94 protein-coding genes, 1 other RNA gene and 2 riboswitches (1 of these 97 cut by a window edge) are annotated in these 115,343 nt (G+C 59.8%); of the genes, 42 read left to right on the top strand and 53 right to left on the bottom strand.

The window, feature by feature from the left end:
* Positions 1-356: 356 nt before the first annotated feature.
* Entirely contained in the window at positions 357-833 is a 477-nt protein-coding gene (locus tag IEW18_RS08935; RefSeq protein WP_188557495.1) for a nucleoside deaminase, read from the top strand.
* A 497-nt stretch (positions 834-1,330) separates the two neighbouring features.
* Positions 1,331-3,988: a heparinase II/III domain-containing protein gene (locus IEW18_RS21855; protein WP_188557494.1), complete on the top strand. Its 2,658-nt coding sequence runs from the start codon at positions 1,331-1,333 to the stop codon at positions 3,986-3,988.
* An 83-nt stretch (positions 3,989-4,071) separates the two neighbouring features.
* On the opposite strand, the gene ffh is transcribed toward IEW18_RS21855, so the two are convergent.
* Together ffh and IEW18_RS08920 are read right to left on the bottom strand one after the other, a co-directional pair.
* Positions 4,072-5,421 (bottom strand): signal recognition particle protein, encoded by a 1,350-nt coding sequence (gene ffh / locus IEW18_RS08925; RefSeq protein WP_188557493.1) that lies wholly within the window; start codon positions 5,419-5,421, stop codon positions 4,072-4,074.
* Between the two features lie 44 nt (positions 5,422-5,465).
* Positions 5,466-5,816, bottom strand: a complete 351-nt coding sequence (locus IEW18_RS08920) for a hypothetical protein (protein ID WP_188557492.1) — start codon at positions 5,814-5,816, stop codon at positions 5,466-5,468.
* A 111-nt stretch (positions 5,817-5,927) separates the two neighbouring features.
* Here IEW18_RS08920 and IEW18_RS08915 point away from each other — a divergent pair, with 111 nt between their 5' ends.
* On the top strand, positions 5,928-7,244 hold the full coding sequence (locus IEW18_RS08915; RefSeq protein WP_229728663.1) for a glycosyltransferase family 4 protein: 1,317 nt from the start codon (positions 5,928-5,930) through the stop codon (positions 7,242-7,244).
* A 38-nt stretch (positions 7,245-7,282) separates the two neighbouring features.
* Here the strand turns inward: IEW18_RS08915 and IEW18_RS08910 are convergent, their stop codons facing one another.
* Positions 7,283-9,121, bottom strand: a complete 1,839-nt coding sequence (locus IEW18_RS08910) for a hypothetical protein (protein WP_188557491.1) — start codon at positions 9,119-9,121, stop codon at positions 7,283-7,285.
* Positions 9,122-9,366: 245 nt separating this feature from the next.
* On the opposite strand from IEW18_RS08910, the gene pseB reads away from it, so the two are divergent.
* The gene (pseB, locus tag IEW18_RS08905; RefSeq protein WP_188557490.1) at positions 9,367-10,386 is read left to right on the top strand and encodes a UDP-N-acetylglucosamine 4,6-dehydratase (inverting); all 1,020 of its coding nucleotides are present in this window, start codon (positions 9,367-9,369) and stop codon (positions 10,384-10,386) included.
* A gap of 61 nt (positions 10,387-10,447) precedes the next feature.
* Here the strand turns inward: pseB and IEW18_RS08900 are convergent, their stop codons facing one another.
* On the bottom strand, positions 10,448-12,730 hold the full coding sequence (locus tag IEW18_RS08900) for a T9SS type B sorting domain-containing protein (protein ID WP_188557489.1): 2,283 nt from the start codon (positions 12,728-12,730) through the stop codon (positions 10,448-10,450).
* A gap of 232 nt (positions 12,731-12,962) precedes the next feature.
* On the opposite strand from IEW18_RS08900, the gene pseC reads away from it, so the two are divergent.
* The 17 genes from pseC (at position 12,963) to IEW18_RS21950 (ending at position 36,549) form a co-directional block, all read left to right on the top strand.
* A complete protein-coding gene (pseC, locus tag IEW18_RS08895; RefSeq protein WP_188557488.1) occupies positions 12,963-14,129 on the top strand; it encodes a UDP-4-amino-4,6-dideoxy-N-acetyl-beta-L-altrosamine transaminase in 1,167 nt (388 codons plus the stop codon).
* Positions 14,126-14,884, top strand: a complete 759-nt coding sequence (locus IEW18_RS08890; RefSeq protein WP_229728662.1) for a cytidylyltransferase domain-containing protein — start codon at positions 14,126-14,128, stop codon at positions 14,882-14,884. The genes pseC and IEW18_RS08890 overlap by 4 nt, the downstream gene beginning before the upstream one ends.
* 42 nt (positions 14,885-14,926) lie before the next feature.
* Positions 14,927-15,940: a UDP-2,4-diacetamido-2,4,6-trideoxy-beta-L-altropyranose hydrolase gene (pseG, locus tag IEW18_RS22005; RefSeq protein WP_188557487.1), complete on the top strand. Its 1,014-nt coding sequence runs from the start codon at positions 14,927-14,929 to the stop codon at positions 15,938-15,940.
* Between the two features lie 51 nt (positions 15,941-15,991).
* A complete protein-coding gene (locus IEW18_RS08880; RefSeq protein WP_188557486.1) occupies positions 15,992-16,576 on the top strand; it encodes a GNAT family N-acetyltransferase in 585 nt (194 codons plus the stop codon).
* A gap of 129 nt (positions 16,577-16,705) precedes the next feature.
* Positions 16,706-17,746 carry a pseudaminic acid synthase gene (gene pseI, locus IEW18_RS08875; protein WP_188557485.1) on the top strand — a complete coding sequence of 347 codons (1,041 nt, stop codon included), beginning with the start codon at positions 16,706-16,708 and terminating at the stop codon, positions 17,744-17,746.
* A gap of 63 nt (positions 17,747-17,809) precedes the next feature.
* The gene (locus IEW18_RS08870; RefSeq protein WP_188557484.1) at positions 17,810-19,099 is read left to right on the top strand and encodes a glycosyltransferase family protein; all 1,290 of its coding nucleotides are present in this window, start codon (positions 17,810-17,812) and stop codon (positions 19,097-19,099) included.
* A 62-nt stretch (positions 19,100-19,161) separates the two neighbouring features.
* Positions 19,162-20,544, top strand: a complete 1,383-nt coding sequence (locus IEW18_RS08865; RefSeq protein WP_373285714.1) for a DUF7033 domain-containing protein — start codon at positions 19,162-19,164, stop codon at positions 20,542-20,544.
* A gap of 124 nt (positions 20,545-20,668) precedes the next feature.
* A complete protein-coding gene (locus IEW18_RS08860) occupies positions 20,669-22,153 on the top strand; it encodes a lipopolysaccharide biosynthesis protein (RefSeq protein WP_188557482.1) in 1,485 nt (494 codons plus the stop codon).
* 311 nt (positions 22,154-22,464) lie between these two features.
* Positions 22,465-22,556: riboswitch (SAM riboswitch) on the top strand.
* Between the two features lie 316 nt (positions 22,557-22,872).
* Positions 22,873-23,649: a phosphoadenylyl-sulfate reductase gene (locus IEW18_RS08855; protein WP_188557481.1), complete on the top strand. Its 777-nt coding sequence runs from the start codon at positions 22,873-22,875 to the stop codon at positions 23,647-23,649.
* A 24-nt stretch (positions 23,650-23,673) separates the two neighbouring features.
* Positions 23,674-24,585, top strand: a complete 912-nt coding sequence (gene cysD / locus IEW18_RS08850; protein ID WP_188557480.1) for a sulfate adenylyltransferase subunit CysD — start codon at positions 23,674-23,676, stop codon at positions 24,583-24,585.
* 119 nt (positions 24,586-24,704) lie between these two features.
* On the top strand, positions 24,705-25,991 hold the full coding sequence (locus tag IEW18_RS08845) for a sulfate adenylyltransferase subunit 1 (RefSeq protein ID WP_188557479.1): 1,287 nt from the start codon (positions 24,705-24,707) through the stop codon (positions 25,989-25,991).
* Between the two features lie 239 nt (positions 25,992-26,230).
* Entirely contained in the window at positions 26,231-27,034 is an 804-nt protein-coding gene (cobA, locus tag IEW18_RS08840; protein WP_188557478.1) for a uroporphyrinogen-III C-methyltransferase, read from the top strand.
* A gap of 47 nt (positions 27,035-27,081) precedes the next feature.
* Positions 27,082-28,944 (top strand): assimilatory sulfite reductase (NADPH) flavoprotein subunit, encoded by a 1,863-nt coding sequence (locus IEW18_RS08835; protein WP_188557477.1) that lies wholly within the window; start codon positions 27,082-27,084, stop codon positions 28,942-28,944.
* 452 nt (positions 28,945-29,396) lie between these two features.
* The gene (locus IEW18_RS08830) at positions 29,397-32,297 is read left to right on the top strand and encodes a TonB-dependent receptor (RefSeq protein ID WP_188557476.1); all 2,901 of its coding nucleotides are present in this window, start codon (positions 29,397-29,399) and stop codon (positions 32,295-32,297) included.
* Positions 32,298-32,369: 72 nt separating this feature from the next.
* Positions 32,370-33,143: a DUF2490 domain-containing protein gene (locus IEW18_RS08825; RefSeq protein ID WP_188557475.1), complete on the top strand. Its 774-nt coding sequence runs from the start codon at positions 32,370-32,372 to the stop codon at positions 33,141-33,143.
* Between the two features lie 4 nt (positions 33,144-33,147).
* Positions 33,148-34,854 (top strand): NADPH-dependent assimilatory sulfite reductase hemoprotein subunit, encoded by a 1,707-nt coding sequence (locus IEW18_RS08820; RefSeq protein ID WP_188557474.1) that lies wholly within the window; start codon positions 33,148-33,150, stop codon positions 34,852-34,854.
* A 186-nt stretch (positions 34,855-35,040) separates the two neighbouring features.
* Complete coding sequence (locus IEW18_RS21950; protein ID WP_188557473.1) at positions 35,041-36,549, top strand: TSUP family transporter; 1,509 nt, start codon at positions 35,041-35,043, stop codon at positions 36,547-36,549.
* A gap of 78 nt (positions 36,550-36,627) precedes the next feature.
* On the opposite strand, the gene IEW18_RS08810 is transcribed toward IEW18_RS21950, so the two are convergent.
* Positions 36,628-38,082, bottom strand: a complete 1,455-nt coding sequence (locus IEW18_RS08810) for an amino acid permease (protein ID WP_188557472.1) — start codon at positions 38,080-38,082, stop codon at positions 36,628-36,630.
* Positions 38,083-38,438: 356 nt separating this feature from the next.
* Positions 38,439-38,531: riboswitch (SAM riboswitch) on the bottom strand.
* A 356-nt stretch (positions 38,532-38,887) separates the two neighbouring features.
* Between IEW18_RS08810 and IEW18_RS08805 the strand changes: the two genes are divergently transcribed.
* A complete protein-coding gene (locus IEW18_RS08805; RefSeq protein WP_188557471.1) occupies positions 38,888-39,319 on the top strand; it encodes a DUF4890 domain-containing protein in 432 nt (143 codons plus the stop codon).
* Positions 39,320-39,433: 114 nt separating this feature from the next.
* Here IEW18_RS08805 and IEW18_RS08800 read toward each other — a convergent pair whose 3' ends face one another.
* From IEW18_RS08800 to IEW18_RS08780, 5 genes are all read right to left on the bottom strand, one after another.
* The gene (locus tag IEW18_RS08800) at positions 39,434-40,192 is read right to left on the bottom strand and encodes an EcsC family protein (protein WP_188557470.1); all 759 of its coding nucleotides are present in this window, start codon (positions 40,190-40,192) and stop codon (positions 39,434-39,436) included.
* 43 nt (positions 40,193-40,235) lie between these two features.
* On the bottom strand, positions 40,236-40,694 hold the full coding sequence (locus IEW18_RS08795; RefSeq protein WP_188557469.1) for a hypothetical protein: 459 nt from the start codon (positions 40,692-40,694) through the stop codon (positions 40,236-40,238).
* 6 nt (positions 40,695-40,700) lie between these two features.
* Positions 40,701-41,744 carry a Gfo/Idh/MocA family protein gene (locus IEW18_RS08790; RefSeq protein ID WP_188557468.1) on the bottom strand — a complete coding sequence of 348 codons (1,044 nt, stop codon included), beginning with the start codon at positions 41,742-41,744 and terminating at the stop codon, positions 40,701-40,703.
* Positions 41,745-41,888: 144 nt separating this feature from the next.
* Positions 41,889-42,698 (bottom strand): M48 family metalloprotease, encoded by an 810-nt coding sequence (locus tag IEW18_RS08785; protein WP_188557467.1) that lies wholly within the window; start codon positions 42,696-42,698, stop codon positions 41,889-41,891.
* A gap of 124 nt (positions 42,699-42,822) precedes the next feature.
* Positions 42,823-43,944: a DegT/DnrJ/EryC1/StrS family aminotransferase gene (locus tag IEW18_RS08780; protein WP_188557466.1), complete on the bottom strand. Its 1,122-nt coding sequence runs from the start codon at positions 43,942-43,944 to the stop codon at positions 42,823-42,825.
* Between the two features lie 207 nt (positions 43,945-44,151).
* On the opposite strand from IEW18_RS08780, the gene IEW18_RS08775 reads away from it, so the two are divergent.
* A complete protein-coding gene (locus IEW18_RS08775; protein ID WP_188557465.1) occupies positions 44,152-45,078 on the top strand; it encodes a DUF6565 domain-containing protein in 927 nt (308 codons plus the stop codon).
* On the opposite strand, the gene IEW18_RS08770 is transcribed toward IEW18_RS08775, so the two are convergent.
* From IEW18_RS08770 to IEW18_RS08745, 6 genes are all read right to left on the bottom strand, one after another.
* Positions 45,075-46,064 carry a glycosyltransferase family 2 protein gene (locus IEW18_RS08770; RefSeq protein WP_188557464.1) on the bottom strand — a complete coding sequence of 330 codons (990 nt, stop codon included), beginning with the start codon at positions 46,062-46,064 and terminating at the stop codon, positions 45,075-45,077. The two genes, IEW18_RS08775 and IEW18_RS08770, sit on opposite strands and share 4 nt — an antisense overlap.
* A gap of 127 nt (positions 46,065-46,191) precedes the next feature.
* Positions 46,192-46,899: a cell division ATP-binding protein FtsE gene (locus tag IEW18_RS08765; protein WP_188557463.1), complete on the bottom strand. Its 708-nt coding sequence runs from the start codon at positions 46,897-46,899 to the stop codon at positions 46,192-46,194.
* Positions 46,900-47,007: 108 nt separating this feature from the next.
* Positions 47,008-47,211 (bottom strand): fructose-6-phosphate aldolase, encoded by a 204-nt coding sequence (locus IEW18_RS08760; RefSeq protein ID WP_188557462.1) that lies wholly within the window; start codon positions 47,209-47,211, stop codon positions 47,008-47,010.
* A 91-nt stretch (positions 47,212-47,302) separates the two neighbouring features.
* Entirely contained in the window at positions 47,303-47,959 is a 657-nt protein-coding gene (fsa, locus tag IEW18_RS08755) for a fructose-6-phosphate aldolase (protein ID WP_188557461.1), read from the bottom strand.
* Positions 47,960-48,170: 211 nt separating this feature from the next.
* Positions 48,171-48,267: signal recognition particle sRNA small type (ffs, locus tag IEW18_RS08750), an RNA gene on the bottom strand.
* A 122-nt stretch (positions 48,268-48,389) separates the two neighbouring features.
* Positions 48,390-48,887, bottom strand: coding sequence for a carboxypeptidase regulatory-like domain-containing protein (locus tag IEW18_RS08745; protein ID WP_188557460.1), 498 nt, complete (start codon positions 48,885-48,887; stop codon positions 48,390-48,392).
* Positions 48,888-49,253: 366 nt separating this feature from the next.
* Here IEW18_RS08745 and guaA point away from each other — a divergent pair, with 366 nt between their 5' ends.
* Positions 49,254-50,786 carry a glutamine-hydrolyzing GMP synthase gene (gene guaA, locus IEW18_RS08740; RefSeq protein ID WP_188557459.1) on the top strand — a complete coding sequence of 511 codons (1,533 nt, stop codon included), beginning with the start codon at positions 49,254-49,256 and terminating at the stop codon, positions 50,784-50,786.
* Between the two features lie 88 nt (positions 50,787-50,874).
* On the opposite strand, the gene IEW18_RS08735 is transcribed toward guaA, so the two are convergent.
* Positions 50,875-51,192, bottom strand: coding sequence for a DUF6686 family protein (locus IEW18_RS08735; protein ID WP_188557458.1), 318 nt, complete (start codon positions 51,190-51,192; stop codon positions 50,875-50,877).
* A 414-nt stretch (positions 51,193-51,606) separates the two neighbouring features.
* Here IEW18_RS08735 and IEW18_RS08730 point away from each other — a divergent pair, with 414 nt between their 5' ends.
* Positions 51,607-54,840 (top strand): AsmA-like C-terminal region-containing protein, encoded by a 3,234-nt coding sequence (locus IEW18_RS08730; RefSeq protein ID WP_188557457.1) that lies wholly within the window; start codon positions 51,607-51,609, stop codon positions 54,838-54,840.
* 196 nt (positions 54,841-55,036) lie between these two features.
* On the opposite strand, the gene dgt is transcribed toward IEW18_RS08730, so the two are convergent.
* The 6 genes from dgt to IEW18_RS08700 all read right to left on the bottom strand — a co-directional run bounded on the left by dgt (position 55,037) and on the right by IEW18_RS08700 (position 63,145).
* Complete coding sequence (gene dgt, locus IEW18_RS08725; protein WP_188557456.1) at positions 55,037-56,458, bottom strand: dGTP triphosphohydrolase; 1,422 nt, start codon at positions 56,456-56,458, stop codon at positions 55,037-55,039.
* An 89-nt stretch (positions 56,459-56,547) separates the two neighbouring features.
* Entirely contained in the window at positions 56,548-57,240 is a 693-nt protein-coding gene (locus IEW18_RS08720; protein ID WP_188557455.1) for a DUF1361 domain-containing protein, read from the bottom strand.
* A gap of 308 nt (positions 57,241-57,548) precedes the next feature.
* On the bottom strand, positions 57,549-59,033 hold the full coding sequence (locus tag IEW18_RS08715) for a TolC family protein (protein WP_188557454.1): 1,485 nt from the start codon (positions 59,031-59,033) through the stop codon (positions 57,549-57,551).
* Positions 59,034-59,125: 92 nt separating this feature from the next.
* A complete protein-coding gene (locus tag IEW18_RS08710) occupies positions 59,126-60,526 on the bottom strand; it encodes an HlyD family secretion protein (protein WP_188557453.1) in 1,401 nt (466 codons plus the stop codon).
* A gap of 157 nt (positions 60,527-60,683) precedes the next feature.
* Positions 60,684-62,411, bottom strand: coding sequence for a peptidase domain-containing ABC transporter (locus tag IEW18_RS08705; protein ID WP_188557452.1), 1,728 nt, complete (start codon positions 62,409-62,411; stop codon positions 60,684-60,686).
* Between the two features lie 65 nt (positions 62,412-62,476).
* Positions 62,477-63,145, bottom strand: coding sequence for a TetR/AcrR family transcriptional regulator (locus tag IEW18_RS08700; RefSeq protein ID WP_188557451.1), 669 nt, complete (start codon positions 63,143-63,145; stop codon positions 62,477-62,479).
* A 327-nt stretch (positions 63,146-63,472) separates the two neighbouring features.
* Between IEW18_RS08700 and IEW18_RS08695 the strand changes: the two genes are divergently transcribed.
* From IEW18_RS08695 to IEW18_RS08675, 5 genes are all read left to right on the top strand, one after another.
* Complete coding sequence (locus IEW18_RS08695) at positions 63,473-65,467, top strand: ABC transporter substrate-binding protein (protein WP_188557450.1); 1,995 nt, start codon at positions 63,473-63,475, stop codon at positions 65,465-65,467.
* A gap of 106 nt (positions 65,468-65,573) precedes the next feature.
* Entirely contained in the window at positions 65,574-66,902 is a 1,329-nt protein-coding gene (hemL, locus tag IEW18_RS08690) for a glutamate-1-semialdehyde 2,1-aminomutase (RefSeq protein ID WP_188557449.1), read from the top strand.
* 291 nt (positions 66,903-67,193) lie between these two features.
* A complete protein-coding gene (locus IEW18_RS08685; protein ID WP_188557448.1) occupies positions 67,194-68,066 on the top strand; it encodes a hypothetical protein in 873 nt (290 codons plus the stop codon).
* Positions 68,067-68,167: 101 nt separating this feature from the next.
* A complete protein-coding gene (dcd, locus tag IEW18_RS08680) occupies positions 68,168-68,704 on the top strand; it encodes a dCTP deaminase (protein WP_188557447.1) in 537 nt (178 codons plus the stop codon).
* A 192-nt stretch (positions 68,705-68,896) separates the two neighbouring features.
* Entirely contained in the window at positions 68,897-69,418 is a 522-nt protein-coding gene (locus IEW18_RS08675) for a DUF4890 domain-containing protein (protein ID WP_188557446.1), read from the top strand.
* A gap of 82 nt (positions 69,419-69,500) precedes the next feature.
* Here IEW18_RS08675 and gldC read toward each other — a convergent pair whose 3' ends face one another.
* Together gldC and dnaN are read right to left on the bottom strand one after the other, a co-directional pair.
* A complete protein-coding gene (gene gldC / locus IEW18_RS08670; RefSeq protein WP_188557445.1) occupies positions 69,501-69,839 on the bottom strand; it encodes a gliding motility protein GldC in 339 nt (112 codons plus the stop codon).
* A gap of 229 nt (positions 69,840-70,068) precedes the next feature.
* A complete protein-coding gene (gene dnaN / locus IEW18_RS08665) occupies positions 70,069-71,193 on the bottom strand; it encodes a DNA polymerase III subunit beta (protein ID WP_188557444.1) in 1,125 nt (374 codons plus the stop codon).
* Between the two features lie 279 nt (positions 71,194-71,472).
* Between dnaN and IEW18_RS08660 the strand changes: the two genes are divergently transcribed.
* Positions 71,473-71,916 carry a BLUF domain-containing protein gene (locus tag IEW18_RS08660; RefSeq protein ID WP_188557443.1) on the top strand — a complete coding sequence of 148 codons (444 nt, stop codon included), beginning with the start codon at positions 71,473-71,475 and terminating at the stop codon, positions 71,914-71,916.
* Between the two features lie 54 nt (positions 71,917-71,970).
* Here the strand turns inward: IEW18_RS08660 and IEW18_RS21675 are convergent, their stop codons facing one another.
* The 8 genes from IEW18_RS21675 to IEW18_RS08620 form a co-directional block, all read right to left on the bottom strand.
* A complete protein-coding gene (locus IEW18_RS21675) occupies positions 71,971-73,686 on the bottom strand; it encodes a sensor histidine kinase (protein WP_229728661.1) in 1,716 nt (571 codons plus the stop codon).
* Positions 73,679-74,008 (bottom strand): circadian clock KaiB family protein, encoded by a 330-nt coding sequence (locus tag IEW18_RS08650; RefSeq protein WP_188557442.1) that lies wholly within the window; start codon positions 74,006-74,008, stop codon positions 73,679-73,681. Before IEW18_RS08650 ends, IEW18_RS21675 begins: the two co-directional genes overlap by 8 nt.
* Positions 74,009-74,013: 5 nt before the next feature.
* Entirely contained in the window at positions 74,014-74,328 is a 315-nt protein-coding gene (locus IEW18_RS08645; protein ID WP_188557441.1) for a circadian clock KaiB family protein, read from the bottom strand.
* A 36-nt stretch (positions 74,329-74,364) separates the two neighbouring features.
* Positions 74,365-76,062 carry a circadian clock protein KaiC gene (gene kaiC / locus IEW18_RS08640; protein ID WP_188557440.1) on the bottom strand — a complete coding sequence of 566 codons (1,698 nt, stop codon included), beginning with the start codon at positions 76,060-76,062 and terminating at the stop codon, positions 74,365-74,367.
* A gap of 312 nt (positions 76,063-76,374) precedes the next feature.
* Positions 76,375-78,147, bottom strand: coding sequence for a gliding motility-associated ABC transporter substrate-binding protein GldG (gldG, locus tag IEW18_RS08635; RefSeq protein ID WP_229728659.1), 1,773 nt, complete (start codon positions 78,145-78,147; stop codon positions 76,375-76,377).
* A gap of 18 nt (positions 78,148-78,165) precedes the next feature.
* A complete protein-coding gene (gene gldF, locus IEW18_RS08630; protein ID WP_188557439.1) occupies positions 78,166-78,891 on the bottom strand; it encodes a gliding motility-associated ABC transporter permease subunit GldF in 726 nt (241 codons plus the stop codon).
* Between the two features lie 143 nt (positions 78,892-79,034).
* The gene (gene gldA, locus IEW18_RS08625; RefSeq protein WP_188557438.1) at positions 79,035-79,943 is read right to left on the bottom strand and encodes a gliding motility-associated ABC transporter ATP-binding subunit GldA; all 909 of its coding nucleotides are present in this window, start codon (positions 79,941-79,943) and stop codon (positions 79,035-79,037) included.
* Between the two features lie 202 nt (positions 79,944-80,145).
* The gene (locus IEW18_RS08620; RefSeq protein WP_188557437.1) at positions 80,146-80,838 is read right to left on the bottom strand and encodes an SDR family oxidoreductase; all 693 of its coding nucleotides are present in this window, start codon (positions 80,836-80,838) and stop codon (positions 80,146-80,148) included.
* Positions 80,839-80,850: 12 nt separating this feature from the next.
* Between IEW18_RS08620 and IEW18_RS08615 the strand changes: the two genes are divergently transcribed.
* The gene (locus tag IEW18_RS08615; protein WP_188557436.1) at positions 80,851-81,630 is read left to right on the top strand and encodes a head GIN domain-containing protein; all 780 of its coding nucleotides are present in this window, start codon (positions 80,851-80,853) and stop codon (positions 81,628-81,630) included.
* Positions 81,631-81,650: 20 nt separating this feature from the next.
* Here IEW18_RS08615 and IEW18_RS08610 read toward each other — a convergent pair whose 3' ends face one another.
* A complete protein-coding gene (locus IEW18_RS08610; RefSeq protein ID WP_188557435.1) occupies positions 81,651-82,361 on the bottom strand; it encodes an SDR family oxidoreductase in 711 nt (236 codons plus the stop codon).
* Positions 82,362-82,464: 103 nt separating this feature from the next.
* On the opposite strand from IEW18_RS08610, the gene IEW18_RS08605 reads away from it, so the two are divergent.
* Entirely contained in the window at positions 82,465-83,196 is a 732-nt protein-coding gene (locus IEW18_RS08605) for an MlaE family ABC transporter permease (RefSeq protein ID WP_188557434.1), read from the top strand.
* Positions 83,197-83,276: 80 nt separating this feature from the next.
* Positions 83,277-84,086 (top strand): ABC transporter ATP-binding protein, encoded by an 810-nt coding sequence (locus tag IEW18_RS08600; RefSeq protein WP_188557433.1) that lies wholly within the window; start codon positions 83,277-83,279, stop codon positions 84,084-84,086.
* A 218-nt stretch (positions 84,087-84,304) separates the two neighbouring features.
* Here the strand turns inward: IEW18_RS08600 and IEW18_RS08595 are convergent, their stop codons facing one another.
* The 4 genes from IEW18_RS08595 to IEW18_RS08580 all read right to left on the bottom strand — a co-directional run bounded on the left by IEW18_RS08595 (position 84,305) and on the right by IEW18_RS08580 (position 87,656).
* Positions 84,305-84,850, bottom strand: coding sequence for a YfiT family bacillithiol transferase (locus IEW18_RS08595; RefSeq protein ID WP_188557432.1), 546 nt, complete (start codon positions 84,848-84,850; stop codon positions 84,305-84,307).
* Positions 84,851-85,004: 154 nt separating this feature from the next.
* Entirely contained in the window at positions 85,005-85,631 is a 627-nt protein-coding gene (locus IEW18_RS08590; RefSeq protein WP_188557431.1) for a bifunctional nuclease family protein, read from the bottom strand.
* Between the two features lie 204 nt (positions 85,632-85,835).
* Positions 85,836-86,813: an electron transfer flavoprotein subunit alpha/FixB family protein gene (locus tag IEW18_RS08585; protein WP_188557430.1), complete on the bottom strand. Its 978-nt coding sequence runs from the start codon at positions 86,811-86,813 to the stop codon at positions 85,836-85,838.
* Positions 86,814-86,915: 102 nt separating this feature from the next.
* A complete protein-coding gene (locus IEW18_RS08580) occupies positions 86,916-87,656 on the bottom strand; it encodes an electron transfer flavoprotein subunit beta/FixA family protein (RefSeq protein WP_188557429.1) in 741 nt (246 codons plus the stop codon).
* A gap of 74 nt (positions 87,657-87,730) precedes the next feature.
* On the opposite strand from IEW18_RS08580, the gene IEW18_RS08575 reads away from it, so the two are divergent.
* From IEW18_RS08575 to IEW18_RS08565, 3 genes are all read left to right on the top strand, one after another.
* A complete protein-coding gene (locus IEW18_RS08575; RefSeq protein WP_188557428.1) occupies positions 87,731-88,072 on the top strand; it encodes a tetratricopeptide repeat protein in 342 nt (113 codons plus the stop codon).
* 170 nt (positions 88,073-88,242) lie between these two features.
* Positions 88,243-90,714 (top strand): M1 family metallopeptidase, encoded by a 2,472-nt coding sequence (locus IEW18_RS08570; RefSeq protein WP_188557427.1) that lies wholly within the window; start codon positions 88,243-88,245, stop codon positions 90,712-90,714.
* Positions 90,715-90,893: 179 nt separating this feature from the next.
* Positions 90,894-91,745, top strand: coding sequence for a transporter (locus tag IEW18_RS08565; protein WP_188557426.1), 852 nt, complete (start codon positions 90,894-90,896; stop codon positions 91,743-91,745).
* Positions 91,746-91,921: 176 nt separating this feature from the next.
* Here IEW18_RS08565 and IEW18_RS08560 read toward each other — a convergent pair whose 3' ends face one another.
* The 3 genes from IEW18_RS08560 to IEW18_RS08550 all read right to left on the bottom strand — a co-directional run bounded on the left by IEW18_RS08560 (position 91,922) and on the right by IEW18_RS08550 (position 97,916).
* The gene (locus IEW18_RS08560; protein ID WP_188557425.1) at positions 91,922-93,262 is read right to left on the bottom strand and encodes a M20/M25/M40 family metallo-hydrolase; all 1,341 of its coding nucleotides are present in this window, start codon (positions 93,260-93,262) and stop codon (positions 91,922-91,924) included.
* A gap of 402 nt (positions 93,263-93,664) precedes the next feature.
* A complete protein-coding gene (locus IEW18_RS08555; protein ID WP_188557424.1) occupies positions 93,665-94,405 on the bottom strand; it encodes a hypothetical protein in 741 nt (246 codons plus the stop codon).
* A gap of 61 nt (positions 94,406-94,466) precedes the next feature.
* Positions 94,467-97,916, bottom strand: coding sequence for a pyruvate carboxylase (locus tag IEW18_RS08550; protein WP_188557423.1), 3,450 nt, complete (start codon positions 97,914-97,916; stop codon positions 94,467-94,469).
* 198 nt (positions 97,917-98,114) lie between these two features.
* Between IEW18_RS08550 and IEW18_RS08545 the strand changes: the two genes are divergently transcribed.
* The 5 genes from IEW18_RS08545 (at position 98,115) to IEW18_RS08525 (ending at position 103,499) form a co-directional block, all read left to right on the top strand.
* Positions 98,115-98,828 carry an SDR family NAD(P)-dependent oxidoreductase gene (locus IEW18_RS08545; protein ID WP_188557422.1) on the top strand — a complete coding sequence of 238 codons (714 nt, stop codon included), beginning with the start codon at positions 98,115-98,117 and terminating at the stop codon, positions 98,826-98,828.
* A 121-nt stretch (positions 98,829-98,949) separates the two neighbouring features.
* Positions 98,950-100,272, top strand: a complete 1,323-nt coding sequence (locus IEW18_RS08540; RefSeq protein ID WP_188557421.1) for a cryptochrome/photolyase family protein — start codon at positions 98,950-98,952, stop codon at positions 100,270-100,272.
* Positions 100,273-100,322: 50 nt separating this feature from the next.
* Positions 100,323-100,958: a TetR/AcrR family transcriptional regulator gene (locus IEW18_RS08535; protein WP_188557420.1), complete on the top strand. Its 636-nt coding sequence runs from the start codon at positions 100,323-100,325 to the stop codon at positions 100,956-100,958.
* Positions 100,959-101,090: 132 nt separating this feature from the next.
* The gene (locus IEW18_RS08530; protein WP_188557419.1) at positions 101,091-102,404 is read left to right on the top strand and encodes an ABC1 kinase family protein; all 1,314 of its coding nucleotides are present in this window, start codon (positions 101,091-101,093) and stop codon (positions 102,402-102,404) included.
* Between the two features lie 234 nt (positions 102,405-102,638).
* Positions 102,639-103,499, top strand: coding sequence for a dienelactone hydrolase family protein (locus IEW18_RS08525; protein ID WP_229728657.1), 861 nt, complete (start codon positions 102,639-102,641; stop codon positions 103,497-103,499).
* A 227-nt stretch (positions 103,500-103,726) separates the two neighbouring features.
* Here the strand turns inward: IEW18_RS08525 and IEW18_RS08520 are convergent, their stop codons facing one another.
* From IEW18_RS08520 to IEW18_RS08465, 12 genes are all read right to left on the bottom strand, one after another.
* Entirely contained in the window at positions 103,727-104,491 is a 765-nt protein-coding gene (locus IEW18_RS08520; RefSeq protein ID WP_188557418.1) for a phenylalanine 4-monooxygenase, read from the bottom strand.
* Between the two features lie 372 nt (positions 104,492-104,863).
* Entirely contained in the window at positions 104,864-105,598 is a 735-nt protein-coding gene (locus IEW18_RS08515; RefSeq protein ID WP_188557417.1) for a phenylalanine 4-monooxygenase, read from the bottom strand.
* Positions 105,599-105,870: 272 nt separating this feature from the next.
* Positions 105,871-106,257 carry a hypothetical protein gene (locus tag IEW18_RS08510; RefSeq protein WP_188557416.1) on the bottom strand — a complete coding sequence of 129 codons (387 nt, stop codon included), beginning with the start codon at positions 106,255-106,257 and terminating at the stop codon, positions 105,871-105,873.
* A 115-nt stretch (positions 106,258-106,372) separates the two neighbouring features.
* Positions 106,373-107,659: a helix-turn-helix domain-containing protein gene (locus IEW18_RS08505; RefSeq protein WP_188557415.1), complete on the bottom strand. Its 1,287-nt coding sequence runs from the start codon at positions 107,657-107,659 to the stop codon at positions 106,373-106,375.
* Positions 107,660-107,917: 258 nt separating this feature from the next.
* Complete coding sequence (gene aroF, locus IEW18_RS08500) at positions 107,918-108,931, bottom strand: 3-deoxy-7-phosphoheptulonate synthase (RefSeq protein ID WP_188557414.1); 1,014 nt, start codon at positions 108,929-108,931, stop codon at positions 107,918-107,920.
* 80 nt (positions 108,932-109,011) lie between these two features.
* Positions 109,012-109,794, bottom strand: coding sequence for a tryptophan synthase subunit alpha (gene trpA / locus IEW18_RS08495; RefSeq protein ID WP_188557413.1), 783 nt, complete (start codon positions 109,792-109,794; stop codon positions 109,012-109,014).
* A 127-nt stretch (positions 109,795-109,921) separates the two neighbouring features.
* Positions 109,922-111,118, bottom strand: coding sequence for a tryptophan synthase subunit beta (gene trpB / locus IEW18_RS08490; RefSeq protein ID WP_188557412.1), 1,197 nt, complete (start codon positions 111,116-111,118; stop codon positions 109,922-109,924).
* Positions 111,119-111,199: 81 nt separating this feature from the next.
* A complete protein-coding gene (locus IEW18_RS08485; protein WP_188557411.1) occupies positions 111,200-111,829 on the bottom strand; it encodes a phosphoribosylanthranilate isomerase in 630 nt (209 codons plus the stop codon).
* Entirely contained in the window at positions 111,826-112,644 is an 819-nt protein-coding gene (trpC, locus tag IEW18_RS08480; protein ID WP_188557410.1) for an indole-3-glycerol phosphate synthase TrpC, read from the bottom strand. Before trpC ends, IEW18_RS08485 begins: the two co-directional genes overlap by 4 nt.
* Positions 112,645-112,980: 336 nt before the next feature.
* A complete protein-coding gene (gene trpD, locus IEW18_RS08475; RefSeq protein WP_188557409.1) occupies positions 112,981-113,994 on the bottom strand; it encodes an anthranilate phosphoribosyltransferase in 1,014 nt (337 codons plus the stop codon).
* 94 nt (positions 113,995-114,088) lie between these two features.
* Positions 114,089-114,655, bottom strand: a complete 567-nt coding sequence (locus IEW18_RS08470; RefSeq protein WP_188557408.1) for an anthranilate synthase component II — start codon at positions 114,653-114,655, stop codon at positions 114,089-114,091.
* 163 nt (positions 114,656-114,818) lie between these two features.
* Positions 114,819-115,343, bottom strand: the 3' end of a protein-coding gene (locus IEW18_RS08465) for an anthranilate synthase component I family protein (protein ID WP_188557407.1). Its footprint extends 891 nt past the window's final position; only the last 525 of its 1,416 coding nucleotides appear in the window; its start codon lies beyond the right edge, outside the window; it ends in the stop codon at positions 114,819-114,821.

Raw genomic sequence — 115,343 nt, 5'->3', positions numbered from 1 at the left:
GCGACCAACAGCCGCCCCCTTTTCCACAACCAAAACACCTAAAAAACTATTCTTTCATTTATCAGAATATCAAATTCCGGGCCAGATTTCTCTTTTACCGTACTAGATTTCCTGATTGAAGAATAGCATTTATAGTGTCTACACGATATAGAGTCGGGCAACCGGGGTCAGGGTTGCATGGGTAACCAAAAATTTAATGCACGTGCATAGTGGTGAGCCAGCTAGCAAGGCATGCTCTTTTATGAGCGGCGTTCTGCGGCGCTTACGCGGTGAAGAAAATGAGAAGCTGTATTTTGCGCAGTTTTTGGCCGAACCAACCGGCAAGTCAGATTTACTCACCTTTTGAAGCCTACCCTATGGAAGCGCCCAACCCCGAATTTATGCGCGAAGCAATCCGCCTGTCAATTGAGAAAATGCAGGCTGGCTATGGCGGACCTTTCGGCGCCGTGGTAGTTAAGGACGGTCAGATAATTGCCCGGGGCTTTAACCAAGTTACCAGCACGCACGACCCTACTTGTCATGCCGAAGTTGATGCCATTCGGAAAGCCTGCACAGCCCTGGGTACTTTTCAGCTCGATGAGTGCGACCTGTATACGAGCTGCGAGCCGTGCCCCATGTGTTTGGGAGCTATTTACTGGGCCCGTCCCCGCCGCGTGTTCTACGGCAATACGAAGCAGGATGCGGCCGCCATCGGTTTTGATGACCAATTTATTTACGAAGAATTAGATAAGCCTTTGTCTGACCGTCATATCCCAATGGTGGAATTACTGCGCGCGGAAGCTGGTGCTGGCTTCCGGGCCTGGGAGCGGCATGAAGGCAAAACCGAGTATTAAACTTTATTTATAAGCACCTACACCGAATTTCCCATTACCAACGAGTCCATCCTATTTTCGGAATAGGATGGACTCGCTGCTTACAGGCTTTATAAGTAACTTTGCGCACTATGTAATTGGATGAAACTCTTTTACGAAGCAAACTATTACACCATCGATTTCCTCATGAACTCATCAATTATTTAGGACAAAATCAATAATAAATTTTGAGACAAACACATTTACTGGCACTTCTTTTTTTTAGTTTTTCTATCTTCTCGGCTCAGGCACAAACCGGCAGTTGGCATCCGGTAGGAGCCACCAGTAGTTTCCCCCGCACCTTGCTTACTGCGGCAGCTATTCCGGCGGGAAGGGAGTTTCTGACTAGGCCGGCAAATTTACTGCTCTACGAAAGCGTATATAGTAGCCTTGAGGCGGGGCTGGGCAATGAAAACAGCACCTCAGATGGGCGACGAGCCCGAGCTACTTTCGCCAAGAACGCGGCCTTTGTGCTGCTAATGGACCGCAAGCCTACCCCCGGTGCCCTCACGCCGTTATCTACCCCCGAGCGTGCAGCGTATCAGCAGCAAGTGGTTGCTGCGCTGGAAAGCCTAAACCCCGCCGTGGAAGCATTTGCCAGCTTTTCTGGCACTACCTACACGGAATGGCAGTGGCGTTCCAAAGAGTTGATTGACTACCTGATTGCCTACGACTTGCTGCGCGGCGCGGGGATGCCAGAAGCGGGGCTGCTGGCCAGCAAAGCTAGGCTCCAGCAATTTGCCGGCAATTTGTACCGGGAGTCAAACCGCTCTTTTTTAGGCGTGTATTTCTACCGGCAGGTGAAAAACAACCACGCCCTGATGACGGCCGCCGCCCTAGGCATGGCAGCCGTGGTGCTTAACGACGCCACTAGCACGGACGTCAACCAACAACCCAGTAACTGGATTAACGCAGGCCTCTACCACATCGATAATGTGCTCTGGGAAGATGCCCAGCGCCTATCAGAACCGGCAACCCTGGCTGGGTACGCAGAAGGCCCTTATTATTTTAAGTACGCCTTTCTGAACTGTCTCCCCTTTTTCCGGGCCCTCGGCAACTTCGCGCCGGATGCCAGCTTTTCCTGCACCTACAACGGCATCACGCGCAGCATCCGCAACCCGTATTTCGACCCGCGTTTTGACCGGCTCTACGAGTGGATAACCGCCATTCTGATGCCCGATGGCCGTTTTCCGGCTCTGGAGGATTCGTACGTGGACATGGGAATGCCGGAGCTGGCCCTCACTGGCAAGAGCCGCTATGTGGTGCCAATGCAACTGCAGCACCTGGCACCCAGGCAGCTGAATTCTCTCACGGCCCAACTGCGCGACGTAACCGTGGACATGCGTGCTGCCTACCTGGCCGCCCAGATTACTCCCGCCCCGCGCCCCCGCCCTACCCTCACCTACCTGCCCCAAAGCGGCAACCTGGTTTTACAAGCCGGCCCGGATTCATCTGCTACCTACCTGCACCTGTACGGTAAGAGCGGAACCGTGCAAACTAACTCCGGGGGCCACAACCAGGCCGACGCCACCAGCTTTATTCTGCACGCTCAAGGCCAGTTGCTGGCCCTGGATGCCGGCTACCTCAGCTTTGGCCGCCGGGCGGAGGTAGGCCAGGCCACCAACCATAACTTGGTGCTCATAGACGGGGCTGGCCCGGCCATGGGTACCGCCGGCGCGGCCAACGAAGCCGGCGCGTCATTGCCGCGGGCTTTCGAGGCAGCCGGCCTAGCCTTTGGGGAGGCCCGCACCATCTATCAGAATGCTACCGTTATCCGCAAAGTGTTGTTTGTGCGGAACCGCTATTATCTGCTGGCTGATGCTGTGCAGTCCGCTGGCCCACGCCGCTACACCTGGCAGCTGCACGGCTACGGGCTGGCTGGAGGCACGGCGCAAACCGGAACCTTCCAGAGCAACTTAAATCAGCACGAAGGCAGCTGGGAGAAAAATGGGGCCCGTCTGCAGGCCCACGTTGCCACGCCCAGCGCCGCTGCTACCTACCGCACGGCTACCGGCGTGCATGAGCTGGTGTACAACACACCAGAAAACCACACTACCCTACTGGTGGAGCAAAGCGGCGTGGCTCAAACTCAGTTTCTGGCGGCCTTGTACCCGGGCAGCACCGCCGCTACCCCCGCCCAAATTACGACCACCAGCACGGCCGCAACCGCCGCCATCACCACCACCGCCGACGGCTTCCATGACGCGGCCTTCACCCAGCTGGATACCGTGCTGACTACCAACCCGGGGCTGACCCGGCCCATCACCTCCGATGCGCTGCTGACGTTTCTTTCCGTTGATGATGTGGACGCGCCGGTGCAGGCTTTCCTGGATCAGGGGACGCAACTGCGCTACGGGTCTGAGCTGGTGCTGCAGTCTTCGCGCCGGGCTACTATCAGCTGGCAGCAGACCACTACTAGGTCATTTGCCGGCTACGTGAGTGGGGCTACTACCCTGCGCATCAGCATGCCTACGGCGGCAACCGTTACTGGCTCGGGCGTTGCGGCGTCAAGCTACGATACGGCGGCCGGACAATTGGTTGTCGAGTTTTCGCAGGCCTCCGGCTTTGAGGTGCAGGTTGCCAGTCGCCCGCTTCCGGTGCAGCTAACGTCCTTCACAGCCCGGCGCCAGGGTGCGGTAGTGGAGCTGGGCTGGCAAACTGCCGCCGAACTTCAGAACCGGGGTTTTGCAGTTCAGCGCAGCCTTGACGCGGGTCGCACCTTTAAGTTGGTTGCTTTCGTGGCGGGCCGCGGCACCAGCACCCAGGCTACTACCTACCGCTTCACCGATGAAACAGCCCCCACCGCGCCCCTGCACTACCGCCTGCAACAGCAAGACTTGGATAGCACCGTGCAGTACTCTTCCGCAGTGCGGGTGGCAAGCGCGGCGCCGGTTGCTGCCCTAACGGCCGCGCCCATTCCCGCCCGGGACATTCTCACCGTTTCCTTTCCCGACCCCAGTCAGCTACTCAACCTGCAAGTACTGGACAGCCAGGGCCGGGTAGTACTGCGCCAGCAATTTCAGCAGCAAACGCAGCTCCACGTGCAGGCCTTGCCGCCCGGACTCTACCACGTGCGGGCCCTGAACACCGCCGGACAACTGGCCGCACCCCCAGTTAAAGTGCTGATCGAAAAATAAAAGCCATGCCTGAACCCAGAAAAGCCCCGCGTGCTGCAGCACGCGGGGCTTTTCTGTGGACCAAATAGAACTTTACAGGCTACCTAGCGGATCGGGCCTTTCATGCCCATCATGCGGGCCATTTGCTGCATGCCGCCCTTGGTCTGGCTCATCTTGTTCATGGTGCGCATTACTTTGCGCATGTCCTCGAACTGCTTCATCAGGTTGTTGACCTGCTGGATGTCAGTGCCGGAGCCTTTGGCCAGGCGGCGGCGGCGCGAGCCGTTCAGCAGCTCGGGCTGGGCACGCTCCTTGGGCGTCATGCTCTTGATGATGGCCTCAATCGGCTTGAAGGCGTCGTCGTCGATTTCCACGTCCTTCAGGGCCTTGCCCATGCCGGGAATCATGCCCACCAAGTCCTTCAGGTTACCCATCTTCTTGATCTGCTCCAGCTGAGACAGGAAGTCGTCGAAGTTGAACTGGTTTTTGCGGATCTTCTGGTTGATGCGCTTGGCTTCTTCCTCGTCGAACTGCTGTTGGGCCCGCTCTACCAGCGAAATCACGTCGCCCATGCCCAGAATGCGCTGGGCCATGCGGTCGGGGTAGAACAAGTCGAGGGCTTCCATCTTCTCGCCCGTCGAGATGAACTTGATGGGCTTCTCCACCACCGCCCGGATGGAAAGGGCCGCCCCGCCGCGCGAGTCGCCGTCGAGCTTGGTCAGCACTACCCCATCGAAGTTAAGCCGGTCGTTGAACGTCTTGGCCGTGTTCACCGCGTCCTGGCCCGTCATGGAGTCCACCACGAACAGCGTTTCCGAGGGGTTGATGGCCCGCTTCACCTGCTCGATTTCGGCCATCATCTGCTCATCCACGGCCAAGCGGCCGGCGGTGTCAATGATAACGACCTTCTTGTTGTTTTTGCGGGCAAACTCAATGGCGTTCTGCGAAATCTGCACCGGATTCTTGTTTTCCGGCTCCGAGTACACTTCCACGCCTACCTGTTCACCCAGCACTTTCAGCTGGTCAATAGCGGCGGGGCGGTACACGTCGCAGGCCACCAGCAGCACGTTGCGGCCCTGCTTTTTGATGTGGCTGGCCAGCTTACCGGCAAAGGTGGTTTTGCCCGAGCCCTGCAGACCCGAGAGCAGCACCACGGCCGGCTCGCCCTTAATGACGATGTCCTGCTTTTCGCCGCCCATGAGCTGGGTCAGCTCATCATAGACGATTTTGGTCATCAGCTGGCCCGGCGACACGCTGATGAGCACGTCGCGGCCCATGGCCTCGTCCTTGATTTTATCGGTTACCTCCTTGGCCACCTTGTAGTTCACGTCGGCGTCCACGAGGGCGCGGCGGATTTCCTTTACGGTGGCGGCAACGTTGATTTCGGTGATGCTACCCTGACCTTTAAGGGTCTTAAAGGCCCGGTCGAGTTTGGTACTTAGATTATCGAACATCGGTTGATGTGCTGATTTTTGATGTGATGATGGGCTGAGTTTAGTTAGGAAGCCTTGCGGAGCACAATGCTTTCCAGTACCTCCAGGCGGCGCAGCATATCGGCCTGGGTAGCTTGGTTGGCTTCTACCCGGGCCAGCCGCTGGTCAATCTGCTGCACATCGGTGCGCAGCCCGGCTACCTCTTGCTTGACGCCGGCTACCTCTTGTTTAACGCCATCCAGCTTCTTTTCCATGCGGGAAAAACCATCCGAAGTAGCCTCGGCGAAACGGTTAAAGATGGCTTCAAATCGGTTCCCTAAGTCATCGATATTGCGCTTGTTTTCCTCCGTTTGCCGGTCTACGGCACGCAGGACGTCTCCCATCAGGGCCAGCAGGTCGGTGTAATCGGCAGCCATAGAGCAGTGTACGGAAAAGAAACCGGATTCAGCCTCCAAAAGTAACCAGAAAACCCCGAAAGGCCGCAGGTGCGTACCTTCGCGGCTTCCTTGCTACCCTCACCTGTGCCCGTGTCCGCTGCCCGTCCGCTCCGCCTGCTTGTGATTACCTACTACTGGCCGCCTTCCGGCGGGGCCGGCGTGCAGCGCAGCCTTAAATTCGTGAAGCATCTGCCCCAGGTTGGGGTGGAACCTACCGTACTCACCGTGGATGCCAGCCAGGGCGCCTACCCTGTACTGGACCATTCGCTGGCCGCCGACGTGCCGCCGCAGGTGCGGGTAATCCGGACGGATACGTTTGAGCCCTTCGACAGCTATAAAAAGCTTACGGGCCGGCAGCAGGTTCCCTACGGCGGCTTCGTGGGCGAAAGCAAAACCAGCCTCGTGCAGCAGCTCTTCAAGTTTGTGCGGGGCAACCTGTTTATTCCCGATGCCCGCCGGGGCTGGAACCGCTACGTGCTCCAAACCGTGGCCGACCTGGTAGCTGCCGGCGAGCAGTTTGACGCCGTCCTGACCAGCTCGCCCCCGCACTCTACCCAGCTCATTGGCCTGGAGCTGAAGCGCCGCTACGGCCTGCGCTGGCTGGCCGACATGCGCGACCCGTGGACCGACATTTACTACTACCAGGAACTCAACCACTTGCCCCCGGCCCGCTGGCTTGATGCCCGCTACGAGCGGCAGGTGCTGGAGCAGGCCGATGCCGTGCTGGTGACCAGCCCCAGTACCAAGCGTCTGTTCCAGGGCAAATCGGCCCGCATTGCGCCCGAAAAGATTCAGGTGCTGCCCAATGGCTACGACGAGGACGATTTCCGCCAGCCCAGCACGCCGCCCCTTGATGCGCTGCTCATTACGCACACCGGCACCATTTCGGAAACCTACCACATTGAGCAGTTGCTGGCGGCCTGCGCCGAGTGCGCCCGCCGCTACCCCCAGGTGCCGCTGCGGCTGCGCTTCGTGGGCAAAGTATCGGATAGAGTGCGGCAGCAGGTACTAGCAGCCGGATTGGAGCTACAGACGGAGTTTATTCCGTTTGTCCCCCACGATGAATCGGTGGAGTATCTGCTGCGTAGCACGGTGCTGCTGATGGCCATTCCGGACGTGGCCAATAACCTGGGCATTTTGCCCGGCAAAGTCTTCGAGTACTTGGCCGCGCGCAAGCCCATTCTGTGCGTGGGCCCCAGCGGCTCCGATGCCGACACGCTGCTGCAGCAGTGCGGCGCGGGCCCGGCCCTGCCCTACTCCGACTACGCGGCCATGCTGGCGCGACTGGAAACCCTGGCAGCCCAGTGGCAACACAGCCCCAACCTCGACCTCACCGGCGAGGCCCACACCCAGTATTCGCGCCGGGCCCTGACAGCACGGCTAGCCCGGATAGTTGGACTCAGATAGTGAACTAGTGAGCCGGTGGGTTTCAGTTCACCAGTTCATTACTTGAACAGCCCGCGCAACTTGCCTGGCACCAGGCTAGCGGCCCGGGCTTTGAGGTCGGTCCAGGAAGAGTGAGCCAAGTGCTGGCCTCGCCACTCCCCAATAGCTGCGGCGAGGCGCTGGGCCAGGGTCCGGTAGTGCTGGCGGTGGTAGTGGCGCAGGTTATTGGTCACATCGGCGGGGGTTTGCACGAAGTCGCGCACGTCCACTACCACGCAGTTTTCGGCGGTAGCGGCAAAGTCGGCCAGCGCCTGATTCATCAGCTGATGGCGCTGAGCAGCTCCGGTTTCGCTTGAGCCAGGCACTTCTATTTCGGCCCCGTTCAGGAAGAAAATAGGAACCTGAGCTGGCACTTGAGCCCGGAGCCACCGCAGATTTTCCGTGAACTGCTCGGGCGAAATCTGGCCAGCACACTCAAACTCCTGCTGAAACCGGCGCAGAAACGCTTCGTCCAGACCCTGAAAGCGCCGCTGCTCATACTTCGCCGCTTGTGCCACGGGGTCAACGGTAGTCAGGTTCTGGTAGCCACCGAACGGAATTTCTAAGCCCGTGGCCTTTTCGCGGTACAGCTCCTGGGTATAGTCCATCAAGGGGCTGTACACCAGTACGTCGTAGCCCCCCTGCCACAGCCGGGTCTCGAAGGCTTCCCGGCCGAGGAAGGGTAGCGCGGCAGCCAGGCGCTGCTGCTCCGCCGCCGGCCACTCCCGGCTGGCCCGCAGCAAGGCCGTGTGCTCCAGGTGAACCGGAATCTGGTTTTCGTTATTGTAGTTGAACTCCTCCACCACGTCCAGCTCGAAAGCCTGCAGAAAAGGCGTCAGCTGGCCCAGGTCGCAGCCACCTTTCAGGAGCACCCGCAGCCGAGCCGCCGCCGAGACGGCCGCCGCTTCGGGGCCAGCTTCTACCTTCGGCCCGGTAGTGGGCTCTACTACCGTAATCCAGGCGGGGGTTTCCGTGGTATTCAGCTCCGTAGCTACTTCGCCCTGCACCTGCAGCGCCGGAAACCCGAGCCGCGCGTAGGTAAACTGCTCCACGCCCAAATGCAGGATGCGGCAGGAAAACACCAGCTGCTCCAGCTGGTTGGTGGCCGTGTTCAGGCAATAAATCCCGACTAGCCCGTAGTCCCCGAACCGGTCGTGCACGCGCACGGTGCCCCAGCGGCGGGTAGGGTCCTCGAAACTGGCCCGTAGCTCTTCCTTCGTGACGCGGTATTTGGTAAAATTCAGCTGGTTGGAGCGGTTGATGAGCTCCTCGATCCGGTCCAGATCGGGCCGCACGGCCGCACCTTCGCGAAACTCGATGCGCACCTGCGCGTCGTGCAGAAAGGCCAGGTTGTCGTTGTACTGCGTGCGGGCCTGCTGCTGACGCTCCAGCAGCTTGTACTGCTCCAGGCGCGAAAAGGCAGGATCGGGCTTGCCCGTGGCGCGCAGCTGGGGGGCCAGCGCGGGCAGGTCGGCGGGGTCGGCTACCTGCAGGCCGGGGTTGTAGTACTGCGCCTCGGCCCGATTCATGGAGTTGTCGTCGAGAAACAGGGCGTTGGGCGCGCGCAGCTGCATCTGTTCCAGCAATTGCTTGATAATCGGCCCCTTGGGCTGCCAGCTGATCTGCGGAAACACGAACAGGTCGCGGATGCCCAGTTCCACCAACTTGGCCTCGGCCGGCGCAAAATCGTTCTTGCTGACGATGGTATGCACGATGCCGCGGGCCGCCGTGTCGCGCACCAGCTGCAGATTTTCCGCCAGCGCCTCCACGGCACCTTCCGAGAGCGTGCCCTTCCAGAATGTATCATCCAAATCCCAGATGATAACTTTAACGGGTTGGGCGGGGGTAGCGGCAGCCATGGCAAAAAGTAAAGGTCACGTGTCACCCTGAGCCGTGGCGTAGCACCTCTTCCAGAAGTTGCCTACTACCTTTTCACCGAAGTGGGTGAAGTTCTTGACTACAGCTCAGGATGAGGGCAGGAAATGGGTAACGCCGGCAAAAGTACGCAAGCTCCGGGCGGAATGTCTACTTTTGCCCTCCTTACCCCGGGAGGTCCGGTTTGGGTGACGTTTCACCTCTTCTCCTCCTCCCCTCATTACTTCCCATGGCTCTCGACCTCAATCATAAATCCATTCTGGTAACCGGCGGCACCGGTTCGTTCGGCAAGCAGTTTGTGCAGACTGTTTTCGAGAAATTCCCGCAGGTGAAGCGCCTGGTGGTGTACTCGCGCGACGAGCTGAAGCAGTTCGAGATGTCGCAGATTTTCCCGCACTCGCAGTACCCGGCCATTCGCTACTTCATTGGCGACGTGCGCGATGCGGAGCGCATGAAGCGGGCCTGCGAGGGCATCGACATTATTGTGCACGCCGCCGCCCTCAAGCAGGTGCCCGCCGCCGAGTACAACCCAATGGAGTGCATCAAAACCAACATCTTCGGGGCCGAAAACGTGATTAACGCCGCCCTGGACTGCGGCGTGAAGGACGTAGTAGCCCTGAGCACCGACAAAGCCGCCGCGCCCATCAACCTCTACGGCGCTACCAAGCTCTGCTCCGATAAGCTGTTTGTGGCCGCCAACAACATGAAAGGCTCCCGCGACCTGCGCTTCTCGGTGGTGCGCTACGGCAACGTAATTGGCTCCCGCGGCTCGGTGGTACCGTTTTTCCTGCAGCGCCGCCACACCGGCGTGCTGCCCATCACCCACCCCGACATGACGCGCTTCAACATTTCCTTGGAGGAAGGCGTGGACCTGGTGCTGTACGCGCTGGAGCACAGCTGGGGCGGGGAGATTTTCGTGCCCAAGATTCCGAGCTACAAGATTACGGAGGTAGCCAAAGCCATCGGCCCCAACTGCCGCCAGGAAATTGTGGGCATCCGGCCCGGCGAGAAGCTGCACGAGGAAATGATTACCGAAACCGACGCGCTGAGCACCGTGGAGCTGAACAAGTACTACGTTATCCTGCCCTTTACCCCGCGCTGGGACGTCGACGACTTCATCAAGCACTTCGGGGGGCGCCGCGTAGAGCCCGGCTTCCACTACGACTCCAGCAACAACACCGAGTGGATGGACGCCGAGCAGATCCGGGAGGAAATCCGCCTGCACGTAGACGCCGGGTTTACAGCCTAGGACCAATTATATAAATTCGCACGCACAAAAAGGCCGCGCTTTTTGAAAAGCGCGGCCTTTTTTATCGGCTGACTTGCACCCAGCCTCGGTACTGCTGACCGGTGGTAGGATTAGTAAGCAGATAGTAATAGAGGCCATCCGGCTGGCCGTTGGCGTTCCAAGTATTGTCGTAGCTCGCTGTTTGGTACACTTGGCGGCCCCAGCGGTTGAAGAGTACCAAACTCCATGCCTTTGGATTGAGGCCCTTCAACACGAATGCTTCGTTGTAGTTGTCCTCGTTCGGCGTAATTACATTCGGAATTTGAAATGGGCAATCCGCTGATGAGAGCACCCGCTCGTCCCGACTCACGCACCCAGCTGGCGAAGTTACTTCTACTGAATACGTACCGGCGGTAGAAGCCAAATAAGTAGCGGCTGTTGAGCCATCCTGCCAGCGGTAGGTACTGCCGACTGGCTGGAGCCCCGCTCGTAATAGTACCGGCTGTTGCAAACAGAGAGTGGTATCTTGACCCAAATTTACGGTAGGCACTGGTGCTACCTCTACTTGGGTGCTGGCTTGTGCGCTGCAGCCAGGCGGTAGGGTTACTACCACTGAGTAAATACCAGCTGATCGTACTACCAGGGTAGCAGCCGTTGAGCCATCCTGCCAGCGGTAGGTGGTTCCCGCTGGTTGCGCTCCCACCGACAAAGTGAGGCTTTGACCTTGACATAAGCGCTGCACAGCCGGGCCTAAGGCAAGTGTGGGTGGCGCCACTACCTGCACCGCAGTGCTGGCCCGAACGGTGCAGCCTTGAGCGTTTGTTACATCTACATAGTACTGCCCAGAGGTAGTAGCAATGAAAGTGGAGGCGGTAGAGCCGTCCTGCCAGCGAACTGTCGTGCCAACTGGCTGCGTTCCTACACTCAGCGTAACGGATTGCCCCTGACATACCTGCTGTACGGTGGGGCCCAAGTTCACCGTAGGTACTGGTGCTACTACTACCGACCTAGTAATAGTAAGCGGTTGTCCTATTCCAGGTTCTGCAACGGTCAATACTACGGAGTACGTACCGGGAGCCGAAAAAGAATGCGTAGGCGTGAGGCCTGTAGCCGTGTTAGCAGTGCCAGAAGCTGGGTCGCCAAAGTTCCAAGTAGCGGTGGCAGCTCCCGTTCCCCCACTGATAGTAGCTGTGAATGGAGTAACAGCGCCAAAACACACCGTGTTGCTGGTAAAAGAAGCTACAAGGGGCTGAACAGGCAGGGTGTAATTATTAGGTAGTCCTATCTGGCAAAACTGATTCCCCAAATTCACTCCGGCCGTTTGAAAATTGCAGGCGTTGCCAAGGGCGTTGGGAGTATTAATCACTCCTAGATACCTCACCTGATATTGAGCCACATAGATTTTCCCATCAGGTCCAACTTGTAAAGCGCCAGCGAATCCAGAAGTATACCCTACCACCGTGCCTGATGCGGCAATAGCGGCCCCTGAGCCTGCTAGTAGGTTAAACTGTATCAAGCTATGACCATCGAGATTAGTACCATATAAGCGGGACCCATCAGGTGAAAATTCGACGCCGTAGCTACGATAAAACTGCTGTAGTGGCACGTAGTTGCTTACTTGGCCCGTAGCGTTGTTAAAATTAAACAACTCAAAATTTCCGTCGCGAATTCCTACTGCAAGCTTGTTGCCTGCAGGAGAAGCCTTCATATAGCCTACTGCGTTGGCATTCTGGAAATTCCCACCACCACCTGAGTGTACCGAACCAACACTAGATGTAATAGGTGTTGTAACAAGGCCATTAGCTGTCAGCTGGAAAGCTAGAAAACGGTTCGACTGCCATCCATGCACCAATATCCAACTATCCGTGCCGTTGGCATGAGGTACAATGGTGAGTTTTTCTGTTACGCTCCCACTAGGCACCTGCACCGCCCGAGTTGTCACCTCACCTAAGCCTCCCTGCCGGCTCATGTCCACGATAGAGTATTTCAGTCCACCTCGCAGCAGATTATCACAGGCGTCTACAACAAAAATGTAGTATTGGTTGGCATTGGCAGGATGTCGCACAATGGCGGCTCCTTGGCTAGCCGATTCATGGCCGCCCAACGCCTGCCCATTCGGCATTAGTGTATGGTTGCGGTTCCATACATTCACGCTGCTCGTGTAAAACAACAGATTCCCGGCCGCATCCGAGATGGAAGCGCATGCCTCATAGGTGTCCATTGCACTACCGGTGACAGCAACAGGAGCAGCTCCTGCAAAACTCACTCCCGCATTGCTACCAAAAAGCCAGTTGTTATTTTCCCGCTGCGCTAGTACTGTGTGTTGTAGCGTAAGCAACAAGACTATTGTAAAGATTTTCTTCATTTATAAACTGTTTTCTCCTGTGTTAAAAGCCTATTTCACATGATTTTAATACAGATCTACCATCATATATTAGCCTCAGGATAGCAAAGCTAAAAAAGACATTGGCTTGTTTTACGTCGGACCACATTTTAGCAAGAGGAACTTCAGTAGCCAGATACTCTAGGTACAGAATAAAGGCCGTCTATCTTTGTTACTAGCAACTAAGCCGGTCTTTTTTCTTGTTGCCTCTTCCATGCCACTCCAACCTCTACATCCAATTCCCTATGGCCGTCAGCACATCACTCCTGAGGACGTGCAGGCCGTCACGGAAACCTTATATTCTGATTATCTCACCCAAGGGCCCAAAGTAGGTGAGTTTGAGGAAGCCTTTGCGCGATACATTGGGGCAAAATATGCAGTAGCTGTGAGTAATGGCACAGCTGCTCTTCACCTATGCACTTTGGCGTTGGGTGCACAGCCTAGTCAACGGGTCATTACTACCCCTATTACCTTTTCAGCTTCGGCTAACTGCGTACGATATTGTGGTGGAGAAGTCCATTTCGCCGACATTGATCCAAAAACGGGATTACTGGACCTGCAGGCAGTACGTCAACTGCTAGAAAGCCACCCCCGAGGCCATTTTCACGGGCTGATTCCGGTTGATTTCGCCGGGCTAGCCATAGATATGGAAGCAGCTCGCCAATTAGCAGATGAATTTTCGCTCTGGATTATTGAGGATGCTTGCCACGCGCCCGGCGGCTTTTTTACGGATTCCAAAGGTCAGGAGCAGCGCTGCGGCAACGGTAAGTTTGCAGATCTTGCTATTTTCTCTTTTCACCCAGTAAAGCATATTGCTACGGGTGAGGGGGGTATGATTACAACTAATCGCCCCGACCTATATGCGGACCTGCTACGCTTGCGCACCCATGGCATTACTAAAGACCCCGCTCTAATGCACCGTCATGACGGGGGATGGTATATGGAAATGCAAGAACTAGGCTACAATTACCGGATGCCTGATATGCTTTGCGCACTAGGCATCAGCCAGCTCACCCGTGCCGACGAAGGGTTGGCACGCCGCCGTAAATTAGCAGCTCGTTACGATGCTGCTTTTGCTACCATACCAGCTGTGCGCCCCCTTGCTGGAGTGCCAGGTCACGCCTACCACCTTTATGTGATTCAGGTACCTAACCGCAAAGGTCTGTACGACTTCCTGCGGGAACGGCAAATTTTCGCCCAGGTTCACTATATCCCAGTGCACACCATGCCTTACTACCAAGGTTTGGGTTGGCAACTTGGCGACTTTCCCTTGGCGGAAAACTATTATGCCCACTGCCTGAGCATTCCTTTGTTTCCTACTTTAACTGATGCTGAGCAGAATTACGTGGTAGCATCAATTAAAGAATTCGTAGCCCGATGACTAACTCTTTAATGGCTGCAGCAGGTATTGGAGTCATTTCGCAGGCCCGTATGGGCAGTACCCGACTACCAGGCAAGGTACTACTTACCGCCCGTGGCATTTTTATGCTGGAGTTCCATGTACGGCGCCTGCAAGCCAGCGGCTTACCAGTGTATATTGCTACCACTACCTTACCTGAAGATGACATCATTGAAAAGCACGCTGGTCAGCTAGCAATACCATGCTTTCGGGGCAGTTCCGACGACGTACTCAGCCGCTATTACGGGGCGGCTAAACAGTTCGGCCTTAAAACCATTGTGCGCGTTACCTCAGACTGCCCCCTGATTGACGGGAACCTGATCCGGCAAGGTGTGGCACAGTTTCAAGCGGCAGCCAATCCTCGGTTATACTTATCCAACGGTATTGTGCGCACGTTTCCACGCGGGCTCGACTTCGAGGTATTTTCTTTTGAATTGCTAGCCGAAGCGCAGCAACATGCTTCCACACTTTCTGACCGTGAGCATGTTACCCCCTACATCCACCAGAACCGCTCGGGAAAAGTGGAATTCAGTCACGTTACCCGGGAACCCAACGTCAGCCGCCTTCGTGTAACACTAGACACACCCGAAGATTTTGCCCTATTAAAAGTCTTATTGGAGCAGTACCACGCCGATGTGTTGTCGGGGGGGCAGTTAGTGCACCTATTGGAAGATCATCCCGAGCTAGTAGCACTAAACGCCGATATTGAGCAAAAGAAGTATGACTTCACAAAATAAGTTTGCCTTTCTCCTTCCTCCCTGTTCAGAATATTGTAGCTGATGCGTCTTGTTTTCAGGGCTGATGGCAATGCCACTATTGGGCTTGGTCACGTAGTTCGGTCGTTGGCCCTAGCGGCAATTCTAGATGCCGGAAGTCAGGATTGCTTTGTCGTGCGCACCCCTACACAAGCTGTTCGAACGCTAGTTGAAGCGGCTGGTCTGCACTTGATTGCACTTACACATGATTCTTGGGAGGCGGAAAGTGAGTTTCTGCGCAGGCATCTTCTCACAGATACTGACGTAGTCGTGTTGGACGGGTATAATTTTGATACCAGTTATCAACACCAGGTCAAGGCTAGTGGGTGCCGCTTAGTATGCATCGACGACCTACGGCAAGGCCCATTTGTGGCCGATCTAATCATCAACCACTCGCCCGGGGTGACATCTGCGATGTACGAGACCCTACCTACAACACGGTTTTGCCTCGGGCCAGCCTTTTCGCTATTGCGTCTACCCTTTCTACAACATGCCCAGCTTCCCCAACTCCCTGCCCCCATCAGCAAAGTACTACTCTGCTTCGGGGGCGCCGACCCACTTCAATTGACAGCTCGCTACTTAGCAGGCTTACTTTCCCAAGATGCTATCCAGCGTGTAGGACTCCTAATGGGTAGCGCTTCAGTCACTGCCCCAGAAATTGCCTATTTGAAAGCTGCTTACCCCCAGACCAGAGTTGAAGAACTTCGAGGTTTAAGCGCGGCAGCTATGGTTGAAGCGTTGAGCCTTTACGACGCAGTGATATGTCCGGCAAGTACCATATTGATTGAAAGCCTAGCTTTAGGCAAACCCGCGGTAACGGGCTACTTTGTAAGCAATCAGCATCACTTGGCCGACTACGTACATGCCCACCAGCAGGCTTATTCAGTAGGCAACTTTATGCAATACACTGGTCTTGAGCTAAATCAGGCACTAGGTCAGGGAGTGCAATGGCTAATGCATACCCCTAGGCAACCTTACGTCACACAATTCGCTCCTGAACAGCTTCGCCACGAGTTTCAGTTGCTGCAGTCTTGTTAAGATGGCAAAACTGCTTTACACCAGCCTTTCTTTCCTTTATATTCACTACTGATGGAAGCTACAGACTTAATCCAACTTAGCCAAGCATATGCCTCAGAGCGCCTGCTTCTACGCAGCCTCAAGGCTACTGATATTGATGAGGCTTTCCTCAGTTGGTTTCAGGACGACGATTTGATGCGTTTTTACACAAACTCGCGTCAGACTCATACCCGCGAATCGCTACTTGGCAGCATTGAACAAGGAATTGCAAGCAGTACAGTTTACGTTTTTGCCATTGTAGATCAAGAAAGTCAAAACTGCATTGGTACTATCAAGCTCGGGCCTATCAACCACGACCACAAAATATCTGATCTGGTAGTTCTTATCGGTGACCGACGCTTTCACGGTCGAGGGTTGGCTATTGAAGCCATCCGGCTTGGTAATACTATTGCTTTCAAAGAATTTGGTATCCGCAAGCTGTTTGGTGGCATGTTTGAAACCAATCAAAGTTCTCTTAAAGCTTATACGCGCGCCGGCTGGGTAGAAGAGGGTCGCTTAAAAGGTCACTATCTAGTAGAAGGACAGCCGGTAGACCGAATTCTGGTAGCATGCTTTAATCCCGTCTTTTTTCCGGAAAAAATCCAACCGGCTACATAATCTGTTAGTATCTAGGTGGTTTTCTGGCTTTTTAGAATGAATTAGACTTTAATAAGGTTTGTAGCGCACTTAGTTTTTGGATGCGCACAACTTGTCTGACTGTACGAACGGCACCTTGTATTTTTACGCATGAATTTTTCTCTCGGCTCCCGCTTGGTTGGCCCCGATCAGCCGCCCCTCATCATTGCTGAACTCAGCGGCAACCACAACCAGGACCTGAGCCGCGGCTTGGCCATTGTGGATGCTATGGCCGCGGCCGGGGCCCACGCCATCAAGCTCCAGACCTACACCGCCGATACCATGACCCTGCCCGGGGCCTACCGCATCGACGACCCCAACTCGCTTTGGTACGGCCGGGAACTGCATGAGCTATACCAGGAGGCGCACACGCCCTGGGAATGGCACAAACCGCTCTTCGACCGGGCCCGGCAGCACGGCATGCTGGCTTTCAGCTCCCCCTTTGATGAAACTGCCGTTGATTTCCTGGAAACCCTGGACGTGCCGGCATACAAAATTGCTTCCTTCGAAAACACCGACTGGCCCCTGCTGCGGCGGGTAGCGGCCACGGGCAAGCCCGTCATTATGAGCACCGGGGCCAGCCAGCTGTCGGAAGTAGCTGAGGCGGTGCAACTACTCCGGGAAGCGGGCTGCCGCGAGCTGATCCTGTTGAAGTGTACCAGCACCTACCCTGCCACGCCCCAGAATACCAACCTGCGCACCTTGCCCCATTTTCAGCAGCTTTTCCCCGATGCCCTGGTGGGCCTTTCCGACCATACCATGGGGGTAGGCGCGGCCGTAGCCGCGGTGGCCTTGGGCGCCTGCGTAGTGGAAAAGCACGTCACGCTGCGCCGCGCCGATGGGGGCGTGGATTCGGCTTTTTCCCTGGAGCCCGAGGAGGTAGCCCAGCTAGTTACGGAAACGGAGCGGGCCTGGCAGGCGCTGGGGCAGGTGCAGTACGGTGTGCAGCGCGCCGAAGAAAAAAGTCGCCTCTACAAGCGCTCCTTATACGTGGCCCACGACATGAAAGCCGGCGACATATTCACCAAGGAAAACCTGCGGGTAGTACGCCCCGGCGACGGGCTACCCCCGCGCTACTACGACCAGCTGCTGGGCAAACCTGCCCGCCAGAACTTGCGCGCTGGCACTCCCTTAACCTGGGAAGCCCTGTAAACTAAACCTGCTTCCTGCCCTGATAGCGCGCTACCCACCTGTGGCGCGCTATTTTTGTGTTCTATGTCCAATTCTGCTACCGCCCGCCTGCGCGACATACTCCAGCTTCGCTTCACCGATCTGTTTGCCTCGCTGCCGGCCCACATGCTGGAACCCATTTCCCCGGCCAGCCCCTGGAAGCGGCTGGCCAAGGTGCTGGGCTACGCGGGGCTGCGGCTGGTGGGCAACCTGTTTCGGCCCATCCGCAACCCGGAGCAGCTGCGCGGCGCAGTGTGGCTGTACGTGGTCAGCCAGAACAACTACGACTCCCTGCACTTTCTGCGCGAAGCCTTACCGGGAAGCGTGCTGGTGGCGGGTCAGAGCAAGCAGATCGGGCGCTATAATGGGCAAGTGAACCGCTTGTCGTTGCGGCGCAAGCTGCTGTACTACGGGCAGTTTCCGGGGGCGTATTTCGGCTTGCAGCGCACGGAAGGCAAGCGGGCCTGGCGGTTTTTTGACCTGATTTTCAACGCCGTGGGCTACTACGAGGTGTACTGCCGGGCCCTGCGCCACTACCAGCCCCGCGCCATTGTCTTCGCCAACGACCACAACGACGACGCCCGCGCCCTTCTGCTGGCCGCCCGCGCTTGTGGCGTGCCCACGGCCTACATGCAGCACGCCAGCGTAAGCACCAACTTCCCGCCGTTAGGCTTTGATTTCAGCCTGCTGGAAGGCCAGGACGCTCTGGACAAATACCGGCAGTGCGGCCCGGTAGCCGGCCGGGTAGAGCTGGTAGGCATGCCCAAGGCCGATGCCTTTTTGGCTCGTAAAAACCAGCGTCCGAACGTGCGGCGTGTGGCCGTGGCCATCAACACCCTCGATGAAACGGAGGCCGTAGCTGCTACCCTAGCTCACCTGTTGCAGGAGTTCCCGGACCTCACCTTCACGTTCCGTCCCCACCCCGGCGACCGGCGCGACTTCTCCTTTCTGCGGCAGCAGCACCCGCAGCTTCAGTTTTCCGATGCCCGCCAGCAGAGCGTTTTTGAATTTCTGGCTGAGCACGATGCCCTCGTAGCCGCCGACACCAGCACCCACCTGGAAGCTACTCTGCTGAATCTGGCCAGCATCTACTTTCGTTTCGGCAGCCACGGTGTGGCCGAGGACTATTACGGCTACGCGGCCCGCGGCCTGGTGGAGCGCGCCCACACCCTACCCGAACTCTCGGCCGCTTTACGCCGCTACCAGCAGCACAAACCTGCCGATCTATACCGCCGGGCGGCCTACTACAACGCTACCCTGGGCACGCCCGACGAAGGCCACAGCCAAGAGCGGGCCGTTCGGCTGCTGCGGGAGTGGCTGGCTGGGCAGACGTAGTTTCCCGCAGAGGAATATCGCAGAGCGACGCAGAGTTGTTCAGTAGGACGTATTTTGCCGGGATGACTGCTCCTGCCTTTCCTACTGCGCCGCTCCCTGTTTCCGCAGAAACCCGCTTGGCTTATGTGCTCCGGCACTTCCGCATGGCCTACACGGTCACGTCGCTTCCAACAATTAATTATTATCCAATAAGTAATAAGGGCGCTCAAATAACCATTGGTAGTGGGAAAGATGAGTTTTTCACGCGCCAACAACCTTATCCCTATTCCCACGAGGTTAGTTGGCGTAATTGGAAGGGACAAGAAATTCCATTTTTTCTCGATGATGACTCTGGGCAACCGCTTCTTGAGTTAAGATCTGATGGAACGGCTCTTATTGATCCTGATATCATTTCGGCGGCTTTCTACCTGCTTAGCGGCTGGCAGGAGTATTTTTCGGAGGAACGTGACCAGCACGGCCGTTTCCCCTACTCAGCCAGCGTGCAGCACCGCTACGGCTTCGTGACCATGCCGGTGGTGAACTACTATTTCGATGTCCTGAAAACCGCCGTGGAGCACGTTACGGGCCAGCCGCTGACGCCGCGCCGCTGGGCCAATGGTGCCTCCTGGGCTGCTTTCATTACCCACGACATCGATAACCTCTACAGTGCCTGGAAAGCCCCCGCCAAATCCGCCTTGCGCCAGGGCCGGCTCCTGAGCTTCGGACGGCAGCTGTGGCGGCACCTCACTACCCCCGACGCCTGGGACAACCTGGCGCAGGTGCAACAAACGGTGGCGAGCTACGGGGCCAAAAGCACGTTTTTCTTCTTGCCTGAGCATCGACCGGCCGCAAACGGTACGCCTAATGCTGATTACAAACTGCAGAAGGTGTGGCCTGAAGCAGCAGCGGCTATTGGCACTTCTGAAATTGGAATACATGTTAGCTTAGGCGCACCTTACCATGCTCACTTGAAGCGCGAGGAACACCGCCTACAACACCTGCGCAATGGTGTGAAAGCCTATGGCATCCGCTTTCATTACCTGCAATGGGAGCCTCGTATCACACCAGTTATTCTTGACACACTGCTATATAAGTACGATTCTACTCTGGGCTTTGCCGAGTATTACGGCTTTCGCAACTCCTACTGCCTGCCGTTTTACCCCTTTGACTTTCAACAAGGTAAGTCTTTCTCCTTCCTGGAAATTCCGCTCAACGTAATGGATGCGACCCTCCACCACCCGCGTTACCTGCAGCTAGAGCCCGAGGAAATACTACCCGCCCTGACGCTAATGTTTCAGGAAATCGAGCGGTTTGGGGGCGTGTGCACGGTGCTCTGGCACAACGAGAACTTCGACCCGGCCAACGAGAATACCGGCCCTCACCAGTTCGCCGAAATCATGGACTACCTTCGCAGCCGCAACGTGGCCTTCGTCAACGGCCAGGAAATTTGTGAGCAAATGGGCTAGCATTGTTATTCCGACGCGGGAAGAATCTGGGCTACTTTATCGCATGGCAAACCCAGATTCCTCGCTTCGCTCGGAATGACATTGCTCGTTCATTCACCACCTCACCACTTCACCATTTCACTGTTTGGGTATCGTTCAGCGGCAGGGGCTGCGCAACACCATTATTTCCTACATCGGGCTGGCGCTGGGCTTCGTGAGTACGGCCCTGGTGCTGCCGAATTTTCTGGAGCCCCAGCAGTTGGGCGTAACGGCCACGCTGGCCTCGGTGGCTACGCTGTACGCGCAGATTGCGGCCTTCGGCTTTGCCAGCGTAGGTATCCGGTTTTTTCCCTACTTCCGCCAGCCGGAGTCGGGCCACCAGGGGTTTCTGCCGCTGCTGGTGGGCGTGCCGTTGCTGGGGTTTGCGGTAGTTACGGCCCTGTATTTTGTGGGCGAGCCGCTGCTGCTGCCTTGGTACGGCCGGGATGCGCCCTTGCTGGCTCCCTATTACGCCTGGGGCGCCGTGCTGGCCTTTTTTACCATGCTGTACTCGGTGCAGGATGCTTACCTGAAAGCGCTGTATCACACGGCCTTTTCTTCTTTCGTGCAGGATATTCTGCTGCGGATTTTGATTGTAGGGGGCGCGTTCCTGTTTGGATTAGGCTACCTCTCGTTTTCGGGCTACGTGCTGTGGTTTGTGGGCGTAAACAGCGCTCTGGCCCTGCTGCTGACGGGTTACGTGGCGGCCATTGGCGAGCTGCACTGGCGGCCCACGCGGCAGGTGCTCACGGTGCGGCCTCTGCGCGAGATGCTGGGCATGGGCGCCTTTACCCTGCTCGGCAGCCTCTCGGGCAGCATCATTCTGTATATCGACACGCTGATGGTGGGCGCCCAGGTGAGCGTGGCGGCGGCCGGTATCTACGTGGTAGCCAGCAACATCAGCACGGCCCTGGCTATTCCGGCCCGCTCGCTCAACAAAGTGGCGTTTCCCCTCCTGGCCGACTACTGGAAGCAGCAGGACCTGCCGCGCATGGCCGATTTCTACCGCCGCGCTACCCGACTTAACACCCTGTTAGGCTGCTTTTTATTCCTGGGTATTAGCCTGAACCTGGACTTTATCTACTCCCTGATGCGCAACGCCCGCTACGCCGAAGGCACGGTGGTCGTGTTGCTGCTGCTGGGTAGCAAGCTCTTCGATGGCATCACGGGCGTCAACGGTCTGATGGTGGTAACCTCCCCCCGCTACCGCTTCGATTTGATTTTTAACGTGTCGCTGGCCGTGCTTACCATTGTGCTGAACGGGCTGCTGATTCCGCGCCTTGGCATGGTGGGGGCGGCGGTGGCGGCCTGCGTGGCCCAAGTGAGCATTAACGTGGCCCGCACCTGGTTTGTGTGGCACAGCTACCGCATGCAGCCCTTCACCTGGCGCATCCCCCTGATAGTGGGTATTGCCGCCGTGGCTGGGGTAGCGGCCTGGCTCCTGCCTACCCTTAGTTCGCCCCTGCTTACCATGCTTTTGCGCTCCACCGTGCTCACGGTAGTCTATGCCACGCTGATTCTGGCCACTAATTCCTCACCCGAGGCGACCTTGTTTTTAGCGAAGATTCGGGCACGTTTCCCGAAAAAGTAAAATTGCATAATCTGCGCATCGGCCTTAACCATACATCGCACTTCCCCAGCAACTGTCGGACTGCTATTTGCGGCGTCTACGTAGTCAATTGCTAGCTACAAGGCAACAGGCGAGCCGGACAACAATGCTGCTTCAACCCCCTGAATGCCTTTAACTTTTCCAACAATCACTTTCTGCTGACCAGTACTTCTACTCGGGTTGCTTTGTCCGCCTGGAGTAGGCCAAACGCTACTGTAGAAAAAATAAAATTTGGTAGTGTAAAATTCTGACCACTACTTTTGCCCTATCAATTCTTTACCCACAAAGGATTGTTTTTATACAGAGGCGTGGAGAGACAGGCTCGACGAAACGCCGGCAACCAGCGGACCATCCGAAACGGTGCCAACTCCTGACCATATAAAAACAACGTACCGTGAACCGCTTGTCTAACTCCGCCGCCGCATCCGCCACCCCCCGCGCTTTACAGCATGGGTGTTGTGCTATGCTGGGCATGGCGTGTTGTTGTCAGGCGTAACTCACCTCCTCCTTTTTTTCCTGGGTTGTGTGCCCAGCAACTCTGCTGACACGGTTTTTCGCGTAGCTACTGTCGCCCGCACACCCGGCTTTTCGCCCTTACTACTGCTAGCTGCGCCCTTACCCTTGGGCCACTGACGCAGGGTAGGGCCATCCTATCAGCTGAAGCCTGTGCCCACGGGCTGGCTTCCCTCCCCCTTCTTGTTATGTCCGCAGCAGATGCTGCGCCGGCCGTCCACGCGTTGCTGGACGACCTGCGCCCCCGGCTGATCCAGGCTTCGGCCCTGGAGCGGCTGCGCCTCGTAGCTGAATATTTCCCCGAGCAGGCCGTTTTCTCGACCTCCTTCGGCCTGGAAGACCAGATACTCAGCCACCTGATTTTCACCCACGAGCTGCCTATTCAGGTATTTACCCTCGATACGGGCCGCAATTTTCAGGAAACCTACGCCACCTGGAACAAGACCCTGCTGAAGTACGGGCAACCTATTGCCGTGTACTACCCCCAGCGGGAAAGCGTGGAGCAGCTCATGCTGGCCAAGGGTCCGAATAGCTTCTACGAAAGCGTGGACAACCGCAAGGAATGCTGCTTTATCCGCAAAGTAGAGCCCCTAAACCGGGCCCTGGCGGGCAAAGCCGCCTGGGTTACGGGCATCCGCGCCGAGCAGTCGCAGAACCGCCAAACCATGGACCCGGTGGAGTGGGACGCGGCTCACAACCTCGTGAAAGTTCACCCGCTGTTCGACTGGACCTGGGACCAGGCCGTGGCCTTCACCAAAGAGCACAACGTGCCCGTCAACACCCTGCACCAGCAGGGCTTCGTGAGCATCGGGTGCGCCCCCTGCACCCGCGCCATCCGCCCCGGCGAGGACTTCCGGGCCGGCCGCTGGTGGTGGGAAGACCTCTCGGCCAAAGAATGCGGCCTGCACGTCACCGCCCACCACAACGGCCCCGACCCAGTAGTAGAGCCCGTTCCGGCAGGTTAATATCCTCTTGTCATCCCAACTCATATGAGTACCTCCTCCTTTGATTACCTCGACCGGCTCGAAGCCGAAGCCATCCACATTCTGCGGGAAGTAGCCGGCCAGTTTGAGCGCCCGGCCCTGCTGTTTTCGGGTGGCAAAGACTCCATCGTGCTGACTCGCCTGGCCGAAAAGGCCTTCTGGCCCGGCCGTTTCCCGTTTCCGCTGGTGCACGTGGATACCGGCCACAACTTCCCGGAAGTGCTGGCCTACCGCGACCAGCTAGCCGAGCAGTTGGGCGAGAAGCTGATTGTGCGCCAGGTAGAAGACACCATTAAGCGCCAGCGCCTGCGGGAGCCGGGTGGCAAGTACCCCAGTCGCAACCCGCTGCAGACCTACACCCTGCTGGAGGTAATCGAGGAGTTTGAGTTTGACGCCTGCATCGGCGGGGCGCGCCGCGACGAGGAAAAGGCCCGGGCCAAGGAGCGCATCTTCTCCGTGCGCGACGAGTTTGGCCAGTGGGACCCCAAGCGCCAGCGCCCCGAGCTCTGGAATGTGTACAACGGCCGTATTCAGAAGGGCGAAAACGTGCGCGTCTTCCCCATTTCCAACTGGACCGAGCTGGACGTGTGGCGCTACATTCAGCGCGAAAACATTGCCCTGCCCGACATCTACTTTGGCCACGAGCGCCGCTGCGTGGTACTGCCCACCGGCCAGCTCCTGGGCCTTTCCGAGCACCTGCGCCTCGATGAGGACGATGAGATTGTGACCCGGCAGGTGCGCTTCCGCACCGTCGGCGACTCGACCTGCACGGCCGCCGTGGAAAGCGACGCCAGCACCGTGGAGGACATCATCCAGGACCTGCTGCTGGCCAAAGTAAGCGAGCGGGGCGCCACCCGCCTCGACGACAACATCTCCGAAGCCGGCATGGAAGACCGCAAACGCAACGGGTATTTCTAAGTGGGGTGATGAGGTGATAAAGTAATGAGGTAAAACGGACCTGCTATCCAGTCTCCTACCTCGCTTTACTCTGTCACCTAACCACATTTCACCTCATCACCTTTCACCTCATCACCAACATGGACCTTCTTCGATTTATAACCTGCGGCAGCGTAGACGACGGCAAAAGCACCCTGATTGGGCGGCTGCTTTATGACTCCGAATCCGTGTCGCTGGACGTGCTGGCGGCCCTGGAGAAGCGCCAGGCTTCTAATGGCACCGTGGATTTGGCCTTGCTGACCGACGGCTTGCGCGCCGAGCGCGAGCAGGGCATCACCATTGATGTGGCCTACAAGTACTTTACTACCCCGCGCCGCAAGTTCATCATTACTGATGCGCCGGGCCACGTGCAGTACACCCGCAACATGGTAACCGGTGCCAGCAACGCTGACCTGGCCATTGTGCTGGTGGATGCCCGCCAGGGCGTGATTGAGCAAACCCGCCGCCACACCCTGATTGCCGCCCTGCTGGGCATCCGGAACTTCGTGCTGGCCGTGAACAAGATGGACCTAGTGGGCTACGACGAGGCCGTTTTCGCCCGGATTGCCACCGATTACGCCGAGCTGACCAACCACTTCAACCTGCCCGCGGCCACGGCTATTCCGCTCAGCGCCCTCAACGGCGACAACGTGGTGAAGCGCTCAGTGCACCTACCCTGGTACGTGGGCCCAAGTTTGCTGGAACACCTGGAAAGCGTGCCCGGCGCTACGGAAACGGCCGCGCCGGGCCGCTTTCAGGTGCAGTACGTCATCCGCCCCCAGACCGCCGAACTGCCCGACTACCGCGGCTACGCCGGCCAGATCCAGAGCGGCCAGTACCGCCGCGGCGACCGGGTGAAGGTGCTGCCCTCGGGCCTGGAATCTACCATCGAAGCCATTGAAGTAAGCCAGCAGGAAGTGGAAACGGCCGCCGCGCCCCAGGCCGTGGTGCTGCGCCTGCGCGACGACGTGGACGTGAGCCGCGGCGACTCCATCGTGCCGCTGGCCGAGGCGCCTACCCTTACTCGCGAGCTGGAAGCTACCCTGTGCTGGATGAGCGAGCAGCCCCTCTGGCCCGGCCGCAAGCTGCTGGTGCAGCATCATTCGACCCTGGTGAAGGCGGCCATTCCGGCCATTCTCTACAAGGTAAACGTGCACACCTTCGCCCGCGCCGCCGCCGACTCGGCCCAGCTCAACGACATCGTGCGGGTGCGCCTGAAAACGGCCCTACCCCTGGCCGTGGACACCTATCTGGAAAACCGCGCCAGCGGCTCCTTTATCCTTGTCGATGAGCTGACCGGCGACACCGTGGCAGCCGGCCTGGTGGAAGCCGCCAACTCCGAGTACTTCACTTTGCCCGTCGGCCCGCCGGTGGCCTTTTCTATCTAGTGCGACGGTAGTCGAACGTCAGGCTGACGCAGGAAGCATCTCACGAGCTGCTAGTAGAACGATGTAGAGACGCGACACTTCGCGTCTCCCGTCAGAACAACGCAGGTCGCGCAGTATAAACAACATCAGCATGCGGGAGACGCGAAGTGTCACGTCTCTACATCGTTCCTCTTCCCGGAGAAGCCCAGGGAGCCCAAGCAAGATACTCTGCTCCTCTGACAACTAATTCCCCTACCCCCATGCCCATAACCAAATTGCCTCGTCTTACGGTCCTCGGGGCTGGTCCCGGCGACCCGGAGCTGCTCACGCTCAAGGGGGCGCGGGTGCTGGCCGAGGCCGACGTCATTCTGTATGATGCCCTGGCCAACCACGCCCTGCTCCAGCACGCCCGCCCCGATGCCGTAACCGTGCCGGTGGGCAAGCGCCGGGGCATGCGCAGCTACGGGCAGGACGAAATCAATGCCCTGATTGTGGAGTACGCCCACCGCTACGGGCACGTGGTGCGGCTAAAAGGCGGCGACCCGTTCGTGTTTGGGCGGGGCCGGGAGGAAATGCTGTACGCCGAGGCCCACGGGCTGGCCACCGACTACGTGCCCGGCATCAGCAGTGCGGTGGCGGCGGCGGGCAGCGTGGGCATTCCGGTGACGCACCGCGGGCTGAGCGAAGGATTCCGCATCATTACGGCCACCACGGCCACCGGCGAGCTGTCGGGTAGCGTGGTGGAGGCGGCCTGCTCCCGGGCTACCACCGTGATACTCATGGGCCTGGGCGAGCTGGAAAATATCGTGGCCGTGTTCAGCCGGCACGGGCAGGCCGATACGCCGGCGGCCATCGTGCAGAACGGGACCCTACCGCACGCCCAGCTGGTAACGGGTCCGGTGGCGGCGCTACCGGCCCTGGCCGCGGCAGCGGGCATCGGCGCCCCGGCCATCATCATCATTGGCGAGGTGACGTGCCTTGCCACTACCGCCAGTTTGGCGGCCACCCTGCCGCCCGCCGCTTTTGCGGTTGCTCCCCCGGCCTCCTACGCCAAGGTAGCCTGATTGCTCCTCTGTTCAGCCTCGCGCTTTTCACCGCCAGAATTTCTCTCATGTCTTCCTCTTCCAGTACCCTACCCATTGGCTTTGATGAAGCCACGCTCCAGCAGCTGACGGCGGGGCTTTCTGACCGGCAACTGCTCTGGCTGAGCGGCTACCTCTACGGTCGGGTAGGCGCCGATACGGGTGCTGCCGCCAGCACCCTGGTTACGGCCGCCGCGCCCGCCACCGCCGCGGCGCCAGCGGCTCCCAGCCTCACCATTCTCTACGGCTCCCAGACCGGCAACAGCAAGAAAGCCGCCGGCATTGTGGCCGAAGCGGCCCGGCAGCGCGGCCTAGCGGCTACCGTGCGCGACATGAACGACTACCCCACCAAGGACCTCAAAACCGAGCAGCAACTGCTGGTGGTGGTGAGCACCCAGGGGGAAGGCGACCCGCCCATTGCCGCCGAAGAGCTGCACCAGTTTTTGCTCAGTACCCGCGCCCCCAAGCTGCCGGAGCTGCGTTTCGCCGTGCTGGCCCTGGGCGACAAAAGCTACCTGCAGTTCTGCCAGACCGGTTTCGAGTTCGACCAGCGCCTAGCCGAGCTGGGCGCCAAGCGCCTCGTGGAGCGCGTGGATTGCGACGTAGAATTTGAAGCCGAAGCCCACCGCTGGGCCGGGCAGGTGTTGGAGCTGATTGCCGAATCGGGGCCGCCGGTAGCGGCGCCGGTAGCCGCTACCTCGGCGGCGGCGCACGTAAAAGCAACTGCCCTGCCGGCCCTGGCAGGCGGCGCGGCAGTGGAGCTGGAAGAGCCAGTCGAGTACACCAGCCGCAACCCCTTCGAGGCTGAGCTGCTGGAAAAGATTCAGCTTAACGGCCGCGGCTCCACCAAGGAAACCTACCACCTGGAGTTCTCCCTGGCCGGCTCCGGCATCGAGTATGAACCCGGCGACGCCCTGATGGTGCAGCCCCACAACCGCCCCGGCCTGGTGCAGGAAGTGCTGGATGCCGCCCGCCTGGACGCTGCCGCCCCCGTGCGCCTGGAAAGCTCGGAGCTGGACCTGACCACGGTGCTAACGGAGCGACTGGAACTCTCCGTCGTGACCCGCGACGTGCTGGAGCGCTACGCCGCCCTGGCCCCACACTACCCCCAGCTGCGCGAAATCCTGACCGATAAGGCCGCGCTGCCCGCCTACCTCTACGGCCGCGACGTGGCCGATTTGCTCCAGGAGTTCCCGGTGGAGCTGTCGGGGCAGCAGCTGGCGGCGGTGCTGCGGCCCCTGCCGGCCCGGGCCTATTCCATTGCCTCTTCCCTGCTGGCTCACGCTGAGGAAGTGCACCTCACGGTGGGCGCGGTGCGCTACCAGAGCAACGGCCGCCATAAGCACGGCGCTTGCTCCAGCTTCCAGGCCGACCACCTGCTCATCGGCGACACGGCCCGGGTGTGGGTGGACCGCAACGAGTACTTCAAGCTGCCCCAGGACCCGAGCACCGATATTATTATGGTAGGCGCGGGCACAGGCGTGGCGCCGTTCCGGGCCTTCGTGGAGGAGCGGGCCGAAACTGGCGCTGCGGGCCAGAATTGGCTGGTGTTCGGCAACCCCCACTTTACCACCGACTTCCTCTACCAGACCGAGTGGCAGCAGCACCTCAAGCGCGGCACCCTCCACCGCCTCGACGTGGCTTTCTCCCGCGACCAGGAAGCGAAACTCTACATTCAGCACCGCTTGCTGGAGCAAAGCCGCCGCCTCTACGACCAGCTCGAAAACGGCGCCCATTTCTACGTCTGCGGCGACAAGAACCGCATGGCCGCCGACGTGCAGCGTGCCCTCCTAACCGTCATTGCTCAGGAAAGCGGCCAGGGCGAAGCCTACGCCGCCGACTACCTCAAGCAGCTCCGCAAATCCCGCCGCTACCTAGAGGACGTGTACTAAAGCGGAACCCTTGTAAGCTGAGGCCAGAACGATGTAGAGACGCGACACTTCGCGTCTCGGCGCCTGAACGACAACCTCAAGCTAAACACCGTCAGCAACGAGGAGACGCGAAGTGTCGCGTCTCTACAGCCGTCCAACGAGAACCGCTCCATAGCCCAGGGTTTCAACCCTGGGCTAGTGAACGAGGAGGTTAGCAGCCATCAGCACGCGAGATGCTTCGGCTGCGCCTCTGCACGACGACCAGAATCCACTCTAAATACCCTTCCTCACTACTCCGCTGATGCGCCTTCTGCCAAGACGATGTTGTTGTAGCCGGTAACTGCTGCCGCGCGGCCTGACGCGAGCAGCTGCTCCGTTTCGGCGCCTTTCGCGGCCTGTATCCCCGCGGGTTCTTTCCCGGCAAAAGGCCTGCTCCTACCTCCTCTTCTTTCCAGAACTTCATCTGATTCGTAATGAAGCACGCATACGCTTCCCTCCTGCTGCCGGCGTTTGTTCTGGCCAGTGCTACCTCGCTGCACGCCCAGGAGGCCCTGATTTCCGTGAGCGGGACCGTTCGCGAGAAAGGCACCCAGCAGCCCCTGCCCGGCGTGAGCATCAGCGTGAAGGGCGGCTCGGCCGGTACGCTCAGCGACCAGAACGGGCAGTTTGCGCTCAAGGCCAAGCTGCGCTTTCCGTTTACGCTCGTGTTCAACATTTTAGGTTACGAGGCCCGGGAACTGGAAATTGCCAGCGGCAGCCAGCCCATTGCCGTGCAGCTGGAGTCCAAGGCCGTGTCGATGAGTGAGGTGGTCGTGTCGGCCTCGCGGGTGGAGGAGAGTCGGCTGACCTCGCCGGTAGCCATCGAGAAGCTCGACATCCGGGCCATCAAGGAAACGCCGGCGCCCAGCTTCTACGACGCGCTGGAAAACGTGAAGGGCGTGCAGATGACGACCTCCTCGCTCACGTTCAAAGTGCCCAACACCCGTGGCTTCAACATCCCGAACAACTTCCGCTTTATGCAGCTCGTGGACGGGGTGGACATGCAGGCCGCTACCCTCGGGGTGCCACTGGGCAACGCCATCGGGCCCACGGAGCTGGATATTGCCAGCGTGGAAATTACGCCCGGCGCGGCCTCGGCCTTGTATGGCATGAACGCCATCAACGGCATGGCCAACCTCGCCACCAAAAGCCCGTTCAGCTACCGGGGCCTGAGCGTGTACCAGAAGGTAGGCGTCAACCACGTCGATGGCCAGGACCGGGACCCGAGCGTGCTCACCGAAACGGCCGTGCGCTGGGCCCAGGCCCTGGGCCCGACGCAGCGCTGGGCCTACAAAGTAAACCTGAGCTACCTGCGCGGCACCGACTGGCTCTCCGATACCCAAACCGACCAGAACCCGCAGCGCCTGAGCTCGGCTAACCCGCGCTTCCCGGAGCTGAGCGGGGCCAACAACCCCGCCGCCGACCTCTGGAACCGCTACGGCGACGACAACGCCGGCAACGTGAGCATCACCATTCCCTACCAGGGCCGCAACGAAACCTTTAACATCCGGCGCACGGGCTACTACGAGCGGGACCTCACCAACCCCATCGTGCGCAACATCAAGGCCGACGCCAGCCTGCACTACAAGCTCACGGATAAGCTGGAAATGAGCTACGGCTACCGGTTTGGGCTCATGGACGGCGTGTTTCAGCGCGGCAACAAGATTCAGCTCGACGGCGTGACGGTGCAAAACCACAAGCTGGAGCTGAAGGGTCAGGATTTCACGGCCCGGGCTTACCTGCTGGTGGAAAACACCGGCGACTCCTACAACCTCAACCCGCTGGCCCTAAACCTGGACCTGCAAAACGGCTCCAATGCGGCCTGGGGCGCCAAGTTCCGCACCGAGCTGCAGCGCCAGTTGGGCGCCGGCGCCCCCTTGGCCGAGGCCATGCGCCAAGCCCGCACCGCAGCCGATGCCGGCCGCGCCGTGCCCGGCACCGCCACTTTCGACGCCCTTAAAAACCAGATTACCAGCACCAACAACTGGGACAGCGGCGTGAACGTACCCGGCGCGCCCATTCCCGGCGGGGCCGCCCTCACCCAGCGCAGCCGCACCTACCACGCCGACGCCCTCTGGAACCTGGGCCCGCGGGTGAAGTTCGTGGATGTGGTAGTGGGCGCCGATGCCCGCCTCTACGAGGTCATCCCCGACGGCAACAATTTCGTGGACTTCAGCCGGCCCCTCTCGGAACGCACCCAGCCCGGCGGCAGCAACCAGTACTACCAGAAAATCGGGGGTTTCGGGCAGGCCACCAAGCTGCTGCTCCAGGACCGCCTGAAGCTCACCGCCTCCCTTCGCCTCGACTACAACCCCGAGTTTGACCCCAAGCTGAACCCGCGCCTGGCGGCCGTGTACACCGTGGCGGCCAAGCACAACTTCCGGGCTTCCTACCAGAACGGCTGGCGCTTCCCGTCCCTGTTCGAGGCCTTGTCCTTCGTCAACAACGGCAACGTGCGCCGGGTGGGCGGCCTGGCCCGCGTGAACGAGGGCCTCAACTACCTCGACAACTCCTACACGCTCACCTCCATTTCCACCTTTAACGCGGCCGTGAATGCCTACGTGGCCGCCAACACCGGCACCACAGCTTCGCAAGCGGCCCTGCGCCCCGAAATCCGCAGTCTGCTGCAAGTCGGCAACCTACCCACGGAGCAGCCCGAGCAAATCAACGCCTACGAGGTGGGCTACCGCAGCGTGCTGCTCGACAACCGGTTGTCGATTGATGCTAATGCCTACTACAACATCTACTCCGGCTTCCTGGGGCAGGTGGAAGTGAGCGTGCCCAAAAACGCCAGCGGCCAGCAGGTGCCAGTGGGCTCCGATGAGGCCGTGCTGGCCGCCCTGGCCACCAACCGCGCTGCCCGCCAGGACCGGTACCGCGTGTACACCAATGCCCGCAACAACTACCACAGCTACGGCTCTACCCTGGGCCTGACCTACAACTTCTACCAGAAGTTTACCCTGGGCGGCAACGTGAACTATAACGCCCTGTCCGACAACCAGGAAGCTGACATTTTCGTGACCGGTTTCAACACCCCGCACTGGGTCACGAACGTGACCTTCGGCAACCGTGAAATTGTGCGCAATGTGGGCTTCAACGTGGTGTGGCGCCACCAGAGCACCTTCACCTGGGAAAGCCCCCTGGCCAACGGCCGGGTGCCCGCCTACCAGACGGTAGATGCCCAAGTGAACGTGCGCCTGCCCAGCCTGAAATCAACCATCAAAGTGGGCGGGGCCAACCTCTTCAACAACCGCTACTTCCAGTACGCCGCCGGCCCTACCATCGGCGGGCTCTACTACGTGGCCCTAACCTTTGATAACACGGTGCTCCGCTAAAAATAGAATTAGAAGCTAGCTCCCCTCCTCAGCTGAGGAGGGGAGCTAGCTCTAACAACCAGCCTTCTTGTTATGAAACGGTTACTCTCCCTGGGCTTCCTACTACTCCTAAGCCAGCACGCGCTGACCCAGAAGCAGTACGTGCGCGAGCAGCAAACCTGGGTCGGCGTGTTCAACCAAACCCGCTTCTCGTCGCGCTGGGGCACCTGGACCGACCTGCAACTGCGCCTGCACGACCACTACGTGCGGGACCTTGCCCAGGGCCTGGCGCGGGTAGGCTTGACGTATTACCTCACCGATGATGTGCGCCTGACGGCCGGCTACGCCTACGTGCACCACTTTCCCGAAGGCACCCGCACCATCAGCCAGGCGGAGCACCGGCCCTGGCAGCAGGTGCAGTGGTTTACCAAGTTTCCGCGGGCCCGCCTGATGCAGTGGGTGCGGCTAGACGAGCGGTTCCGGCGCACCATTCAGGGCGGGAATGAGCGCACCGACGACTTCAACTTCAACTACCGCGCCCGCTACAACGCGGCCCTGTTTCTGCCCCTGACCAACAAGGGCTTTACGCCCGGCGGGCTGCAGTTTCTGCTCAACAACGAAGTGATGATGAATTTCGGCCGGGAGATTCGCCTTAATTACTTCGACCAGAACCGGCTGTTTGCCGGCCTGGTGTATCAACTGAACCCGCACGCCCAGCTGCACGGGGGCTACATGCACCTGTTTCAGCAGCTGCCCGCGGGTAGCACTTACCGCAATCAGCACACCATCCGGGTGTTTTACTTCCACAACTTCGACCTGCGGCCGACCCCGCCGCCGGTGCCGACTACCCCCACTTCTGCCCCGTAACCTCATGGCTGATACCCCCAAACTTTCCGAAGTAGAGCACGTCAAGCAGGCCAGCAACTACCTGCGCGGCACCCTGGCCGAAAGCCTGGTGAACCCCCTCACCGGCGCCCTCTACCCCGACGATACCCACCTGATTAAATTCCACGGCTCCTACCAGCAGACGGACCGCGACCTGGACTCGGAGCGCAAGCGCCAGAAGCTGGAGCCCCTGTACTCGCTCATGATTCGGGTGCGGGTGCCGGGTGGCATTGCGACCCCAGCCCAGTGGACGCGCATGGACGCGCTGGCCGACCACTACGGCAACGGCACGCTCAAGCTCACTACCCGCCAGGCCTTTCAGCTCCACGGCGTGCTCAAGCGCAACCTCAAGAAAACCATCCAGGGGTTCAACGAGGCCCTGCTGGACAGCATTGCCGGCTGCGGCGACGTGAACCGCAACGTGATGTGCAACCCCAACCCGCACGAGTCGGCGGTGCACGCGGCGGTGTACGAGGTGTCGAAGCAAATCAGCACCCACCTCACCCCGCGCACCTCGGCCTACTGGGAGCTGTGGCTCAACGGCGAATCCAAGTTCAGCAGCGCGCCGAATGAGGGCGAGGAAGACGCCGAGCCGATTTACGGCCGCACTTACCTGCCCCGCAAGTTCAAGATTGCCCTGGCCATTCCGCCCCACAACGACACCGACATCTTCGCCAACGACCTGGGCCTGATTGCCATTGAGGAGCGGGGCCAGCTCGTGGGCTTTAACGTGGCCGTGGGTGGCGGCATGGGCATGACCTTCGGCATGCCCGACACCTACCCCCGCCTGGCCAGCCTGATTGGGTTTGTGCCCGCCGAGAAGGTAGTGGACGTGTGCGAGAAGATAGTCACCATTCAGCGCGACTGGGGCAACCGTGAAAACCGCAAGTTCAGCCGCCTCAAGTACACCCTGGACCGGGTGGGCCTCGACGTGTTCAAGGCCGAACTGGATAAGCGCCTGGGTTTTGCCTTGGAGCCGGTGCGGGCCTACCAGTTCAAGAGTTCCGGCGACGCCTTTGGCTGGAGCCAGAGCCCCGATGGTGCCCACCACCTGACCCTGTTCGTGGAAGGCGGCCGCGTGGCCGACCGCCCCGGCAGCCAGCTCAAAACCGCCCTGCGCGAAATAGCGGCCTTCCACCGCGGCGACTTCCGCCTGACCGGCAACCAGAACCTGGTGCTGGCTAACGTCGCGCCCGAAGACCGGCTGACCATCGAAACCATTCTGGCCCAGTACGGGGTAGCCGTGGCCACCACTTCGGGGCTGCGGCGCGGGGCGCTGGCCTGCGTGGCTCTGAATACCTGCTCCCTGGCTTTTGCCGAAGCGGAACGCTACATTCCGCAACTTATTGATAGATTGGAGCCCGTACTGGCCGCGTATAACCTCACCCACGACGACATTCTGATTCGGATGACGGGCTGCCCCAACGGCTGCGCCCGGCCCTACCTCGGGGAAATCGGGTTGGTGGGCCGCGCGGTGGGGCGCTACAACCTCTACCTCGGCGCCGCTTTCAACGGGGAGCGGATGAACAAGCTCTACAAGGAAATGTTGGACGAAGACGGCATCGTGGCCGAACTCACCCCGCTCTTCGCCGACTACGCCCAAAACCGCCAGCCCCAGGAGCACTTCGGCGACTTCCTGATTCGCCAAGGCTACGTTCAAGCCACCACCAGCGGCCTGAATTTTCATGAGTAGGTATTCCTGCTCGTAAGGTAATTAACTGAACGTCATTCCGAGCGAAGGCGCAGCCGCAGCCGAGGAATCTTGCCCGTTAGTAATCAGATTAGTTTGGCGACATCAGCACGCGAGATTCCTCGGCAAGCTCGGAATGACGTTCTATTGCCATCCTGCCCCTACCTCCTCTCCAACCAACACCAACCAATGCCTCTCTCCAACGAACTTCTTCCCCAGCCGGAGCCGCCGCCGCAGCACACGAGCAACCGGCTGTTTCCCGTCTTTCTGAAGCTCGAGCAGCTGCACGTGCTACTCGTGGGCGGGGGCTACGTGGGGCACGAAAAACTCGCGGCCCTGCTCTCGAACAGTCCGGCGGCCGCCGTAACGGTAGTGGCTACCTGGTTTTCGCCGGAGCTCAGGGCCCTGGCCGCCCGCCACCCGCTGGTGCAGTTGCGGGAGCAACCCTACCACACCACCGACCTCGTCGGCCACGACCTGGTGATTGTGGCCACCAACGACAAAGCCCTGAACCTCAGCATCAAGGCCGATGCCACCCGCCAGCGCCTGCTCTGCAACGTAGCCGACACGCCCGAGGCCTGCGACTTCTACCTGGGCTCCATCGTGCAGAAAGGCGACCTGAAAATTGCCATCAGCACCAATGGCAAGTCGCCCACCATTGCCAAGCGCCTGCGCGAAATGCTCACCCAGGCGCTGCCCGACGAGCTGCACGACGTGCTCCAGCGCATGTCCATTATCCGGGACAAGGTCGGCGGCGACTTCGCCCATAAAGTGAAGTCGCTGAATGCCGTGACGGCCGAGCTGACGGGCGGCCCGGCCTACGAGTCGCCGGCGGCGGCGCGGTGGCGGCGCATTGCTACCACGGCGCTGCTGGCGTTTGCGGCCATGCTGGTATTCAACATTCTCTCCTACTACTTCACCTGGCAGCAGGTATGGGGCGCCGCTACCCACTCCGATACGTTCTGGCTGTTCGTGGTCATTGGGTTTGGCGCCCAGCTGATTGACGGCCTGTTGGGCATGGGCTACGGGGTCGTTACGGCCATTAGTTTGATGAGCCTGAATATTTCCCCGGCGGCGGTGAGTGCCAGCATTCACACGGCCGAAATGTTTGCCAGCGGGGCTTCGGGCTACCACCACTACCGCTTCGGCAACGTGAACAAGCGCCTGTTCAAGGTGCTCCTGATTCCGGGCGTGTTGGGCGCTATTACCGGCGCCTACCTGCTCTCGAAATTCGGGGAAACCTATGCGGTTTACGTCAAGCCGTTGCTGGCGGTGTACCTGCTGCTGCTGGGCGTGCGCATCATTTCCAAGGCCTTTTCCCAGCCCGGCCCGCGCCAGAAGCACAAGAAGCTAGGGTTGCTGGCCGCGGCCGGGGGCTTTCTGGACTCGTTTGGCGGGGGCGGCTGGGGCCCCCTGGTCACCAGCACGCTCATTGCCGGGGGCCGCACCCCGCAGTACGTCATCGGCTCGGTCAGCGTCACGGAGTTTTTCGTCACGTTTGCCAGCGCCGTTACGTTTTTTGCTACCCTGGGCATTTCGCACTGGCAGATAATTCTGGGCCTGATTGTGGGCGGGGTGGCGGCCTCGCCCCTGGCCGCCCGCCTGGCCGGCCGCATTCCGGTGCGCTGGATGTTCGTGGGCGTAGGCCTCATGGTAATCGTGTGGAGCCTCTGGGCCCTGCGCAAGGTGTTTATGTGATATTCAAAAGGTATGCGCCCAAATAAAAAGCCCCACCGGTTGACCGGTGGGGCTTTTTGTTGCACCTGAAAGTTAGCTTTACGCGACTTGACGTTGAGCTTCCTGGCCTAGATTGCTGTGCTTGCGGCCGTAGCCGTAGTAGATAGCCAACCCAATAGCCAGCCACACGGCCAGGCGCAGCCAGGTTTCCCAGGGCAGGGACACCATCATCACCAGGCAGGTCAGGATACCGAGGATGGGCACCAGCGGCACCAGCGGCGTACGGAATCCGCGGGGAGCGTTGGGCTCTTTTTTGCGCATGATGAGCACCCCGATGCACACCATCACGAAGGCCAGCAGGGTGCCAATGCTCGTCATTTCGCCTACCACCGAAATCGGAACGAAGCCGGCGAACAGGGCAATGAACACGCCCAGCAGCAGGTTGGATTGCAGCGGCGTCTGGAAGCGGCTATGGATGCGGGCAAACACGGGGGGTAGCAACCCGTCCTTGGCCATGGAGAAAAACACCCGGCTCTGGCCCAGCAAATCCACCAGAATAACGGAGGTGTAGCCGATGATAATGGCCAGAATCACGGCCGAGGAAAGCCAGGCATAAGGCGTTTTCTCGATGGCAATGGCTACGGGGGCGGCGCTGTTCTTGAACTCGGTGTAGTTGGCCAGACCCGTCATTACGTGGCCGAAGAGCACGAATAGCACGGTGCAAATCAGCAGGGAGCCGATGATGCCGATGGGCATGTTCTTCTGCGGGTTCTTGGTTTCCTGGGCCATGGTAGCTACAATATCAAAGCCGATGAACACGAAGAACACTACTCCGGCCCCGCGCAGAATTCCGCTCCAGCCAAACTCCCCGAACACGCCCGTATTCGCGGGGATGTAGGGTTGGTAGTTGGCCGGGTCGATGTACTGCCAGCCCAGGGCAATGAACACCAGCACCACGGTTACCTTCAGGGTCACTACCAACGCATTAAACCACGCCGAGCCCGAAGTACCCCGGATAATGATGAGGGTAATAGCCAACACCACCAGCATGGCCGGGATATTTACCAGCCCGTGCACGGCCGTGCCATCGGCGAGCGTAGCCGTTTCAAACGGCGACAACACCAGTTGCGGGGGCAGGTTGATGCCGTATTTGCTCAGGAACTTAAGCAGGTACTGCGACCAGCTAATGGCCACCGTGGCGGCCCCCACCGAGTATTCCAGCACTAAGTCCCAGCCGATAATCCAGGCAAACAGCTCGCCCATGGTGGCGTAGGCGTAGGTGTAGGCCGAGCCGGCTACCGGCACCATGGAGGCAAACTCGGCGTAGCACAGGGCCGAAAAGGCGCACCCCACGGCGGCCACCACAAACGAGAGCGTCACGGCCGGCCCGGCGTTGTTGGCGGCGGCAATGCCGGTCAGCGAAAACAGGCCCGCGCCAATAATTACCCCGATGCCAATGGCAATGAGGCTGAAGCCCCCCAGGGTTCGTTTGAGGGTGTGGGCGCCGGTTTCGGCGGCTTCCTGCCGTAGCAGTTCCAATGATTTTTTAAGCATAAAAAGCATGCGCCAACGCTACCGTTGGCTGGTGAGTAAAAAGCCCGGCGCCCTTGCTACCTCAGCTATACGCGACTATCATAGCACAGCATAAGCCATTGCCAATCAACTGTTTACCACCTACCTGGACGCACCAGATAGGTAGCCAGCGGCAAGCGGCGCCGAAAAAGAGAAACGAAAGAGTACCCTGCTGCCACGGTGTTGAGGGCTACGCCGTGGTTATCAAAGCAGTCCGTTCAGGTTCAGCAACAACAGCCCTTGCTACAACAGGCCTGCGAGTGGGCAGACGCCCGGCAGCGGGCAGCAGAAACGAGGAAACGGGTACGACGGCAGGGGCAAAAGTCCACGGCTTGTTGTTTTTATATGGTCAGGAATTGGCACCGTTCCAGCAGTTGCGGATGGTTGCCGACGCGTCAGTGAGCCTGTCTCTCAGCGCCTCTGTATAAAAACAATCCTTTGGGCTAGAAAGAATTGATGGCGCAAAGGTAGAACCGGAATTCTGCCTCTGCAAACGCCCCATTACCTGCTACCTGTTGCCCGCCGAGTAACCTGAGTTTGCCCGCTGCAGACTAGCAGCGCAGCCCGAAAACTCAATTGTATACGATCTGTCTATCAAGCAAATACCACAACGATTGATTTGCTGCACTGAAGTTTAACCTGAAAATTTAAATTTTTCCAGCCCCTGCTACCCTCGGGTTTTGGTCAAAGTTGGCACCTGAGTTGCCTATTGACCTGCCAGAAGCCTAAAGCCTGTTCCGGACCACGGCCTGCTTCTTTCGCTGAATTTAACCTATCCAACATAGCCATGAAAAAGCTCCTCGTTCTCTTCGCCGCTTGCTCCTTTTCCGTTGCCGCCGCCTCGGCCCAAACTACGCCCGTGAAAGCGGCCCACGGCCAGCACCAAAAGGGCGCCAAAGCCAACAAAACGCCCGAGCAACGCGCCGAGCAAAAAGCCAAGAGCCTGAGCCAGAAGCTCGGTCTCTCGGCGGCCCAAACCGAGCAGGTGCGCCAGCTTCACCTGGCGCGTTTCCAGGAAATGCAGGCCCAGCGCACCCAAACGGCCTCGGCTGCCGATAAGCAGCAGCGCCACCAAGCCATGAAAGCCAGCAAGGACCGGTACGAAGCTCAGCTCAAGCAGATTTTGAGCGCCGAGCAATACACCAAATACGCACAGCTCCAGGCGCAAAAGCAAGCCAAGCACAAAGGCCAGCACGAGCACCGCAAAGCCAAAAGCTAAGCTCATTACTTCTCAAAAAAAGCCCCGTTTCCCTGGAGAAACGGGGCTTTTTGTTGCCATTCTATCTGAGCGCATTTCCTGCAGGCCACGAGAAGTCAGCACTTGTTTTCCTGTTTAGGTTGCAGGAACGAGGGGTGCAGGCGCAGCACCGTTGGCGGCGTGTAGCCACCGCAGGCGGTAGCAGTTCATGGCCGTATCGCCGAGCTGCTCCAGCAGGCGGTAGTTAGCCACTGCTCCCACCGCGGCCCCAATCACGGGCACCAACTGGGCCATCTTGGCCAGGTCGATGTAGTCGCGGTATTCCTGCTGGAAGGTGCGCCAGTCGAACTTTTGCACGTCGGGGGGCAGGGTGTAGCGGTAGGTGTCCCAGTGAGCTACGCGCTGGTACACCTGGTTGCGGGTGTGCTGGCTACTGAAGGCCAGTTGAAAGATGTGGAGCAAAAACAGCCGCTCGGTGTAGTCGCGCACGTCGTGGCCGTAGAGACTGGCCACATCAAAGAGAAACTTCAGCTTCAGGCCCAGCAGCAAGGGAAAATCGGCCAGCCCCAGCAGAAACCCGCCGGCTCCGGTCACGGCACCCTCAGCCGCGGCCGTATTACGGTAGTAGCGCAGGGTGTTGCGCACAGCTGCTTCGCGCTCGGCCAGTGTGGCTGCAGCCTCTGGGCGGCGGGTAGTATGCGTGGAGCCAAACAGCACCCCGCGCACCATCTGCTTGATGGCTGCCGTAATGGCCGCGTGTACTTTCTCCGGCAACAAAGCATTGAGCCGGGCCTGGGCCCGCCGCGTCAGGCGCCCCCACAGCGTAGGCTTTTGCTGCATGCGGCGCTGCCAGATGCGCAGCTCCGTAAACGCCGGTTCTTCTAGTAGGGCCATATGAAGTGATACTGCCGCCGCTCGCACAGGGTTGACCGGGGAACTACAGCTTTCCTTTCAGATACAGAATCTCCCGGTTCATGAAGATGGTATCGGGGCCGGGGTAACGCTCATTGTAGTCCAGCTCGACTCGATATATCCACTCGTGGGGCTTTATCTCGCCTGGTTTTACATTTGGCGCGGTCGGGGTAAAGCGCACAATACCCGTGTCGCCAAGCATCACGGCCGTGTCGTAGGTAGGGCTTGCCAAGGAGGGGCGGTACGTAATGTGGATAGTCCGCGGCTTGCTTTCCGCCGGGCCAATAGCGGCAAGTACCCGCGGATCTACATACACGCGGGTAGAAAATTCCTGGCCGGTAAGGATAGTGTCGCGGCCGCGGGAGCTAACGGCGCTGGCCGTAGGCGGGGGCGGCGGGGTGGCCTGCACGGCCCGTTTCTCAGAATCGGCGGAGCAGGCAGCCAGTAGCAAAGCGCAACCCAGCGCCGGAAATAAGTTGTTCATAAGTGCTTAATCAGACGTCGGGGGCTGGCGCAAGCTGTAGATGCGCTCAATTATTTCTACCACTTTCAGGCCTTCCAGTGCATTGGTAGTGGCGCAACTGCGGTTTTGGATGGTATCAACTACATTTTCGATTACCTGCACGTGGTTGGCCGCACTGCCCTGGTAGGCGCCGTAGTTGTTGGCCGGATTGGTGGGCGGTAGGGCCGGCAGGTGGTAGTCGCGCAGGTGGCAGTACTCTACCTTATCAAGATACTGGCCGCCGAGGCGGAGGCTGCCGTGCTCGGCCACTACCGTCAGGGAGCTTTCCAGGTTCCGGTCCCAGACGGCGGTGCTGTACTGCAGCGTGCCACTACCCCCGCGCACCAAGTCAAACGTTACCAGGCCGCTGTCCTCAAACTCCGTGAGGTTCTGGTGGTTGAAGTCGCGGAAGCGGGCCGAGATATTCGTAATGTCGCCGAACACCCAGTAGAGTAAATCCACAAAATGGCTGAACTGGGTGAAAAGCGTGCCGCCATCCTGAGCCTGAGTGCCCCGCCAGCCGCCGGGGCGGTAGTAGCGGGCGTCGCGGTTCCAGAAGCAGTTGAGCTGCACCAGATATATCTGCCCCAAGGTGCCCGCCTCATAGATCTGCTTAAGCCAGGCGGCCGGCGGCGAATAACGGTTCTGCATCACCCCAAATACCAGCCGGTTCATCTGCCAAGCGGCGTGCACAATGGCCTGCGCATCGGTTTTGCGCAGGGCCATGGGCTTTTCAATAACTACGTGCAGCCCCGCCTGCAACCCCGCTATAGCCTGGGGCGCATGCTGGTAATTTGGTGTAGCTATAGTGAGTACATCAGCTTCGGGCCCGGCAGTAAGGTACTCACTCAGAGCAGAATACAGCGGCACACCCGGAAACTCCGTGGCCAGCGCCTGGGTAAGCGTTGGATCTGTATCGACTAGCGCCACGAGGGTAGCGCCCGGATGGCGCACCACCAACGCGGCATGTCGGCGGCCAATATGGCCCACGCCACAAATAACGAAACGAACGGCAGCACCAGAATCAGCCAAAGCCAGGAAAGTAAATGCGGCGGGAACAGCGCCGCCGCAAGCTCCGAAAAAACCGCGGCTTCATTGATACAAAAAAGCCCGTAGCGCCTACTGCGGCACTACGGGCTTGCTGAGCTTTCCGTACGGTAAGCTGTTACGCTGACTTTACAACAGCCGTTTTAGCTCGTTGAAGTTATTGTTGCTCACGTTTTTGCCGGTGCAGCCCAGCTGCTGGGCGCTGCGCTGAATGCTCTGGATGCGGGAGCCCGGGTTAGGGTGGGTGCTCAGAAACTCGGGAGTGCCCGCCGCGCCTTGCTTTTCGGCCTTGATGAAGAAGCCGGCCGCCCCGTCGCAGGAGTAGTAGCGGGTACCGTTGAGGTAGATGGTGGAGTACTTATCGGCCTCGGTTTCAAAGCTGCGGCTGAATTTAAGCTGCCCCAAACCGGCCGCAATCTGCACAAGCTGATTGGAGGAGCGGTTGCCCAGAATCAGGCCCAGCAACAAGCTGGTACCGTACTGCTGCTGAAGCTGCTGGGTGCTGTGGCGACGGTCGGCGTGGGCAATTTCGTGGCCCAGCACCCCGGCCAACTGGTTTTCATTGTCCAGGAATTTGATCAGCCCAGAAAACACGTAGATGTGGCCGCCGGGCGTGGCAAAGGCGTTTTGCGTCTGGCCGTCCTTGATGATTTGCACGTCCCAGGGGAACTGGGTGCGGTACTTCAGGTTGCCGTTGTCCAGCACGCGCTTCACTACCCCATCGAGCAGCTGATAGGCGCGCGGGTTGCGGGAGCGTTCCAGCAGCTGCCCCTTGGCGCGGTACAGCGAGTCGGTTTGTTTGGCCACCTGGGCCCCCAGGGCAATATCCTGGTTGATGGAAAACAGATTGATGCCCTGTTCAGGCTTGTGAATGGCCGCGGTAGTTAGGCCCGCAACCACGGCCAGGGGAAGAAAAAACTTCAGAAATGAATGGCGCATAGTACAAAGAGGGGAAATTATGACGGAGGTAGTACGAGAAAAAGAAAAAACAGTGCCAGCAAACTGCCGGCCTTGTTCCCGCTGCTGCCTGTCTGATTTAAATACGCAAGACGCCGCAGCCAGCCTACGCTTCCGCCCAGCTACGCACTACCTCTGCCACGTAGGCTACCTGCTCGGGTCGTAGCGTAGGGTGAATAGGCAAGGATAATACTGTGCGGCACAAACGCTCGGCCACCGGAAACTGCCCGGTTTGGCAGCCCAAGTACTGGTAGGCCGGCTGGGCGTGCACCGGCAGCGGGTAGTACACAGCGCTGGGCACGCCGTGAGCCGCCAAGTAGTGCTGGAGGGCGTCGCGGCGGCCGGGCTCGTCGGCCACGGTTAGCGTGTACTGATGAAATACGTGCGTACTCCGCGGGTCGCGTGCGGGCACCTCTAGGCCGGGTACCGCCGCCAGCGTTGCGTCATACTGGGCGGCTATCTGCTGGCGGGCGGCAGTCCACTCCTTGAGGTAGCGCAATTTTACCCGCAGCAGGGCAGCCTGCACCGTATCGAGGCGGGAGTTCAAGCCAATGTGCTCATGGTGGTACTTGCGGCGCTGGCCGTGGTTGGCGAGCTGGCGCAGGGCAGCAGCCCGCCCAGCACTCCGGGTAAGTAGGGCCCCGCCGTCGCCGAAGCCCCCCAGGTTTTTGCTGGGAAAAAACGAGGTGGTGCCGACCTCCCCCACCGTACCGGCCCACCAGGTTTCGCCGCTGCGGGCCGTAAACTGCGCACCAATGGCCTGGGCATTGTCCTCAAGTAAAGCCACTCCGTGCTGATCGGCCAGGTAACGCAGCGCTTCCAAATCGGCGCACTGCCCGAACAGGTGTACCGCTACCACGGCCCCGGTGCGGGAAGTTATGGCGGCGGCGGTAGCAGTGGGGTCAAGATTAAAAGTTCCGGGCAGCACATCCACCGGCACGGGCCGCAGCCCAAGAACGGCTGCGGCCTCCAGGGTAGCCACGTAGGTAAACGCCGGCACAATGACCTCGGCTCCCGGCGGCAGCCGCAGGCTCATCAGGGCTAGTTGCAGGGCGTCGGTACCATTGGCACAGGGTACTACGTGAGCACCACCGAGGTAGTCGCCCAGCTCCTGCGCAAACTTGCCCACGGCGGGTCCCTGAATAAAGGCCGCTTCCGCCAGGGTGTGCGCTACGGCGGCATCCAGCTCGGCCCGGAGGGGAGCGTGCTGGGCGGCCAGGTCTAGCATGTGGATTGGTAGGCGCGGATCAGGGGGTAGCGGCACGAAAAGAATACTAGAAAGCGAAGAAAAAGCAGGCTTCAAAGATAGAACGGCAACTCAAACCCCGGGGCTAGAGTGGTGCGTAACCAGGAAAGTAGCTGTTGCGTTAAGCAACCCACGGGCTACATCGTAGCCTTCCTATATTCTCCCTCTCTCCCAACCTACTCTTACGCCATGTTCAGGAAAACCCTCACCGTCAATGCCCTTTCTGCCCTGCTCGTGCTGGGCGGCGGTGGCGCCCTCGTCACGAGTTGCAGCCAAAACCAGCAAAACGAAGCTTCGGCTGATGCTGACCAGGCGTACAACGACTTCAAAACCTTTGTCTCGGAAACGGAAACGAAGACCGAGGCCGTAGCTTCCGAAGCCGAAGCCGATTACGAGCAGGAAACGGCTCAGCTTAAGTCGGACTTCGACGCCAAAGTAGCGGCCGTAGACAAGTACGCGGACCGCTACGACGATGCCCGCCGCCAGGAAATTGAGCAGCTGCGCACGCGCTACACCACGGCCTACGACAAGCGCGAAATGGCCTGGAAAAACCGTCCCGGCGTAACCAGCGCCATGTCGGGCTCGGGTAGCACTACTGCCGGGGGCAGCACGAAAATGGGCCAGTACTACAAGCCCACGAACCCAGCCGCCCAGCTCACGGCCGCCAATGCCCGCCAGACCTACGAGGCCTTTGTGCGCGACATTAAGGTAAACGAGAATAAGTACGACATCGACGATTGGCGCAATATCAATGCCGAGTGGCGGGCCCTCGACGAAGCCTACGACAAGGTAAAAAAGGATATTCCGGCCCGCGACTTGGCCGAGATTCAGAAGGAAAAGCTGAAATACGCCGCCTTTAAGTCTTACGATAAGGCCGAAGCTCGCGTGGCCCAGGGCGCCGACGCTACGGAGCGTGGGGCAGAAAACGCAGCCGCAGAAACCCAGGACGAGCGCGCGGCCGTGGGCCGCGCCGCCAGCAACACGGCTGATGACGTAAAAGAAGCCGGCAAAGATGTCGGCCAGGGTGCCGCTAAAGTGGGCAAGAAAGTCGGTGGCGCAGTAAAAGGCGCCTACAAAGAAGTAAAGTCGGAGGTCAAAAACACCGATAACGACTAGGCTTCCTCTTTTTTGAGTGCCAGCGCCGATTCTTCCACGGAAGGGTCGGCGCTTTTTTGTGCAGCCTGGGTGCTTACCGGCAGCGGAGGCGCACTGGTACTTAGTTCACTTAGCAGCCAGTAGAGCTTTAGTGCATCCAGCTGCCGCAGGCTGGGGCGGCCGGAAAGTAGATTGCGGCGCACTTGCTCCCGGCGCAGGCCAAACGCGGCCCGCACGGCGTTGCTTAGCCCCCAGCGCTGCAGGCGCAACGCCGCCCGTAGCAGCCGGGTGTCGGCACCTAGCCCCTCGGTTCGGTAGAGTTGCACCAAGTTGCGTACGGCATCGTGGCTTTTCTGCAGAAAAACTGGAGCGGGCTCCAAACCATTGTGTAGCACGGGGTTATCCAAGTGCACTACTCTAACGCCGGTATGGCGCAGTAGCCAGCCAAATTTTGTGTCCTCGTGCCCATAGCGAGTCAGGCCCTCATCCAGGCCCAAACGGCGAAATATGTCGGCCCGGATCAGCAGGTTGTTGAGAGTAAGCTGCCCATGGGGCGCCCGCTGGCGCACGGCAGCCGGCCGAGCCTCGCGGCGGCACCCATACAGCCAACGGAGCCGCAGGGCTTCTTCTTTGGGAGGCTGGGCCTCATAAGTTGTTCCCCCTGAAAGCACTCGGGCCCGGGTGCGAGCCGCTGCGTAACGGGCCAGAAAGTGGGCGTCGGGCAGCAGACTATCGTTGTCGAGGAGCAGAAGCCACTCCTGGCGTGCGGCAGCGGCCAACTGGTTCCGAATGGCCGCGCGGCCCACGTTGTACTCCAGTTCCCGGTATTCTACCCCGGGTACAGAAGCCAGCTCCCGGTTTTTCAGTCGATAGACAGAAGCAGAGCCATCATCAAGGCAGTGAATTTCAACCGGGCCGCGCCAGTTTGGAGCCTGCGCCAGTAGGGCACGCACCAGTGGCCGCACATCGTGGTTGAACACCGGAATAAGCACGGATAGGCCCGTCATGCTGCTGCGAAAAAAGGAGGAAGCAAAATGCCGTAGGCAGCGTAATATCGGGGATTTTGCGCAATTTCTCGTCAGCCTAGCCCAGCCGCCCATTGGTTGCCGGCTATGCGCAAGACTACTTAGTAGCTTACAGGGCCAGCTCGAAGGGAGCTATGGCCGAGTCAAGTAGCTGCCCCTGCTCGCACTTCAGCACCCGCCGCGGATACTGCCGGATAAGCTGGTAGTTGTGGGTGGCCATGAGTACGGCCGTGCCGGCATTGTTGATTTCTACGAACAGGCGCATAATACTGTCCGCCACATCGGGGTCGAGGTTACCGGTGGGTTCGTCGGCGAGCAGAAGCAGGGGCTCATTTAGCAGGGCCCGGGCAATGACGACCCGCTGCTGCTCGCCCCCGGAAAGCTGGTGGGGCATCTTGGAGGCCGCATTGGCCAGACCTACCCGCATGAGCACTTCTGAAATACGCTGCTGCTTGCGTGCCTTCCCCGACCAACCCGTGGCGTTGAGCACAAACAGCAGATTATCGGCCACGGAACGGTCGAACAGCAGCTGAAAGTCCTGAAAGATGATGCCCAGCTTGCGCCGCAGAAAGGGTACTTTGTCGCTGCTGCTAAGCTTGGGCAAGGGGAAACCCGCTACTGTACCGGAACCAGCGGGCAGGGGCAAATCGGCGTACAGGGTTTTGAGCAGGGAGCTTTTTCCTGACCCGGTGCGGCCCACCAAATATGCAAATTCTCCTTTTTCCAGCGTAAACGTGACTTTTTGCAGCACGGTGTTTACATCCTGCATGATGTAGGCGTCGTGCAACTCAATAACGGGCGTGGCAGAGGTAGGCATAGTGGCGAAGATACAGGGCAGGCTCCAGAAACACGTATTCCGAGCTTCGAGGAAAGCCTGCGAAACAGACTTGCCCTCGAAGCTCGGAATCAGGAGCAGCCAGGCAGCTTACAGTTCGAGCTTTTGCAGTTTTCCAAACTCTAGCCCCTCAATGACGGTAGCCAGCTCCGTTTCCTTGCCCTCCAGCCCGTAGCGGTGTAAATCCTTCAGGGGCCGGTCGGCGCGGAAGTAGGCAATGAGCACGAAATGCTCATCCCGCAGCTGAATGTAATCCGGAATTTTGGCCTTGCCTTTTACTTTGATGATATACATGAGGATAATGTGAGAAACGTGAAAATGTGAAAAATGTGAACATGGTGCTTCCGCACATTCGGCACATTTCTCACATTCCACACATTATATGCTACCCGTTCACCTTCTTGTGGTCGGCCAGGAAGGTAGCCAGGCCTTTGTCGGTGAGTGGGTGGTTCAGTAGGCCCGTAATCACGTTCAGGGGGCAGGTTACCACATCGGCGCCCAGCTCAGCGCACTGAATCAGGTGGGGCACGTGGCGCACGGAGGCGGCCAGCACTTGCGTGGGGTAGCCGTAGTTCGAGAAGATGTCGACAATCTGCTGGATCAGCAGCAGCCCATCGTGCCCGATGTCATCGAGGCGGCCCACGAAGGGCGACACGTAGGTAGCGCCGGCTTTGGCGGCCAGCAGGGCCTGTCCGGCCGAAAAAATCAGGGTGCAGTTGGTTTTGATGCCCTTGTCGGAGAAGTAGCGGATAGCCTTGATGCCGTCCCGGATCATGGGCACTTTTACCACGATGTTGGGGTGCAACTCCGCCAGGGCCTCACCCTCGCGAATAATGCCCTCGTAATCAGTGGCAATAACTTCGGCTGACACGTCGCCATCCACGATTTCGCAGATTTGCTGGTAGTGGGCCATCACGGCATCGGTGCCCTTGATGCCTTCCTTAGCCATCAGCGAAGGGTTGGTGGTCACGCCGTCGAGCACCCCGAGCTCCACAGCTTCCTGAATTTCCTTCAGGTTGGCAGTATCAATGAAAAATTTCATGCGAATAGATTGGGAACAACGATGCCCAAAGCTAATCACGGATTAAACGGATTTTTCGGATTGCGCGGATTTTATACCGTTTGGCTCGCGGTGCCGCGTTTGCTAGGGGGCCAAAAACACAGCAAGCGCCTCCCTATGGAAAGCGCTTGCTGGTATTGAGCAGATAAAGAGGCATCCGTGAAATCCGGTTAATCCGTCTAAATCCGTGATAAAAAAAGCGAGCCAAAATCGCACCGCTCAACCGTCTACCCTTGCTACCTTCCGGTCCTGGGGGAGTTCAACAGGAGCTGGTCGTTCTGACTCGCCGGGACAAAGGTAAGCAGCTATTTCGGCAGAAAGCACACCCGCAGCAGATATTTTTCTGGGTTAGGAGGTAGAAGCAAGAGTATCAGATCATTTTATTCCAGTAGGCGCCTCTTCCGGAAGCAATTTAGTGCTGCCAGGCTCTGGCAGCAGCCTTGCTCCGCTTTTTTAAGTCGCGCTTGTACCCCTTAATGGGCTCTAGTTTGAACAGTAAGTCGGCCTGACTGCGGGCCACACGTTCTGCCGCCACATAGCCCGCAAAGCTCACCTGCACTACCGGAGCCGCCGTTGTAGTAGGCAGCAGGTAATTGCCTTCTGAGTTGGTACTCACGGAATGCTCTTTGTCGCCTAGTATCATAACGGTAGCCCCCATCAGCGGCTTCCCCCACTCGTCTACTACATTGCCCGCCAGCAGTTTGGCCGCGGGCTTGGCAGCCGTTCCCTGAAGAGCCAGCCCCCGCGACGGAGTTACTCGGGTGACGGCCAGCAGATCGGCGGCCTCACCGGCGGCTGATGGAGCCGGATCAAGCTGCTTGGTTTTCTCGGGCTGTTGGGCGAGGCTATCAGCTGGCAGCACCAAAGCACCTAGCAGTGACAAGGCAAGTAACGGAAGAGGGGAACACATAAAGCAGGGCAGGAAACAGGTAAATAATTTCCTCAAAGATGTACCACGCTCCTCTTCCTGTAAAGGCAATCTAATCCTTATTCGTGACTAGTATTAACTTAAGAAACGCATAGTATTATAGGCGGATAATACCATGTATACCACATTAAAAGCAGTTATATATTGCAAAAGCCGAGCAGCTATTACCTCGATTTGTGACCTTGTTTACCGAGGCAATTACCCAATAAAACAAACTACTCAGCAAGGCCCTTGCCGGGGGTGGTGCCCAAGGCGGCACCTGAGTTTTACGTGCTGAGGAAGCAGAAAAGTCGGGGAGTATCTGCATGCGGGTGCTTCAGGTCTGAAATCTGCGCCGTACTTTTGCCCATGCCTCAACAGATTCTCATTCTCGATTTTGGGTCGCAGTACACGCAGCTCATTGCCCGGCGCATCCGGGAACTGAACGTCTACTGCGAAATTCATCCTTATACGCACGCCCCGGACCTCACTGAGGACATCCGGGGCGTTGTGCTTTCGGGCTCGCCCTGTTCCGTGCGCGACGCTGACTCGCCCAACCCCGACTTGTCCGAGTACTTGGGCCGCGTGCCCGTGCTGGGCGTATGCTACGGGGCCCAGCTGCTGGCCTACCAGCAGGGCGGCGAGGTGCTGCCGGCTACCATCCGGGAGTACGGGCGCGCCCGTCTCACCCGCGTCCACCACGCCTCGCCCTTGCTGCACGGCGTACCCACGGAGTCGCAGGTCTGGATGTCGCACGGCGACACGATTAAGACCCTGCCCAAAGGGTTCGATATCATTGCCAGCACCCCAGAGGTAGCGGTGGCGGCCTACCAGATTCAGGGGCAGCCGACCTACGGTATTCAGTTTCACCCCGAGGTTACCCATTCCGCCGACGGCAAAACCCTGCTCCAGAACTTCGTGGTGAACATTTGCGGGCTAGACCAGAGCTGGACGCCGGAGCACTTCGTGGACAGCATGGTGGCAACCCTGCAACGGACTATTGGCCAAGAGGACCAAGTAATTCTGGGCCTTTCGGGCGGGGTTGATTCCTCGGTGGCGGCGCTGCTGCTGCACAAGGCCATTGGCAAGCGCCTGCACGGCATCTTCGTGAACAACGGCCTGCTGCGTAAGAATGAGTACGAAGACGTGCTCCACTCCTATAAGGACCTGGGCCTGAACGTGCGCGGCGTGGATGCTTCCGAGGAGTTTTACGCGGCCTTGCAGGGCCTTTCTGACCCCGAGTTCAAACGCAAGGCCATCGGCCGCACCTTTATTGAGGTGTTCGACCGGGAAGCCCAGAAAGTAGACGGCGCCCGCTGGCTGGCCCAGGGCACCATTTACCCCGATGTAATTGAGTCGGTATCGGTAAAAGGTCCGGCCGTGACGATTAAAAGCCACCACAACGTGGGCGGCTTGCCCGACAAAATGAACCTGCGGATTGTGGAGCCGCTGCGGGCCCTGTTCAAGGACGAGGTGCGCGAGGTAGGCCACACCCTGGAGCTGCCCGCGAACATCCTGCACCGCCACCCCTTCCCCGGCCCCGGCCTGGGCATCCGCATCCTCGGCGACATCACCCCCGAGAAAGTAGACCTACTCCAGCGCGCCGACGCCATTTTCATAAACGGCCTAAAAGAGCACGGCTTGTATGATAAAGTGTGGCAGGCTGGCGTGATGCTGCTACCCGTGCAAAGCGTGGGCGTAATGGGCGATGAGCGCACCTACGAACGGGTAGTGGCCCTGCGCGCCGTAACCAGCGTAGACGGCATGACGGCCGACTGGGCCCACCTGCCCTACGAGTTCCTGGCTCAGGTTTCAAACCAGATTATCAACCAAGTGCGTGGCATTAACCGCGTCGTCTACGATATCAGCTCCAAGCCCCCGGCAACTATTGAGTGGGAATAAGTGAACTGCAAGAAATAACAGGGTAAAAAAGGCCGCTCGGGAAAACAGGCGGCCTTTTTTTACCCTGTTATTTACCCTGTTATTCTTGCTACTCACTTTGCAGCAGCTCCTCTACTTCCAGCAGCAAGGCTGTGTTTTCCAATATGTCGCGCAGCTGGGTTAGCTCCACCAGGGAGAACACCAAGGCCAACCGGGGCGCCGCCGTGCGCAGGGCAATGCTACGGGCTTCCGGGTCGCGGGTGTGCAGGCAGTAGTGCCGCCATGTTTCCGTGACGCAGTGTCGAAACTCCTGGAACTCAGCGGGGGTAGCGGCCATGGCTACATTGCCAAAGCAGACGTGCAAGTGGCAAGTGCGCGGGCACCGGGCGCAGTAACCGTATTCGTTATGATGAAAGAACTGGGCCATGCGAAGTTGCTTAGGAAACGTTGGATGGCACAAGTATAACTATTTAGAAAAATTCTAAATAGTTAACACTAAAATTTCTTGGCCTTCTCTACAGCTTCTGACCTTATCCGCACGATTACTCTAATCTACCGGATGCCCCTGGGAAGCAGTTGAAACGAGGGCACCAGCCGGACAGTAGCCCCTTACAAGAAACCCTGGGCTTGGCTGCGTGTCAAAACCATTGTTCTACGTAAGAGCAAGTTGCTACTGAGGTTGCTGGTTGAACAGGCCGCCATCATCCGCACCCTTAGATCAGGAAAATACCTGCCCCGCGCTTAAAGCAGCGAGCGGTAGTAAGGGGTTCACCACTGGCCCAGACGCTACGTCATTTTCTGCGTAAAACCGCACCGGCCCTTTACGCTCTCCTTGCCCTGTATGAAACGACCGTCCATCCGCCAGTTCCTGGTCCTAGCTGTGCTGGGGTTGCTAGTGGCGGTGGTGGCAGGTACGTGGCTGCTTGGGACGCGCTGGGGGCAGCGCCGCCTGGAGCAGGCTATTAGGCAGCGGCTGGCTCAGCAGTCAGATTTGGTGGTAGCTCCCTTCAGGGTAGATTTTTCGGTGTGGCGCAACTTCCCGCACCTCACGGCTTCCGTGCACCACCTTTCCCTTACCGACACCTCCTACCACCGCGCCGTACCCGTGCTGCGCATTGAGCGGGCCGATATGCGGGTGGAGCTCCAGCAGATATGGCGCGGTAGCATCCGCATCAGCCACGTAACGCTCCAGAATGGCACGTTCCAGCAGTTCACCGATTCGCTGGGCCACGACTGGGGACTACGCGGCAAAGGTCCGCGCCGGGTTACTCCTGCCGGCCCGCCCGATTTCAACCTGGACTCCCTGGTGTTGCGGAACGTGCGCGTCACGGACCGTAACGAGTTGCACCACAGCGGCTTTGCGGCGTACGTGCGCCAGGGCCGGCTAACGGTTCGCTCCCGCGGCGGCGTAGCCCAGGCCCGTGGGCGGCTCGACGGGCAGTTGGTTTACTTGCGGAGCGGCCGCGGCAACTTGTTTACCCAGGAACCGGTGGTGGCCCTGGTGCGCTACCGCTACGATTTCCGGCGGCGGGAAGGTACTTTCTTACGCACCCACGCTACGCTCAACGGCGACACGATTCTGGTTACCGGCACCCACCGGGGGGCGGCTCCCGGTGAGCCGCGCGGTACCCGTCTGAATCTGCGCTTTCAGGGCACTCAACCCCTGCTGGAAGTGCTGCACGTGGCCCTACCCTCCGGTTTGCAACGGTATTTGCAGGGAGCCCGCAGCCGCAGCCACGCCCGTATTTGGTACACCATTCGTGGGATAAGTGGCCCAACCACCCGGCCGCGCACCATTCTGCGCTTTGCCTTGCGCGGGGCTCAGGTGCAATGGGCCGACGCCGCCCGCCGGATTCAGCGCTGGGATGCACGCGGCATTTTCGATAATGGCCCTCAGCACTCGCCTCGTACCACTTACTTAACTTTTACCCAGTGTCGCCTGTACTCGCGGGCCGGCCAGCTGGAAGCAGCCCTGACAGTACGCGACTTTACCCGCCCTCACCTGCTGGGCCGGGTGCGGGGCCGCACCGAGCTGCAGACCCTGGCAGCCGTAGTGGCGCCCCGTTTGTGGCGGGCCCGGGGCGGGCAGGCCGCTTTGGACCTGCAGCTCAACGGCGCCGTACCGGAAATCCCGGACCGCCTGGCGCGGCGCACAACCCGCCCCGACACCCTCCTCCCCATTCTGGCTGCCCACGGCACCGTCCGGCTCGAGCAGGCCGCTTTTACCGTGCCGGGCCGGCAGGCCGCCATGACCGGGCTGAATGTGCTGGTGCGGCTGCACGACAGCCGCTGGATTCTGGAAAACCTGACGGGACGGCTCAACGGCATGCAGGTGCGGGCCAATGCCACGACCACGTACTTACTCGCGTATTTCAGCGGGCAACGGGCCGCTACGACCATTACAGGCTCCTTCGGAGTTGATGAGTTGCACCTGCACGAGTTGCGCCGGCTGCTAGCCCCGCCCGGTCGTAGCTTCCGCTCCGGCCGAACGCCGCGACCGGGCCGAAGCCGCAAGCCGCAGCTAGCAGCCCGGGTCTTAAATTTCCTTCCTCCCGGGCTTCACTTAAATGTTCGGCTACAATGCGGGCGGCTGGTAGTGGGCACCGACACCCTACAACAGCTAGCCGCCACCGTGCGCCACGACGGGCGGCGGGTGCAGCTTACGGATTTACGGGGGCACATGTGGGGCGGCACTATCCGGGGGGTTATTAGCTGGCCGACTGACACCCTCACGCCGCCCCCCGTGGCCGCCCAGCTGGCCGTGCACTTCCGCACCCTGCGCTACCGGCAGCTGCTGGCCCGCCTGACCCGGCCGCCGCGGCGCAGCGCCACTGCTCCGGCGGCTCCTACCCTGCGCGAGGTGCTGCTGGCCGCCAACGGACAGGCCCTCATTACCATCGACCGGCTGCTGCTACCCGGCCCTGAGCAGTTCACCAACCTGCGTTTGCGCGTGGATAAAAATGGGCCGCGCTTTCTGATTCCGGCCTTAACTTTTACTATCGGCACCGGGGGCACGGGGCGCGTAAGTGCCAGCGCCCTGCTGGCCGGCACGCGGCTGGCCCAGGCCCGCACCGACATTGACCTGCGGTATGCATCCCTGAACGTGCAGCACCTGTTGCAGATGCTGGCCAGCCTGAGTACCCTACCCTCCACCTCGCCGGAGCAGGTCCGACCGGCCGCCGCCCGTGGCCGCCTTCGCCCCTCGCCGTTTTTGGATGGCACGATAACCGGCCGGGTGCGGGTAACGGCTGCCCAAATGACGTATGGAGCCCTGCGGGGGCAACATTTCCGGCTGTTGAGCAACTTGAAGGCCGGGCAGGTACAGGTAGAAGAATGTGCTGTGCAGGCCCTGGATGGCTCGTTGCACCTGCGCGGCACCCTGCGAACTGATGCCGGCACGGCCACCCGCCCCCTACATGCCCAGTTACGGCTGCGCGACATTCAGCTGCCCAAGCTGTTCGAGCTGGCTCATCTACTGAGGTTCGACGTGGTGGGGCCGGACAACATCCGGGGCAGCATGCGTTGCGAAGCCGACGTGCATACGGAGCTGGGCCCCACCTTTTTGCCCTTACTTTCCCAAACCCGCGCCTTTCTGCGTACGGATCTGCGCGACTTGGAGATGATTGAGGTGGAAGCCGTTACCCAGGCCCTGAAACTGCTGCGTGAAAAGCGCACTGGGCACTTGTATTTCGAGCCCGTGCAGCCGCGCTTTGTGCTGGAGGGCAGCCGCCTCCTTATTCCGGCCCTAAGCCTGAGTAGTAACCTCACTGATATGACCGTAACCGGCGAGTATTACCTCACTGGCCAGGCCGATCTTTACGTGGGGCTCAGCCCGCTGCAAGCCTTGTTCGGCGACAATAAGAAGCGCATCAGCCGCATTCAGAGTGGAGAGGCCGAGCAACGGCCCAGCCGCGGACTGGTGTACATGAACCTGTACCGGCAACCTGGCAGTCCTTACAAGGTGCGGCCCTTCCGCAAGCAGGAACAGCAACGCCAGCAAGCCCTTATTCAGCGGCAGTACCGGGAGTTGTTGCAGCGCCAGCCCCTGGATACCACGTTACGGTTGCTGCAGTAGTGCTGACGGGTAGTGCAAGGAGGATTTGTTACAGTTGGCTACCAGGGCCGTATTACTAGAAGGCATGGTGGGGGCGTAAATTCAGGTGTCATTTCGCGCAAAGCAAAGAATCCGGATTAGCCTTCTCTTGGCTTGACCCAGATTCCTTGCTTTGCGCGGAATGACACCTACTTACTGTGACGTTTGTCTGATACTGCTAGAAGCCCTTGGGCAAATCAATTCCGCGAATCGTGCGGAACAGGCTGATGGCGTTCTGGTCAGTGAGGCCGCCGATATAATCCGTGAGCAGAATGATTTGCTCGTAGGCCGAAGCGCCCTGCTGGTGGGCAATGGCCCGAAATTGCTCGGGTAGCAACTGCACCACTTTGCGGGAACGGGAGCTTTCCTGCGGATCGAAGGTGGCGTGCAGAAACGCATCGAGCAGCCCGGCCATTACCTCAAAGCCCGCAGCCTCGATTTCCAGCACCGGGCGGCTGCGGTAAAGGTGCTCCATCGTGAGTTGATGCACATGCTGAAGCTGGTCCCAGCAGTCGAGTTGCTGCACCAGGGGCTCGTCGGAGCGGCCGCGCAGCAGGTCGGGGGCCCGGTCGGCGAAAAGGCGGGCGGTTTGCTGCACCAGGCGGTTGATGAGGCGGGCGCGCAGGTAGCCCAGCTCCTCGCGCCAGTCGCGCCAGTCCAGGGAGCCCCGGCGGCCGGGTGCGTCGCCCAGCATATCGCGCAGCACCCGCAGGCCGGTTTCGCAGGGAATGAGGCCCAGTTTAAGACCATCCTCAAAGTCGATGATGCGGTAGCACAAATCATCCGCGGCCTCCACCAGGAACGCCAGCGGATGACGGTGGTAGAAGCCGCCCAAATCGGTGCCGGGCGGCTTGGGCAACAACCCCAGCTCCCGGGCTACCTCCTGAAAGCGAGGGGCTTCGGTCTGAAAGTAGCCGTACTTTTTCTCGCTCGTGCCCCGGGTAAGGGTGGCCTCTTCCACCACGGAAGGCCGCGGATACTTGGTGAAAGCGCCGAGGGTAGCGTAGGTCAGCCCCAACCCCGCCGAGCCGCTGCTGTGGGCCGCGTAGGTGTGGGTAAGAATCCGAAACCCGGCGGCGTTGCCCTCAAACTGCTGTAAATCGGCGCGCTGGGCGGCGTTCAGCATGCGCACAAACGGCTCGGCGGCGGGGCTGCGGAAGTACGCCGAAATGGCATCTTCGCCGGAGTGCCCGAACGGCGGATTGCCAATGTCGTGGGCCAGGCAGGCGGCAGCCACAATGTCGCCGAAGTCACTATCGAGGTGGGGCAGCTGCTGGGCCAGGCCGGTGGTTTCCTCCAGCAGCAGCCGCCCACCCAGGCGCCCCAGGGAGCGGCCTACGCAGGCCGTTTCCAAGGAATGGGTCAGGCGGGTGTGCACAAAATCGGTTTCCGGCAGCGGCATTACCTGGGTTTTGCGCTGCAGGCGCCGAAACGGGGAGCTGAACACCACCCGGTCGTAGTCCTGCACGAAGGCGCCGCGCACGGGCGGCGCATCGGTTACCACATGTAGTTGGGGCTGCTGGGGGTAGCGGCGGCGGCTGAGTAGCCGTTCCCAGCTCATGGTAGGAGTATCGGGCGAGTCGGTTTGGAGGTGCATCATCAGGGAGGCAAGGTACAAGGCAGCGGCAAATCAAACGGCTATTTCTTCCTTACCCGTTGCGACTACCCTTTCGGGCGGCTGCCTACCCCTTACAGCTCGTCCGGCTCCCGGTGCTGGCCCAGTAGGCGCACGGTAGCGTAGCCCAGCAGCAGAAACACCCCATAAAGCAGCGTCACGCCCCAGGTGCCGCGGTGCATGGTAGGGTGCAGAATGCGCGAGACGATATCGTAGAAGAGGGTAATGGGGTTGGTGAGAATATCCCAGCTGTTGAAGCGCAGGTAGCGGCCCAGGTACACCCCGAAACTACTCAGCAGCAAAGCCAGGGTAGCAAAGGCCCAGCCAGCACTCCAGCCCAGGCGGCGCGTTACTAGCAGCTGCATATCGGTCAGGGAGGCGTAAGCCAGCATCAGGCCGTTCCAGGCGCAGCTCAGAATCAGGGCCAGATCATACCAGTACGGCACGCCGGGGCGGGGCTCCAAGTGAAACAGGTCGGTGAGGATGTAGGGGGCATTGGGAAAGAACAGCAGCCACACGGCCCCCACCGGCAGCAGCACCCGGGCTTTCAAGCGTCCAGCCGTGAGCCCCAGCATGGTGCTCAGCCCGAACGGTATCAGGGCCAGAAACAGGTTCCAGAGCAGGAATACAAAGGAAATCTTGTGGGTCAGAAACACCCGGAAGGTAATTAGCACCACACTGAGCGCCAGCGAGGCGCCCAGCACCAGCATCAGGTTCAGGCGCTGCCGCAATTGGGGCGCGGATAACGTAGCTACGGACATCGACATACCACTAAGTACGAACTTTTAACCGGAGGTAGTAACGCAAGGTTGCGGCCCGGCATTGCGCAAGGAACCCAAGTAGCGGGCCTCTCCCCCGGCCCCCTCTCTGGGAAAGCCTAACGTGAACTCTTCAGCGCGGAGCTTTGGAGGTTTCGCCTCAAGTTCAGCTACCGTATTTACACGACAAGTATAAAACGCTGTACCGCGAAGCTTTACTTCGCGGTACAGGCTATGTGCCCTGGGAGGTAGCTATTTCTGGGGTGGGGGCTGAAACCGGCTGCGGAATGGCCTACACCCGCCTCTAACTCCCGTCCTTACTCCGGCACCCCGCCAGCGGCCCAGCGCAGGGTAGCCTGGGTTTGGGCGTATTTGCTTTGCAGCTCGGCCAGCTTCACCCGGGCCGAGACCAGGCTGGCTTCCCGGGAGTTGATCAGAAACACAGAGCTTTCCCCGTTCTCGAAGCGGATTTGCTCGCCGTTGCGCAGGCGCTCGGCGTTGCGCACGACCTGCTCCTGCAGGGCCAGCTGCTCCCGCAGAGCTTCCCAGTCGTTGGCGACGGTGCGCACGGTGGTTTGCACCTCGCGGGAGTCCTGTTGCAAGTCCAGTTCGGCTTCGCGCGTTTTCAGGCGGTTGAGCTGGAGCTTGGCCCGCTCCTGGCGCAGCAGCAAGGGGTAGGCAAAGCTCACGCCCAGCTTGTAGTTGTTTTCCAAGTAGCTGCCGCTCAGACTGGCGGGCTTCTCGGGGCTGAAGGGCTGGCCGGCCTGGAGCAGGTTGTAGTCGAGGGTGAGCTTGGGCAGGAGCTTGTTGGAAAGCAGGCGCTGCTCCACGCTGAGCTGGCTGAGCTTGGCGCGGCTTTTCTGCAAATCCGGGTGAATCTGCTGGGCCAGCTGGGCCAGGGCCGCCACCGAGTCGGGGGCCAGGGTGCGCCAGTCGGTGGGGCCGGGCAGGGGCTGGGGCACAGCGGCGGTAGGCAGGTCCAGGGGCTGTTGCTGCTCCGACCAGAGGTAATTGCTCAGCAGCAAGGTAGCGTTGCGAAACTGCACCCGGGCCTGGCTGAGCGTTGCCTGGCGGTTCTGCAGCTCCGTGAGGGCCTCTATGGAGTCGATGGCGGCTAAATCGCCCAGCACCACGCGCTGGCGGATGGCCCGGAAGCGCACATCGGCCAGGTCGGCATTGCGGTCCAACAGCTGCAGGCGCTGGTAGTTCAGGCTCCAGTCCCAGTAGTCTTTGGCCGCCTGGAGCAGTAGCTTGTTCAGGGCCCCGCGGCGTTCGGCCTCGGCCAGGCCCTGCAGAGCCTGGGCCTGGCGCACGGCGGCCCGGCGCTCATCAATCAGCAGGCCCTGGGCCAGCGGCACCGAAAGGCCCACGTAGCTCAGGCCGGCCGGAGAAGTGTAGTTTTCGGGGTTGACGTAAGTGCCGACCCCCCGCTCAAAGCCAGCCTTTACATCAAGGCCGTACCACACCGGAATGCGCAGCTGGGTGTCCCAGTCGTGGAAGTACTCCTTGCCCTTGAAGGTTTTACCGTAGTATTTGCTGGTCGCGGCGGGGTCGAACAGGCCGCGGGCGTAGCGCACTTCCTGGCGGGCGCGCTCCGGTAGCAGCCCCGCCTGCCGGGCCACTGGGTGACGCAACGCCACGTAGTTCAGCAAATCGGCCAGGGCAAACACCTGCCCCGAATCGGTCGGGACGGGCGCGGCCACCGCTACTCGGGGAGCGGTGGGCTGGGCCTGCCCCAGCAAGCTCAGGCCCAGCAGAAACACTACCCCCATGGCGCGCAGCACCCCTCGGACGGGCAGCACGCCGCCCCTAGCCGACAGTTTTCTGTTGGTGGCTCGCGGGGATTTGGTCTGCCATACTAGCGAATGAGGCCTCACAACGGCTACCTTTTGGCTCATGTGGCTTCCTCCTCTCCCCCGCTGCTTGCGGCTTTATCGGCTTTCTTGGCGTCTTTGCCGCCCTTGCCCGCATCGGCAGGCGAGCCCACGAAGTTGGGGGGGAAGCCGTTGAGCTGGCGCCAGAGCTCATACCAAATCGGCACATCATCGAGCAGGGCCCAGCCGTACACCCCGGAGCCTACCCGCAAGGGTTTGGGCCAAGGTTCCAGCTCGGGGTCCGGGGTAACAATGATGCGGTACTGGCCCTGAGAATCAATGTTATCGATGACAGCTACTCGGCCCCCGAAGGTACCGAAGCTGGTGCCCGGCCAGCCGCTAAACACGAGGGCCGGCCAGCCATCGAACTGCAGGCGCACCTTGCGCCCAACCCGCAGCAGCGGAATATCCATGGGTTTTACGTACAGTTCGGCGGCCAGAGCCGGGGCATCGGGCATCACGCTCACAATGGGCTCCCCTTCCTTTACGATGTCGCCGAGGCCGGTTTTGAGCGCGCGCACCACATAGCCATCCTGGGGCGCCGTAATGCGGTAGAAGCCCGAGCGGATGCTCAGGTTGGCCAGCTCGTTGCGCATCTTGGCAATCTGGCCTTCCGAGTCGAACTGGTAGGCCACGGCCGAGCGCCGGTCGGACTCCGACTTAGCCAGCTTGTCCTGGTACTCCGCCTGCAACGACGACAGCTCCAGTTGGGCGTTGATCAGCTCCTGGCGGGAGGCGCCCAGCTTGTTTTCCACGGCCTGGCGCTTGGCGGTGCTTTCCTGGAACTTAAGGCGGCGCTGCTCCAGCTCCGTCAATGACTTCAGGCCTTGCTTATACAGTTCTTCCTGGCGCTGCAGCTGCTGGCGAGCAATATCAAAGTCGTTGTTGGCGGCGCGCAGCTCTGCCTCGTCGGAGTTTACCTTCAGGCGCGTCTGGGTCACCTTGTTGCGGGCTTTGTCGAGGCTCACGCTCAGACCGCTGCGCAGGGCTACCTGCTGGGAGCTGAGGGCAGCCGTTTTGCCGCGGTTTTCTTCCAGGGCCGCAATTTTGGCTTCTAGCTGCTCGCGGGTGCGCTGTAACAGCTCGGGGTCGAAGTACTTATCCTTGATTTCGGCAATGTCTACCAGCGTGTCGCCCTTTTTCACGCGCTGCCCTTCGCGCACCCGCCACCGCTCAATGCGGCCGGCAATGGTGCTAGGCACGGTTTGGGGGCGGTCCTGGGGGCGCAGGGTGGTCAGTTGGCCGTAGGAGCGGATGTTTTGGGTCCAGGGCAGAAAGCCCGCCAGCAGCACAATCAAACCCAAGCCGCCCAGCCAACGGGCCACCGTACGGCCGGTATTGGGCGTCTGGACCCGCCCAAACGAGTGGAAACGCGCCGTAAGCGGGTTGGTTTCTTCCAACGGATGTTCAGCAAAAGGCACAGGTCAGGAAATTAATAATTTGAAATAAAGAAGGAAGCATGAGCGGTTAGCAGGAAACTGAACGCAAAACCAACCGGGGGAAGGTGCGGTTCAACGGCCGCGCCCTGAGGTTACCTGCTCCAGTCTCCTGGCTGATTGCTCATTGACCACAACAAGGCTACAGCAGTTCCCGCAGTTCGGGCTCGGCGGAAACGGTAGCAAAGGGGCCATCGGCTAGCAGACGCCCTTCGCGCAGCAGCGCCAGGCGCGGGCACAACTCCAGCACCCGCCGGTCGTTGCTGGCAATCAGTACCGTCCAGGCATGCATGGGGTCCAAGAGCTGACGCAGAATGCGCAGGCGCTCCACGGGCTCCACCCCAGGCAGGAAATTATCCAGCAGCAGCAGGCGGGGCCGGCGCACTAAGGCCCGGGCCAGCAGCAGTTTCTGGCGTACACTATCCGAGAGCGGCGTACCGATGCCCAGGGGCGTGTTCAGGCCCAGCGGACGGGAGTAAATGTTGTCGCGCAGGCCCACCAGCTCTAGGACCCAGGCCACATCATCGGAGCTGATGTGAGGCTGGTCGAGGGTCAGGTTCTGGAGCAGGGTACCCTCAAACAGATTTTGATGGGCAATGTTGTCGCCAACGTGGCGGCCCAGGGCCTCGCTGGAAATGTCTTGCAAGGCCAGGCCGTCGTAGGCCACTACCCCGGTGTAGTCATTTAGCAAGCCGGCCAGAATGCGCAGCAGCGTAGTTTTGCCCGAGCCATCGAAGCCCGCCAGCCCCATGTGCTCACCGGCTGCCAGGGTCAGCGACACATCCTGCACGGGTTGCTTGTCGCTGCCGGGGTAGTGGTAGCCCAGGTGGCGCACTTCCACGCGCAGCCCCGCGTGCACGGCTGGCAAGGGCAGCTCCACGCCGGTACGTTCGGGCAGCACCGGCAAATCCAGCACGTGCCCAATCTTGTCGAGGGAAGTCAGGGCGTCGTACACCACATCCAGCTTAAGCAGCACTTTTTCTACGGCCGAGATGGTGAGGATGATTACAATTTCGGCGGCCACAAATTGGCCGATGTTGATTTGCTTGCTGATCAGCAGCCAGCAGCCCAGAATCAGCAGGGCGGCGGTAATCAGGGTTTTAAAGGCCACAAAGCCCCAGAACTGAGTCAGAAGCACCCGGAAGTGGCTTTGCCGGGCCGTGAGGTAGCCGCCCACCAGATCGTCGGTGCGGGTAATGGCCATTTCCTGGCGGGGCGAGTGGCGGAAGGTGTGCACCGTGCGGGCTACGTCCTCGAGCCAGGCTACTACCCGGTACTTAAACTTCGATTCCACCAGGCTGGTTTTCAATCCTTTAGGCCCGGTAAACCGAATCATGAGGGCCAGCAGCAGCACCAGCAGCAACCCGAAGGCAATAAAGATGGGATGGTAGAAAGAAAGCAGAATCAGGCCGAACAGAATTTGCAGGGCCGCCGCCGAAAACTCCACCAGCAGCGTGGAAAGACCCTTTTGCAGGGTGGGCGTATCGAGCAGGCGGTTCATCAACTCCGGCAGGTACTGCCCGTCCAGGGCCTCGGTGCGGACCCGGGGCAGGCGCACGGCAAAGTCAAAGCTGACGCGGGCAAACAACCGCTGCTGAATAAACTCCACCAGATACAGCTGCATTACCTGCAGGGCACCCACCAGAAATGTGCCCACCACAATAAACCCGATGAGCACCACCAACGACGTACTCACGTCGCCGCTGCTCACAAACCCAATTACGGACTGTACGCCCAGGGGTAGCGTCAGGCTAATGAGGCCGGCCAGGGCGGCGTACACGTATAAGTAGGTAATATCGCGCCGCTCGGCAACCAGCAGGCGAAATAGCCGCTGGCCAGGTGTAAGAGAAGATGAGGGAAGATCGGCCATGAACAGGAAAAAAGAGAAATAGCTACGGGTTGCCAGCCCTGAGGCTGGCAGCAATTCGCGGGGGCTTAGTAGGCGTGAAGGGCCCCAAACGCCAGGCCTTCGAGGAAGGCGTAACGGTCGGCGTCGGCGGCAGAATCAGTGAGGGAAGGCAGGTGCTGGGCAAAAAAGAGCTGCTTACGGTTGGCTTCCAGCAGGGTGCTCACCAGGGCGTGTGGGAAGGGGTAGCAGGGCTTCAGCTCCTGCACCACGGCGGCCATATCAGCCGCCAAGCGCTTATACTCCCGAAACAGCCCGGCCTGGTTGTCCTGGTCGACGTCGCGGGTGAGGTAGGCTTTAGAGGCTTCGTGCACCACAATGCGGTAGAGGGCGGCTTCGTCCAGGTCAGTGGTGGCGGGGTCGTCGTGGTGGGCCCGGGTCACAATGCCCAGCATAAGCCGCAGCCGCTGGGCCGCGTCGGGCACGTTGTGGGTGTGGTAGCGAATCTGGTAGCGCACCCAGGCCCAGTACCACGATACCAGGTAGCCGAGCAGGCGGTGCTTGTTTTCGAAGTAGCGGTACAAGGAAGCCTCCGTGGATTCCATGCGCTGGGCCAGCTTGCGGAAGGTAAACTGCTCCAGCCCCAGCTCATCAATCAGCCGGATGCTTTCAGCCAGCAGCCGGCGACCCAGCTCCGTTTCCTGCGGGTCGCGCAGGTAGAGCTTGTCGTTGAGGGTGATGCGTAACTGCGGATTCATCAGTGAAGTAAAGGACTAAGCCAGGGTAGCACTACCTATTACCGATGATAGGTTTACTTTCAGGCCCGACAACAAGTTAGATGCCAAAGCCGGGAGCTGGCAGTACTTTCCATCGGCCCTGCAAAGGTAGGGCGCAGACGTATGGCGCAGCTTAAGACCGGATTAAATGGAACTTAAGTTTTCATTAAAAAGGAGCGGCCGCGTCGTTCTACCCCGGCTGCGTGGCCCGGCATATCTTCCCGGGCGTATCTGCGTACCTTTGCCCGGCGAGCCGCAGGGTTGCGGCGCCGTGCTTTCTGTTGCCTATCTGATCTGGCTCCTCGGTTTATGAGGTCTTACTCTCTCCTGTTTGCTGCTGTGCTCTGCGGCGGCCTTACGTTGTCGGCGCCCACGTGGGCCCAGCAGGCTCCGGCCAAAAAACCGACTACCCTTACCCCCACCGGGAAGTCTACCACGCCGGCTGCCCCTCGCCCCACCACCCGCCCGGCCACCTCTGGCGCAACTACGCCCGGCACCCGTCCGGCCCCCAAGGCTACCCCGACAACGCCGGCCCCTGCCGCAGGCAAGCCAGCTACTTCTGCCGCCACCAAGGCCACTACTACCACCAAGCCAGCTACCCCCGCGGCCACGGTCAAGCCGGCCGTGCCGGCAGCTTCCAAGCCCACGGGCCCACCCCTGCCGGCCAACCTAAACTCCAGCGACCCGGCCACCCGCTACAAAAACGGCAAAACCCTGCTTGACCAAACTCGCTACGAGCTGGCCATGCAGGAGCTGCTGCCCATCACGGCGCCCGGCAGCAAGTTTCAGCGGGCCCCGGAAGCAGCCTACCTCTACGCCGTAGCCGCTAGCCGGGCCAAGAAGTGGGCCGAGGCCGAGCAGATGCTGAACTTGTTGCGCACCGAATACTCGCAGTGGCCCAACCTGCCCGAAGCCTTCTTTCTGCAGGGCCAGGTGTCGTTTGAGCAGGGCGACTTTGAGAATGGCCTGCGCGTGCTGAGTCAGCTGCCCCCCGACCGCCTCGTTACGGAACGGGAAAACATGAAGGCCGCCTACCTGCCCCGCGTCAAGGATAAAACCACCTTCCAGAACCTGCTCCGGGCTTACCCCCAGGACGCTACCCTGGCCCGGGCCTACGCCGACAAACTGGCCAACGGCGGCTGGTACACCGAAGCCGACAAGCCCCAGCTCGACCAGCTCATCACCCAGTTTGCCCTCGACCGTGCCCGCTACACGCCCCGCCCCCGGGCCCAGAAGAAAAGCACCTACAACATTGGGGTACTGCTGCCCTTCGAGTTTGCTGACCCTAGCTGGGAAACCCGCCGCAAAAACCAGTTCGTGACGGACCTGTACGCGGGCATGCGCCTGGCCCAGGATTCGCTGCAGCGGGAGGGACACCCCGTGCAGCTGTTTGCCTATGACACCGGCGCCGACACCCTGCAGCTCAAGCAACTGTTGGCCCTGCCGGAGCTGGCGGGCATGGACATGCTTATTGGGCCGGTCTACAAATCGGGCAGCAAGATTCTGGCCCGCTACGCCCAGCAGAAGCAAATTGTGGTCGTCAACCCCCTTTCCCAGGACGGTGATTTAGTGCTGGACAACCCCTGGCACTACCTCTTCGAGCCCAGCACGGCTACCCAGGCCCGGCAGGCCGCGCAGTTTGCCTTTACCCGTCTGGGTGGCCCGCGCACAGCCGTGGTGCTCTACGAGGACACCAAGGACGAAACCGCCTTCGGGCAGGCCTACAAGCAGGCCTACGAGGCTCTGGGCGGGCGCGTGCTTCAGCTGCGCCGCATTAACTCCGACGTGGAGGAGTCCTTAAGCGCGGGCTTTGCTGGCCTCGATTTAAAAACCATCGGCCACTTGGTAGTGGCTTCCGATGGCAAGAAGGCCGGCACCTACACCCTCGGGGCCCTGAAGGCCCAGGATGCCCGCACCCCGCTTATCACCTACGCTTCCTGGCTCGATAACAACCGCATTGGCCTGGGCCAGCTCGACGCGCGCGACGTGTACTTTGTGCACCCCAAGTTCGTGGACCGTACCGGCTACGGGGTGCGGCGGGTACGCCAGCTCTACACCCAGCGCCAGAATCTGCCGCCTTCGGTATTTGCTTTATCGGGCTTCGAGCTGCTGTATTACTTTGCCAACCAGCTTCACCAGCACGGCCCCGCGTTTCAGCAGCAACTGGCCAATGGCGGGCCGGTTTCCGGGGCGGTATTTCAGGGTATCGGCTACCCCGACGGCAGCCACGATAACCAGTACGTGCCCCTGACCAAGCTGGAGCGGCTGGAAATAGAAGTTCTGAACCCAGTGGGCATTCGGTAGGTTATTTACCTGCTGCCGCACGCATTCAGTGCCGCCGCGCCGGACCAGCTCTGGCTTCTTTTATCACGCCGCGGGAGGCCTCTGGCTTCCGCTACATTCCGCTTTCATGTCGCAAGCAACCACCTCCTCAGCTCCCACTCTACCCCTCACCACCAGTGACGCCCTGTTTACGCGGGCCAAAAACCATATTCCGGGCGGCGTAAACTCGCCGGTGCGGGCTTTCCGGGCCGTAGGCGGCCATCCGGTGTTTATGCAATCGGCCAAAGGGGCCTGGCTCACCGATGTGGACGGCAACCGGTACCTGGATTTCATCAATTCCTGGGGCCCGATGATTCTGGGCCACGCCCCGGAGCTGGTGTTAGACGCCGTGAAAGAGGCCGTGCAGGGCTCCCTGTCGTTTGGGGCGCCCACGCGCCGGGAGGTAGAAATGGCCGAGCTCATCAAGCAGATGGTGCCTAGCATCGAGAAAGTGCGCCTGGTAAACTCCGGCACCGAAGCCACCATGTCGGCCATCCGGGTAGCCCGCGGCTTTACGGGCCGCGACAAAATCATCAAGTTTGAGGGCTGCTACCACGGCCACGGCGACTCCTTCCTGATTGCCGCCGGCTCGGGTGCCCTCACCCTGGGCGCCCCTGATTCGCCGGGCGTCACCCAGGGCGTGGCCCAGGACACGCTCACGGTACCTTACAACGATTTGGCCGCCGTGGAGCAGATCATAGCCGCCAACGAGGGGCAGGTAGCCGCCCTGATTCTGGAGCCGGTGGTGGGCAATATGGGCTTGGTGGCTCCGCAGGAAGGCTACCTGCAAGGTTTGCGCGAGCTGTGCACCCGCCACGGCATCGTGCTGATTTTTGATGAGGTGATGACCGGCTTCCGGCTGGCCCGGGGCGGCGCCCAGGAGCTATACGGTATTACGCCCGACCTGACTACCCTCGGCAAAATCATTGGGGGCGGTATGCCCGTAGGCGCGTACGGCGGCCGCCAGGACATTATGGACAACGTGGCTCCGGCCGGCAAGGTGTACCAGGCGGGCACGCTCTCGGGCAACCCCATTGCCACGGCGGCCGGCATTGCCCAGCTCACCTACCTCAACGAGCACCCCGAGCTGTACGACGAGCTCAACCGCATTACCACCCGCATTGCCGACGGCACCCGCCAGATTTGCGCCGAGCTGGGCCTGAATTACACCGTTAACCAGGTCGGCTCCATGTTCAGTGTGTTCTTCACCAGCCAGCCCGTTACGGATCTGGACTCGGCCAAAACCTCCGACACGGAAGCCTTCGGGCGCTACTTCCGGGCCATGCTGCACCGCGGCATCTACCTGGCTCCGGCCCAGTACGAAGCCCTGTTCGTGAGCACCGCCATTACCGATGACCTCGTGGACCACTACCTCACGGCCTGCCGCGAATCCATGCAGGAAGCCCACGGGCTGTAAGCGAGGTGGTGATTCGGTGAGTGAGCTGATGTGGCGCGGACATCGGGCGCATCAAGCCAGGAGACGCCGCCCTCCTGCCGCTCATTTGCTAGCCTCTTGTTAAGTGACAAGCCCTTACCTCCAGTGCGGAGGTAGGGGCTTTTCCTTTAGGAAAGCTCGACTGACCCACCTCAGACGCTAGGCCTTATGCTAGTTCCTGGCCACGCCAAGCACATTTTTGGCCTTTCTGCTCGCCTGCCCGCCTAGTGCAACTGCAAATTCCCGACCTTTGCCGGAAACCATCCTTGCCCTATGCCCCGACTTTGTCAGTTGCTACCGCTGTTTTTGCTGCTGTGGCTCGCTGGGCCGGCCGTGTTGCTGGCACAAACCGAAACCCCTGCCGCGGCCAACAAGCGCCTTTTCGACCGCACCGTGGACGAGCTGAACTTCCGCACCATGGAAACCGTGTACGACAAATCGTTTGCCCGGGGCAAGTTTCCCGTGTCGCTACGTACGGCCAAAGCCCGCAAGGCATTTGACAACTTCCCCGGCCGGGATGACCTGAAAAAGCTTTTCCTAAACTACAACGGCGTTTCGGACCGTTTCAAGTCCCGCTTTGGCAAGGGCCGCACCGACCTGGTAGAGTTTGAGAAGCAGCTGAATAGCATTCTGGTTGACCGCAACTTCGAGTTCTTTATTCGGGTGCTGCCCCGCGACGAGCGGGTGGCCCTGATCCGCAGCCTGCAGCGGGTTATCAAGCAGGGGGCCGCGCAGTTTAACGCCTCCCAGGATGCCGCCCCCGAGGAGCTAGCCGCCGACGGCGCCGCCGTGCCCCCGGCCGACATCGACCCCGCCTCGGCCCCCGCTTCCGCCGCCTCCCCCGACGTAACGGCCGAGGACCCGCAGCCCGAACCTGAGGTAGCGCTGGCCACGCCGGCTGCCGGCTACCCCGCTCCCCGTTCCCTCGACTCAGCGCCGCGCCACGATTGGATGGACTACCTTACCCTGCTGCTTGCCGGCAGCTCCTTGCTGGTGCTGCTCTACGTGGTTACCAGCGTATTACCCGACCTACGCAACCGCCTCGATGCCCTGGCCGAGGACCAGGAACGTCCTACCCCTCCTGCTCGCACCCGCCGCTCCGCGCCCTTGCCCGAAGACCGGTACGAGGACGAGGACGACAATTAAAAATGCGGAGTTGGCAGCGGCTCGTTGCGGCACTTTCCAGGTAAGCGCAACGAATAGCCGCCTAATTCTTCGTTTTTAATTCTTCATTTCTAACTGACTTCATGATTCTCACCGACCAGCAGATTCTCGCCGAAATTGAGCGGGGCAACATCGTTATTGAGCCCTACGACCGCAGCTGCTTGGGCACTAACTCCTACGATGTGCACCTGGGCCGCTACCTGGCTACCTACCGCGACGCCGTGCTGGATGCCCGCAAACACAACGAAATCAACGTTTTTGAAATCCCGGAGGAAGGCTTCGTGCTGCAGCCCGGCACGCTTTACCTGGGCGTAACCGAGGAGTACACCGAAAGCCACGCGCATGTCCCTTTCCTAGAAGGCAAGAGCAGCGTGGGTCGCCTGGGCATTGATATTCACGCCACGGCGGGTAAAGGCGACATTGGCTTCTGCAATACCTGGACCCTGGAAATCAGCGTATCCATGCCGGTGCGCGTGTACCACCTGATGCCGGTAGGGCAGCTCATTTACTTTGCCGTGCAAGGCAACGTCGAGACCTTCTATAACCGCAAGGCTAACGCCAAGTACAACGAGCGCACGGTAAAGCCTGTGGAGTCGATGATGTGGAAAAACAAGTTTTAATCGCGCATTGCTGGCTAGCCTAAGCCCCGGCCTCGCTCCGGGTGACACTGAGTAGCTAAGCCGCGCATTTTTCCGTCTTATATAAACTCACTGGCACAGTTTTTCGTTAAGAAAGGATACAACGGCAGGTTTCGAAGCTACTGAAACGTGCTGTTTTGTTTGCATCTGACCTGTTCACGATATCTTTTCCCGATGAAAAAGAAACTTGCTGCCGCGACTGCCCTGGTGCTTGCTTCGCTGGGGGCCCATGCCCAACAGAAGCCTGCTACTCCGGCCTCGCAGGATAAACCAAGCCAAGCTTCCGCCCGTCTAAACCCCGTACAGGCCCACGCCCGTCAGCTCTCGGATCAAATGGCGCGTGAGTTGCGTCTGAATGGCTACCAGAAAACCCGTCTGCAGGCTATTAACGAGGATAAGCAGGCGAAAATCGCCGCCATTAATCAAAAGAACGCCGGCAACGACCAGCTCATCAAGCAGCAGTGCGACGCTGTGTGCAAGGAGCGTGACAAAGAGTTGCAGGCTGTGCTCAGCACGGACCAGTACAGCAGCTACTACGATTCGCGGCCGGCGTACAACCAGTTCAGCATGAATTACGGCAAAGCGGCCAACGCCATCTTTGTCAACTCGGTCCAGAACCCGTTGCCGGCCAGCAGTAACGGCGCCACCATTGGTCCGGCCAAATCAGCAGCCCCGGCTACGCGCAGCCGCCAGTAAGCTTCTCAAGTACAGCGCACGTAGCGCACAAAAAAGCCCCGCCAGAATTATCTGGCGGGGCTTTTTTTACGTCGTTTAAACCCTAGCGCTGCTTGCGCTCTTCTTCCTCAATATGGTCCATCAGTTGGCGGCACAGGTCGCGCATCTTGGTGGCCATTACGGAGTCGTTGGTGGCCGTGATGATGCTCTCGGCCATGGCACCCATGGTATCCACGTAGAAGCGCTTCATCTCATCCACCGGCATTTCCTTGGTCCAGAGGTCAATCTTCATGGTGCCGCGCTCGTCCCGGTCCCAGAGGGCAATGTTGATGGCCTTGGCAAAGTGAATATCGGGGCCCGCATCGGTAGCCGACCAGCTGATAGCCTCGGGTACCTTCTGATCGTCGAGGGCGATGCTGAAGCGGATTTCAGATTTCTTCATATCACGGATTTAAACGGATTATTCGGATTTCACGGATTCGTGTGGTCCCCGTTTCGGGCCGCACGCCGCACAAGTACTCCGGGTGCCGGAGTTATTCGGCCGCAGTATGCAAGACCAATGTCAATGGTGAACGGAAACAGTACTTTCTGGCTGAAACAGTCAAAAAGAAGGATTTCCCAAACCACCCGAACGAATCCGTGCAATCCGAGAAATCCGTCTGAATCCGTGGTTAAACGTAGTTGTTCAGCATCACTGGCATTACCAGCATCAGGATGCTTTCGTTGTCGTCGGGGGTAGTAGGCATGAGCAGGCCGGCGCGGTTGGGGGTGCTCAGCTCCAGGGTAATTTCCTCGGAGTCAATGTTGCTGAGCATTTCCGTCAGGAACTTGGCGTTGAAGCCGATTTCCATGTCCTCACCGTCGTACTGGCAGGCCAGCTTTTCGTTGGCCTCGTTCGAGAAGTCTAGGTCTTCGGCCGACACTGTCAGCTCTGAACCAGCCAGGCGCAGGCGTACCTGGTGGGTAGTCTTGTTGGAATAGATGCTGATGCGCTTTACCGAGTTCAGGATTTCCTGACGGCTGATGATGAGCTTGTTCGGGTTGCTCACCGGAATTACGTTTTCGTAATCGGGGTAGCGCTCATCAATCAGGCGGCACACTAGGCGCATCTGGTTGAAGCTGAAGAAGGCGTTCGAGTTGTTGAACTCCACGCGCACGGTAGTGGCTTCGGAAGGCAGGGCACCTTTCAGCAGATTAAAGGCCTTGCGCGGGATAATGATGTTAGCGGTCTGGCCCGCACCCACATCGGAGCGGCGGTAGCGCAAGAGGCGGTGGCCGTCAGTGGCCACAAACGTTACCTGATTGTCGGCCAGCTGCACCAGAATACCGGTCATGGCCGGGCGCAACTCGTCGGTGCTTACTGCGAAGATGGTTTTGTTGATGGCCCGCGACAACGAAGTGGACGGCATCTCAACCGGCGCCGAGCCCTTCACAACCGGCACCCGGGGGAAGTCAGTAGCGTTTTCGCCGGCCAGCTTATAGCGGCCGTTGGAGCTGGCAATTTCGATGGTGTACGTCTCCTCGTCTAGGGTGAAGGTTACGGGCTGGTCGGGCAGGTTCTTGAGCGTGTCGAGCAGAATGCGGGCAGGGGCGGCAATGCGGCCACTTTCCCGGGCTTCCACGGGCAGCTCCGTCATCATGCTGGTCTCCAGATCAGAGGCCGTAATCGTCAGCTTGCCGTCCTCGATTTCAAAGAGAAAGTTCTCCAGAATCGGCACCACGGGGTTGTTCGTGACTACACCGTTGATGCTCTGCAGCTGCTTGAGCAAGGCGGAAGACGAGACGATAAACTTCATATAGGGGCGGGTTCGGTCGTTTTTTAGGAAGAGGACAAAGATAGGGAACGGCAGCGGGTTTGGAAACCGCTTCCTGCATTCCGGACTACCGGAATAAATTGGGCATTTCGGGGAGTTGCGGCCCGTATTCTAGCTGGTTTCGTGGAAGCAACAACTTGTTCCCACCTGTTTTTAAGAACCATGTTATTGGCAATATCCAAGCTCGACTATTGCCTATTTAGAGCAAACCAGCTAATTAGTCCCTAATATGTCCTTTTTCCCTTTGCGGTCAGCTTTCACATGCTCACTCCTGTTCTTTATCATTTAGTCTATCAAAGCTCTGCCACTACCCCCTTGCGCGAGGACGAGCTGACTGCCTTGCTGACCCAATCACGCGCCTGGAACCAATCGCACGACCTAACAGGCCTGCTGCTGTACTGCGACGGAAACATTATGCAGGTACTGGAAGGCACCGAAGAAGAAGTACGCTACATTTTTCGCCGCATTGAGGTTGATCAGCGGCACTTCGGGGTAACCAAGCTTTCCGACGGCCCAATTCAGGGACGCAACTTTTCGCAATGGTCCATGGGCTTCCGGGCAGTTAACCCGGCGGCGTTTCAGCGGCTGGCCGGCTACCAGAACCTAGAAAACGGCAGTCATCTGGCCACTTACTCCGAGAACAGCAACCTGTCCTTGCACGACTTGCTCTCATCCTTTGTCACCCAGGACGAAGTGTATCGGTAACCCGTAGGGCAGCCGCTGCCGGCGCACTTCTGAGGTACTTCTGAGGCTTGGCCTTTACTGGCGGAAGTACACCGAGAATGTAGAGCCCACGTCTACCTCACTCCGGACTTCAATGCGGCCGCCCGCATTTTCCACCATTTTCTTGACCATGTACAGGCCAATGCCGCTGCCTTCCACGTGGTCGTGAAAGCGCTGAAACATGGAAAACAGCTTCTGGTTGTTTGATTCTTTCAGGCCCAAACCGTTGTCGCGCACTTCCAGCACCCGGTAGCCAGCCTCGGCCCAGCTGCGGATGCTTACCTGTGCTAGCCGGTCGGGGGAGCGGTACTTGAAGGCGTTGCTGAGCAGGTTGTACACGATGCTGCGCAGGTTTTTCTCCGCAAACGAGATGCGCGGGCAGCTGCTCACGGCCACTTCCAGCTGACCGCCGGCGGCGTGCAGCAGGGGCGCCAGGTCCAGGCTCACGTCCTGAATTAGGGTAGCCAGCTCGATGATGGCAACGGGCTGGTCGTTTTCCTTCTGCAGCTTGGTGACTTCAGTCAGGTGCTCAATGGTGCGCTTGAACCGGTCCACCGAGCCCTGCATCATTTGCAGCAGCTGCTGTACTTGCGCCTCGTTGGGAGGGGTAGTGCTCAGTTCCGGCAACAGGGCGTGCAGCAGCCCTTCAATGTTGTTGATGGGGTCCTTTAGGTCGTGGGAGGCGGTGTAGATAAAGTTGTCCAGGTCTATGTTGACGCGGGTGAGCCGCTCGTTATTTTCCTGCAGCTCCCGCTGAGCCTGATCAATTCGCTCCTGAGCCAGCTTGTGTTCGTGAATGTCCGTGTACGTACCAATCCACTGGATAATTTCGCCCTGCTCATTGCGCGAGGGCAAGGCCCGGCCCAACATCCAGCGGTAGGCCCCGTCCTGGGCCTTGATCCGGCACTCTACTTCCAAGGCGTGGCCAGTATGCAGGCTGTTAAGCCATCTGGCCTGGGCCATTGGCAGATCGGCGGGGTGAATGCGGGACTGAATGGAGCTACCCGTTTCCGGCCCAGTGTCGTGGCCCGTGTAGTAATACCACTGGCGGTTCAGGTAAGTATTCTCGCCGTGGGAGTTGGCGGTCCAGGCAATTTGCGGAATGCCTTCCAGCATCCGGTTGGCTTCGGCGGCGGCCCGGGATATGGCGTCCTGGGCGGCTTGCTGCTGCCGCAGCTCTTCATTTTTGCGGGCCAGCAGGGCGTTCTGTTCCACTACCTGGGCCCGGATGTCGGTGATTTCCCGCTGAGCCGATAAGTCGGTGATGATGACGGCCAGCACGGGTAGGTCGTTGAACTCCAGCACGTTCATCGAGAGGGAAAAGGGCTGGAGCAGGCCCGATTTGGTTTGCAGCGGCATCTCGCCCTTGCTTTTGCCCGCCCATCCTTTCCGAAGCAGCTCGGCCCAATATAGCTCAAACTGCAGCGGAACAAAGCTTTCGAAAGAACTGCCAATTACCTCTTCGAGCCCCAGCCCCAGCAGTGCGGCCAAACAGGCGTTGCCGTAGAGGATGGTAGCGTTCTGACTCAGCAGCAGGGCACCTTCGTTCATTTGCTCAATCAGAGTCCGGTAGCCCTGATCGGCGTTTTGCAGCGTGAAGATGCGCGGCCCGTCGGCGCTCTGCACGGCCAGCGCGTCAACGGCACCCGTACGGATGGCCGTAATCAGCTCTTCTGCCTCGAGCAGTTGCAGCCGCAATTCCTCGTTTTCGCGGGCTAGGGCCGTGGCGCGGCGCTGCAGGTCGTCAGTCATGGGGGCTAGTCGTACCGAATGGTGCCGACAGCCCCAGGGCTAGCAGCACCTTGTCTTTTTCCGAAAGATCTCCAATGAGCCGCCGCGTAGGCAGGGGCATTTTTTTGACCAGCGTCGGAGCCGCCACAATCTGATCTTGCTTGGCTAGCGCTGGCTGTTGGTAAATGTCAATGATGAGCAGCTCGTAGCGGCCCTTCAGGTACTGCTCGCAGATGCCCTTGATGTTTTGAACAGCCCGTGTGGAGTTGGGGGTAGCCCCGGTAATATACAGATGAAGTACGTATTCGGCTGCACCATCCTCTTCGTGTTCCTCTAAATCCATCCGGCTTACTTGCTCTCAACCACCCGAATGTCTAAGCCCACCAGCACACGCTCCTGGTTGGAAAGGTCGCCGATGATTTTGCGAATGGGGGCCGGCACTTTGCGCACCAGCGTGGGAATAGCCAGAATCTGGTCGCCGGCGGCTAGCTGCGGATGTTGCAGCAAGTCAATTACTTCCAGCTTATAGCGCCCCTTCAGGTGCTGCTCACAGTAGGATTTCAAATTAGCCAGGGCCGTAACCGACTTGACGGTCTGACCGGCCACGTACAAACGGAGCTCCCAGGTTTCTTCTTCGGGGGTAATTGTGGGAGGGGTCTCCATACGGGGATGCAAATAGGTAGAGGGCGTAGTGGAGGGTTACTCGGCGGATGCCGTTCCCGCAATTTGCCGGCGGGTGTCGGCTAGCTTCTGCTGGCGAACCAGCTCCTCGTGGTTGATTTGCCGCAGCTCCTCTTCCACTGACTCAAATTCCGTGCGCAAATTGGCAATGGTAGCTTCCAGCACCCGGCGCTTGCGCTCAATCTCCCGGTCTTTGCGCTCAAGCTCCTGCTGGCTGGCCAGGGCCTGAGCCTGCTCCTGCATTTGCTGGGTCAGGCGGCTGGCGCCCGTCACGATGCCGGTAGGCCCAATGACCACGTCCAGCAGTTGAACGCCCTGATTTGTCACAACGAACTCCCGAACCTGGTTGGAATGAGCCATACCCCGGGCCTTCAGAATGCTGACGCCCCGGTTCCGCTCCCCTACCCCTTCCAGGTCCCGCACACTTATCCAGGTATCAACCAGGGACGAAACGCCTTCCTCCGTCATTTCCTGCTGGATGTTACGCCCGCTGATTAGGGAGGTAAACAGGGCCGTGATGTTGCTGATTTTCAGGAAGTCAATCAGACGGGTGAGCATGCTGCGCACTTCCGAAATGTTGCCCACCGTAATCAGGTTGCTGATGGGGTCAATGACTACCGCGTCGGGCTTGAACTCTTTAACCAAGCGGTGCAGGGTTACCAAGTGCTTTTCCAGCCCGTTCAAGGTAGGGCGCGAGGCCTCCACGTGCAGCAGGCCCTGCTCAATGAAGGGGGCCAGGTCGAGGCCGACGGAGCGCATGTTGCGCACCAACTGCTGCGGCGACTCCTCAAAGGCAAAGAAGGCGCAGCGCTTGCCCGTGCTGCACACCGCATGGGCAAAGGACGCGGCCAGAGTGGTTTTGGCCGTGCCCGCCGTGCCGGTAATCAGCACGCTGCTGCCCTTGTAAAACCCGTGCCGGCCGAACATGGCGTCCAGGGCGGGCACGCCGGAGGAGACAATTTCGTCGGATACCTCGTGGGCGAGCTTCAGGCTGGTCACCGGCAACACGGAAATACCGTCCTCGGTAATCAGGTAGGGATACTCGTTGGTGCCGTGGGTGCTGCCGCGGTATTTTACAATGCGCAGGCGGCGGGTAGTAATCTGCTCAATTACGCGGTTATCCAGCAGAATCACGCAGTCTGATACGTACTCCTCCAGGCCCTGCCGGGTCAGGGAGCCTTCGCCCCGTTCGGCGGTAATGATGGTGGTTACGCCCTTGTCCTTCAGCCAGCGAAACAGCCGCCGGATTTCGGAACGCAAAACGGCCTGGTTGGGAAAGCCGGAAAATAGCGCCTCAATGGTATCGAGCACCACGCGCTTGGCCCCAATGGAGTCAATGGCGTAGCCCAGGCGAATGAACAGGCCTTCCAGATCGTACTCGCCGGTTTCCTCGATTTCCGAGCGGTCGACGTGCACATGGTCGATGCGCAGTTGGCCCTGGCCCTGGAGGGTTTGCAGGTCAAAGCCCAGGGAGGTAACGTTGGCGGCCAGCTCGTCGGCGGTTTCCTCGAAGGCCATGAGCACGCCCGGCTCGTTGTACTGCTGAATGCCGCGCACCAAAAACTCCACGCCCATCAGGGTTTTGCCGCAGCCGGCGCTGCCGCACACCAGCGTGGGGCGTCCCTTGGGCAAGCCTCCCTCTGTTATCTCATCCAGGCCATCGATACCCGTGGGCGTTTTGGGCAGCTGTGGCCCCAGAGAAGCAGAAGAAGTCATCAGGTCTTGCATATTCTACCAGCGTATTCAGCAAAGATACCCGAATAGCAGACACTTCCCCCGCGGCCGTGGGCAAACCAGCCAGCCCGGCTTGTTCGCTTGGCTTGTCCATCGGCGCCTAAGGCGCCCAGCCCAGGCTCGGGCTTGCGGGCATACGCAAGCTAAACAGCTGCGTAGGAACCCTACCGGCCACTTCCAGCCTGTACCCCTGGCCCTTGGCAGTACCCGAACCAGGCTTGAAATCAGGAATTAGACGCCCTGTTTATAAGTTGCGGCAATAACTATTTCCCGGTGGACCGGGAGGCGGTAACGCTAGAACGAAGCGTACCGGCGCTTGCGGCGCCAAGCACGCACGGCCCCGAACAAGCCCAGCAGTGCTAGGGGCGCCACCAGGTTCAGCAGCTGCCAGCGGCGGCGCTCCGCCACTACTCGCAGCTTATCCAGGGGGCGCAGGGTAATCTGCTTGCCGCGCACGGCAATCAGGCCGCTTTCATCCAGCATGTAGTCTACGGCGTTGAGGATCAGTTCCCGGTTGGCAAACTCAGTATTGGCGAGACGGTCGAAGCCCAGGCGGAAAGGGCGGCCGGTTTTGGGGTCCACTTCGTTGCGGACAAAGTCGCCGTCGGAGATGACGAGCACCTTGGCTGGTTTGGCCAGCGGCGAGGCAGCAGGCTGAAAGCGGGTGGTGCCGGGCTCAGCGCGGTTGGCATAGAGGGAGCGGAACTGCCCTTCGAGCAGGTAGCCCACGGGCTTGAACTGGGCTCTGTAGAGCTTGGGGTCAGGCTCCAGGCGGGCGTCGTTGAGGTTCACGGGCACCGGCGAGGGTAGTACGCGGGTGTAGCGAGAGGTGAAGAGCAGCGGCGTTTTGCGAATCCCGGCGGCCTTCACCGTATCGATGCTGCTAACAAATTTGGTGTACACCGCGTCGAGGTTGCGGGTAATGGGGTGCTGGCTGAAGTTGTTGATCAGGGGGTAGAACTGCCACGGCATGGGCTCTACCTTGGGCTTGTCGCCGAGGGTGCCGGTGACCATGGGGATTACGCCGGAGTTGAGGTCGAGCAGCAGATCGGGATTTACGCGCACGCCATACTTAAACAGCAGATCTTCCAGGCCCAGGGGCTGCGGAAAGGACAACATGCCGCCGCGGTTGGCACTATCCAGGTTCACGCGCATGGCATCCACGAAAAACAAGGCACTACCGCCCTGGGTCACGAACTGGTCGAGCTTGAACTTCTCGGGTTCCGCGTAAGCCCCGGCGGGCTTGGCTACAATCAGGGCGCTGAGGGTGCGCAAATCCTGGGGCCGCGACTGGGCCAGGTTTACCCGGAACACGTCGTAGAACTGACTTAGGGAGCCAATCAGGTCCCCGGCTTCCTGGTTCGACAGCTCGCCGTGGCCCTCTACCACCCCAATGCGCTTGCGCTGACCAGGATTAAGCTTGCGGATGGCACTGGCCAGCTCGTATTCCAGGCCCTCGATGCTTTGGTTTAGGCGTACATCGGAGGGAGCAGCCTGGTTGCCGCGCAAGAGCAGCACCTGCTGCTCTTTGCCGCCGGCCGCTACCGTGGCCCAGGGAAAAATGATTTTCTCGGTGCGCTTGCCATTCTCCGTAGCCCCCAGGTTGGTGGGGCGTAAGCCTTTCTTGAACAGGGCCTGGTAGTACTCGTTGCGAGCCTTTTCGGTGCCGGCCGCGGAGGGGTCGACGAAGACGTAGTGCAGATTGGCCCCGCCATAGACCTGCATTTCGTTCAGGGTTTCGCGCACCGACTGCTGCAGACGCCGGAAAGCGGGCGGGAAGTCGCCGTCGAGGTAAACCGTGACGGTGACGGGCTGCTTGAGGCCCGAGAGCAGCTGCCGGGTAGCGCCCGACATGGTGTAGCGCTTTTCCTCCGTTAAGTCGAGGCGAAAGAAGTACAGACCGGCAAGGAAATTCAGCAGCAGCAAACCCAGCAGCGCCAGCCCAAAACGCGTGAGGTCACGGCGTTTGCGGGAGGTGGTAGGGGTAGCAGATGCGGGAGCAGGTGAAGCCATAAAGCGGCGAAGTTGCAAATCAGAGGTCAGGGCATCTTCAAGGTATAAAGACACCCTCCAGAGGGTAAAAGGCTACCAGTTGCGGCTCTGGAGCACCAGGCGGGTACCCAGCAGCAGGCCAGCAATCAGGGTCAGGAAATAAAGCAGGTCGCGGGAGTCGATGAGGCCCTTGCTGATGTCGCGGTAGTGGGCGGCAATACCCAGCTGCCCGATGTAGTAGGCCGGCGCCCCATCAAACACGGAAGCCAGCGAATCGAACCCCGAATACACCAGAAAGCACCCCACCACGGCCACCAGAAACGCAATGATCTGGTCGCGGGTGATGGCGCTGGCGAAAACACCGATGGCCGCAAATACGGCAGCCAGCAGCCCCAGGCCCAGGTAAGACCCCACCGTCGCGGCCGAGTCGATGTTGCCCTGGGGGCTCCCGAGCTGGTAGACGGAGTAGTAGTAGAGCAGCGTGGGCAGCAACGCCAGCAACGCCAGTAGCAAGCAGGCCAGGTACTTGCCCCCAATAATCTGCCCATCGGTGAGCGGGCGTGTAAGTAGCAGCTCCATGGTGCCGGCCTTTTTCTCCTCGGCGAAGGTGCGCATGGTAATGGCCGGAATCAGGAACAGGAAAATCCAAGGAGCCATATTGAACAGGGTTTGCAGGTCGGCAAACCCGTAGTCCAGCACCGAGCTGTCCGGGAACACCCACACAAACAGGCCAGTTGCCACCAAAAATACCCCAATGACCACGTAGGCCACCGGCGAGTTGAGGAAGGAGTTAAATTCTTTACGAAGAATAGAGTACATCGGGGGTGAAATAGGTTTCGGGCTCCTCCCCTCATCCTGAGCCCAGCGAAGGACCTTTTCACGCCCGAACAAGTTGTTCTAGTGGTAAAAGGTCCTTCGCTGGGCTCAGGAAGACGGACAGGTAATAGATAAGCTCCGGTTGCTCACTTCGTCAGGGACTGGAAAACCTGCTCGAGGCTCTGTTCTTCCTGCCGCAGGCCGAGCAGAACCCAGCCCTGCTGGGCGGCGAGGCGGGAAATGGCCCCGCGCTGGTCGGAGCCGGCCGCGGCGCGAATGTGGTAAGTGTTGCCCGCGGCGGCTTCCACGTGGTTGATGCCCGGCAGGGCCCGGAGCGGGGCGACGTCAATGGGTTGCTCAAATTCGGCCCGGATGATGGTTTCGCCGGCTACCTTCCCGCCCAGTTCCGAAACCGGCGAATCTGCTACCAGCTGGCCGCGGTTGATGATGACGGCGCGGCTGCACAGGGCGGCTACCTCGGGCAAAATGTGGGTAGAGAAGATAACCGTCTTGTCCTGGCCCAGCTCCCGAATCAGGCTGCGGATTTCACCAATCTGGTTGGGGTCGAGGCCGGTGGTGGGCTCGTCGAGGATGAGCACGCCCGGGTCGTGAATCAGGGCCTGGGCCAGCCCCACGCGCTGGCGGTAGCCTTTGGAAAGGGCCCCGATCTGCTTGTTCTGCTCGCGGCCCAGCCCTACCCGTTCTACCATCCGCTGTACGCGCTGGCGGCGGTGAGTGCCCTTCAGCCCGTGCACGGAGCCAATAAATTCCAGGTATTCGTGCACATACATGTCCAGGTAAAGGGGGTTGTGCTCGGGCAGGTAGCCCACGCGTCGGCGCACTTCCAGGGGGCTAGTCTGCACGTCAAAGCCATCCACGGTGACCGTGCCCAGGGAGGGCGGCAGGTAGCCGGTGGCAATTTTCATAGTCGTGGATTTGCCCGCTCCATTCGGCCCAAGAAAACCCAGGATTTCGCCTTTGCCTACCGTGAAGCTGATGTTGTTCACCGCAGCCTGCGTGCCGAAGGTTTTCGTGAGCTGTTGAACTTCTACCATATGGTTTTATCGAAACCGTGCAAACTTGTTTATCCCCAGTATCTTGCTAACAGGGGCAGCAGCGCTTGGGCTACCTGCGTAGCCAGCCAGAGAGCAGCCAGCGCAACAAATACGCCCGCTGTTTTGCGCCGGTGAGGTACGCTTGCCGGTGCTGTTTTATGCAGTAGACAAGCAGCGCCAGCACTAGCAGTAACGTCATGGACTACTTAGGTTGCGTGGGCCGCATCTGAATTTCCGACAGCAGTACGGTTTGTGGGGCTTCCAGGGCGTGCACGATGGCGGCGGCAATGTCCTCGGGCTGCATCTTATGCGGGTCGGGCTGCTGGCCGGGGGTAGCGCCGTTGAAGTTGGTTTCCACCGAGCCGGGCATCAGGCAGGTTACCCGCACACCATCGGGCCGCACTTCCTTGAACAGGGCATCGGAGAAGCCACGCACGGCGTATTTGGTGGCGCAGTAGCCCGCCAGGTTGGCCGTGCCCGCCGTGCCAGCCAGGGAAGCCACGTTGATAATATGGCCCTCGCGCTGCTTTTTCATCTGGGGTAAGGCCGCCTTGGTGCAGTAAAACAAGCCGTGCACGTTGGTATCGAACATAGCGTGCCAGTCTTCCGACGAAAACCCGTCGACGGGCCCGAAATGGCCGATGCCGGCATTGTTGACCAGCACGTGTATTTCCTGGCCTAGCTCGCGCTGGGTGTTGATAAAGGCCTCCTGCACGGCTAGCTCATTGCGGATGTCGCACTCGAAAAACTGAAACCGCTCGTGGCTCAGACCTTCGGGCGCGCTGCGGCCCCAGCCCGCTACCACGGCCCCGCGGGCCAGCAGCGCCTCGGCCGTAGCCAGCCCAATTCCTTTGCTGACGCCTGTGATAATGGCTACCTTGCCGCGTAGGTCCATAGCAGTAGTTTGATGTTCGGGTTAAAGATACGGCCGCAAGTTAGCGTCCTGCACCGGCTTTTACGCGGGAGCTGCGCCCTGGGTGGGGGCCTGCTGCTGCTGACGGCCTGCCAGCAAGAAAACGAGGCCAGCTGTTTTACCAGCACGGGCAGCATTACCACGGAGCGCCGTAGCCTCCCTGCTTTCCGGGTGCTGACTACCTACGACAACGTGCGAGTAACGCTGGTACAGGACACCGCAACCTATGCCGAGGTGCGGGCCGGCAAAAACCTGCAGGAAGATATCCGCCTGGAAGTCAAGGACAACATCCTGACCATCCGCAATACCAGCCGCTGCAACTGGGTGCGCCGCTACAACACGCCCCGCGAAGTAACCCTGCACACCCCGCGCCTCACCGACTTGTTTCTACGCGGGCAGGCTGATATTCGCACCACCGGCACCTTCCGGGCCGACACGCTCTACGCCCACCTCATCGGCTCCGGCGACTATCACTTGAACCTGACCAGCCGCTACCTCGGCCTGGACCAGTACGAACTGGGCGACATCTACCTGAGTGGCACTACGGAGGAGCTACACCACACCATTGGCGGCAACGGCAGCATGTACGCAGCAGAGCTGACTACCCGAGATGTGTACCTGCAAACCAATTTCAGCAGCAACGGCAACGGTTACTTTACTGCGCGCCAGCTGCTGGCCGGCACCCACGCAGGCAACGGCACCGTTTTTTACCGCGGTACGCCTTCGGTCACTGATTTTCGCGTCAGTGGCAAGGGCAAGCTGGTGCGCGAGTAGCTCCCAGCGCAACTCGTTGCTTACAAGTCGCCGAGTTGGGGCCGAATCAGCAGCTCCTCCACCACGGCCTGGGGCGAAAGGGAATAGGTCGCGAAAATAGCGTCGGCTACGTCTTCGGCTTTGATGAAACGTTCCGCCGGCAGGTCCACGCCTTCCCAGCTGGCGGTGAGGGTAGCGCCCGGCAGCACGGCCGTCACCCGGATGCCGGAATCTTTCAGCTCTTCCCGCAGGTTGCGGGTCATGCCCAGCAGGGCGTGCTTGGCAATACCGTAGGAGCCGCCGTTGGGGTAGGCCGTGAGGCTGGCCGTAGAGCAAATGGTGAAAATATGGCCCGCCCGCTGCGCCAGCAGCCCCGGCAGCAGGGCCAGCGTGACATCGTAGGCGCTGAGCAGGTTTACGGCCAGCATCTGGCGGAGCTGGGAGCCATCCTGCGGCTCATCCTGCAAGCGGCCCGGAATAAAGGAGCCAGTGTTGTTAATGAGTACGCCTACCTGGCCCTGGCTGCGCACGAAGTCAGTGAAGCGCGCACAGTCTTCCTGCCGGCTTAAATCGGCGGGCAGGGTGTGCAGTACGGCGCCAGGAAGTTGCTCCGCGGCAGCGGCTTGCAGCTCCTGCAAGTCCGGCGCGGAGCGGGCGCAAGTAACCACCGGGTAGCCTGCCCGCAGAAAGCGCAACACCAGGGCCCGACCAATTCCCTTGGTACCTCCCGTGACAACGATATTTTTTTGCATTCCTTTGATTCCTGAATTGGTTTTTACGTAAGCAAGGCAGCTCGGCACTCGCCTTTTCTTTCTGGCGCCGCAAGTTTCCGCTTTTCTTTTCTTATTCCCTTTTATGGTCAAGTCCTTCGGTGAATTCCTGCTCTTTATTCAGAGCATGCTCACGCGGAAAGAACGGGTAGCCGTGCTGTGGCAACGCACTATCGATGAATGCGTTATCATCGGCATCAACTCCATTTTCATCGTCGCCATTGTGTCGGCCTTTATTGGGGCCGTAACCTGCGTGCAGATTGCCTACAACCTTACCAACCCGCTCATTCCCAAAAGCACCATCGGCTACATGGTGCGCGAAATGACGATTCTGGAGCTGGCCCCTACCATCACCAGCATTGTGCTGGCGGGTAAGGTAGGCTCCAGCATTGCCGGCGGCCTGGGCACCATGCGCATCACCGAGCAGGTATCGGCCCTGGAGGTTATGGGTATCAACTCTGCCTCTTACCTGGTGCTACCCCGCATCCTGGCTTCTATGTTCATGTTTCCGCTGCTCGTAATTCTGGCCATGGCCCTGTCCATCATCGGTGGGTACCTGGCAGGGTCGCTGACGGGGGCTTTATCGGCCCAGGAATACATTGAGGGTATTCGTACCGATTTTATTCCGTACAACATCGTGTTTGCCCTGATTAAGTCGGTGGTATTTGCCTTCCTGGTTTCGGCCATATCTTCCTTTAAAGGGTTTTACACGCAGGGCGGCGCCCTCGAAGTTGGGGCGGCCAGCACTACGGCCGTTAACAACTCCATTATTGCCATTCTGGTGGCCGACTTCGCCCTGGCCGCACTACTTCTGTAATAAAAGAAGCCAGGAGTCAGGAGCTAGAAGTGGCAGAACAACTTCTAGCTCCTGACTCCTGGCTTCTAGCTCCTATTCTCATGATTGAAGTCCATAACGTCCAAAAGTCCTTCGAGGGCAATCCGGTACTAAAGGGCATTACCTGCACCTTCGAAACGGGTAAATGCAACCTGCTGCTCGGCGGCTCCGGTACGGGTAAGTCGGTGCTGCTGCAGTGCATTGTGGGCCTGATGAAGCCCGACCTCGGCAGCATCACCTTCGATGGCACGGTGTTCACTAACAACAAAGTGGACATCCGTCAGGAAATACGGAAGAAAATCGGGATGCTGTTCCAAGGTTCGGCCCTGTTCGACTCCATGACGGTGTACCAAAACGTTGAGTTTCCCTTGAAGATGCTCACGCCCGACATGAGCCGTGAGGAGCGCCGCGACCGGGTAGAATTCTGCCTGAAGCGCGTAGGGCTGGAAAATGCAGGCACCAAAATGCCTTCTGAAATTTCGGGGGGTATGAAAAAGCGCGTAGGCATTGCCCGCGCCATTGCGCCCAACTGCACCTACCTGTTCTGCGACGAACCCAACTCCGGCCTCGACCCGCTCACCAGCATCAAAATCGACGAGCTCATCCACGAAATTACCCACGAATACGGCATCACAACTGTGGTAGTAACCCACGACATGAACTCGGTGGTGGAAATCGGGGACCATATCATCTTCCTCTACAAGGGTCTCAAGCTGTGGGATGGTAACAAAGATGAAATCCTGAACGCCCAGGTCCCAGAGCTTAAGGAATTCATTTTCAGCAGCAGCCTCGTACGCGCCGCCAAAAAAGTAGACGACGAAACCGAAGGTGGCCTGGCCGCCGCCACTACCGACGAGGCCATTAACATCTAGGTAATATATAAGCGGAGCAAAACTGTAAGTTGTCATGGCGAGGCGCTAGCCGAAGCAACCCTTCCTCTGCAAGCCTACTACATTGATAAGCCCTTACCTCCGTGCCGGAAGTAAGGGCTTGTTACTTTTTTAACGGTAGTACTTCGTAAAGGAAAGATGGCTGCACCTTGCTTGCCATGACGGAACTCACAAAATCACTACCTCACAGAATCACCATTTCACCACTGCTGTCGCTTGCGTAGCTCCGTAATGTGGGCCAGATGATGCCGACCGTGCCACGCATAGAGCACCAGGGCCTGGTCGAGGGTGAAGGTGCGCTGAGAGCCGGGATGGTAGAAGGTGCGCGTCCACTGCGCATCGGTCAGGTTGCGCAGCAGCTTTACCCAGCGAATGTGTAGGGCCTCAAGCAAGGCCAGGGAAACAGCAACGGGCGTAGCCTCATTATCTGGCAACTCGGCCCAGAGCTGCTCCTCGTAGGGGCGCACCGTGGGGTTGTCTTCCGTCAGGGCCAGCTTAAAACGGGTGTAGCTGTTCAGGTGCGAGTCGGGCAAGTGGTGAATCACTTGGCGCACGGTCCAGCCGCCGGGGCGGTAGGGCGTGCTGAGCTGCTCCGGCGACAGGCCCAATACGGCAGTTCGTATCAGGTCAGGCAGAGTCGCAATCTGGGCCATGTAGGCAGTGCGGGCGCCGCGGTCCAGAGGCTCATCGGGCAATGCGGGCTGGCCAATGGGAAAGCGCAGATCAAGGTCAGAAGTAGGTTCCATGCGAGGAAAAGTCAAGCGTTACCGTGGCAAGGTACGGCTTACAAGACGATTCGACGGCGTACTCCTTAGCCTGCTCGCCCTGAAAACGGCAAAAGTAAAAATGCCTTTCTGCAAGCAGAAAGGCATTTTTAATAGAGTTTCGAGCAAGCAATGGTTACCCGTTGCGCTTGTTGAGTTCGTCGCGGATTTTGGCGGCTTTCTCGTAATCCTCACGCTCGAGGGCCTGAGCCAGCATTTTGGTCAGCTCATCCAAGGACACCTGGCCGCTGGGCTCCCGGGGCTCGGCCGGCGCAGGGGCCGGCCGGCCGCTGTCGTCGTCCTCGTCCTCGTCGTCCGTGTCGTCCTCGTCCTCATCGGCGTTTTCATCCAGGTCCGACAGGATGATTCCGGCTTCGCTCAGGACGCTTTCCACCGTGAAAATTGGTACCCCGAAGCGCAGTCCAATGGCAATGGCATCAGAAGGCCGCGAGTCGAGCTCGAAGGTAGTAGCGCCGTCGGAGCACACAATCTTGGAATAGAACACCCCTTCCTTCAGGTCCGAAATTAAAACTTCCAGTACGGCCACGTGCACTTGTTCAGCAAAGGACTTGAACAGATCGTGCGTGAGGGGCCGGTTCGGGCTGATTTTCTCTATCTGGATGGCAATACTTTGCGCCTCGAACATGCCAATGATAATGGGCAGGCGACGGTTGCCAGTCTTTTCACCCAGAATCAGGGCAAAGGAGCCCGACTGCGACTGGCTGGAGGAGAGGCCCAGAATTTCGAGCGGTATCTTTTTCAAAGGAAAGTAGGGTGTTAAGAACTGAGGATCGGGGCTTCTAGCTGGTAGGGCCGCACGGGGGAAGATGGGGCTACGCCAGCTTGGCAGGTGCAAAAGAAACTAATACCGGCTTACCCATCCCCATACGGCTAAAAAAGAGTTAGGGTCTTAGGAAATGCGGAAGCTACTACGCTCCTGCCTCCTAAGACCCTACTTTTTCAGCGGTTAGCCCAGCTCTTTTACGGCCTGGGTCAGCTTGGGCAGCACGTCGAACACGTCGCCAACGATGCCGTAGTCAGCGGCCTTGAAGAACGGGGCCTCCGGGTCTTTGTTGATGACCACAATCACCTTGGAGGAGTTCACGCCGGCCAAGTGCTGAATGGCACCCGAAATACCGCAGGCAATGTACAGGTTCGGCGAAACGGTGATGCCCGTTTGGCCTACGTGCTCGTGGTGAGGACGCCAATCGACGTCGGAAACCGGCTTGGAGCAGGCCGTAGCGGCACCCAGCGCTTGCGCCAAGTCCTCAATCAGCTTCCAGTTTTCCGGGCCCTTCATGCCACGGCCGCCCGATACTACCTTGTCGGCTTCGGGCAGCAGAATGCCACCGGCCTGGTCCTGCATCACTACCTGCTTGGGAGCATCAGCAAAGTCAGCGTCGGAGAGCTGAGCAGAGAAGGACACTACCTCGGCCGTTTTACCAGCCTCGTGCAGGGCTTCAATCGAGTTTTTCTTTACGGCAATAATTTTCCGCTCACCAGCAAGGGTAACATCGGCAAAAGCCTTGCCCGAGAAGGCACCGCGCTTTACCGTGAAGCTACTGCCGTCAGTTTTAGGCAATTCTACCACGTTGGTTGCCAGGCTCGCCTGCAAACGTACTGACAAGCGCGAACCAACGGCCGCGCCAATGTTGGAGTTAGCCAGCACAATTACCTTGGCATCTTCCTGCTGCGCGGCGGCGGCAATGAGCTTGGTGTAAGCGCCGTTTACGAAATCTTTCAGGCGGGGCTCAGCGTCGTAGAGCACCTTGGTGATACCCTGCTCACCTAGCTTAGCCAGGTTGGCTTCAGTGGCTTCGCCCACGGCTACGGCCGTAGCCGACGTGCCGAGCAGCTGGGCTACCTGGCTGCCGTAAGAAGCTACTTCCAGCGAGGACTTCTTTACCTCGCCGCCATCACATTCAACAACTACTAGAACAGACATTTTTATCTTTATTAGTACTTAAGAATTAGGAATCGGCGGCCCGTGCTTTATAGCTCATTACAAGCGCCCTTAACTGGCCAATTACCAATTCTTAATTGATTTTTAGATGACTTTGGCTTCGTTGCGCAGCAGCTTGATCAGCTCGCCGGCGCTTTCAGCCGGGATAAGCTTCACGCCCTGTTTAGCTGGGGGCAGCGCGTAGGCGGAAACCTCGGTGCGGGCGCCTTCGCCGGTGGGCTCTACCACTTTCAGGGGCTTGGTGCGGGCCGTCATGATGCCGCGCATGTTGGGGATGCGGGGCTCACACATGGGCTGCTGGCAGCTAGCCACGAAGGGCGTGTTTACTTCCACGATTTCCTTGCCACCTTCAATTTCGCGCTCCAGCGTAGCGGTGTTGCCACTCATATCCAGCTTCATGGCCGGGGCTACCGTCGGGATGCCGAGCAGCTCGCCCACCATGCCGTGCACCTGGAAGCCGTTGTAGTCGATGCTTTCCTTGCCCATCAGAATCACGTCGTAGCCGCCGTCTTTGGCGATGTTGGCAATCTGCTGGGCTACGAAGAAGGCATCCTTCGGGAAGGCATTCACGCGGATGGCGTCATCGGCGCCAATGGCCAGGGCCTTGCGGATGTTGGGCTCGGTGTCGGCCTCCCCTACGTTTAGTACCGTCACGGTACCGCCGCCCTGGGCTTCTTTCAGTTCAATGGCGCGAGTGAGTGCATACTCATCCCAAGGATTAATCACGAATTGCACGCCTGCCTTGTTAAATTCCTTATTATCAGGCGTAAAAGTGATTTTGGTGGTCGTGTCGGGCACGTTGCTTATGCAAACGAGAAACTTCATCTACGGCTACTTATATGAGAAGAACACGGGGAAAGTCCCAAATTTGGGGCGAAGATACTCAAATCTACTGCCCCATGGAAACTACGCCCAGCCGCTTGCAGCAACTCCTGGCCTTTTATCAGGACGACCCCGCTGATCCGTTTACGATTTATGCCTTAGCCACCGAATACCGGACCACGGAGCCCGTCCGGGCCATGGAGTACTACCAAAAACTGCTCGACGAGCATCCGGAGTACGTGGGTACGTACTACCACGCGGGCAAAATGCTCCAGCAGTTAGGAAAGCCAGACGAAGCCGAAAAAGTTTACCGCACTGGCCTCACGGTAGCCCGCCGGGCCGGGCAGCTGCATGCCGCCAGCGAAATTCAGCAGGCCTTAAACCAGCTGCTGGGCCTCGACTACGAAGACGAGGACTAAGAACGTATTCCGACTCCACAGTTCCGGCGCGGCTTGGCACGACGGCTCGAAAAGCAGCTTTTCAAATACAACTTAATCCGGGGTGGTGGCATCGTCTGAATATGCTACTGACCTACCCGATCTGTGCTGAAAAGTTTGCAACTAGCAGCCCCATTCTTGCTCCTTGTTTCATGACCAAAGCTTTCCTGCTGAGCCTCGGCCTGCTGGCCGCGGCTCCTGCCCTGGCCCAGTCGCCGGCCGCCCGCCCCGATTCCGCCGCCGCCCTTCCCTACCGCGAATCGGCCCGCAAAATCAATGCCTTGGTGCACACCAAGCTGGATGTGCGCTTCGACTACAGCAAGCGCCAGCTGCTGGGCCGCGAGTGGGTAACCCTGCAGCCCGTAGCCTACGCCACGGACTCCCTGCGCCTCGATGCCAAAGGCATGGATATCAAGTCGGTGACCATGGTAAACGGTACGGCTACCCAGACCCTGAAGTACGACTACAACCAGGAACAGATGCTGGTGCACCTGGACAAGCTGTACACGCCCGGCCAGCAGTATACCGTCTATATTGAGTACGTGGCCAAGCCCGACGAGCTGAAAACCAAGGGCAGCCAGGCCATTACCGATGCCAAGGGGCTGTACTTCATCAACCCCGACAGCACCGAGGCGGGCAAGCCCCGCCAGATCTGGACCCAGGGGGAGACGGAGGCCAGCTCGGCCTGGTTTCCGACCATCGACAAGCCCAACCAGAAAACCACTGCTGAAATCAGCCTGACGGTGCCCGCGCGCTACGTCACGCTTAGCAACGGCCGCCTCGACGCGCAGAAAAACAACCCCGACGGTACCCGCACCGACACCTGGAAACAGGAGCTGCCTCACTCGCCCTATCTCTTTATGATGGCCGTGGGCGACTTCAAGATTACGAAGGACACCTGGCGGGGCAAGGAAGTCAGCTACTACCTCGAACCCAAGTACGCGCCCTTCGCCAAGCAGATTTTTGGCAACACGCCCGAAATGCTGGAGTTCTTTTCTCGCCGCCTCGGCGTGGATTACGCCTGGAATAAATACGCCCAGATTGTAGTGCGCGACTACGTGAGCGGGGCCATGGAAAACACCTCGGCTACCTTGCACGGTGAGTTTTTGCAGAAGGATGCCCGCGAGTTGCTCGACGCCGAGTACGCCAACGGCGAGTCGGTTATTGCCCACGAGCTGTTTCACCAGTGGTTTGGCGACCTGGTAACGGCCGAAAGCTGGAGCAACCTGACTGTGAACGAGTCGTTTGCCGACTTCTCGGAGGCGCTGTGGGCCGAGTACAAGTACGGCCAGGACGCCGGCGACGCCCACGCCTACATGAACATGCGCAACTACCTGCGCAGCCCTCAGGACGCCCAAAAAAACCTGGTGCGCTTCCACTACGCCGACAAGGAGGACATGTTTGATTTGGTGAGCTACCAGAAGGGCGGCCAGATTCTGAACATGCTGCGCAACTACCTCACCGACGACGTTTTCTTTAAAGGCCTAACCAAATACCTGACCGACAATAAGTTCGGCAATGGTGAAGCCCACCAGTTGCGGCTGGCCATGGAGGCCGTATCGGGCCAGGATTTGAACTGGTTTTTCAATCAGTGGTACTTCGGGGCCGGCCATCCGGTTGTCACCATTGACTACGCCTACGACGCTGGCCGCCAGGAGCAGACAGTCACCATCAAGCAAACCCAGCCCGGCCGAGCGTTTCAGCTACCCTTGGCCGTGGACGTGTACGTAAACGGCAAGCCCCAGCGCCACCAGGTAATGCTGCGCCAGGCCACCGAAACCCTGCGCTTCCCCGCCGCCAGCAAACCCAGCCTGGTAAACGTGGATGCCGACAAGGTGCTGCTCTGGCAGAAAACCGATAACAAGCCCTTGGCCGAGTTTGCATATCAGTACAAAAACGCCCCGCGCTTTGTGGATCGGCGCGAGGCAGTGGCGGCGGCAGCGCAGTTGCCGCCTACTGATGCTGCCGCCCGCCAGCTTCTGCTCTCGGCCCTGAGCGACAAGTATGCTGGCCTGCGCCTCACCGCGCTTTCTGGCCTCAAGCTCGAGGACAGGGCCGTGCAGAAAGCAGCCGCACCGGTTATCCGCAAGCAGCTAGCCCAGGAAAAAAACACCAATAACCAAGCCGCCCTGCTGCTAGCCTTGGGGCAGTTGAAGGATAAAAAGGACCAAAAAGCTTTCACGCAGGGTCTGAACAGCCAGTCGTACGCGGTGCAGGGAGCCGCCCTGCAGGGCTTGGCAGCCGTGCAGCCCCAACAGGCGGTGGCCCGCGCCCAGGCCTTGCAACAGGACGCGCGTGGTAGCCTGGCCGCCTCCATTGCGGCCGTGTACGCCGAGCACGGCAACGCCAGCACCTGGACCTACGTGCGCAACCAGTTTGACGCGGCCGGCCCCCAGGGCAAGTTCCAGATGCTGGAGAGCCTGGTCGGGTTTATGTCGCGCCTGAACGATGCGACGGTGCTCAACGAGGGCGTGGAGCGCCTGCAAAAGCTGGCCGTGCAGTACAAGAAATACGGAGTGGATGAGCCCATTCTGGCCATGCTGGACAAGGTGCAGCAAACCAAGCCCGCCGACCAGAAAGCCACCGTGCAGGCAGCCATACAGGCTATTAAGCAGGCGCAGTAATTCGTCGGTTTTTCTTAAAGGCCGGAATATTTTCCGGCCTTTTCGCTTGCCTGTTTTCCTGGTGTATCGCCCCTGGTTGGTTGTTTGGCCGGGGTTTTGGGTGGCACGTAAACTGGCGAGCAGGGTTGCGGCGTCTTTGTAAAATCGAACTATTCCTACCGCGCAGGCGTCGAGGATACATGCACAAGACCACTCTGCTGACCGTCGGCGCGCTCCTGCTCGCTGGCCCGGCCCGCACCCTGGCCCAAACTATTGACCCGAATCTGAACAACGAGGACTCGCCCTTTGTGCGCCTCATCCGCCCCGACCGGCCGGGTCAGACGATTACCACCAACATGCTTTACCCCGGCCAGTTTCAGCTCGAAACCAGCCTTAGCCGCTATGACCGGGGTAGCAGCACCGGTTACGCGGGCCGCACGGCTTGGGGTAACACCTTGCGGGTAGGCTTTTTCAACCACATTGAGCTGCGCGCCACCCAGAATTATCTGCTGACGCCCGCTACCCGCCCCATCAATGCAGAAGGAGCCCCCGCTCCTTTCGCGGGCCCGTCTGGGTTTGCGCCGCTCAACGTCGGGGCTAAATTCTTGGCCTCTACGGTTCAGAATGCTCGTTCGCAGGTGGTAGTGCTGTTCGATATGAACCTGCGCAACGGCGACGCTAGCTTTTCTAACAAGCAATTCGAGCCGGGTGCCCGCCTACTTGTTTCCCAGCAGCTGGGCAAGCGCTTTGGCCTGGAAGGCAACCTGGGTTTCCGGCAGCAGGGCTTCAAGGCCGAAGGCACCAAGCAAGGCCAATACCTAACGACGCTGGCCCTGAACGGCCCCCTAACGCCCAACAACCACGTGGGGTTTTTCGCCGAAACCTACGCTACCTGGCAACGTCAGCAGGGCTGGCGGCCGGGGCTCACCTCAGGCCTCTACTACCGGCCGATTCCCGGGCTGCGGTTTGATGTAACCGCCGCCCACGGCCTGACGCCTGCCGCCGGGGGCTTCAACATAGGAGCCGGCCTGAGCGCCCGTTTAGGCAAATAGCGCAGGGAGTTCGTGGGGTATGTAAAACCCGTCACCCTGAGCGGCGCGAAGGACCTTTTCACGTCAGCATGATACTCGTTGTTACGACTCGTACTAGCGTAAAAAGGTCCTTCGCGCCGCTCAGGGTGACGGGTTTTGTATACTTGGCTAATTCACTTAATCGCTATACCAGGAAACTACTTGGTCACCGACTCAGGAGCGATGCGCGTGGGCGTTTGCTGGCCGCTGATGATGCCAGCGGCACTGCGCCCGATGGCCATGATGACGGCCGTCATGTTGGTTAGGTTCAGGCTTTCTACCTCATCATCTACGCTGTGGTAGCGCTTGTCGGTCGGAATCTGGTCGGTGCTGATGGTGTGAGCAGGTACGCCCAGGCGGGCCAGGGTAGCGTTATCGGAGCGGTAGAATAGGTTCTGCTCCGGGTACGGGTCGGGCTCGAAGCGAAAGGTACCGCCCTTGGCAGCAGCACTCTCCTGCAGCAGCTTACCGAAGTCTGACTTATCGAAGCCGGTAATGAAGGCTGTGTTAGGCCCAAATTTGGCTTCTTTGCCAATCATTTCGATGTTAAACATGGCCACTACCTGCTTGGGGTCGAGCTGCTGAGAAAAGTAGCGTGCCCCGAAGCCGCCAATTTCTTCGGCCGCAAATGCCACGAACACGAGGCTGCGGGCGTTGTCGTTTTTCTTGTTGAAATACTCAGCCAAGGCTACTACCGCCGTAGTGCCGCTGGCATCATCGTCGGCGCCGTTGGCAATGGAGTCGCCTTGCACGGCCGGCAGAATCCCGATGTGGTCGTAGTGCCCGCTGAAGACCACCTGTTCCGCGGCCCGGGCGGCGTCTTTACCCGGCAGCACGCCCACTACGTTGCGCAACTCCACGGTCCGAATGGTGGTAGTAGCCGCCACCCGAAATTTTACGGGGGCGGGCGGAGTAGCACCTAGTATGAACAGAGTAGTAAACGGCGCTGGCTTTTCGGGCCGCAGTCCGCCCCGTTTCAGGTAGCCAGCCAGCCGGGCAAATGCGGTAGTCTGGGCCGGATCAATGAACACAATAGTGTTCTCACGCGGCTCCAGTAAGGCCCGCACTTCGCGCATAAGGTTGCCATCGGCCCCTACGGTAATAATGCGGGGCGCTGGCTCGTCGGCATCGGTCCAGTTCAGGTGGGGCTGCCCCGAAACCAGCAGCGCTTTCTCAGGGCTGATGTTTGCGCCGTTGATGTTGATGAACGCGGCGGCTGTGCGTACTTCGTAGGTAGGAAAGCTTTGCTCAAACCCTTTCAGGCCAGCAAGCGGCTGTAAGCCGATGCGTTGAAATTCGGCTGCCAGGAAACTGGCGGCTTTCTGCGCCCCGGGCGTACCGGAAGCGCGACCCTGCATATCATCGGCCGCCAGGGTCCGGATAACTCGTTCTACGGTAGCGGGTGCCACGGTTGCAGTGGCGCCACCAGCCGGCTTTTTCTGCCCGAAAGCAGTTTGTGCGCAATAGAATGCCAGGGAGATAAAAAGGAGGGTTCTCATGGTCGAAAGTAACCATTTTGTTTCAAGCCCAACTACTTCACTTCCCCTGGCAGTTGCTTGTTAGCCGTCTGATTAGCTCCTCGGTTAGTTCCTGCCCACTGCCCCCGTGCAGGCCAATCTTCGGCTTACTACATGCCTACGCTTGCCTGCACCATACCCTAACAGCGTGTTGGGCTTTCATATTGGTCCGCAGGCCGACGTATCACCCTGTAGCTAGCAGGCGCTGCTCAATCCTGCAGCAAGGCAAAACACCTTTTTGGCCATCGATTCGAAGTACTCTTCTCCCTGCCCAGAATCGACAATACGCCCCGTTTAGTGGCGGCAACCAGCAAACGGGGCGTATTGTCGATTCTGGGTAAAGGGAAGCTACTACCAAGAACAAGTGCTTCAACCTGACCAGCTTTACTTATCTGCCGCGGCCAGCACGGCCGACCAGTCAGCTTCGGATTTAGCGGTAGCAGCGCCCGGCGCTGCCTTCAGGGACGCTGCCAGCGCCGGTGCGGCAGATTGCAAGGCTTTCAGCGTCAGCTTTACGGGCACGGCGCTACCGTCGGGGCGGCGTAGGTAGTAGGTGGGCTTATCCTCAATTTCATCGTAGCGCCGGTCCGTACTGTAAGCCCCCTGGTAATCAGCCTTGTGCAGCACTTTAGCGTAGCGCTTGAGCAGGGCGTGCTTGCCTTCGTGCAGCACCTCCACGTACTCGGCTCGCTGGGTAGGTACGGGCGCTTCGGTAAAACGGCGGAACACCCGGCGGCGGGTCCCGGAGGCTCCCACTGCCGGCTCCTCCAGCTCAAAGCTGGCCAACAACCGGTCGTCTAGCTGCAGGGAATCATTGGGCCGGCTCAGCGGACGCATCAGCAGCCGCTGATTCAGCACGTCGTATTTCAGGGGTACCGGGGCCAGGGGCACGTTATTGCTCATGCGCAGGCGGGCGGGTAGCCATCGTTTATCGGCATAGGGCGAGCCCTTGGTGACTTCCACAGCTCCGCGAGGCACTACCGTAGGCGAGCCATTTACCAGGGCGTTAAGGTTGGCCTGAGCCGCGGCTCCTGTCTGCTCAATGCTGGGTTGCTGGGCGTGGGCAGCATGCAGGACGCCCATTGATAAGCTAAGCGCCAGGATAACGGAAGAGCGAGTAACCATAAGAAATGAAGAAGTGGATTAGGTTCTCAATCTACTGGTTTTTTGGCCGAAAAACATTCCCCTAGCCCAGCGTCAGCACCAAATCGTCGGCATTTACCAGCGTGCCTTCCGCCAGATTCACGGCCTGCACGGTGGTGTCGTCGGTGGCCGTAATGGTGGTTTCCATCTTCATGGCCTCGATGATGAACAGGGGCGCGTTGCGCTTGACTGGCTGCCCGCTGGCTACCAGCACCTTGGAGAGCAGGCCCTGCAAGGGCGCGCCAATCTGCTTGGGGTTGGCTTTGTCGGCTTTGGGGTTGAGTATGCGCTTGACTTCCACGCTCGTATCCCGGATTTCCAGGTTGCGGGTCTGACCGTTGAGGTTGAAGAACACCGTGCGGCCGCCGTCCTCATTCACCGGGCCAACGCTTTGCAGGCTTACAATAATGCTTTTGCCGCGGGCAATGTCGATGATGGTTTCCTCGCCGGGCTGCAGGCCGTAATAGAACGCGCGAGTCGGAATGATCGACACGTCGCCAAATTGCTGCTGGTGCTGCCAGTACTGCTCGAACACCTTGGGGTAGAGCAGCCAGGACAGCAGGTCGGTGAACTTGGCGCGCTGCCCGAATTTCTCCTCAAACCGCTGCCACTCCTGCTCGAAGTTGATGGGGGCCAAGTGCTCGTTGGGCCGGTCGGTGAAGGGCTGCTCGTCCTTGAGAATGACGCGCTGCACGTCCTGGGGCCAGCCGCCCTCGGGCTGCCCAATGTCGCCGCGGAACAGTTCCCGCACCGATTCCGGGAAGCTGAGCGTGGCGCCCTTTTCCAGCACATCGGCCGTGGTCAGGTTATTGGAAACCAGGAACAGGGCCATATCCCCTACCACCTTCGAGCTGGGCGTTACTTTGATAATGTCGCCGAAAAGCTGGTTGACATCGGCGAAGGTGGTTTTTACGGTTTCAAACTTATCGAGCAAGCCCAGCGAAGCCGCCTGGGGCCGCAGGTTGGAGTACTGCCCGCCCGGAATTTCGTGCTGGAACACCTCGGAAGTACCCGCCTTCAGGCCCGACTCGAAGGGGTAGTAATACTCGCGCACCGTGTCCCAGTAGTTGGAAAACTCGTTGAGGGAGTGTTGGTTAAACTCGCGGTGGCGCTCCTGGCCGCGCAGCATTTCCACCACGGAATTAAAGTTGGGCTGAGACGTGAGCCCGGAAAGGCTGCCCAGGGCTACATCAATGACATCGACGCCGGCTTCCACGGCTTTCAGGTAGGTAGCGGCCTGCAAACTGCTGGTATCGTGCGTGTGCAGGTGGATGGGCAGGCTGATGGTGTCACGCAGGGCCGTTATCAGTTCCTGGGCGGCGTAGGGCTTCAGCAAACCCGCCATGTCCTTGATGCAGAGAATGTGCGCCCCAGCATCCTCAATCTGCCGGGCCAGGCGCAGGTAGTAATCGAGGGAATATTTCTGGTTGCGTTGGGGGTCGAGAATGTCGCCGGTGTAGCAGATGCTGGCCTCGGCCAGCCGGTCGGTTTTGTTGCGCACGAAGCCAATGCAGGCTTCCATGCCGGGCATCCAGTTCAGGGAGTCGAAAATGCGGAACACATCAATGCCGGTTTCGGCGGCCTGCTGCACGAAACGTTCCGTGAGGTTATCGGGGTAGGCTTTGTAGCCCACGCCGTTGGCCCCGCGAATCAGCATCTGGAGCAGAATGTTGGGCACGGCGGCGCGCAGCTTGGCCAGCCGCTCCCAGGGGTCTTCGTGCAGAAAGCGCAGGGCCACGTCGAAGGTAGCCCCGCCCCAGCACTCCAGGGAGAAGGTTTGGGGGTGCTGGTGGGCGTAGCGCTCCGCCACTTTCAGCATATCAAAGGTGCGCATGCGGGTAGCCAGCAGGCTCTGGTGGGCGTCGCGCAGGGTGGTATCGGTGTAGTGAATCTGCTGGTCCTGACGCAGCCACTGGGCAAAGCCCTCGGGACCTAGCTCCATGAGTTTCTGCTTGGTGCCGGGGGGCGGCGAAGTTGTCAGGTCGGCTTCAGGCAGCAGGGCCTTGCGCAGCTCGCGCTTGGGGTCGAGGTGGCCCTTCACGTCGGGGTTGCCGTTCACGATAACGTCGCCGAGGAAGCTGAGCACCTTGGTAGCGCGGTCCTGGCGGGCCTTGAACTTGAACAGCTCCGGGTGGTCCTTGATAAAGTCCACGTTGGCCTCGCCGGCCATGAACACCGGGTGGGCAATGATGTTCTGCAGGAATTGGATGTTGGTGCTCACCCCGCGCAGGCGGAACTCGTCGAGGGTGCGGGCCATCTTCTGGGCCGCCTCGGCCAGCGTGGGCGCGTGCGTGGACACCTTCACCAGCAGGGAGTCAAAGAAGGGCGACACCTTCACGCCGGTGTACACCGAGCCTTGGTCCAGCCGAATCCCGAAGCCCCCGGCCGAGCGGTAGGCCGTGATGGTGCCGTAGTCGGGCTTGAAGTCCTGCTCGGGGTCTTCGGTAGTGATGCGGCACTGAATGGCCACCCCAATTTTCAGGGGTTTTACGTCGGGGCCGAGCCCAATTTCCGGGTCGGTGAGGCGGCGGCCGTCGGCAATGTGCAGCTGGGTTTTAATCAGGTCCACGCCCGTTATCATCTCCGTCACGGTGTGCTCTACCTGAATGCGCGGGTTCACCTCAATAAAGTAGATGCGGTCCTGCTCGGGGTTTACCAGGAATTCCACCGTGCCCACGTTGTTGTAGTTCACGGCCCGGCCCAGGCGCAGGGCGTACTCATACAAGAGGTGGCGCATGTGGTCGGGCAGGTTGAGGGAGGGCGCCACTTCCACCACCTTCTGGTAGCGGCGCTGCACCGAGCAGTCGCGCTCATACAGGTGCATCAGCCCGCCGTGGTTGTCGGCTACCAGCTGCACCTCAATGTGCTTGGGCTGCTCCACGAACTTCTCCAGAAACACCGTGTCGTCGCCGAAGGCTTTCAGGGCTTCATTACGGGCCTCGAAGAACCCCCGCTCCAGCTGCTCATCATCCCGGATAACGCGCATGCCGCGCCCCCCGCCCCCGCTGGCCGCTTTCAGCATGACGGGGTAGCCAATGCGGTGGGCCTCCTCCAGGGCAATACTCAGGTCGGTCAGGTCCTGCTGGCTGCTCTCAATGATGGGCACCTGGCACGATACAGCCACTTTCTTGGCCGCTACCTTGTCGCCGAGGGCTTCCATGACTTCCGGCCGCGGCCCCACGAAAATAATGCCTTCCTCCCCGCAGCGCCGGGCCAGCGTGGCGTTTTCCGACAGGAAGCCGTAGCCGGGGTGAATGGCGTCGGCGCCGTTTTCCTTGGCCGTCCGGATGATGCCTTCAATGTCGAGGTAGGGCTTGAGCGGCTCATCGTCGCGACCAACCTGGTAGGCTTCATCGGCTTTGTAGCGGTGCAGGGAGTAGCGGTCCTCGTAGGTGTAAATAGCCACCGTTTGGATGCCCAGTTCCGTAGCTGCGCGCAGCACGCGAATAGCAATTTCGCCCCGGTTGGCGACCAGCAGTTTGCGGATATTCATCGTGGAAAGTTGGTGTAGGGGATGAGGTAGAAGGGTGCTGCAAGCTACGGAAAGCGACGGGAACATTTAGCGAATTTTTGCTAAAAGCATTTTTTCGCAATACTATCCGCTTCTTCAACTGCCTATAATAAAGTAAAATATTGCTAAACCTTCATCGTACAGTTCAGTTGATTTACCATATCTACCATCCCTCCCTACATGGAATTTGCTGACAAAAACATCCTGCTCGTCGGAGCATCTTCCGGCATTGGCCTGGCCACCGCCCAACTCCTGCATAAGCTGAAGGCAAATCTGTACACGGCTTCCCGCCACCTCTCACCGGAACTGGCCGAGCTAAACACCACGTTCATTGCGCTATATGTAACGCAGCCCCTGGGCGCCTCCTTGGATGCTTTGCCGGAAGTACTGCACGGGGTAGTGTATTGCCCCGGCTCCATCAAGCTGCGGCCCTTTGAGCGGATTCCGGTAGAAGACTTTCGGGCTGACTTTGAGCTGAATGTGCTCGGGGCGGTGCAGGTTCTGCAAGCCAGTATGAAGCGGCTGAAAAAGGCGGGCGGAGCCTCGGTGGTGCTTTTCAGCACGGTGGCCGCCGACACGGGCATGGCCTTTCACGCCAGTATTGCCACGGCCAAAGCCGCCGTGGAAGGCCTGGCCCGGTCCTTGGCGGCGGAGTACGCGGCCAGCGGAATTCGGGTCAACGCCGTGGCTCCTTCCCTAACCAACACGCCCCTGGCCGCCGCCCTGCTGAGCACTCCGGAGAAGGTAGAGGCCGGCGCCAAGCGCCACCCTTTGCAGCGCATCGGTGAACCTCAGGACCTGGCCTACATGGCTTCTTTTCTACTCTCCGACCACAGTTCCTTTATTACGGGCCAAGTTCTGCCCGTAGATGGCGGCCTGGGGCGGTTGAAGTAAAAAGCCCTAGTTGCCAGCGGCTGACTTAGGGCGCCCAAGCAGTTCTACCAAGCAACCACCACCCGCTGACAACCTCTTACCGCCACTCGCACCCGATACGTATCACCTGACAAGCCCACCCATGAAGATTGCCTTGTTTTGGCACCGGCGCGACCTGCGCCAGCACGATAACGCCGGCCTAACGGCGGCCTTGCAAAGCGGCTACCCCGTAGTGCCACTCTTTATCTACGACCGGGAAATTCTGGATTTGCTGCCTTCCCGCCGCGACGCCCGCGTAACTTTCATCTACGACGAGGTGGAGCGCCTGGCCCGGCAGACGGCGCAGGCCGGCGGCAGCTTTCTGGCCTTTTATGGTCGGCCCGTGGAGGTTTTCGAGCAGTTGCTTACCCAGCACGAGGTAGCAGCCATTTATACCAACGAAGACTACGAACCCTACGCCGCCGAGCGGGACGCGGCCGTGGGGGCGCTGGCCGCCCGGCACGGGGCCACGTTTCAGGCCCTGAAAGACCAGGTGATTTTCGCGAAAAACGAGCTATTGGGTAAGTCCGGCAAGCCCGCCCGCGTGTTCGGGGCCTACCGCAAAGCCTGGCTGGACAAGCTCCAGGACGCTCACTTGCAGCCCTACCCCTCGGCCGGCTTGTATACTGCCGAGCACTTGGCACACGTGCCCGATGCCCCGGCCCGGCCTACGCTTTCCAGCATGGGTTTCGAGGAATTCCGGCAGCAGGTACCGACCAATGAGCTGCCCGCCGAGGAACTGGTGCGCTCCTATCACCTCACCCGCGATACGCCAGGCCGCGTGGATAGCAGCACCCGCCGCTCCTTACACCTGCGTTTCGGCACGCTAAGCGTCCGGGAACTGATGCACCAGGCCCGGGAGCTAAACCCGAAGCTGCTGGCCGAGCTAATTTGGCGCGACTATTTCATGATGCTGCTCTGGCACTACCCCTCCACCGCCACGGAAAGCTTCGAGCCGCGCTTGCGCCGGGTGCCCTACCGCAACAACGAGAAGGAGTTTCGGGCCTGGTGCGAGGGCCGGACGGGCTACCCCCTGGTTGATGCCGGCATGCGGGAGCTCAATCAAACCGGCTACCTGCCTAACCGGGCCCGCATTGCGGCCGCGGGCTTTCTGGTAAAGCACCTGCTCATCGACTGGCGCTGGGGCGACCGGTACTTTGCCGACAAGCTCCTCGACTACGACATGGCCCAGAACGTGGGCAACTGGCAGTGGATGGCCGGCACCGGCGTGGTAGCCGCGCCCTGGTTTCGGGTGTACAGCCCCCAAAGCCAGCAGGAACAGTACGATCCTACCTTTGCCTACGTGTGGCAGTGGGTTCCTGAGTTTGGTACCTGCCACTACCCCAAGCCCATCGTGGAGCACAAGTTTGCCCGGGACCGGGCCATTGAAACGTTGCGGACTGCCTACCGGGCCGCCGGGGAGTAGTAAACCCTATTGCCGAGCAACTTCCTACCCCTACTGCCGGTTGTACTAACATGGAAAAGGACCGCATCAAACAAGCCTACCTCGACTACGTGCTGCGCAAAGGCGCGCCGCCCGTATCGGTGTTCAAACTCACCAAAAAGCTGGGCCTGCCTGAGCAGGAATTCTACCGCTATTACGCCAGCTTCGAGGTGCTGGACCGGGAGCTGTGGGCGGATTTTGGGCGCGAGGCCTACGACACGGCCTCGAAAGAGCCCGTGTGGGCCGAGTACGGCACCCGCGAGAAGCTGCTGAGCTTTTACTACGTTCTGCTGGAGGTTCTGAAGCGCAACCGCAGCTTTGCCCTGCAAGCCCTGCGCCGCTCCCTGCCCCGCATGCCCGGCCTTACCCCCCGGGTGCTGGATGGGCTGCGGCAGGAGTTTGAGCAGTTTGCCGCCAAGATTTTGCAGGAAGGCCGGCAGAGCGGCGAGGTGGCCTCCCGCCCTTTGCTGGAAAACAGTTACCCCCGCTTTTTCTGGCAACAGCTACTGTTTTTGCTGAATTTCTTCGCCCACGACGAATCGGTGAACTTTGAGCGCACCGATGCCGCCGTGGAAAAAGCCGTTACCCTCAGCTTTGATCTGGTAGGCCGCAACACGCTGGATTCCGCCACTGACTTGGTGCGTTTCCTGATCCAGAGCCGCCGTTAGCCGCCACTGCTGCCTCGTGCGGCTTCGGCCCCGGAGCGGGTATATAAGTGGTAGTCTGCTGCTTTTGTAGCTCAGGCTGTTAAGTTTCCGTTTTTGCATTTTTGCAGGCCCTGTTGTGCAGGCCGCTTTCGTATGCCCGACTCTCCCAAGACTATCCCGCTTGATTCGCTGCCAACTACCAAAGTGGCGCGAGCGGCCCGCTTCGCCAAAACGGGCTTTCATGTGGGCGCCAACTACGTGAAGCACTACGCCAAGCGCGCCGTAGGGGCCGAAAGCCCCACCAGTGAACTGCACGAGGCCAATGCGGCGGAATTGTACGGGGCCCTGAGCGAAATGAAAGGCTCGGTGCTGAAGGTAGCCCAGATGCTGGCCATGGAGAAGAACATCCTCCCCACGGCCTACGCCGACCAGTTTGCTCAGGCCCAGTACCAAACGCCTCCCCTTTCGGGGCCGCTGGTGGTGAAAGCTTTCCGGGATGCGTTTGGCAAGTCGCCCTTTGACGTGTTCGATACCTTTGACCTCAATGCCCGGCAGGCAGCCAGCATCGGCCAGGTGCATTTCGCCCGGAAAGGCGGCCAGGAGTTGGCCGTGAAAGTGCAATATCCCGGCGTGGCCGACAGCATCCGCTCCGACATTCGCTTGGTGAAACCCATTGCCCTGCGCGTGTTGGGCCTGGATGAAGCTACCGTGCGGCCCTACCTGCAGGAAGTAGAAACCCGCCTGCTGGAGGAAACCGACTACGGCCTGGAACTCCGGCGCGGCCAGCAGATTGCCGCCGCCTGCGCTGGCCTGGCTCATCTGCAATTCCCTAGCTACTACCCGGAGCTATCCGGCAGCCGCATTCTGACCATGGACTGGCTGCCCGGCCAGCACCTCAAGGAGTTCCTGGCGACGAATCCCAGCCAGGCCGTCCGTAACCAGCTCGGGCAGGCTCTCTGGGACTTTTACATGTTCCAGTTTAATACGCTACGGCAGGTACACGCCGATCCGCACCCCGGCAACTTCCTGCTGCGCGCCGAGGCCGGTGGCACGGTAGGCGTGCTGGATTTTGGCTGCGTCAAGGAAATTCCGGCCGAGGTGCACCGGCTGTTCACGGCCTTGCTTGCCCCCGAAACCCTGGCCGACCCAGCCCGGCTAACGGCCTTGCTGACCGAGGCCGGCGTGGTGCGCCCTCAGGATCCGGAAACCCAACGAAACTTCTACGTAGCCACTATGCAAGCCTCCCTGGAACTGGTGGGCCGGCCGTTTCGTCAAGCATCGTTCGACTTCGGCGACCCGACCTACCTGCAGAGCCTGTATGCCCTCGGCGATGACCTGCTGCAGCAGCCCGAGCTACGCCAGCAGCGGGAACCACGGGGCTCCGAGCACTTCATTTACCTCAACCGCACCTACGTTGGCCTCTACGCCTTGCTAACCGAGCTGCAAGCCTTCGTGCGGACGGCTTAGCGCTGGCCTGTGGTGAACAATTCGTCTGTCCTTCTTACGCCGAAGGAATCTGCGTTTACCGGAAAAATCACCTAGTACTTAGTTTAGATTCCGGCTGCATTAGAAGGACAGGCAACGCAAGGCAGGCTTTTCCGAAACCAAACGGCTTATCTGGAGTTTAAGCAGTCCAGCAGCACTCGTGTAGTTACATAAGTGCCGCTGGACTGCTGCGTTTTACTTCTCTTTTCCCTACCCATGAAAAAACTCTGGACTCTTTGTGCGGCGCTGCTTAGCGTAGTATCCATGGCTTCGGCCCAAACCCTGAGCTGCTGCGCCAAGCCGGCCGCCGCCCAGAATGCCACGGAGGTGTTTGCCATGCTGGCTTCCAACGAGGACTTTTCCGGGGGCCACGATGCGCCTCTACCCTTTACCTACCAGGGCACCGGCGAAATGGTGGAGTTCAAGACTACCGATGGCCAGAGCAGCAAGGCTTTCGAAATCAAGAGCAACGTCCGCTCCGATAAGTACCTGCTGGTCATTCATGAGTGGTGGGGCCTGAACGACCACATCAAGCAGGAAGCGGCCCGCTTTGCCAAGGAACTGCCCGGCGTCAACGTCATTGCCTTGGACCTCTACGACGGCCAAGTGGCCACCGACGCTGACCAGGCCGGCAAGCTCATGCAGGGCGTAAAAACCGAGCGTGCCCAAGCCATTATCAACGGGGCGCTGCTGCACGCCGGCCCCCGGGCCCAGGTAGCCAGCATCGGGTGGTGCTTCGGTGGGGGCTGGAGCATCCAGACGGCCTTGCTGGCCGGGCCCAAAGCCAAGGGCTGCGTGGCGTACTACGGCATGCCCGAAAAGGACGTAGCCAAACTTAAAACCTTGAACACGGACGTGCTTTTCGTTTTTGCCAAGCAGGATAAGTGGATCAACCAGGAGGTAGTAAGCCAGTTTGAAAAGGACATGGCAGCCGCTAAAAAAGGCCTCACCGTGAAAGCCTACGACGCCGACCACGCCTTTGCCAACCCCTCCAACCCCAAGTACAGCAAAACCTTCGCCGAGGATGCTCACGCCGCCTCCGTAGCCTACCTCAAGAAAAATCTGAAACTCAAGTAAATCACGGATTTAGACGGATTTATCGAATTTCACGGATTCTGATTTTATGAAAAAGGCTACCCCGAGAGGTAGCCTTTTTATATGTTACCCTCTCCCTGAGCTCTATGCAGCTCCCGATGATTGGAGTATCACGACTAGTAGACGCCACGGTTGGGCTACCCCTGTGGCCCGTGTGCCTGTTTGTGGGCGGGCACGACAGGCTCAGCTCAGTACTTCACCATTCACCACTACCCTGCCAACTGGGCTTGCAGTTCGGCCAGGCTTTCGGGGAGCTGCTGCATACTTTCCAGCACGAAATACAACTCCTGAAATTTGTCCTTTTCAAAAGCCGTTTCCAGTACCCCGGCGAGCGTAAATGGCAAGCGGGTAGGCTTTTCGCTGAGGCTGAACTTAACTTCTCCGTGCGAGGAGAGCAGACCAGCGCCGTAAATGCGCAGGCCTTCGGGCTGGCTGAGCAAGCCAAACTCCGCCGTAAACCAGTACAGGCGCGTAAACAGCTCCAGCGAATTGGGCTGGTGGCGGTAGTGCTGAGCCGCCGCGCCCAACTGCTGCAGAAACGCGGCAAATTCCGGATTGGTGAGGAGCGGCACGTGCCCAAACACGTCGTGGAACATGTCGGGCTCTTCGAGGTAGTCAAGCTGCTCTAGCTTCCGCAGCCAAGTGGTAGCCGGAAACTTCTTTTCCGCCAGCAGCCCAAAGAAAATGGCATCATCTACGATACCGGGCACTACTACCAGCTCCCAACCCGTCAGCTCCCGCAGCCGCGGGTTCACCTCCCGAAAATCCGGAATAGCCTCCCGCGTAAACCCAATCTGCTGCACGCCAGTCAGGAAAGCATCAGCCGCCCGGCCGGGCAGCAAAGCCATCTGACGGTCGAAGAGCAGCTGCCATACGTGCTGATCGGCGGCGGTGTAGGCGCGGTAGTCCTGGGTTAGCAAGGGCAGGGCAGCCGGAACGGCGGTGGTTGTAGAGGGCGCAGGGGAAGACAACATACAGAAAGAGAGAAGAGGTAAAAAGAAACAGCCTGCCTCCGCACGGAGCGGAAGCAGGCTGTCGAAAGTGTCAGGGGAAGTAATGCTTATCCTCCGAGGCACGCCGTGGCCGCTCCGCTCCGGGCAGGAGCGTAATAGGCATAGGCGTAATAGCGGGTAGTCAGTAGCATTGGGGCAAAAGTACAACGTAACACCTAGCAAACAAGCCAGTGAGCGAGAAACCTATTCCGCGAACCGCCGGAGCGGTGGTTGGAGTGAGCGGCGGCAGCGTCTGGTATCCCACCCCCACCTGCTGCCGTTGCCGGCCCACTTCCATCCTAAACGCGAAACAGATTTCTAACCCACTGGCGTAGTGCTGGCCAGTACAAGCGCTTATTTCACGGGTTGCAGCTCCCAGCCCGTGGAGAGCAAGGCCGCCAGCTCGGCCACGCTTTCCGTGAGCTGGTCCCAGCTGTTGAGCACGAAATACTGCTCCTGCAACCGAGCCTCGCTGTAGGGCGTGTGCAGTACCGTGGCCAGGTCAAAGGGGGCGCGACGGGTTACGTCGCCGAGGCAATGGTGAATTTCGCCGGAAGAGGACAGCAGACCAGCTCCATACATGCGGGCCTCGTCCTTTTCCAGCACTAACCCAAACTGTACCGTGAAGCCGTAGAGGCGCTCCAGGCGGGCTAGGGCTGCGGCATCAGTAAGGTGCTGGGCGGCTACGTGGCCTAAAAAATGCAGGAAATCGGCGAAGGCCTGGTCCATGAGCAGCGGCACGTGGCCGAACACGCCGTGAAACAGGTCGGGCTCCTCAATGAAGTCAAACTGCTCCATCGACCGGATCCAGACGGTAGCGGGAAACTTGCGCTGGGCCAGCAGACCGAAGAAGTCGGCATCGCCCAGCATGCCCTGCACCGGCTCCAGCTGCCAGCCGGTGGCTTTCTGCAGGCGCTGATTTACCTCCGCAAAATCAGGAATGGCATTGCGGTGAAAACCAACGGCGGCCAGTCCTCGGCCAAAGGCCGAGCAGGCCCGCTTGTGCAGCAGGGCCGTCTGACGGTCAAACAATACCTTCCAGACCAACTGGTCCTGGGCCGTGTACCGGTCGTAATGTTGCTGTACCATGAGCAGGTAGCGAATAATGGGCAGAAAAAAAGCCCGGCTCCTGGAGGGAGTCGGGCTTTTGCTAGATTTTCAGAGGAGAAGTGTCATACTGCGCTTCTAACTTTCATGTCCGCAAAGAGGCCCGACCTCGCCCTGCACGGGGCGAATATTCATCAGGTTAAAGCACTTTGCGGTTAGGTTCAGCATGATGTTCCAAATATAAATTACTTTCTGAATATGTTGTATTCAGGCTCCCCTATTTTTTTGCCGAGAGTACAGCACTGGTACTGGCCTTATTTACCGTTAGGCTCATAGCCCATGGACAGGCGGGTATCACCGGTAATATGCAGCTTTACATTGGCTTGCTGGGCTGAGGGGTTCAGCAGCACAGCGGAGGAGCCCGCCATAAAGCGCAGGGTAGCCGACTGGCCCGGGGCCAGCATAGCTCGCCCAAAAATACCCCCACCCCGGGGCCGTTCCTTGAACTCGACGGGTACCTTGCCCACATTACGGGCCACTACCTTGAAGGCGCCAGGCTGGCTGCCACCCAGGACAAACTGCTTGCCGGGCTCGATGAGCAGACCTGAATTGACACCACCCGAACCGGCGGAAAACAGGCTGCCCAGCAACAGCAGCAAGCCCAGTGCTAAGGCGGGGCGCAGAAAAATGGAGGTAGGCATAGGATGCAGTGGTTGAAGTGAAACAATGCACCAAAGGAACACAGTCCCCTACCCCTTAGCGCCCCGATTTACAGTATGGGACATCCTAACTTATACTTTGACACCAGTCAGGGGCTTATCCCTGACGCCCTACTTGGCTGGGCGTTAGGCCGCGTAACTTCTTAAACACCCGATTAAATGTGGATTTAGAATTGAAACCTGCCTCCAAGGCCACCGCCAGTAGCGTGTAGTGTCGGTAGTGTGGGTCAAGAAGGCGACGCTCGGCCTCCCGTACCCGGAACTCGTTAATGAAGTCGTTGAAGTTCTGACCGCAGCCCGTATTGATGACCCGGGACAGCCACGAAGTGTTGGTGCGCAACTGCGCGGCCAATTCGCCCAGGGTTAACTCGGAGGCTAGATATGGCCGTTGGGTTTCCATGTGCCGAAGCAAGCGCTGGGTCCAGCGTTCCAACTCCGCGCTGTTCTCAGGCTGAACTTCAGCCGCAACCACTGGCAAAACCAAATCGGGCGCCGCGTTTGTCGTTAGTGGGCTGGCCGACGGGAGTTGGGCGAGGGTAGTAGCGGCTTCAACTGTGGGAACCAGACTCTCGGCAGCCTCTTTGGGCTGAAAGTGCAAGCCAGCGAGCCGGTGCCCGGTGAGCAAGCCAGCAATGCTTAGGTAGTACAGCAGCAGGCCCGTGAACAGGTAGTCGTACCAGGCTTGGTAGTAACTGAGTGGAAGTAGCCAGGTGTTGATAAACCCGAAGCCCAGCATTACCAGTGTCCCTATTACCACGGCCACCAGCACGTTGCGCAGCCACCGAAACCGAATCTGGGCGGTGTCGGAGAAGTTGTCATTCAGGTAGTGGGCATACACGCGGTAGGCTTGCAGGGTGCGCACGGCGTAGGCTAGTACCAGTAGGTAAGCCACGGCATCAACCCAGTACCCAATCGGCTGCTGATCGGCCCAAAAGGCCAGCGGGCCTTTCGTGCCGTAATGCGCTGGTAGTGCCCGTTGCTGCATGCCATGCCACCACCCAACATCGTACACAAACACGACCAGGCGCCAGCCCACCCAAGCCAGGGCCGGCACGAAGTGGCGCCAGTGCTGCCGCCGCAGGTGGAACTCCTGGTTGGTGAGGCTGCGAAAGTAAAAGTACAGCACCGGCCCCACCGCCAGCCAATTACTGAACGGGAAGTAAAACATGAACACCGTGCGCGCATCGTGCGAGTCGTACCAGCCGGCAAAGCCCAGCATCCACTGAGCTAACCGCAGGGCGTGCAAAAGCAGCAGCAGGGCCAGCCACTTATCGGCTCCCGCGTCCTCTCGCTGGCTTCGCACGGCCAGCACTCCGGCCACAACTACTCCCTGCACGAAAAACGGCAGCAGCACTCCGCTATACACATTGAAAGTGAAGAACATGACACCAAGGTAATAGTAGAAAAGGCCGCGGCTACCGAAAGCGGAACCGGAGTCCACTTTCGGTAGCCGCGGCCTTGCTGCTGGGCTTACCCGAGGAGTTTCTTCCTCAACGTATTAGCAACCGTCTGGCATGCTCTCCTGGTGGCTACCAAGAAGACGCCAGAGGTCAGGCAGCTTATTGGAGCCGGAGCAGCATGAACCCTCCGCTGGGCTCCGACACGCATAGGCAGCGCGCCAACGACCCAACTTCTACAGCCCTTAGTCCAGCTCCTGCCGCAGCGCGTACACCTTGCGCAGGTTGCGAATCAGGCGGGCCGACTCCTGGAAGTTCAGCGTCTGGGCTCCATCGGAAGCAGCTTCTTCGGGCTTCTCATGGGCCTCGTAGATGATGCCATCGGCGCCGGCCATCACGGCAGCCAGGGCCATGGACGGCACGTAGTCGCGGATGCCGATGCCGTGGGAAGGGTCCACGATGACGGGCAGGTGGGTTTTCTCCTTCAGGATAGGCACGGCGTTTAAATCCAGGGTGTTACGCGAAGCCGTTTCAAAAGTCCGAATGCCGCGCTCACAGAGAACCAACTTCTCATTGCCGCCCGAAAACACGTACTCCGCCGACGAGAGCAGCTCCTCAATCGTGCCCGAAATACCGCGCTTAATCAGCACCGGCTTGTCCACGCCGCCGAGGGCATCAAGCAGGTTGAAGTTCTGGGTGTTGCGGGCGCCTACCTGGAACACGTCCACGTAGTCGTGCATTTCCTCCACCTGCGAGACCTGCATGACCTCCGTCACAATTTTGATGCCTCGCGCCCGCGCCATCTGGTGAAACAGCTTCAGGCCGTCCATGCCCAGGCCGCGGAAGGAATAGGGCGACGAGCGGGGCTTGAACACGCCGCCCCGCATAATGCGCACGTCGTTGTCCAGGAGGTGCTGCATGATGCTTTCCATCTGTGCTTCGCTCTCAATGCTGCAGGGGCCGGCGGCCAGCATGAGGCTGCCTTCTCCTACCCGCACCCCGTCGCCGAGGTCGAGCACGGTGGGACGTACGCGCCACTTGCGCGACACGAGCTGGTAGTCGTCGGATACTTGGTGAATATCCAGAATACCCGGCAGCTGCCCGATGGAGCGCAGGTCGATATCGGCCTTCCCAATGGCCACGAGGTAGTGGGCGCGCTGGGTTCTGACGTTCGTGATTTTGTACTTCAGGCCTTTAATGTGTTTCTCGATGGCCTGCTGGGCAGCCTCGGAAATATGGGAGTCGAGTTGGATGATCATGTGCTGGTGGGAGAATATCGGTTGTTGTCTTTCGCGCTGCTCTGGCTGACAAACGGTACGGAGCTGGTCTGACAGCTTACCTACTTAAGAACAGAGGAAACAAACCGGGCGGCGGCGGCCGGCGCGTCATCAGTACCCTCCAAAGCCCGAATCAGGGCCGAGCCGATAATGGCGCCTTCGGCGTACTGACACGCCCGTTGAAACGACGCCTTATCACCAATGCCGAAGCCGATGAGGCGGGGGTTGCGCAGGTTCATGGCCTCAATGCGCTGAAAGTACGCCTCCTGCACCCCCTCGGCCTGGGTGTTGGCCCCGCCCGTAGTTCCGGGGCCCGACACGAGGTAGAGAAACGAATCCGTCAGCTCATCAATGCGGCGGATCCGCTCGGGAGCGGTTTGTGGGGTGATGAGAAACACGGGCCGCAGGTTGTAGCGCCGAAACATGTCCTGGTACTCGGCCACGTAGTCGTCAAGGGGCAGATCGGGCAGGATAACGCCGTCGACGCCGGCCGCGGCGGCCTCGCGGCAGAAGTTTTCTACCCCAAACTGCATCACCGGATTTAGGTAACCCATGAGCAGAATGGGGGCTTCGGGCACTTCCTGGCGGATGCCTTCCAGCTGCTGAAACAGCACCCGCATGTTCATGCCGTTCTGCAGAGCGGCCGTGCTGCTGGCCTGAATCACGGGACCATCGGCCAGCGGATCGGAAAACGGCATCCCAATTTCAATGAGGTCGGCGCCGGCTTGCGTGAGCGACTTAATGAGCGGCACCGTGTCGTGCAGGCTGGGGTAGCCGGCGGTGAAATACACGTTGAGCAGACCTTTGCCCTTCTTCTGGAAAGCCTGTTGAATACGATTTTGCATGATGATTTTGTTTGTCCTGCTGAGCGCAGCCGAAGCATCTCTACCGCTGGCTAATCAGTAGAGGAAGCAACGAAGCGGGAGAGATGCTTCGACTCCGCTCAGTAGGACACTAGTTGGTCAACTGGCTTTACAGGATGGTGTCGGCATACTTGAGGTAGGTTTCTAGGTCCTTGTCGCCGCGGCCGGAAAGGTTGACCACTACCACGTCGTCGGGGCCGGCGCCCAACTGGCCCAGGGCGGCCAGGGCGTGGGCGGTTTCGAGGGCGGGAATAATGCCTTCCAGGCGGCTCAGTTCGGCCACGGCGCGCAGGGCGTCCTCGTCCTCAATGCTGATAAACCGGGCCCGGCCGGAATCGGCCAGAAACGCGTGCAGGGGACCAATGCCGGGGTAATCGAGGCCGGCCGACAGGGAGTAGGGCTCGGTAATCTGGCCGTCCTCGTCCTGCATGAGTAAGGTGCGGGAGCCGTGAATGATGCCCGGCTTGCCCAGCACCGAAGTAGCGGCCGAGTGCCCGGAATTAACGCCGTGTCCGGCCGCTTCCACGGCCACCAGCTTCACGGCAGGCTCTTCCAGGAAATGGTAAAAAGCGCCGGCCGCGTTGGAGCCGCCGCCCACGCAGGCCACCACATAGCTGGGCAGCTCCGAACCCGTTTTTTCCAGCAGCTGCTTGCGCATTTCCTCACTGATAACGGCCTGCAGGCGCGCCACCAGATCGGGGTACGGGTGCGGGCCCACCACCGAGCCAATGATGTAATGCGTGTCCACGGGGTTGCTGATCCAGTCCCGGATGGCCTCGTTGGTAGCATCCTTGAGGGTGCGGCTGCCGCTCAGGGCCGCCCGCACTTCGGCCCCCAGCAGGCGCATACGGTACACGTTCGGCTTCTGGCGCTCCATGTCAATTTCGCCCATGTACACGATGCACTGCATGCCCATCAGGGCGCACACCGTGGCCGTGGCGACGCCGTGCTGGCCCGCCCCGGTTTCGGCGATGATGCGGGTTTTGCCCAGGCGCTTGGCCAGCAGAATCTGCCCCACGGTGTTGTTCACTTTGTGGGCTCCGGTGTGGCAGAGGTCCTCGCGCTTGAGGTACACGTGGGTGTTATACTTCGCCGACAAGCGCTTGGCCTCAAACAGCGGAGTCGGCCGGCCCACGTAGTCGCGGAGCAGTTGCTGGTACTCCTGCTGAAACGCGGGGTCAGCGAGGATGTCGAGGTACTGCTGGCGCAGCTCTTCCACGTTGGGGTAGAGCATTTCCGGAATGAAGGCGCCGCCGAACTGGCCGTAGTAGCCGCGCTCCGTAGGTTGTTGATAGGTCGTACTCATGGTTTCTCGGGAAGTTTTGGGGTAGGTAGCGCATCAAGAAGCAGCGCCGAAGCCCTGCCAAACGTTGCGCACAACAGGTACTTAGGGGCGGAGCTGCTGAAACATCTGCCGCAGCAGGTTGGCATCTTTCACGCCGGGCTCGGTTTCGAATTTGCTGTTCAGGTCCAGGGCAAACAAGCCAGGAAGCTGCAGGTTCCGCAGCAGATCGGCGTGCTCCAGGGCCAAGCCGCCGGCTAGGAAGTATGGCACCGGCAGACTGTAATCGGCCAGAAGCTGCCAGTCGAAGGCCGTGCCGTTGCCGCCGGGGTGGGCCCCGGCCGTGTCAAACAGGAAAAAGTCAACCTGCCCCACGTAGGGTAGCAACTGGGCGAAGTCGAACTGTGCCCCTATGGCAAAGGCTTTGATGACCACTACCCCGGTAGCGCGCAGCAAGGCGCAGGTTTCGGGCGTTTCGGTGCCGTGGAGCTGCACGGCCTGCAAGCCGTACTGGGTGATGCGCTCCTGAATAACGGCCGTGTCTTCGTCCACGAACACACCTACCTTCCGGATGGTGGCCGGAACTGCGGCCGCATCGGCGGGCGTGAGCGTGGGCGTGGCGTAGCGCCGGGATTTGGGGTAGAAGATGAAGCCCAGAAAGTCGGGGCGCAGGGCGGCTACCGCCCGCAGGTTGTCGGGCCGGGCCATGCCGCAGACTTTCAGGCGTACACTCATGATAGTACGGTTACGGCTTCGGTGGCGCGAAGCTGCTGCACCAGGGCGGCGCAGGCTTTTTCGGGGCGCGAGTGGCGCATGAACGTTTCCCCAATCAGGAAGCCCCGGTAGCCCACGGCCCGCAACGCCTCAATATCGGCCGCCGAAGTCAGGCCGCTTTCCGTCACTTTCACGAACTCATCGGGGATGCGCTGGGCCAACTCGCCCGAGGTATCCAGGCTCACGCTAAAGTCGTGGAGGTTGCGGTTGTTGACGCCTACTAGGCTCACGGCGTCGGGATGCAGGGTTTTGTCGAGCTCCTCGGCGTTGTGAATTTCGAGCAGCACTTCCAGGCCCAGGCTTTTGGCCAGGCGGCCCAGGCGCAGCACTTCCTCACCGCTGAGCACGGCTGCAATCAGCAGCACGGCGTCGGCCCCAATGCTCTTGGCTTCCAGAATCTGGTACTCATCCACCACGAAATCCTTGCGCAGAATGGGGCAGAAATTAAACCGGCGGGCGATGGTCAGGTCCTCATTCTTGCCCCCAAAAAACTCCGCATCCGTCAGCACCGAGAGGGCCGAGGCGCCGGCTTGCATGTAGCCCAGGGTGGTGCGCTCCACCGGGGCGTGGGGGTTAATAAAGCCCTTGCTCGGCGACTTGCGCTTGAACTCAGCAATGATGCCGCTCAAATCGTCGCGTAGCAGGTAGCGGCGCAGGCTCAGGGGCGGCGTCGGCATGTACAGGCTTTGCTCCAGCAGCTTCACTGGCACCAGGCTCTGGCGGTCAGCTACTTCCTGGCGCTTGTGGGCAATGATTTTATCGAGAATCGTAGGCATTGGCGGGCCGCCGGATGGTGTGCGGCGGAAGTTTAGGGTGGTTTCCTTTTGGCGAAAAGGAATTGAGTGAACAGTATTCAGAGGAAAAGGAGCCCGAAGGCCGAAATCTTTATGCGGTTGTAAAGACGCAACATGTTGCGTCTCTTTGTTGCTAATGTTGTTTAGGCTGTCCTTCCGAGCAACGCGAGGAATCCGGGTTAGCCTCTTGTGAATAATCCAGATTCCTCGTTCCTGGCTTGATGCGCCACATGCTCGGAAGGACAGAAGGTGTTACTTGTTCTGCCACCACCCGTTCAACGACGAGACGCAAGATATTGCGTCTCTACCACCGCCCTGTTATAAGCTGGTGGCGTGACTGTGCGTAACGGCTACCAGCTTGCGCAGGGCCTGCCGCGCCCGCCCCGAGTCCAGGGACTCCTGCGCGGCGGCCAGGGCCTCGGCAAAGCGGAAGGTGGGCTCCAGGCACCGGATGGCCAGGGCGGCGTTGGCCGTTACCACGTCGCGCTGGGCCCGGGTGGCCCGGTTTTCCAGCACGTCCAAGAACAACCGGGCCGACTCCTGCGCGGTTTTTCCGCCGGCCAGCTCTTCCGGCAACGTGGTTGTCAGGCCCAGGTCGGCGGCGGTTACTACCTGCTCGCCCTCCGGCGTAGCCAGTTTGGCGGCGGCCGTCAGCGAGAGTTCGTCGTAGCCATCAAGAGCGTGCACTACCGCGTAGCGCGTATTGGTTTGCTGCAGCAGGTAGTGGTAGAGGCGCAGCAGCTCCAGGCTGAAGGTGCCGGCTACCTGATAGTTAGGCCGGGCCGGATTCACCAGCGGGCCCAAAATGTTGAAGAAGGTGCGCACGCCCAGTTCCCGCCGCACGGGTCCGGCGTGGCGCATGGCCGGGTGAAACGAGGGGGCGTGCAGAAAGCAGATGTTGGCTTGCTCGAGCTGCCGCTGCAGCACATCGTTGCCCACGCCAAACTCAACCCCGAGCTGAGCCAGCACATCCGACGACCCGCACACCGATGACACGCCGATGTTGCCGTGCTTGGTGACTTTGTAGCCCGCACCGGCCACCACAAAGCAGGCCAACGTGCTGATGTTGAGCGTGTCCTTGCCGTCGCCGCCGGTGCCTACAATATCCACCGTGTCGTGGGTTCCCAGCGCCGGGTCGCGGCTCAGGCTCAGCAGCGCATCGCGGAAGCCCGCCAGCTCCGGCACCGAAATCGGCCGCATGCGGTACACGCTCATGAAGGCCGCCATTTCCGAAGCGTTGGCCTCGCCCTGCCCAATGCGCAGCATGGCTTCGCGCGCTTCGGCGTGGGTGAGCAGTTGCTGGTCAAATAACTGGTTAAGAATCTGTTTCACAATTCGCGGTAGCAGTCAGCGGGTAGCTTTCCGCTTTGGGGTGGGGTAGTAAATAGGAATGCGGGGCGCTGGTCAGGCAAGGTCCGAATGGGGCTCAGGCCAGCCAGTTGGCCAGCATCTGGTGGCCGTGCTCGGTGAGAATGGATTCGGGGTGGAACTGCACGCCGCGCACATCGTACTCGCGGTGGCGGAAGGCCATTACCTGCCCGTTGGTATCCACGGCCGTTACCTCCAGCTCCGCCGGCACCGATTCGGGCCGCACGCTCCAGGAGTGGTAACGCCCTATCTTGAAATGCGTGGGCAAGCCGGCAAACAGGCGGTCCGGGGCGGTTATGGTGGCGTCGGTGGCCAGGCCGTGCACCACCTCGGGCAGGTTGTACAGCTCCCCGCCGAAGCTCTCAGCTAGGCCCTGGTGGCCCAGGCAAACGCCCAGCATACGCTTGGTGGGCGCGTAGCGGCGAATAATTTCGGGCATCAGCCCCGCCTCGGAAGGCACGCCCGGCCCCGGCGACAGTAGCACGGCATCATAATCGGCTACGTCCTCTACCCTGAGCTTGTCGTTGCGAATTACCGTGACGTTATCGGTATGGCCCAATTCCCGCAGCACCTGCACCAGGTTGTAGGTAAAGGAGTCGTAATTGTCGATGACGAGGATTTTCATGGGGGTGGTGGAGGTTAGATGTGGTCCTACGAATGCCGCGCAGCGGTTCGTAGGACCACTCTCGTTGCTGAAGTTGCGGACGGGCGCCGGAAACTGGCCTTGTGTAGTCGTTTAACGAGAGTGGTCTGACGAGGCCTGCGGCTACTCGTCGGACCACACCAAGCTACACCAGCTCGGCTTCTTCCAGGGCTTTGCGCAGGGCGGCCAGCTTGTGGTGCACCTCATTTAGTTCGGAGTTGATGTCGGAGGCGGCCACTACCCCGGCCCCGGCCTGGAAGTACAGCTGGCTGGCCGTGCTCAGGAAGGAACGAATCATGATGGCGTGGTTGAAGTCGCCGTTGAAGCCCAGGTGGCCAATGGCCCCGCCGTAGTAGCCGCGGGCCGTAGGTTCCAGCTCGTCAATGAGTTGCATGGCCCGGTGCTTAGGCGCCCCCGACAGCGTACCGGCCGGAAAGGTATCGGCCACTACCTGCAAGGAGCTGGCCTGCGGAGCCAGGCGGGCGGTTACCTCACTCACCAGGTGAATAACGTGGGAGTAGTACTGGATTTCCCGAAACACTTTCACCTGCACTTCGTCGCCGTGCCGGGCCAGGTCGTTGCGGGCCAGGTCCACGAGCATCACGTGCTCGGCGTTTTCCTTGGGGTCGTCGGCCAGCTTTTGGGCCAGGGCGGCATCCTGGGCATCGTG

Source organism: Hymenobacter glacieicola, from assembly GCF_014640315.1.
GTDB lineage: Bacteria > Bacteroidota > Bacteroidia > Cytophagales > Hymenobacteraceae > Hymenobacter > Hymenobacter glacieicola.
This window is presented reverse-complemented; position numbering and strand designations above follow the sequence as displayed.

Bases quoted from the DNA above. Each gene is read 5' to 3' on its own strand.
- dgt (WP_188557456.1), bottom strand. From the start codon at position 56,458: ATGATGCACCTCCAAACCGACTCGCCCGATACTCCTACCATGAGCTGG.
- IEW18_RS08540 (WP_188557421.1), top strand. From the start codon at position 98,950: ATGAAGATTGCCTTGTTTTGGCACCGGCGCGACCTGCGCCAGCACGAT.
- IEW18_RS08620 (WP_188557437.1), bottom strand. From the start codon at position 80,838: ATGGACCTACGCGGCAAGGTAGCCATTATCACAGGCGTCAGCAAAGGA.
- IEW18_RS08580 (WP_188557429.1), bottom strand. From the start codon at position 87,656: ATGAAGTTTCTCGTTTGCATAAGCAACGTGCCCGACACGACCACCAAA.
- IEW18_RS08935 (WP_188557495.1), top strand. From the start codon at position 357: ATGGAAGCGCCCAACCCCGAATTTATGCGCGAAGCAATCCGCCTGTCA.
- IEW18_RS08830 (WP_188557476.1), top strand. From the start codon at position 29,397: ATGAAGCACGCATACGCTTCCCTCCTGCTGCCGGCGTTTGTTCTGGCC.
- dnaN (WP_188557444.1), bottom strand. From the start codon at position 71,193: ATGAAGTTTATCGTCTCGTCTTCCGCCTTGCTCAAGCAGCTGCAGAGC.
- IEW18_RS08785 (WP_188557467.1), bottom strand. From the start codon at position 42,698: ATGCGCCATTCATTTCTGAAGTTTTTTCTTCCCCTGGCCGTGGTTGCG.
- IEW18_RS08545 (WP_188557422.1), top strand. From the start codon at position 98,115: ATGGAATTTGCTGACAAAAACATCCTGCTCGTCGGAGCATCTTCCGGC.
- IEW18_RS08685 (WP_188557448.1), top strand. From the start codon at position 67,194: ATGCCCCGACTTTGTCAGTTGCTACCGCTGTTTTTGCTGCTGTGGCTC.
- IEW18_RS08805 (WP_188557471.1), top strand. From the start codon at position 38,888: ATGAAAAAGCTCCTCGTTCTCTTCGCCGCTTGCTCCTTTTCCGTTGCC.
- IEW18_RS08810 (WP_188557472.1), bottom strand. From the start codon at position 38,082: ATGCTTAAAAAATCATTGGAACTGCTACGGCAGGAAGCCGCCGAAACC.
- IEW18_RS08835 (WP_188557477.1), top strand. From the start codon at position 27,082: ATGTCTTCCTCTTCCAGTACCCTACCCATTGGCTTTGATGAAGCCACG.
- IEW18_RS08595 (WP_188557432.1), bottom strand. From the start codon at position 84,850: ATGGAACCTACTTCTGACCTTGATCTGCGCTTTCCCATTGGCCAGCCC.
- IEW18_RS08550 (WP_188557423.1), bottom strand. From the start codon at position 97,916: ATGAATATCCGCAAACTGCTGGTCGCCAACCGGGGCGAAATTGCTATT.
- trpA (WP_188557413.1), bottom strand. From the start codon at position 109,794: ATGCAAAATCGTATTCAACAGGCTTTCCAGAAGAAGGGCAAAGGTCTG.
- aroF (WP_188557414.1), bottom strand. From the start codon at position 108,931: ATGATCATCCAACTCGACTCCCATATTTCCGAGGCTGCCCAGCAGGCC.
- IEW18_RS08645 (WP_188557441.1), bottom strand. From the start codon at position 74,328: ATGGAGACCCCTCCCACAATTACCCCCGAAGAAGAAACCTGGGAGCTC.
- IEW18_RS08720 (WP_188557455.1), bottom strand. From the start codon at position 57,240: ATGTCGATGTCCGTAGCTACGTTATCCGCGCCCCAATTGCGGCAGCGC.
- IEW18_RS08695 (WP_188557450.1), top strand. From the start codon at position 63,473: ATGAGGTCTTACTCTCTCCTGTTTGCTGCTGTGCTCTGCGGCGGCCTT.
- IEW18_RS08510 (WP_188557416.1), bottom strand. From the start codon at position 106,257: ATGCCTACCTCCATTTTTCTGCGCCCCGCCTTAGCACTGGGCTTGCTG.
- IEW18_RS08605 (WP_188557434.1), top strand. From the start codon at position 82,465: ATGGTCAAGTCCTTCGGTGAATTCCTGCTCTTTATTCAGAGCATGCTC.
- IEW18_RS08485 (WP_188557411.1), bottom strand. From the start codon at position 111,829: ATGAGTGTACGCCTGAAAGTCTGCGGCATGGCCCGGCCCGACAACCTG.
- hemL (WP_188557449.1), top strand. From the start codon at position 65,574: ATGTCGCAAGCAACCACCTCCTCAGCTCCCACTCTACCCCTCACCACC.
- gldF (WP_188557439.1), bottom strand. From the start codon at position 78,891: ATGTACTCTATTCTTCGTAAAGAATTTAACTCCTTCCTCAACTCGCCG.
- IEW18_RS08900 (WP_188557489.1), bottom strand. From the start codon at position 12,730: ATGAAGAAAATCTTTACAATAGTCTTGTTGCTTACGCTACAACACACA.
- IEW18_RS08730 (WP_188557457.1), top strand. From the start codon at position 51,607: ATGAAACGACCGTCCATCCGCCAGTTCCTGGTCCTAGCTGTGCTGGGG.
- IEW18_RS08505 (WP_188557415.1), bottom strand. From the start codon at position 107,659: ATGTTCTTCACTTTCAATGTGTATAGCGGAGTGCTGCTGCCGTTTTTC.
- pseC (WP_188557488.1), top strand. From the start codon at position 12,963: ATGCCACTCCAACCTCTACATCCAATTCCCTATGGCCGTCAGCACATC.
- gldA (WP_188557438.1), bottom strand. From the start codon at position 79,943: ATGGTAGAAGTTCAACAGCTCACGAAAACCTTCGGCACGCAGGCTGCG.
- IEW18_RS08675 (WP_188557446.1), top strand. From the start codon at position 68,897: ATGAAAAAGAAACTTGCTGCCGCGACTGCCCTGGTGCTTGCTTCGCTG.
- IEW18_RS08845 (WP_188557479.1), top strand. From the start codon at position 24,705: ATGGACCTTCTTCGATTTATAACCTGCGGCAGCGTAGACGACGGCAAA.
- IEW18_RS21675 (WP_229728661.1), bottom strand. From the start codon at position 73,686: ATGACTGACGACCTGCAGCGCCGCGCCACGGCCCTAGCCCGCGAAAAC.
- IEW18_RS08660 (WP_188557443.1), top strand. From the start codon at position 71,473: ATGCTCACTCCTGTTCTTTATCATTTAGTCTATCAAAGCTCTGCCACT.
- IEW18_RS08585 (WP_188557430.1), bottom strand. From the start codon at position 86,813: ATGTCTGTTCTAGTAGTTGTTGAATGTGATGGCGGCGAGGTAAAGAAG.
- IEW18_RS08800 (WP_188557470.1), bottom strand. From the start codon at position 40,192: ATGGCCCTACTAGAAGAACCGGCGTTTACGGAGCTGCGCATCTGGCAG.
- IEW18_RS08650 (WP_188557442.1), bottom strand. From the start codon at position 74,008: ATGGATTTAGAGGAACACGAAGAGGATGGTGCAGCCGAATACGTACTT.
- IEW18_RS08705 (WP_188557452.1), bottom strand. From the start codon at position 62,411: ATGGCCGATCTTCCCTCATCTTCTCTTACACCTGGCCAGCGGCTATTT.
- cobA (WP_188557478.1), top strand. From the start codon at position 26,231: ATGCCCATAACCAAATTGCCTCGTCTTACGGTCCTCGGGGCTGGTCCC.
- gldC (WP_188557445.1), bottom strand. From the start codon at position 69,839: ATGAAGAAATCTGAAATCCGCTTCAGCATCGCCCTCGACGATCAGAAG.
- IEW18_RS08570 (WP_188557427.1), top strand. From the start codon at position 88,243: ATGACCAAAGCTTTCCTGCTGAGCCTCGGCCTGCTGGCCGCGGCTCCT.
- kaiC (WP_188557440.1), bottom strand. From the start codon at position 76,062: ATGACTTCTTCTGCTTCTCTGGGGCCACAGCTGCCCAAAACGCCCACG.
- cysD (WP_188557480.1), top strand. From the start codon at position 23,674: ATGAGTACCTCCTCCTTTGATTACCTCGACCGGCTCGAAGCCGAAGCC.
- IEW18_RS08560 (WP_188557425.1), bottom strand. From the start codon at position 93,262: ATGAGAACCCTCCTTTTTATCTCCCTGGCATTCTATTGCGCACAAACT.
- IEW18_RS08535 (WP_188557420.1), top strand. From the start codon at position 100,323: ATGGAAAAGGACCGCATCAAACAAGCCTACCTCGACTACGTGCTGCGC.
- IEW18_RS21855 (WP_188557494.1), top strand. From the start codon at position 1,331: ATGGACCGCAAGCCTACCCCCGGTGCCCTCACGCCGTTATCTACCCCC.
- IEW18_RS08735 (WP_188557458.1), bottom strand. From the start codon at position 51,192: ATGGCCCAGTTCTTTCATCATAACGAATACGGTTACTGCGCCCGGTGC.
- IEW18_RS08565 (WP_188557426.1), top strand. From the start codon at position 90,894: ATGCACAAGACCACTCTGCTGACCGTCGGCGCGCTCCTGCTCGCTGGC.
- IEW18_RS08525 (WP_229728657.1), top strand. From the start codon at position 102,639: ATGAAAAAACTCTGGACTCTTTGTGCGGCGCTGCTTAGCGTAGTATCC.
- fsa (WP_188557461.1), bottom strand. From the start codon at position 47,959: ATGAAATTTTTCATTGATACTGCCAACCTGAAGGAAATTCAGGAAGCT.
- IEW18_RS21950 (WP_188557473.1), top strand. From the start codon at position 35,041: ATGCCTCTCTCCAACGAACTTCTTCCCCAGCCGGAGCCGCCGCCGCAG.
- IEW18_RS08890 (WP_229728662.1), top strand. From the start codon at position 14,126: ATGACTAACTCTTTAATGGCTGCAGCAGGTATTGGAGTCATTTCGCAG.
- IEW18_RS08470 (WP_188557408.1), bottom strand. From the start codon at position 114,655: ATGAAAATCCTCGTCATCGACAATTACGACTCCTTTACCTACAACCTG.
- IEW18_RS08610 (WP_188557435.1), bottom strand. From the start codon at position 82,361: ATGCAAAAAAATATCGTTGTCACGGGAGGTACCAAGGGAATTGGTCGG.
- IEW18_RS08575 (WP_188557428.1), top strand. From the start codon at position 87,731: ATGGAAACTACGCCCAGCCGCTTGCAGCAACTCCTGGCCTTTTATCAG.
- IEW18_RS08615 (WP_188557436.1), top strand. From the start codon at position 80,851: ATGTTCGGGTTAAAGATACGGCCGCAAGTTAGCGTCCTGCACCGGCTT.
- IEW18_RS08700 (WP_188557451.1), bottom strand. From the start codon at position 63,145: ATGAATCCGCAGTTACGCATCACCCTCAACGACAAGCTCTACCTGCGC.
- pseI (WP_188557485.1), top strand. From the start codon at position 16,706: ATGAATTTTTCTCTCGGCTCCCGCTTGGTTGGCCCCGATCAGCCGCCC.
- IEW18_RS08855 (WP_188557481.1), top strand. From the start codon at position 22,873: ATGTCCGCAGCAGATGCTGCGCCGGCCGTCCACGCGTTGCTGGACGAC.
- IEW18_RS08865 (WP_373285714.1), top strand. From the start codon at position 19,162: ATGACTGCTCCTGCCTTTCCTACTGCGCCGCTCCCTGTTTCCGCAGAA.
- pseG (WP_188557487.1), top strand. From the start codon at position 14,927: ATGCGTCTTGTTTTCAGGGCTGATGGCAATGCCACTATTGGGCTTGGT.
- IEW18_RS08770 (WP_188557464.1), bottom strand. From the start codon at position 46,064: ATGACGGGCCTATCCGTGCTTATTCCGGTGTTCAACCACGATGTGCGG.
- IEW18_RS08795 (WP_188557469.1), bottom strand. From the start codon at position 40,694: ATGAACAACTTATTTCCGGCGCTGGGTTGCGCTTTGCTACTGGCTGCC.
- pseB (WP_188557490.1), top strand. From the start codon at position 9,367: ATGGCTCTCGACCTCAATCATAAATCCATTCTGGTAACCGGCGGCACC.
- IEW18_RS08520 (WP_188557418.1), bottom strand. From the start codon at position 104,491: ATGTTGTCTTCCCCTGCGCCCTCTACAACCACCGCCGTTCCGGCTGCC.
- dcd (WP_188557447.1), top strand. From the start codon at position 68,168: ATGATTCTCACCGACCAGCAGATTCTCGCCGAAATTGAGCGGGGCAAC.
- IEW18_RS08765 (WP_188557463.1), bottom strand. From the start codon at position 46,899: ATGCCTACCTCTGCCACGCCCGTTATTGAGTTGCACGACGCCTACATC.
- IEW18_RS08515 (WP_188557417.1), bottom strand. From the start codon at position 105,598: ATGGTACAGCAACATTACGACCGGTACACGGCCCAGGACCAGTTGGTC.
- IEW18_RS08555 (WP_188557424.1), bottom strand. From the start codon at position 94,405: ATGGTTACTCGCTCTTCCGTTATCCTGGCGCTTAGCTTATCAATGGGC.
- ffh (WP_188557493.1), bottom strand. From the start codon at position 5,421: ATGTTCGATAATCTAAGTACCAAACTCGACCGGGCCTTTAAGACCCTT.
- trpC (WP_188557410.1), bottom strand. From the start codon at position 112,644: ATGCCTACGATTCTCGATAAAATCATTGCCCACAAGCGCCAGGAAGTA.
- IEW18_RS08775 (WP_188557465.1), top strand. From the start codon at position 44,152: ATGTTCAGGAAAACCCTCACCGTCAATGCCCTTTCTGCCCTGCTCGTG.
- IEW18_RS08820 (WP_188557474.1), top strand. From the start codon at position 33,148: ATGGCTGATACCCCCAAACTTTCCGAAGTAGAGCACGTCAAGCAGGCC.
- IEW18_RS08825 (WP_188557475.1), top strand. From the start codon at position 32,370: ATGAAACGGTTACTCTCCCTGGGCTTCCTACTACTCCTAAGCCAGCAC.
- trpB (WP_188557412.1), bottom strand. From the start codon at position 111,118: ATGAGTACGACCTATCAACAACCTACGGAGCGCGGCTACTACGGCCAG.
- guaA (WP_188557459.1), top strand. From the start codon at position 49,254: ATGCCTCAACAGATTCTCATTCTCGATTTTGGGTCGCAGTACACGCAG.
- IEW18_RS08780 (WP_188557466.1), bottom strand. From the start codon at position 43,944: ATGCTAGACCTGGCCGCCCAGCACGCTCCCCTCCGGGCCGAGCTGGAT.
- IEW18_RS08880 (WP_188557486.1), top strand. From the start codon at position 15,992: ATGGAAGCTACAGACTTAATCCAACTTAGCCAAGCATATGCCTCAGAG.
- IEW18_RS08760 (WP_188557462.1), bottom strand. From the start codon at position 47,211: ATGTATATCATCAAAGTAAAAGGCAAGGCCAAAATTCCGGATTACATT.
- IEW18_RS08870 (WP_188557484.1), top strand. From the start codon at position 17,810: ATGTCCAATTCTGCTACCGCCCGCCTGCGCGACATACTCCAGCTTCGC.
- IEW18_RS08910 (WP_188557491.1), bottom strand. From the start codon at position 9,121: ATGGCTGCCGCTACCCCCGCCCAACCCGTTAAAGTTATCATCTGGGAT.
- IEW18_RS08920 (WP_188557492.1), bottom strand. From the start codon at position 5,816: ATGGCTGCCGATTACACCGACCTGCTGGCCCTGATGGGAGACGTCCTG.
- IEW18_RS08530 (WP_188557419.1), top strand. From the start codon at position 101,091: ATGCCCGACTCTCCCAAGACTATCCCGCTTGATTCGCTGCCAACTACC.
- IEW18_RS08745 (WP_188557460.1), bottom strand. From the start codon at position 48,887: ATGTGTTCCCCTCTTCCGTTACTTGCCTTGTCACTGCTAGGTGCTTTG.
- IEW18_RS08600 (WP_188557433.1), top strand. From the start codon at position 83,277: ATGATTGAAGTCCATAACGTCCAAAAGTCCTTCGAGGGCAATCCGGTA.